Genomic DNA, 109,529 nt, shown 5'->3' on the forward strand with positions numbered 1-109,529 from the left:
GCCGGTCCTGCCCGCCCGGCCCGTTGACGAGGGAGAGGAGCGCGTAGCCCATCTCCAGCTTGAGGTCGTCGAGCTTGAGGAGGTCGGAGACGGTCTCCTCCTTGGGCCCGGCCGCGCCGCCCTCGCCGGCGCCGGCGGCCGCCGGGGCATCGGGATCGACGGCTTTCGGCATCTGGGCGATGCGCCGCGCCAGGTAGGCGGCCCCGCCCGCCAGCGCCAGGAAGGGCAGCATCGGGATTCCGGGCAGGAGCGCGATCAGCAGCATCACCGCCGCCGACATGCCGAGCGCCTTCGGGTAGTTGGCGATCTGCCGCCCGAGCGCCCGGTCGGCCGCCCCCCGCACGCCCGCCTTCGACACGAGCAGGCCCGCGGCCGTCGAGACGATGAGGGCCGGCACCTGGCTCACCAGCCCGTCGCCGACGGTGAGCAGCGTGTAGGCCTTGGCGGCCGTCCCGAAGGCCATCCCCTGCTGCATCGTGCCGACGATGATGCCGCCCACCACGTTGATGACCGTGATGAGCAGCGCGGCCACCGCATCGCCGCGCACGAATTTCGAGGCGCCGTCCATGGCGCCGAAGAAGGCGCTCTCCTCCTCCAGCGCCTGGCGCCGGGACTTGGCGGCCTTCTCGTCGATCAGTCCCGCCGAGAGGTCGGCGTCGATCGCCATCTGCTTGCCCGGCATCGCGTCGAGGCTGAAGCGGGCCGCGACCTCTGCGATGCGGCCGGACCCCTTCGTGATCACCACGAAGTTCACGATGATCAGGATCGCGAACACGATGATCCCGATCAGGAAGTTGCCCCCCATCACGAAGTGCCCGAACGCCTCGATGACGTGGCCGGCTGCCGCGGTGCCCTCGTGCCCGTGGCCCAGGATCAGCCGGGTCGAGGCGAGGTTGAGCGCCAGCCGCAGCATCGTGGCGATGAGCAGGATGGTCGGGAAGACCGTGAATTCGAGCGGGTTCTCGATGAACAGGCTCGTCATCAGGATCAGCACGGACAGGATGATCGAGACCGCGAGCAGCAGGTCGAGCATGAGCGCCGGCAGCGGGAAGATCAGCACCACGAGGATGCTCATCACCGCGATGGCCAGCACGAGGTCGCTGCGCTTGGTCAGCCCGATGAGGTCGGCCCGCGTCGGGACCGCGAAGGCGCGCAGGCTCCCCAGCCCCGTCGGTCCCGCCCCGCTCATCCCGCCCCGCCCTCCGGCCCGCACCCGGCAAGTTCTGCCGGGTGCATGGTGAAGGATCCGTTAAGCGGCCGGGCCGCCTCGCGCCGCCGTAGAGGCCTGCGCGCGGCGGGCGCGTCGATGCAAAATCTGCCCATGCCGCCCTTCGTTGCTTTGCAGCATTCTCGATGTCGTACCGCCCTGCTTCCCAACAGAAAGTAAGCACAAGACACGGGATCCGACGGTCAAGTTTGACAGACTTGGCCGGCAAAATCGCTTTGCGTTGCGGGATCCGGCCGAACAAGCGGAACCAAGCGGCGGCGTAACGATTGAGACGGTAGCCAAACCGACCAACGTCGAGGAGATCATGCGCACCACCCTGATCACCGTTGCGGCGCTCAGCCTCCTGGGAGCCGGGATCGCGCAGGCGCAGACCACCGTCACGGGCGATCCGGCCCGGGACGCCAAGCCCAGCACGCAGTCGCAGGGGCAGGAGGCCGTCACCCGGCCGAACACCGACACCGTCGATCGCACCAACCCCAACACCACCGGGACGCTCACCAACGCCAAGCTGGAGCCCGGCGCCAACAGCTTCACCGAGGGCCAGGCCCGCAGCCGGCTGGAGAAGTCCGGCTTCACGGAGATCAAGGAACTCAAGAAGGACGACCAGGGCATCTGGCGCGGCACCGCGATGCATGCGGGCAAGTCGGTCCAGGTCGGCCTGGACTTCAAGGGCAACGTCGCCGTCGTGCAGTGACACGACCCGACCGGCCTTGGCCCGGAACCCCTTCCTCGGATTGAAAGGAACGCCCCGATGGCGACCCGTACCCTCTCGGCTCTGTTCGACAATTACGACGATGCCGCCGCCGCTGTACGCAAGATCGAGGCGGCCGGCGTCCCCCACGCCGACATCAGCATCGTGGCCAACAACGAGGGCGACCGCTACTCGCGTCACACCGCCGGCCACGCCGACCACCACGATACCGCCGACAAGGCATCGAGCGGCGCCGGGGCCGGTGCGAGCGTCGGCACGGTGCTGGGCGGCGGCGCCGGCCTGCTGACCGGCCTCGGTCTCCTCGCCATCCCGGGCGTCGGCCCGGTCGTGGCGGCGGGCTGGCTGGTCACCACGCTCGCCGGCGCGGGCGTCGGCGCGGCGGCGGGCGGCATCCTCGGTTCGCTCACCGGCGCGGGCCTTAGCGAGGAGGAGGCGCATTCCTACGCCGAGGGCGTGCGCCGCGGCGGCACCCTCGTCACCGTGCGGGCCGACGACGCCGTGGCGGACCGCGTTGCGGCTGTGCTCAAGGAGCATGGCTCGGTCGACATGGACGAGCGCGCGAAGGGCTGGCGCAGCGAGGGCTGGAGCGGGCGTCACGACCCGGCCGCGCCCTCCTACAGCAACCCCGCCTCGGTCGCGAGCGGCGAGGTCGGCAGCACCGCGATCGGCGCGGCGGGCTCGACCACGACCGGCCTCAACACCGGCGCCGGCCTTCCCACCGGCGGCACGCCCTACGCGGCGGGCGCCCCCCCGGCTGCCCGGGCCCTCGACGCCGCCACCGACCGCGACAGCCTCGCCGGCACCACCCGCGATCGCCACGTCGGCATCGAGGACGAGCTGCCGCCGGCCCGCCAGCCGCTGGGCACCGACCGGCGCTGAGGGCCGGAGCCCGCGTTCCAGTGTGACGCGTCCCGCCTGAAGCGCGGGACGACGGCCCCTCTCCCGTCCGGGAGAGGGGCTTTTCGCGTCTGGGCCGCCTGCACCGGCGTGGCCATCGCTTCGACGATGAGAGCGATGCGACCGTGAGGGGGAACGCCGTTCCGCTCAGCCATACGCTGCGATCGCGCGCGCCTGTCCCGGCTCCGGCACGGGGACGCCGGCATCCGTGTACTCGTTGAGCTTGTTGCGCAGCGTGCGGATCGAGATGCCGAGGATGCGTGCCGCGTGGGTGCGGTTGCCCAGGCAATGGTCGAGGGTGTCGAGGATCAGGTCGCGCTCCACCTCCGCCACCGTGCGCCCGACGAGGCTGCGCGTCACCGCCTCGGCGGTCTGCACCGCCCGCGCGGCGGTGCCCACCGGCCCGTCGAGCGCATCGCCCTCGGGCGTGCGGATCGCCTCCGGGCCGATCTCCGCTCCGCTCGCGAGCAGCACCGCCCGGTGCAGGGTGTTTTCCAGCTCCCGCACGTTGCCCCGCCAGGGATTGGTGACGAGGAGGCGGCGCGCCTCCGCCGAGAGCGGCCGGGCCGGCACGCCGTTCACCTCCGCGTACTTGCGGGCGAAGTGGCCGGCGAGTTCCAGGATGTCGGCCGGGCGCTCGCGCAGGGCCGGCAGGCGCAGGTGCACCACGTTGAGGCGGTAGAGCAGGTCCTCCCGGAAGCTGCCCTTGCGGACCTCCTCGGCGAGGTTGCGGTTCGAGGTCGCGAGCACGCGCAGGTCGACGCGCACCGGCTGCGCGCCGCCGACCCGGTCGATCACCCGCTCCTGCAGGGCGCGCAGGAGCTTGGCCTGGAGGCGCACGTCCATCTCGGAGATCTCGTCGAGCAGGAGCGTGCCGCCGCTCGCCTCCTCGAACTTGCCGATGCGCCGCGCCACCGCCCCGGTGAAGGCCCCCTTCTCGTGGCCGAACAGCTCGGATTCGAGCAGCGCATCGGGGATCGCCGCGCAGTTGACGCTCACGAACGGCTTCTGGGCGCGGGACGACTTCGCGTGGACGTGGCGGGCCAGCACCTCCTTGCCGGTGCCGCTCTCGCCCGAGATCAGCACGGAGGCGTCCGAGCGCGCCACCTGCTCGGCGAGCGTCACCACCCGCTCCATCGCGGGGTCGCGCCACACGAAGGCGCGGGCATCCGCCGCCACCGCCTCCAGCACGGCGGCGATCAGCTCCGGATCCGGGGGCAGCGGCACGTATTCCTTGGCGCCCGCCTGGATCGCCGCCACCGCGGCCCGCGCGTCCGAGCCGGTGCCGCAGGCGACGACCGGGGTGCGGATGCGCTCCTCGCCGAGCGCCGTGACGAAGGCCCGGATCGGCAGGCCGACATCGATCATCACGAGGTCGGCGCCCTTGGCGCGCAGCACGCCGAGGCCCTGCTCGACGCCATCCGCCTGCGTGACGGCGGCGCCCCGGCTCATGGCGATCTTGGAGGCGGTGACGAGTTCGCCGTTCAGGCGGCCGATGATGAGGAGGCGCATCGCGGGTTCCGGTTCGGGCGGCGCGGCGCGTCGAGGCGCCGGGGGATGGGAGGAAGCAGGCGGGGTCAGCCGTCGCCCTTGACGATCTCGGTCATGGTGACGCCGAGGCGGTCCTCGACCAGCACGACCTCGCCGCGGGCGACGAGGCGGTTGTTCACGAAGATGTCGATCGCCTCGCCGACCTTGCGGTCGAGTTCGAGCACGGTGCCGGGGCCGAGCCGCAGGAGGTCGCCGATCGGCATGCGCGAGGCGCCGAGCACCGCCGAGATCACCACCGGCACGTCGAAGACCTGTTCGAGATCGGCCGCGCTCTTGGCGGAGGTCGGCGCGTCCCGCATCGAGGCGGGACCTCCCTGGTCGAAGGCGAGGTCGGATTCGCTGAGCTGCGGCAGGCCGAGGTCGTTGTCGGGGGCCATGCGGGGATCCTTCGGGGGCCTTGGGTGACGGGGGCCTTGGGTGACAGGGGTCAGGTGCGGTCGAGCGCGCGCGCGAGGGCGGCCTCGATGGCGGCGCGGTCGCGCACCACGCCGCCATCCGCCCATTCCATGCGGGCGTCGCCCGGGAGGAGATCGGGGTCGCCGAGCACGATCAGCCGGCCCTCGTAGCCGCGCTCGCGCGCGAGCCGCTTCAGGACGCCTTCCGTCTCCTCCACCAGCGCGTCGTTCACCCGCACGGCGAGGTGGGGCACCCCGCGCAGGTGCTGGAGGGCGCTGCGGGCGGTCTCCAGGATCGCCTCCATCGGGTGGGCGGCGAGCGCCTCGCCCGCGATCCTGCGCGCGAGCGCCATCGCGAAGTCGAGGGCCTGGGCCTCGCGCTCGGCGTCGCGGGCATCCGCGGCCGCGATCATGCCGGTCGCCGCCGCCGCGAGGCGGTTCAGCGCGTCGGCGAGGCGCGCCTGCACCTGGGCCTCGGCCTGGGCGCGCCCCTCCTGCAGCCCGCGGGCGTGCGCCGCGGCCTGGGCCTCGGCGCGGCTCGCCGCCTCCGCCTGCTCGGCGGCCTCGCGGGCGCGCGCCGCGCTGCCGCCGGGGATGCGGAAGTCGTTGTCGAAGAGGAAGCGCTGGGCCGCGGCCATCGGTCACCGGAGAGTGGAGGAGATCAGGGGTTCTGAGGGGTTCAGTAGACCAGCTCCTCCTCGGCGCTGTTCTTGGCGATCATGATCTCGCCCTTCTCGGCGAGGTCCTTGGCCATCTCGGTCATCTTGGCCTGGGCCTCGTCGACCTCCTTGAGGCGGATCGGGCCGAGCGATGCCATCTCGTCCTGGAGGTTCTTCACCGCGCGGCTCGACATGTTGCCGAAGAAGAACGCCCGCACCGGCTCGGAGGCGCCCTTGAGCGCGCGGCCGAGCGTGTCGCGGTCGACGTTGCGCATCAGCGTCTGCACGCTGCCGGCGTCGAGCTTCAGCAGGTCCTCGAAGGTGAACATCAGCTGCCGGATCTTCTTGGCGGCGCCCCGGTTGTTCTGGTCGAGGGCGGTGAGGAAGCGGGCCTCGGTCTGGCGGTCGAAGGCGTTGAAGACCTCCGCCATCAGTTCGTGCGCGTCGCGCCGCGTCGTCTGCGCAATGGTCGAGACGAATTCGCTGCGCAGCGTCTCCTCGATGTGGCGCAGGGCCTCCTTCTGCACCGTCTCCATCCGCAGCATGCGGTTGAGGACGTCGATGGCGAAATCCTCCGGCAGGATGGTGAGCACCCGCGCCGCGTATTCCGACCGCACCCGCGACAGGATCACCGCGACGGTCTGCGGATATTCGCTGCGCAGGAAGGAGGCGAGGATCTCGGGGTCGATCTGGGTCAGGCTGCTCCAGACCCGGCGCGCCGAGGCGCCCTTCACCTCCGCCATGATCAGCGAGACCTGCTCGGGCGGGAAGATCTTGAGCAGGAGCGATTCGGTGCGCTCGTAGCTCGACGACACGCCGCCGCTCGACGACAGCTTCGAGACGAACTCGACGATGAGCTGCTCGACCGTCTCGACCTCCAGCGAGCCGAGCTGGACCATCGCGTGCGAGACCTTCTTGATCTCGTCCTCTTCGAGGAGCTTCCAGATCGGCGCGCCCGCGTCGTCGCCGAGCAGCAGCAGCAGCGCCGCGGCCCGCTGCGGCCCGGGCAGCTCGGCCAGCCGCGAATTCGCCAGCGCGGCGGCCAGGGTGGAGGATGGGGCGGGTTGGGCGGTGGATGCCATGACGGTGTCTCAGGCCCTCTCGCGGGGTCTCTCGGTCCGGCTCAGCGGTCGTTGATCCAGTTGCGCAGCACCTCGGCGGTCTCGGCCGGGTTCGTGCGCACGATCTCGGCCACGCGCTCGATGGTCTCGGCCTGCACCTTGCCGTTGATCTTGGCATATTCGACGAGGCGCTTGGCCTGGCTGTCAGGCAGCGCCTCGGGCTCGGACCCGCCTGCCGCCGCGAGCGCCGGCGCCCCGGCGACGATCAGCGCGGGCGGCTCGTCGGACGCGATCACCCGGCGCAGCAGCGGGCGCACCACCGCGAGCAGCACCACCAGGGTGAGCAGGGCCAGGACCCCGATCTCCACGAGGCGCAGCACGTCCTCGCGGCTCGGCTTCATCAGCGAGGCGATCAGGCCCTCCTCCTGGAACTCGGGGACGGCCGGGCTCTCGGCGAAGCGCAGGTTGACCACCTCGATCTGGTCGCCGCGGGCCTTGTCGTAGCCCACCGCGGTGCGCACCAGGGCGGCGATGCGCTCCAGATCCTCCTTGGAGCGCGGCGCGTAGGCCGGCTTGCCGTCGGGGCCGGGCGCGTAGGCGCCGTCCACCAGCACCGCCACCGAGAGGCGCTTGACCCGGCCGCCCTCCGCCACCTCCGTGCGGGTCACCCGGGAGATCTCGTAGTTGGTGGTCTCCTCGTTCTTGTTCGACGCCTCGCGCGGGCCGGGGGCGGGGGCGCCGTCGCGCGCGCCCGGCAATTCGTTGCCGACGCTCACGCCGGTCTCGGGCGCGCTCTGGCTCTGCTGCGTCTCCGAGCGGGTCTGGGTCGAGCGCACCACCCGGCTCTCGGGATCGAAGGTCTCGGAGCGGCTCTCGACGCGGTTCACGTCGAGTTCGGCCGCCACCTGCACGCGCGCCCGGCCCGCGCCGACGACGCCCGCCACGATGGTCTCGACCTGCGCCCGCAGGCGGTGTTCGAGGTTGGCCTGCCGCTCGTCCAGGCCGATCTGCCCCTGCGTCTCCTCGCCCCGGGCGCCGTCCGCCAGGAGTCGGCCGCGCTCGTCCACGATGGAGATGCGCTCGGGCTTCAGCCCCTCCACCGAGGAGGCGACGAGGTGGCGCACCGCCCGCACCTGTCCGGCGTCGAGGTCGCCCGCGAGCTTGAGCACGATGGCGGCGCTCGGCGCCTCGCGGTCGCGCACGAACAGCCGCCGCTCCGGGATGACGAGATGGACGCGCGCCGCCTGCACCCGGCCGATCGCCCGGATCGAGCGCGCCAGTTCCCCTTCGAGCGCCCGCAGGTGGTTGACGTTCTGCACGAAGGAGGTGGTCGAGAAGGCGTCGCCCTTGTCGAAGATCTCGTAGCCGACCCCGCCCGCGCTCGGCAGGCCTTTCCCGGCGAGGTCCATGCGCAGCCGCGCGAGGTCGGCGCGCGGCGCCAGGATGGTCTGCCCGGCATCGCCGCGGGCCTCGTAGCGGATGCCGCGCGCGTCGAGGTCGCGGATCACCGCGCCCGCATCCTGCATCGACAGGTCGGCGTAGAGCACGCCCATGTCGGGGCGCGAGACGCGCAGGATCACGAAGGCGAAGAACCCGATCAGGGTCAGGGTCACCGCCCCCATCGCGGCGAGTCGCGCCGGCCCGAACTTCGTCACCAGATCGAGAACCGGCTTCACGACGCGTCCAACCCAATCCCGGGGCCGACCGGGCCCGTAGGCAAAAATTGCCGATGCGTGGTTAGTGACGCGTTAACGCCCGCGCCGCGCCGGCCGAACGGCATCGCCGATCGTCGGGCCGGCTCCGTCCGGAAAGCCCGCAGGTCCGGCAGGGAAGCGCCTCGCACCGCCTCGCAACGAACGGCGCAATCACCCGGACATGACACCCCGCTAGGCACAACCCCGAGACGGCGGGCGCGGGGCCCGGTGCACGAGGGAATGGCAATGACGCGTCACACGGGAGGGCTCGAACGGGCGGAGCGCGCGCTGCGGGTCGCGATCGCGGCGGTGTTCCTCATCGCGGCCGGCATGAAGCTCGCGGCCCTTGACTTCGAGGTCGCCGCCTTCGCGCGCTTCGGCTACGCGCCCTGGTTCATGGTCGCGATCGGTGCGGGCCAGCTCGCGGGCGCGGCGCTGCTGCTCACGCGGCGCTTCGCCGGCGCCGGCGCGCTGCTCCTGGCTGCGATCATGGTGGGGGCGGTGGTGAGCCACCTGCGCGCGCACGACCCCCTGGCGATGGCCGTCCCGGCCTCCCTGCTCCTGGTGCTCCTGCTCGGCATCGCCTATGCGCGCCGGCGCGACTGGCTCGGGGGCATGCGGGCCGCCGGTCTGCGCCCCTGAGGAGGGCGGACGGGAACCGGCGGTCCCGCCCGCGGCGCAACGGCCGGGCGGGCCGGCGCGGCCGGCCCTACTCGCCGGCCGGCTCCCAGCGCAGGTCCGCCGGCCGGACCGCCTTGGCCGGACCGGCCGCGCCGCGCGGCGTGCCGGCGGCGGCGCGGACCGCGGCGGCGAGTGCCGGGAGGGCCAGGGGGCGGAAGCAGACCGCGACGCCAGCCGCGGCCGGACGGCGATCGGCCGTGGCGTTCGGGCTCTGCGCTTGCGACACCATCACGTTCAATCCTGTCGTCACCTCGGCCCGTCGCGGCCGGCCGCCCCGGTAGAGCGGCCGATCGGGACGGCGGTCGGGCGCCAATGCGACGCGCCCGGGGCAAGACCGGGGCTCTTCCTGCCGCAGAGATGGACGAGGGATGAACGGTGACGGCCGGCGCGCGGCCCGCCGGCCTGAACAGGGCGCTCGGCGCCGCCGCCGGGACGCGGCTCGGGCCGCCCGGGGGCGGCTTACGCCGCCCGGATGGCGGCCAGGAAGCCGCCGATCCGGTCGGAGAGGTCGCCGACCTGCCCGGAGACCGAATCGACCGCCTCGCGCACCCGGTCCGCGGCGGCCCGGACCTCGGCGGCGCCGCGCGAGACCGAGACCGTGTTCTGCGTGACGCCGTCGGTGCCGATCGCCGCCTGCTGGATGTTGCGGGCCACGTCCTGCGTGGCGGCCTCCTGCTCGACCACCGCCACCGCGACGACCCCCGACGCCTCGCTCACCTGGCCGATGCTGGAGCGGATGCCGTCGATGGCCGAGACCGCCGCGGCGGTGTGCTGCTGCATGGCCGCCACCCGTTCGGAGATCCGCGTCGTCGCGGCCGCGGTCTGCTCGGCCAGCGCCTTCACCTCCCCCGCCACCACGGCGAAACCACGTCCCGCTTCGCCGGCCCGCGCCGCCTCGATGGTGGCGTTGAGCGCCAGCAGGTTGGTCTGCGCGGTGATGGTCGCGATCAGGGTCACGACCTCGTCGACGTGGCCGGCGGCCTCGGCGAGCTGCTTCATCGCGGCCGAGGTCGCGTCCACCCGTGTGGCCGCCGTATGGGCCGCATCGGTCGAGGCCGTCATCCGTCCGCCGATCTCCCGGATCGACAGGCTCATCTCCTCCATCGCGTGGGCCACCGCCGTCACGCTGGAGGAGGTCTGCAGCGCGGCGGCCGACGTCGCGCCCGCCCGCCGGTCCGTGTCCTCGGCGATGGTCGACAGGTCCGCGGCCGTGCCGGCCAGCTCGGCGGCGGCCGCTTCGACGCTGCGCAGGATCGCCCGGGCGGTGTCGTCGAAGGTGCCGATCATCGCGTCGACGGCCAGGGCGCGGCGGTCGCGCTCGGACCGGGCCGTCTCGCTCTCCGCCTGCAGGCGCAGCCGCTCCTCGGAGGATTCCCGCAGCACCTGCACCGCCTGCGCCATCTCGCCGAGTTCGTCCCGGCGGTGGAGGCCCGGGACCGCCGTGGCGAGATCGCCCGCGGCGATCCGCTCGATGGCCACCTTCAGGGCGACGACCGGACGCGCGATCGACCGGCCGAGGATGACGGCCAGCAGGATGCCGAGCACGCAGGTCGCGCCGCCGCCGCCGAACAGCGCGGCGAGCAGGAGCGTCTGGGCCCGGGCCGCCTCCTCGGCGGCATGCCGGGTCAGGGCATCGGCCTCGGCCGTGTGAGCCTTAGCGGCGCTCGCGATCCGCTCGACCGCGCCGAGGATGCCCTCGGCGGCGGCGAGCCGTGCGTCGACAGCCGCCTGGTACGCCCGTGCCGCCGTCTCCAGCACCTCGACCGAGGTCGCGAGTCCGGTGCCCACCTTGCGCAGCCGCGGCGTCATGCTCGGCTGCGTCATGGAGTCCGCCACGCTCTCCCGCAGCCGCCGGCTGTCCTCCGCGAGGGCGTTGAACAGCCGGGCCTCGGGCGCCAGGACGAGGTGCGCCGCGACGGCCGCGACCTGCGCGCCCGGCCCCTACAGCAGGATGGCGGCGCTCGTCAGGGAGAGGTCTCCCGTCCGGATCGCGGCCTCCGCGATGACGGAGATCGGGCTCGCGAGGCTCGCGGCGGTGTTGTTCAAGGTGTCACCCGCCTCCCGCGCGCGGCCGATCGCCTCGACCGCCCTGGCCGCAAGGCCCCGCAGCTCCCTCGTGTCGCCGAAGGCCGGCTTGGTATCGACCGCGTCCGCGAGTGCCTCGAAGCTCGCGATCATCTGCGCACGGTCGCCGACGGAGCCCGTGCGCAGATAGCTGCTGAGATGGGCGGCGGCGACGAGGCCAGCCCGGTCGATCGCGTGGGCCGCGCCCGCCTGCAGGCCGGCCGCATCGCGCTCGACGCCGGCGTCGCGGGCGATGCGGGCAGTCACGAGGACCGCCCCGAACGCCACCGCCGCCAGGGCGAACACGACCAGGAATCCGGCCATGATGCCGGTCCGGAGGGAAACCGACGCCAGCATGATGCGCTGCTCCGGAGATGCGTGGGCGAGGCGGTCAGGCGACGAGGCCGCGCATGCGCCGCAGCGCCTCCGTGCCGAACTCCGCACTGAGCGTCTCGATCGCCGCGGCGGCCGCCTCCCGGAGGGCGCGCCGGTCGATATCCTCGATCACCGTCATCCCGGCCGCGACGAGCTTGCTCATGTCCGACCTCTGGCTGGCCTCGGCGTAGTCCCGCGAAGCCGCCGAGCCCGCCTCGCCGGCCTTGCGGAGCGCCGCCTGCTGGGCGGGCGACAGTTCGTCCATGACGTCGGGGGAGAACAGCACCAGGAGCGGCGTGTAGATGTGCCCGGTCAACGACAGATGCGACTGGAACCGGTTCAGTCCGGCCGACACGATGATGTTGATGGGGTTCTCCTGGGCTTCGAAGCGCCCGATGCGCAACGCCTCCGGCAATTGCGCGAAGGAGAACGACTCGACCGATGCCCCCATCGCCTGGAAGGTCTGGCGGATCGGCTCGGAATGCGGCACCCGCAGCTTCAGGCCCTTCAGGTCTGCCGGATTCCTGATCGGCTTGTTGGCGGTGAAATGGCGCAAGCCGGACTCGCCCCAACTCAGGGTGAGGAACCCCTTTGCCTGGAGCAGGTCGGCGCAGTGGCGACCGAGCTGCTGGTCGAAGGCGAGGCGGGCGGAAGCCACGGAGTCGAACAGGTAGGGCAGCTCGCACAGGCCGACCTCCTTGCTGTGGCGGCTGGCCGGCCCGGGCGTCATCGCGGTCACATCGAGCGAGCCATCACCCACGGCCTTCAGCATCTGCAGCTCGTCCCCGAGCTGGGCGTTCGGGTAGACATCCACCACTACGCTGCCGCCGGACAGCTCGGCCGCGGCGCGTGCGAAGGTGGCGGCGTATCGGTGGGTCGTACTGCCCGGGACCGAGGCGACGCCGAAGCGCAGCCTGCGGGTCGCCGCCCTGGCGACATGCGGCATGCCCACCGCCGCGGCGGCGGAGAGGCCGATCATCAGGGCGGTACGGCGTGAGAGTGCGGTCATGAGGGGATCTCCGGAGCGGATATACCCTAGAATACTTTTCATAACGCAGAGTTAATAAGCGAAGTGGCGCCACTACCCGAGATTGCACGACGAATATTCGCAAATTCAAGGCGAATGGACGATCGCGGCAAGCGAATGATCGATTTTCTGGGCGCGCGAGCGCCGACGATCACAATGGCCGGGCATCTTTCAAGCCGATCCAATCGTCTTGCCGATGCGGCCGACACGGGCGCGTGGAATGTCGTCGAAGTCCTGCGCCGCGCGATCATTCGGCCCGCGCGGCGCATGATTGGAGATAGGCCTCGCCGCCGCATCGCACGGTCTGCGATGGATTGTTTCGGACGATCGCCTTCGCCGCCCGCAGCAGCGGCCCCACGCTGGCCCGGCCCGGCCGGAGCGGCTCAGACCGCCTGCAGCCCCTCCTGGCGGATCCACTCGGCCGTGCGGTCGAGGGCGCGGCCGAGGCGGTCGAACAGCGTGTCGATCTCGTCGGGGGCGATGACCAGGGGCGGGCAGAGCGCGATCCGGTCGCCCGCCAGGAAGCGCACGATCAGCCCCTCTCCCTGCGCGAAGGCGACGCAGCGCGCGGCGACGCCCGCCTTGGGGTCGTATTGCCGCTTCGAGGCCTTGTCGGCCACGATCTCCAGCCCGCCGATCAGCCCGACGCCGCGCGCCTCGCCGACCAGCGGGTGCTCGGCCAGGGCCGAGAGCCGGCGCTGGAAGTGCGGCGCCTTCTCGGCCGCCCCCTCGACGATGCGGTCGCGCCGGTAGATCTCCAGGGCCTTGATGGCGACCGCGCAGGCGACCGGATGACCGGAATAGGTCGTGCCGTGCCCGAAGGTGCCGATCTTGCGGCTCTCGTCCAGCATCGCCTGGTAGAGCGGCTCCTCCACGGTGACGCCGCCGAGCGGCATGTAGGCGGAGGTCACCGCCTTGGCGAAGGACAGGCTGTGGGGGCGCACGCCCATCGCCTCCGCGCCGAACCACGTGCCGAGCCGCCCGAAGCCGCAGATCACCTCGTCGGCGATGAAGCGGATGTCGTAGCGCGCGAGCACCGGCTGGATCGCCGCGAAGTAGCCCTTCGGCGGCACGATGGCGCCGCCCGCCCCCATCACCGGCTCGGCGATGAAGGCCGCCACCGTGTCCGGGTCCTCGCGCTGGATGAAGGCGTCGAGCTCGGCCGCGAGCCGCGCCGAGAACGCCTCCTCGCTCTCGCCGGCTTCCGCCCCGCGGTAATGGTGCGGGCAGGCCGCGTGCAGGAAGCCCGGCAGCGGCAGGTCCCAGTCGGCGTGGTTGGCGGGCAGCCCGGTGAGCGAGGCCGAGGCTACCGTGACGCCGTGGTAGCCCTTGCGCTGGGCGATGATCTTCTTCTTGCGCGGCCGGCCGAGCGCGTTGTTGAGGTACCACGTCAGCTTGACCTGGGTGTCGTTCGCCTCGGAGCCCGACGAGGTGAAGAACACCTTCGACACCGGGATCGGCGCGATCTCCTTGAGGGTCTCGGCGAGTTCGATCGCCGGGTCGTGGCTGCGCCCCGAGAACAGGTGGGAGAAGGGCAGCCGGGCCATCTGGTCGCGGGCGGCCTCGACCAGCTCCTCGTTGGAGTAGCCGAGCGCGGTGCACCACAGGCCCGCCATGCCTTCGAGGTAGGGCCGCCCGTCCGTGTCGTAGACCCAGACGCCGTGGCCCCGCTCCAGCACCAGCGGCCCGGTCTCGCGCACGAGCGCGAGGTTGGTGTAGGGATGGATCAGGGTTTCGACGTCGCGGGCGGCGAGGTTCGACAGCATCGGCTCAGCGCTTTCCTGCAGGACATGGCAGGCCGGGGGACCTGACCGGGGGAAATCGGGCACGCCGTCACATTAGCGGCGCGATGCCCCCGCACCAAGGCGGCCGCGCGCATGCGAGCCCCCAGCTCACCAAGCTCCTATCCAGAAGCCCTTGCCCAGGTCCCGGTCCCATGATCGACCCCGCCCAGATCGTCTCCCAGCCGGCGCCCGGCCGCGCCTGCGGCACCTGCACGCTCTGCTGCAAGGTCTACGACGTGCCGGCGGTGGAGAGCGTCGCCGGCCAGTGGTGCCGTCACGCGCGCAGCGGGCGCGGCTGCGCCATCCACGCCGAGCGCCCGCATCATTGCCGCGCCTTCCACTGCCTCTGGATGACGGAGGCTTGGCTCGGGCCGGAATGGAAGCCAGAGCGGGCCAAGATGGTGCTGAGCCTCGATCCCGTCACGCGCTTCCTGCAGGTCCAGGTCGATCCCGGACAGGCGACGGCATGGCGGCGCGAGCCCTATTACGGGCAGCTCAAGCGCTGGGCCGCGGCCTCGCTGCCGCGCCAGCGCCACGTCCTCGTCTTCGTCAACCGGCAGGCCACCGTGGTGCTGCCCGACCGCGACGTGCCGCTCGGCGAGTTCGCCCCCGGCGACCGGCTGGTCGCCCGCGAGCGGGCCACGCCGGCCGGGATCATCCTGGAGGTGGAGAAGGTGCCGGCTGCGGCCTGACGGGCCGGCGCGTGCGCTGCGCGGCCGCGAAGGCGGCCCCGTCCTCAAGCCCCTGCGCGAAGGCCCGGCGGATGCCCTCCGGGTCGGTGATGTCGAACTGCCCGATGGCGACGGGCGCGGAGGGCTGCAGGTAGGTGCGGCCCGGATGCTCCGGCAGCGTGCGGTAGCGGCGGGTGAGCAGGACCAGCGTGCGCCCGCCCGCCGCCTCGATCGGGGCGAGCGGCGTCACCGGCACGTTGTCGACGAGGCCGCCGTCGAGGGCGGGCGCACCCCCGACCCGGCCCACCGGCAGGAAGGGCGGCACGCTCGCGCTCGCCAGGAGCGCCGAGGTGAGTTCCTCGGGCGCCGCGAGGTCGCGCACCGCGACGAACTCCTCCCGGAAGCCGAGCGCCCGGCCGCCGCGCGGGTGAACCGGCGCGCGCCACGTCTTCTCGATCTGGTAGGTGAGGATCCCGAGCGGCACCGCGAGCGCGAGCGGCAGGCGCCGCGGCGGACGCGAGAGCGCGATCCTCACCTCCGTCCGGCCCGCCCGCAGGGCCGCGAAGCCCCGGGGCCCGAGCACCGCGTCGAGGAGGTCGCGGTACATGCCTGAGACCGGGAAGGGCCGGCAGCCCCGGCAGGCGGCCACCCAGTCGATGTTGGGGCGGCCCTCGGCGCAGCCCTGCGCCACCCGCTCCATCACCGCCCGCCCCTGCCCGAGCAGGCTGTAGCAGGCCGCGAAGGCCCCGCCGCTCACGCCGACGACGAGGGCGGGCGCGAGGTCGAGGCGCTCGGCCGCCGCGACCCAGAAGCCGCCCTGCCAGTAGCAGCGGTTGCCGCCGCCCGCGAACGCTACCGCGTCGACCATGCGCTCACGCCCGCGCGGCTTCGTCGGCCCGCGCCGCCGCGCGCCACGCCAGCACCACGCGCTCCAGCTCCGCCACGTCGCCCGGCGGCAGGCTGCCCAGCGTGCGGGTGACGTAGGCGCTCTGCGCCGCCATGCCGGACCGGGCGAGGTCGCGCCCCGGCGGCGTCAGGTGCAGGGCGTGCGAGCGCCGGTCGCCGGGGATCGGCCGGCGCTCCACGAGGCCCGCCTCCACCAGCCGGTCGATCAGCCCCGAGACGTTGCCCTTCGTCACGTAGAGCCGCTGGGCGAGGTCCTGCTGGGTCAGGCCCTCCTGCTCGGAGAGAGTCGAGATGACGTCGAATTGGGGGATCGAGAGGCCGAGCGCCTTCAGCTCCGCGGCGATCGCCGCCGAGACGCGCCGGTGCAGGCGCAGGAAGCGGAACCACGCCCGGATCGGATCGGGCGCGGGCGGCGGGACGGGGCGCGGCGAGGTCGTGGCCATGCGAGATAGTTTACATAAGAACCATCTCGGCGCCAGCGCGCCGGTGGACCTGTCCCCGGCCGCCGCCTCCGCCGGCGAGGCCCCACCCGGCAAGGCCCTACCCGGCGATCGTGGTCTTCACCGTCTCGACGAGCTGCTTGAGGCTGAAGGGCTTGGGCAGGAAGTTGAATTCCTCGCCCTCCGGCAGGTTCTTCTGGAACGCGTCCTCGGCGTAGCCGGAGACGAAGATCACCTTGAGGTCGGGATAGCGCTTGCGCAGCTCGCGCAGCAGGGTCGGGCCGTCCATCTCGGGCATCACCACGTCGGAGACGACGAGGTCCACCGCCGTGTCGCGCTCGCCCATGATCGCCAGCGCCTCGACGCCGGAGGCGGCCTCCAGCACCGTGTAGCCGCGCGCCGCGAGCGCCCGGGCGTTGACCGCGCGCACCGGATCCTCGTCCTCGACGAGCAGGATGGTGCCCCGCCCGGTGAGGTCGGCGGCGGGCGCCTTGCGGGCGGGCTCGGGCGCGGCCCCGGCGGCCGGCGCCGCAGCCTCGGCGGGCTCGGCCGGGGCCGGCTCGGCCTCCGGCACCGGGATGTGGCGCGGCAGGTAGATGCCGAACACCGTGCCCTCGCCCACCGCCGACTTCACGTCGATGTAGCCGCCCGACTGCTTGACGATGCCGAACACGGTGGAGAGGCCGAGCCCCGTGCCCTTGTTGACCTCCTTGGTGGTGAAGAACGGCTCGAAGATCTTCTCCATCACGTCGGGCGTCATGCCGGTGCCGGTATCCGTCACCTCGACGAGCACGTACTCGGCGGCGGGCAGGCCGGTGAGCTGGAGCCGCTCGGCCGCCTCGGCCGTGACGTTGGCGGTGCGGATGAGCAGGCGGCCGCCGTTCGGCATCGCGTCGCGGGCGTTCACCGCAAGGTTCACGATCACCTGCTCGAACTGGTTGACGTCGGCCTTGACCGGCCAGAGATCGCGCCCGTGCTTGAGGTCGAGCTCGACCCGCTCGCCGAGGAGCCGCTTGAGCAGCAGCGTCAGGTCGGACAGGGCCTCGCCGAGATGGATCACCTCCGGCCGCAGGGTCTGGCGGCGCGAGAAGGCCAGCAGCTGGCGCACGAGGCTCGCGGCCCGGTTCGCGTTCTGCTTGATCTGCATGATGTCCTGGAAGGCCGGATCCACCGGCCGGTGGCTGGCCAGCAGCAGGTCCGAGTAGCCGATGATCGCCTGCAGCACGTTGTTGAAGTCGTGCGCGATGCCGCCCGCGAGCTGGCCGACCATCTCCATCTTCTGGGCTTGGTTGATCTGCTGCTGCAGCTGGTGCTGGGCGGTGGTGTCGAGGGCGTAGAGGATCACCGTCTCGCGGGCGGCCTCGCGGGCCTCTCCCTCGGCCAGGCCGCTCTCCGACAGGGCCTCGGGGCTGAGCCAGATCCGGGCCGAGCGGTTGCCGGGTGCGGCGACGCCGATCTCGATCGGGGCCACGTCGCCGCGGCCCTCCGCGGCGAGCGCGAAGGCGGCGTCGAGGTTCGGGCGGTCGCGCTCGGCCACGAAGTCGCGCACCGGGGCGGCGGCCTCGCGGCCCTCGCCCGTGCGCGGCAGGGTGCCGAACAGGCGCGCGAAGGAGGCGTTGGCGCGCACCAGCCGCCCCTCGGCGTCGAGCGTCGCCACGGCGATCGGGCTGGTGTTGAAGAAGCGGGTGAAGCGCACCTCGGCGGCGCGCTGGGGATCGTCCGCCTCCTCGCCCCCCGAGCGGTTGAGCACGAGGGTGCGCGAGGCGCCGGGCCGGCCGTCCTGCCCGTAGGCGACCCGGTGGTAGATGCGGGCGGGCAGCGGGTGGCCGTTGCGGCGGCGCAGGTCGAGGTCGAACACGTCGGTGCGCACCTCGCCGGGCCGGCCGTCGCCGGCCACCAGCACCTCGCCCACCGCGGCGGGCAGGATCTCGGAGAGGCGCAGGCCGCCGGAGCCCACCTGCGCGAGGTCGTGCCCGAGCCAGGAGGCGAGCGTCGCGTTCATGTAGACCACGGCGCCGCGCGGATCGACCGACAGGAATCCCGCAGGGGCGTGATCGAGGTAGTCGATCGCGTGCTGCAGCTCCTGGAAGACGTTCTCCTGGCGCTCGCGCTCGTGGCTGATGTCGCTCACGCTCCACAGCGCCACCGGCCGGCGCGGCAGCGGCAGCGGGCGCACGCCGATGCGGTACCACGCCACGTCGCGCTCGGCGCTGCCGCCGGGCGGGGGCGCCATGCGGATCTCCTCGGAGAGGCTGCGGCCCTCCCGGGCGGCCTGGGCCAGCCGGTAGACCGCCTCCGACACGTCGGGGCTGCCGACGAAGACCCGCTCCACCGGCCGCAGGTTGGCGAAGCTGTCGCTGCCGGCGAGCGCCAGGTAGGCGGCATTGGCGTAGATCGGCCGGTTGCCGTCCTCCACGGCGATCATGCCCTCGGGGGCGGCGTCCACCACCGCCTTGGTCACGTCGTTGCGCGTGCCCTGCCCGGTGAATTGCAGCGCCCCGATGGCGAGCGCGAACAGCGAGAACACCCCCGCCATCGCCAGCACCGCCAGGAGGCCGAGGATCAGCGGCTGCGCCTGCTCGTTGGCGACGAAGCTGAGGCCCACCGCCGCCCCGACGAGCAGGCCGGCGAGCAGCAGGAGCAGGCTGACCCGGCCGGGGCGCTCGGAGCGATCGAGGGAGACAGCATCGGACATCACGGGAGGCTCGGGTCAGTCACGACGCCGCGATTGTCTCGGTCTCGACCGCGCGCGGCGCCTCGCACGACCTCAATAGCATGCCGCGGAGGCGTTTCCGGAGCCTGAACCGCGGCGGTTCCCGGCACGGATCGCGCCCACCTCTCCGGTGCGGTTATGCCCGACCGGGCCGGGGCGGCAAGCCGAACCTGTCCGATCCGGCGGATCACGGGGCGCGCCTCACCGCCGCCGCCGGCGCAGCACGAAGCCGATCACCTCCGCCACCGCCTTGTAGTGCTCGGTCGGGATGGTCTCATCGATCTCGACGCTGGCGTGCAGCGCGCGGGCGAGCGGCGGGTTCTCCACCACCGGCACGCCGTGCTGGCCGGCCACCTCGCGGATCTTCAGCGCCAGCGCGTCGACGCCCTTGGCGACGCAGACCGGGGCATTCATGCCGGTCTCGTAGCGCAGGGCCACGGCGAAGTGGGTCGGGTTGGCGATCACCACCGCGGCGCCCGGCACCGCCGCCATCATGCGCTTGCGGGTGCGGGCCATCCGCAGCTGGCGCAGGCGCCCCTTCACCTCCGGGTTGCCCTCGCTCTCCTTCATCTCCTCCTTCAGCTCTTCCTTGGACATGCGCAGGCGCGAGCGCCAGCGGAAGCGCTGGTAGAGGGCATCGCCGAGCGAGATCACCACGTAGGCGGCCAGGATGCAGGCCATCAGCCGCAGCGCCAGCGCCAGCGTCGCCTGCAGCACCGCCCCGGGGTCGAGGCGCGCGAAGGCCTCCAGCCGGTCGCGCTCGCCCCAGAGGACGAGGCCCGCGACGGCGCCGACGAGGAGGATCTTCACCAGCCCCTTGCCGAACTGGAACCACGCCTCCGGCCCGAACAGGCGCTTGAGCCCCGCCATCGGCGAGACGCGCTCCCACTTCGCGCCGAGGCTCTCGGTGGACCACACGAAGGGGTGCTGCAGCAGCCCGCCCGCGAGGCTCGCGGCGATGGCGGCCGCCGCCGGCACCACCAGGGCGAGGCCGAGCGCCAGCATCGCCCGCTGGCCCACGCCCGCGAAGCCGGCGGCATCCGCGGGGACTTGGTGGAGGGTCGCGAGCAGGCCGCGCAGGTCGAGCGTCAGGGTGCGGGCGATCCAGCCCGAGGCGACGAGCAGCACCAGCGTGAAGCCGCCGAGCAGGAAGAGCGTGTTGATCTCCTGGCTGTTGGCGACGTCGCCGCGCCGGATCGCGTCGTCGAGCCGCTTCTGGGTCGGCTCCTCGGTGCGATCCTCCTGCTCGGTGTCGCCGGCCATGCGCTCACGCCCTCCCGATCTGCGCCAGCCAGCGGCCGAGATCGTCCACGAACACCGCCATCATCACGCCCAGCGTGGCGAGCAGCACCAGCATGCCGATCAGGATCGAGGCCGGGGTGGCGACGAAGAACACCTGCATCTGCGGCATCAGGCGCGACAGCACGCCGAGCCCGAGGTTGAACAGGATGCCGAAGGCGATGAAAGGCGCGGCGATCTGCACCGCCAGGGCGAAGCCCCGCGCCACCGCCCGGATGGCGACGGAGGCTGCGTCGCCGGTGGCCGGCACGCCCGCCGGCGGCATCATCGCGTAGCTGTCGCGGATGCCCGCGAGCGCGAGGTGGTGCAGGTCGGCGGCGAGCACCAGGGTGATGCCGAGCAGCGTCAGGAAGGTGCCGAGCGTCGCCTGCTGGCCCGCGGTCGTCGGGTCGACCGTCATGGCGTAGGACAGGCCGAGCTGCTGGGCCACGATGGTGCCGGTGGTCTGGAGCGCGGCCAGCACCGCCCGCACGCTGAGGCCCAGCACCAGCCCGACCGCGATCTCGCCGATCAGCAGCCCGATCAGGGCCGGGCCGGCGCCCGCGCCCTGCATCGGCGGCAGGAGCGGGCGCACCATCGGAAACAGCACCAGCGCGACGAGCAGCGCGAAGGCGAGCCGCAGCCGCGGCGAGACCACCGTCTCGCCGATGCCGGGCATCAGCATGATCAGGGTCCCCACCCGCGCGAAGGTGAGGAGGTAGGCCGCCGCGATGCCGGGCAGGAGCAGGTTCACGGGCGGACAGGTCTCCGGTTCAGCCGCCCGCGGCGATCCGGGCGGCGATCCGGGTCATGTAGCCCGCCATCGCGTCCCCCATGAAGGGCAGCATCAGCAGCATGGCGGCGAAGACCGCAACGATCTTGGGCACGTAGATCAGGGTCTGCTCCTGGATCTGGGTCAGGGCCTGGAGCAGCGAGACCACGAGCCCCACCACCAGGGCGACCACCATCAGGGGGCCGGCCACCTTGATGAAGGTGAGGATGCCGTCGCGGGCGATGTCGAGGATGGCGAGGCCGGTCATGGAAGCCCTGCTGGAGCGGGGAGGTCGGGTGATGGCTCAACGGCCCCGTCGATCCCGGGCCTGCCCGGGATCGAGATCGATGCGTCGGCATCCCGGGCTTGCCCGGGATCGAGATCGATGCGTCGGCATCCCGGGCTTGCCCGGGATCGAGATCGATGCGTCGGCATCCGGGGCCGTCGGGATCAGATCTGCATCCGCATGATCTCCTCGTAGGCGGAGATCACGCGGTCGCGCACGGCCACGAGGGTCTGGAGCGCGGTCTCGCTCTCGGCCACGGCGGTCACGACGTCGACCACGTTGGCCTTGCCGGCGCCCACCGCCATCGCCTGCGCCTCGCTGCGGGTCCCGGCCTGCGCCACGCCGTCGAGGACGGAGGTGAGCATCTGGCCGAAGCCCGCCTGCGGGGCCGCGGGGGTCGAGAGGGCCGGGCCGGCCCGGCCGAGATTCTGGACCGCCGCGTAGGCGCCGGCCGCGAAGGCGTTGGTCGGCATGGTCAGGCCTTCAGGATGTCGATGGTGCGGGAGATCATGCGGCGGGCGGTCGAGATCATGTTGAGGTTGGCCTCGTAGCTGCGCTGGGCCTCGCGCATGTCCACGGTCTCGACGAGCAGGTTGACGTTGGGCAGCCGCACCTCGCCGCGGGCATCCGCGGCCGGGTTGCCGGGATCGTGCTTGGTGCGGAAGGGCGTCGCGTCGCGGCGCACCCGCCCGAGATCGACGACGCTGGCGTCGAGCTCCCGGTCGAGGCGCTGGGAGAAGGTCGGCACCTTGCGCCGGTAGGGCTCGGCCGCCGCGCTCTTCGGCTCGGAATCGGCGTTGGCGATGTTCTCCGAGATCACCCGCATCCGCCCGGACTGCGCGCGCAGGCCCGAGGCCGCGATGCCGATCGCCTTCATGAAATCCACGGCGCCCTCCCCTCAAACCGGACCGCTGAGCATGGCGGCGAACGACGGTCAGCGGCCGACCGCCGTGCGCAGCATCTGCAGGCTCTTCTGGTAGAGCGAGGCGGCGAGCTGGTAGTCCGCCTGGTTCTCGGAGGCCTTGAGCATCTCGTCCTCCAGGCTGACCGCGTTGCCGCTCGGCACCACGTCGAAGCGGGTGCGCTGGCGCTCCTCCGTGGGGCTGCCCGCGCCGCTGCCGGCGAGGTGCAGCGGGTTCGTCTGCGTGATGCCGAAGCCCGCGGGCAGCGCCGCCGCGAGGCTGCCGTCCGGCCGGAAGGCCGGGGCCTTGAGGTCCCGGGCGCGGAAGCCCGGCGTGTTGGCGTTGGCGACATTCTCGGCCAGCACCTTCTGGCGCGTCTGGTTCCACTGCATGCGGTTGCGCAGCATGCTCACGAGCGGGAGATCGGCGACGGGCACGGGAGCGGCCTTGCAGTTCGACCGCCGCGGCGGCGGGACCGGCAAAAAATGCCGGGTTCTTGGTTAAGGGGCGGTTAAACCGGGCGGGTGCGCCCGCCGGCGGCGCGGCCCGGCCCATGATGTTGTTAAGATGCCGTCATTCGCCCTGCGCACGCGCCGGAACCCCGTGTTACATACGCTCCATGTCGCGTCGGTGCCGCGGGCACCCTACTCGTGAGAGACCGTGCATTGCTCTCCTCGCTCTTCGGGACGGACGGTTCGCCCCTGATGTCCTATCTCGTCGTCTTCCTGATCATGGTCGTCCTGCTCAGCGCCTTCGCCTTCGGGGCCAAGCGCTTCGCCCGCGGACGCCTGAGCCTGAGCAGCGGGGGCGGTCAGCGCGGGCGCCAGCCGCGGCTCGGCATCGTCGACATCTACGAGCTCGACCGGCAGCGCCAGCTCATCCTGCTGCGGCGGGACAACGTCGAGCACCTCCTGCTCGTGGGCGGGCCGAACGACGTCGTGGTGGAGCGCAACATCGTGCGCGTGGCGGGGGCCCGCCTGCCCGCGGAGGCGGACGAGCGCGACGAGGCGCAGCCCGAGCCGCCGCTGCCGCTGCCTGCCGAGGCGGAGCCGCCCTCGCTGCCGCCGCCGCTGCCGCCCTTCCCGCCGCCGCCCTTCTCCCAGCCGCCCTTGCCGCAGCCGGCGGCCGCCCCCGAGCCCACCTTCACCTTCCCGCCGCCCCCCGCGGCTCCACCGCCGCCCGCGCCCGAGCCGCCCGCGGAGCCGGTGCGGCCCGCCGCCCCGGCGCGCGGCGCTGCGCGCTTCAACGCCTCGCGGCGGGTCGAGCCGCCGAGCCTGCGCACCGCCCGCCAGACCCCCCCACCCCTGGAGATGCCGTCTCCCGGCATCCCGTCTTCCGATCTGCCGGCTCCGGACGCACCGGCCCCCGCGCCGGCCGGAACCAGAGGGGCCGAGCCGCGCCTGGTCGATGCGGCGATCCTCAACGACATGGCGCGCCAGCTCGAAGAGGCCCTGCGGCGGCCCTCCTCGGCCGTGGCCCCGGCGCCGCGTGCACCGGAGGTGCCGGTGATGGAGCGCCCGCCTGCGCCCGAGCCCGACTTCTCGGTCCTCGCCTCCACGCCGGCGCCCGAACCGGAGCCTCCGCCGCCACCCCCGCCGCCGGCGCCGGAGCCGGAAGCGGTCATGCCGCCAGCCCCGGAACCGGTGCCCACGCCCGTTCCGGAGCCCGTCCCTGAACCCGCACCGCCGGAACCTGCGCCGGAGCCGGAGCCCGTCGTGCCGCCCGCCCCGGCGCCGGTCGCGGAGGCGCCGCCGCCCGAACCCGTCCCGGTGGTGTTCGAGCCCCCGGCGCCCGAGCCTGCGCCGCCGGCCCCCGAGCCCTTGCCGCCCGAATCCTTGCCGCCGGAGCCTCCGCCGCCGGAGCCCGCTCCGCCCGAACCGCCCCCACCCCCGCCGCCTCCGGAGCCCGAGCCCGAGCCCAAGCCCGAGCCGAAGGCGGCCTCCAGCGTGCAGAATCCATTCTCCGTCGAGGAGATCGAGGCCGAGTTCGCGCGCCTCCTCGGCCGCCCGCTCGACAAGCGCTGAGGCGGGGCGGCGCCTCGTCCGCCCGGGCTTGCGGGGGCGCCGAGGCACGCCAGCGGCTCCACGCCCTGCACCCGCACGGCCGTCCGAGGGGCGATCGGCGACGGCATCATCGCCAGCGGCTCGCGCCCGTCCGGCGCGGCCGGCGCTCAGGGCAGGTGCGCCGCTGGTTCGCTTTCGATCTCCTGCAGGGCGAGGTCGGCGAGCCAGCGCAGCTTCGCCTCGCCCTCCGCATCCAGCACCCGGGCGCGCGTGTCCGCGATGCAGAGCGTGCCGATGCAATGGCCGTTGCGCAGGATCAGCGGCTGACCGGCGTAGAAGCGCAGGTAGGGCGGCCCGGCGACGGCGGGATTGTCGGCGAAGCGCTCGTCGAGGCGGGCATCCGGCACGACCAGCGGATCGCCGCGCCCGCTGCGGTCGCTGGCCGCCACCGCGTGGGCGCAGAGCGAGACGTCGCGGCCGGTCTCGCGGAACGGCAGGCCGTGGCTGGCCTTGAACCATTGCCGGTCGCGGTCGACGAGGGTGAGGGCGGCATACGGCACCGCGAGGTCCTCCGCCGCGAGGGCGACGAGGCGGTCGAAGCGCGCCTCGGGCGGGGTGTCGAGGAGGCCGAGGCCGTGCAGGGCCGCGAGCCGTGCCGCCTCGCGGGGAGGCTTGGCCGCCCGCGTCCAGCGGCAGGCGGTGCGCATCAGCCACGCCCGCAGCCGCGTACGCGCGTAGCTCGGGGTGAAGGGCGCCACCAGACGGTCGCTGATGCCGATGGCCTCGTCTCCGCGCCGGTCGCCCGAGCGGCTGACGAGCACGACCGGCAGGTCGCGGCCGGCCGGCCCCAGCGCGCGCAGGGCGCCGCAGAGGCCGGCGAGGCGCTCGGCCGGCTCCGGGCCGTTCTCGACCACGAGGAGCGCCGGCCGGTGCCGCGCCACCGCCGCCGTCACGGCCTCGGTGGACAGCGCGACCTCGTGGAGGGCGATGCCGTCGCCGCGCAGGATCTCGGCGAGACGGGCGGCCTGCGCGGGATCCGCCGCGGCGATCAGCACCGATTGTGCGGCGAGGGCGGAGGACACGGCCTCGCGGGCACTGGGGTCCGGCGCGACCGCGGGCCCGGCGGTGCTCCCCGCCGCGAGGTCGATGCTCCGCCCCTCCGCCGCCGCGAACACCGCGACGCCCGTCGTGTCCCGGTAGCGCGCCACCAGCGCGTCGAGGCTGTCGTCGTCCCGCTGCGGATCGTGATGCGTCAGGGCGAGCCGGCGCACGCCCGCCGCCTCCGCCACCGCGATCGCGTACTCGACGGTGCTGTGGCCCCAGCCGACCTTGGAGGGGTACTCCGCATGCGTGTACTGCGCGTCGTGGATCAGGAGATCGGCGCCGCGCAGGAAGGCGACGTGGCGCCCGTCCTGCCCGTCGAAGTCGCGCCCGCCCACGGCGGCCTCGGTGCAGAAGGGCTCGTGGTCGAGGGCGTAGACGAGCGTCGCGCCGTCCGCTGAGAGCCGGTAGCCGAGCGTCAGGGCCGGGTGGTTGAGGTAATGGGTCGTGACCGCGACGTCGTCGGCCTCGCCGAGCGCGAGGCCGCCCTCGACGAGTTCATGGTAGCGGATCGTCGCGCCGAGCTGCTCCAGGGCCACCGGGAAGTAGCTGTACTGCATCTGGCCCGACAGGGTCTCGCGCAGCGAGGCGCCGAGCCCGCGCGGCGCGTAGATGTCCCACTCGTTGCCGGGGGTGAAGAAGGGCGCGAAGAACGGCACGCCCTGGATATGGTCCCAATGCGTGTGGGTGATCAGGACGTGGCCGCGCAGCGGCCGGCCCTCGGCGGCGAGTTCCTGACCGAGCGCGTAGGCGCCCGTCCCCATGTCGAGGATGACGAGCGTCCCGCGGGCGGTGCGCACCGCCACGCAGGACGTGTTGCCGCCGTAGCGGATGGTGCGCGGCCCTGGGATCGGCAGGGAGCCCCGCGTTCCGTAGAAGCGAACCTGCATCGCGCCGCTCCGCGCCTCCTCCGGCCGCCCGAGCCGGGCCGGCGCACCGGCCCGCCTCGGTCAAGCGGGGCCGGATTCTGGGGCGAGATCGGCGTCCGCCGCAAGGGCCGCCGTCAGGTGGGATCGATCCCGTGCTGGGGACGCGGCGGGCCGCCGTGGTGATCGGTGAAGGTCGACCGCTCGCCGGTCCGCTTCGCCCGCTCCACCCGCGCCCGCTGCCAGATCAGGACGCCGATCACCAGCAGGAAGGTCGTGAAGGCCAACATGTAGATCAGGCCGGAATCGCCCATGGGTTTACCTCCCGAAGTCGTTCGCCGAAGTCGTTCGGGCGGCCGCGCATCCGGCCGCCGCACTCCCTGTCACAACTCGCAGGCGAGCCGTCGGGGGCGTTGCGGCAGATTGTCTTGGTCTTGGCCGGTGATCGCGGCGCGGACCGCAATCCTGATCCGGCACGTCCGCAATGGAGAGAATAAATTCCTTCGCAACGGCCTCGCTTGGTCTTGTGGATGCTTGCGGCGCCGCGGCGGGCGGGCAACCGCCGGACGCAGAGCCCGGCGCGGTCTCGCCGGTGGGACGGTATGGGGCGCGGCGTATCGGCAAGCCGACGCGGCGGAGGCTGGGCTCCGCCGTCCCGAAGCGATCAGCGCATCCGGCAAGCGGGTCGGACAGGAGGCGGCGGCCGTGAACCCCGGAACGAACGGAACCCGCCGCGGCGGCGCGCGGCGGGTCCGGTAAGTCACGCATCCGTTCAGGGCTTGGCCGCGACCGGGCCGGCCAGTTCCGGATAGTCCTTGAGCATCGGCGCGCCGTTGAGGGGCTTGGCGAGACCCTGGTGGCAGGTGGTGCAGTTCACCTTCGCCGGATCACCCTCGGGTCCGAGCCGCTCGGGCGGCAGCACCGCGGCGGTCGGGTCGATGTAGGTGCCGTTGATGTCGCGCACCATCCGGATGCCGTGCCACGCCGTGACGCGCTTGGGCGTGCTCTCGCTCCACGACGAGAAGGCGCGGGTGTTGTGGCAGTAGGTGCAGTTGACGCCGAGGCCCTCCGACATGTGGATCATCAGCGCGTAGGTGCGCTCGGTGTGCTGCAGGCTCTCGCCGCGGGTCTCGGGCAGCGCGGTGGTGGCGGCCACGCGCACCGCGCGCTCGCCGACCGCCTTGTCGCCGAGGAGTTCGCGGTAGGGGTCGTAGTTCATCGAAGAGAGGCCGGCCTGGAGGCTCGGGTGGTTCTGCCCGGCGTCGCGCGCCGCGAAGCCGCCGGGATGGGCCGGGCCGGGATTGATGTGCCAGACGTTCGCCGGCACCGGCTGCCCGCGGTGGCAGGTGTAGCAGGTGACGCCGGTCTCGCCGACGTGGTTCTTCCACGGACCGTTGATGGCCCGGACCATGCGGAACATCGTCCGGGCCACCGTCTTGGCGTAGACGCTGTCGTCGGCCATGTTCTCGACGTTGTGGCAGTAGGCGCAGCCCTGCTCGGGCGAGACCCACTCGGTGATCGAGGCCATGATCCGGTTGAACTGGTCGGTGCTGAGGTCGGTCAGCACCTGCACGTTCTGGTAGGTCTTGGTCGCGGGCTCGCCGCCGGGCGGCGCCGGATCCTGGGGGGCCGGCGCCTCGTTGCGGGCCAGAAGCGCGGCCTGCGCCTTCGGGCTGTGCACCTGCACCATGCCGGTGCCGCGGAAGCCCACCTGCTCGGACTGCACGGGGGGCAGGACCCAGCCCGCGGTGCCCAGCATGGCGCCGGTGAGGAGGACGGCGAGAACGACGCCGAGGAGCTGAAGGGCGATTCTCATCGTACACCTCCCGTGACGCTCAGGGGATCGATCACCGGCGCACCGATCTGCGGATAGCTCGGTGCGACGCCGTGCTTGATGGCCCAGAGATACCAGTTGTCGACCACCGTGCCGGTGAGCAGGATGCCGATGCCGCCCGTGAGGGTGGTGAGCACCGCGAACCACCACGCCCAGCGATGGACGGATTCCATCGTGGCGTTGAAGCCCATGGTCCAGCGCCAGAACAGGGCGGCGCGCTCGGTGGCGGTGCCGCGGTCGACGATCTGCTCGATCTCACGCTCGCCGCCGTAGCGGCTCACCGCCAGGATGGTGGCGCCGTGCATGGCGAAGAGCAGCGTCGACCCGTACAGGAACGCGATCGAGAGCATGTGGAAGGGGTTGTAGAACAGGTTGCCGTAGCGCAGCGAGAAGGCCGCGGTCCAGTCGAGGTGCGGGAAGATGCCGAACGGCACCGCCTCGCTCCACGAGCCCATCAGGATCGGCCGGATGAAGCCGAGCACGAGGTAGAGCCAGATCGCCGAGGCGAAGGCCAGGGGCACGTGGGTGCCGAGCCCGAGCGCCCTGGCGCGGCGGTAGAGCCGGACCCACCACAGCAGGATCGAGGCGGTGAGGAAGAAGCCCGCGAGCAGCCACCAGCCGCCCTCGGCGAGCGGAGGCAGGATCTTGAGCCCGTGCTCCGGGCGGGGCGGTTCGAGGGCGAGCCAGGGGAGCTGGCGCAGGAACTGGATCGGATCCCAGTTCACCGAGGCCCACATGTTCAGGCCGATGATCTCGATGGCGATGATCCCGCTCACCAGCGAGAGCGTGCCGAGCGTGCCGAGATAGATCGGCCCGACCTGCGCGTTGCCGATCAGGCCCGCGAGGTAGCTGAACTGGCCCCGGCCGACGCGCTTCTCGCCCTCCTGGATGGTCACCCCGGGCTCGGGGTGACGGGGATGGACCTGAACCTGCGTGAAGATGTTCTGATAATACGCCATGGCGGTCTCGACCTTCCGTGCGAGTGGCGTCGGGAGCGTGGGGTTGGGCCGGCGCGTCAGCGCCAGACCGGCAGGTTGAGCCACCAGCCCCACCATTCGGGCCAGCCGCGCGTCCAGAACGGGCCGGAGATCACGATGCAGACCGCGCTCCAGAACCCGGCCGAGAGGGCCAGGAACAGACCGAGCCGGTGGATGCCGAGCGTGCCGATCGAGTAGCCGATCGTGTCGCGGAAATAGGTGTCCTCGTGCTCGGGCGTCTTCACCACCTCGCCCTTGCCGGGATTGGTCGAGGACAGGATCAGCGATCCGTGCAATGACAGGGCGAACGTCGTCGTGAAGAAGAACGTCACGCCGAGCATGTGCGCCGGGTTGTAGTGGAAGTGAAGATATTGGTAGCCGACGTTCGACACCCAGTCGAGGTGGCTCAGGATCCCGTAAGGGAAGCCGTGACCCCAGGCGCCCATCAGCATCGGGCGGATCACCACCAGCGTCACGTAGGCGAAGATCGCCACCCCGAAGGCCACCGGCACGTGATAGCCGATGCCGAGCTTGCGGCAGATCTCCACCTCGCGCAGCGCCCAGGACACGAAGGCCCCGATGGCGCAGACCGTGATGAGCTGCCACAGGCCTCCTTCCTTGAGGGGCGCGAGCGCGAGCCCGTACTTCAGATCCGGGGGGGCGATGTTGATCTGCCAGACGTTCCAGGTCGGCCCGATCGCCGCGCCCCAGACGATCAGCCCGGTCCCGAGCAGCGTGAAGAACAGCGTCGTGACGCCGAAGAACCCGACGTAGAACGGCCCGACCCAGAAGTCGAACAGGTCGCCCCCGAGCAGCGTGCCGCCGCGCACCCGATATTTCCGCTCGAAGTTCAGCATGGCCATGGCGCGGCCCTCCCCGGTCGCCGTTCGGCAGCAGTGGATCGCCCGCGGGCGGTGCGCCGGTCGGCCCGGGTCACCGTCCGCGGTCTGGAGCGCTCGCGCGCTCCGGCCCGACCGTCAGGTCGGCAGCACGAGAGCGTGCGGGGCCTCGGCCTTCTTCACCGCCGGCCCCTCCAGCCAGTTGAACCGGCTGGTGCTGAGCAGGATGAAGTGAATCAGGATCGCGAGGACGAACAGGAAGGTCGCCAGCGCCACGAGCGTGCGGCGCGGATCGAACAGGAGCCAGATCTTGTGCATGGTCGCGTCCTCCTCAGGAGATGAACGGCAGCAGGCCGTGGGCGGCGTAGGTCACGCCGTCCTGCAGCGAGGTGTAGCCGTTCGGTCCGGGCAGCCACGGCCGCCACAGCCAGACGAGGAAGTGCGCCACGACCGCGATGGCCGTGAAGATGATGAAGCTGGTGACGAAGATGCCGTGGAACTCCTTCGCCTCCGCTTCGGTGAGCCCTGAGAGGGTACTAGGTTTGTCGATACCGTTGGCCATTGCCGAACCTCCGGGTGCAGGGCCGCGCGGGAGATCCCGCGCGGGGTGTGTCGCCCCTCGAAGCCCCGAACGGGGCCAGAGGGGCGGTCTCTCCGCCGCCGGGGCGGCGGAAACCGGCCGTGTCTCAGCACGGGAGGCCTCGGCCCGAAGGGCAGCAGCCCCCGAGGGGCTCTAGCCCATGAAGGCGAAGGGGATGGCCGAGAGGGCCATCGCCCGCGCCTCGCCGAACACGGAGCGGCGGGGGCCCGGGGGGGCGGCGCCGCGGCCCGGGAGGAGGCGCTGCACGACCGCCGCGACCAGGAAGACCGGGTAGGTCGCTCCCAGGATGATGCGGAACTGGACCTGCTCCTGATGCGCGCGCGAGACCGTGGCGAACGGACGGGTCATGGCGTCGAACCTCCTCCTCCCGCCGGACGGCGGGTGCGTCGCAAGGGCCGTTCCCGGCCCGATGTCCTGGCGGCCGCCGCGGCCTGCGCCGCGGCGGGATGGCGTGTCGCGGCGGCGTCAGGCGGCCGCGTCGAGCGTCGAGCGGGCGCGCTCGACGCAGAGTTCGGTGACGTGATCGGTGCCGAGCCGCCGCGCCTCGCGCTCGGCCGCGTCGCGCAGCCGCTTGGCGAAGGAGATCCGCACCAGGACTGGGCTTTCGCCGACCGCCAGGTCGAGCCGCGTCCGCGCGTTCTCGTCCCAGGGCAGTTCGGCCTGCAGCCGCGCCGGGGTGGCCTCGACGGCGTCGAGGTCGCGGGCGAGCGGCAGGATGTGGAAGAGCGCGTCGAAGAGCGCGTTGCAGACCTCCTGCACGAGGTAGGTCGCGCCCGAGAAGCCCATGAAGGGCGTGCCGGTGTGGCGGCGCACCACCGCGCCCGGGAAGGAGGCCGGGATGTAGACCGCCCTGCCCCCGCACTCGGCGAGGTACATGCGCTCGTTGTAGGAGCCGAACAGCACCAGCGGCGGCGTCTCGCGGATCGCCTGGCGCACCGCCGCGTTGTCCGGCTTGGTGCCGGCCGTGCGCGCGACCGCGAAGCGGCAGGGCAGCCCCATCTCGTCCTCGAGGAAGTGGCGCAGGCCCCGCGCATAGGTCTCGCTCGCCACCACCCCGAAGCTCGCCGAGGCGAAAAAGTCCTGCGTCACCGAGCGCCAGAGGTCCCACAGGGGCTTGAGCGTGGTGTGCTTCTCGCGCGCGATGAACGGCTCGGGGTCGAGGTCCAGGATCTCCCCCAGCGCCCGCAGGAACTTGGTCGTGCTGTGCACGCCGATCGGCGCCTGCAGGTAGGGCCGGTCGAGGGCCTCGCAGAGGAGGCGCCCGTACTCGCGGTAGAGGCAGATGTTGGCCTCGGCCTCGGCCAGCCGCGGCACGTCCGCGAGGTGGGAGCCGAGCGGGAAGACGAGGTTCACCTCCGCGCCGATCCCCTCGACGAGGCGGCGGATCTCCGCGAGGTCGGAGGGCATGTTGAAGGTGCCGTAGGCCGGCCCGATGAGGTTGACCCGCGGCCGGGCGGCGGGGTCGCGCGGCGCGGCGCCCTTGGAAACGCTGCCCTTGCGGCCCGCCTTCTTCGCCCCGTACTCGTTCCAGAGCCAGGACAGGGCACGGTCCGCGGCCTGCCACTGGTCCTCGTCGATGGTGCGCGGCAGGAAGCGCTGCAGGTTGGTGCCCTCGGGCGTCACGCCGCCGCCGATCATCTCGGCGATCGAGCCCGTCACGACCACGCTCGGCTGGGTCGGGTCGAGGGTCGCGTGGGCGCGCTTCATCGCCCCCTCGGTGCCGTGGCGGCCGAGCTCCTCCTCGGCGAGGCCCGTCACCACGATTGGCAGTTCGTGCGGGGGCAGCGCGTCGGTGTAGTGCAGCACCGAGGTCACCGGCAGGTTCTCGCAGCCGACCGGGCCGTCGATGACCACCTGCAGGCCCTTGATCGCCGTGAAGATGTAGACGGCGCCCCAGTAGCCGCCCGCGCGGTCGTGATCGAGGACGAGCATCAGGCCATCTCCCCGATCGGCGGAGCGGGGCGCTTGGGCAGGACCTTGAGCGCCGGAGGAGCCTTGGGCACGTCCTCCCAGATGCCGGCCGCGTCGCCCTCGCCGACGCCCGAGAAGAACGCCCGCATGGCGGCGAAGCGGTCGCGGTTGCCGAGCGCGGCATTGACCACCTGCGCCAGCGAACCGGCGCCCGCCACGCCCATCAGCGGGCGGGCCGAGATCAGGTTGGTGAAGTAGAGGGCGGGGATCGCCCGCTCCTTGGCCTTCTGCACCACCGGGGTCGTGCCGACGGCCAGATCCGGCGCGTGGTCGTCGAGCGCCGCGAGGTCCTGCTCCAGCGAGGCGCGGAACCGCACCTGCGTGCCGCGGGCCTCCAGCCACTCCCGGTCGGCATCCGAGAAGCGCGTGCGCGGGCAGGCCGTGCCGACATAGGGCACCTCGGCCCCGCTCTCGACGAGGAGGCGCGCGACGAGGAGTTCCGAGCCCTCGTAGCCCGAAAGCGTGATCCGCCCGCGGATCGGGCTTGCGGCAAGCGCCGCCCGGATCGCCGGCAGGATCCGGTTCTTGGCCGCCGCCACCGTGGCGCGCGCCACCCCGCAGGCCTCCCCTACCGCGTCGAGCCACGCGGCGGTGCCGTCGTGGCCGACCGGGGCCGAGCCGAAGACCGGGCGGCCCGCCGCCTCGAACTCGCGGGTGCAGGCGGTGTAGAACGGGTGGATCGCCGCGACCGCCGTGCCGTCGAGGGCGGCGTAGAGCTCCCGCCACTCCCGCGTCGGCACCACGGGGCCGAGCGCGAGCCCGAGCGGGTCGAGCAGCGCGCCGATCTGGACCGGGTCGGCCGGAAACATCTCGCCGAGCAGCGTCACGCTCGGGCGTCCGTCGCGGCCCTGGCGGGGGGCGGCCACCGGCCCGCGCTCCGCTTCCGCGCGCGCCACCTTCAGCATCGCGCCGGCGAGCACGTCCTTGGCTTCGGCGTGTGTCGGCACCCCGAAGCCCGGCACGTCGATGCCGATGATGCGCACCCCGTCGATCTCCCGCGGCAGCAGCCGCAGCGGCACGCCGGACGCGGTGGGCACGCACAGGTTGATCACCACCACCGCGTCGTGCTGGGCCGGGTCGGCGACCGCGTGCACCGCCTCGCGGATGTCCTCGAACAGCTTGCCGGTGACGAGGGTCTCGGAGTTGAACGGCACGTAGCCGACCGTGCGGCGCGCGCCGTAGAAGTGCGACGTGAAGGTGAGGCCGTAGACGCAGCAGGCCGAGCCCGAGAGGATCGTGGCGGTGCGCCGCATCCTGAGGCCCACCCGCAGCGAGCCGAAGGCCGGGCACATGCTCTGGGGCTGGTCGTGGGGACCGGCCGGGTAGTCGCGCTTGAGCGCCGCCAGGGTCTCGCCGAGGCCCGCGGCCTGAGTCGCCGCCTGCAGGGCCGCCTTGTCGAGGGCCGCCTTGCCCGAATGGCAGCCGTGGCCGTCCTCCCGGGCCGCCGCGAGGTCGACGCCCTCCGGCGGAGCGGTGCTCCGGGCGCGCAGCGCCGCGATGTCGAGGGTGGCGCCCATGCTCACACCGTGTCGTAGACGACTTCGAGGGAGAGTTTTTGCGTGAGCGGGCGCCCGCACATGTCCTCCAGGCTCGCGGGCTCCAGCACCACGCCGCGTCCCACCGCCTCGCCTTTGAACAGGCCGAGCAGCGCGTCCTGGCTCAGGGGCCTGGGCTGGTGCGGGAGCGCGTCCGCGACGTTCCCGGCGAGGCTGGCGAACAGCGAGCCCCAGCGCCCGTCGGGCCGGCCGATGATCTCGTAGTTCGCGCTCTTCTTGCGGATGTCGTCGTCGGCCGGGATCGAGGCCAGCACCGGGATGCCGACCGCCTCCGCGAAGGCCTGCGCCTCGCCCGTGCCGTCGTCCTTGTTGATGACGAGGCCGCCCACCCCGACATTGCCGCCGAGCTTGCGGAAATACTCCACCGCCGAGCAGACGTTATTGGCGACGTAGAGCGACTGCAGGTCGTTCGAGCCGACGACCACGACCTTCTGGCACATGTCGCGGGCGATCGGCAGGCCGAAGCCGCCGCAGACCACGTCGCCCAGGAAGTCGAGCAGGACGTAGTCGAAGCCCCAGTCGTGGAAGCCGAGCTTCTCGAGCAGCTCGAAGCCGTGGATGATGCCGCGTCCGCCGCAGCCGCGACCGACCTCCGGCCCGCCCAGCTCCATCGCGAACACGCCGTCGCGCTTGAAGCAGACGTCCTCGATGGCGACCGCCTCGCCCGCGAGCTTCTTGCGGGTCGAGGTCTCGATGATGGTCGGGCAGGCCCGCCCGCCGAACAGCAGCGAAGTGGTGTCGCTCTTCGGATCGCAGCCGATGAGCAGCACGCGCTTGCCCTGCTGGGCCAGCATGTAGGAGAGGTTGGCGAGCGTGAAGCTCTTGCCGATGCCGCCCTTGCCGTAGATGGCGATGATCTGTGTCTCGCGCGTGGCCGCGACCGGCACCGGACCGGGGGCGATCGCGGCCTCGGCGCGCAGGAGGGCGGCCGGCGGACCGGCGGAGCGCAGGACGGCTCCGTTCAGCGCTGCGGTCATGAACAGGCTCTCCAGTCGAGGACCATCTTGAGGCAGTCGGGGTCGCCGAAGGCGGTGGCGTAGGCCCCCGGCGCCTCGCTCGCCCCGCGGCGATGCGTGATGAGGCCGTCGAGGCCGAGCGCGCCTCCGGCCACCAGGGCGGCGACGGCCTGCAGGTCGTCGGGGCGCCACTGGGCCGAGACGCGCAGGCGCGCCTCGCGCAGGAAGGCCGGCGGGAAGGCGAAGCCGAGGGGCGCCTCGTAGAAGCCCGCGAGCACGATTTCGCCGCCGGGCCGCATCCGGGCGATCAGCGCGTCGAGGAGTCCGGCATCGCCGCTGACGTCGGTGATGCGCGCGTAATCGGTCTCGTCGCTCTCGGGGTCGATCACCGCGTAGCCGTGCGCGCCCGCGCGCCGCGCGGGGTCGCGCTCCCACACCACCGGCTCGGCGCCCGCCAGGAGGGCCAGCCGCGCGAGCAGCCGCCCCAGCGTGCCGTGCCCGACGATCAGGTGGCGCCCCCCGCCCTCGCTGCCCGACAGCGCGTGGTAGGCCGTGGCGGCGAGCGCCATCAGGATGCCGCGCTCGCCCAGGCCCTCGTCGAGGGGCAGGAGCCGCGCGCCCTCGACAACGAGGTGCGAGGCCGCCCCGCCGAACAGCCCGCGCACCGGCCCGAAGCAGCGGGCGCCGGGCACGAACACGAACTCGCCGACCCGGCGGCCCGAGGCGGGACCGGCCTCCACCACCCAGCCGGCGGATTCGTAGCCCGGCACCAGCGGATAGCCCATGCCGGGGAAGTCCGGCATGCGGCCCGACCAGAGCAGGCGTTCGGTTCCGGTGCTGATGCCGCTCCAGGCCACCGCCACCACGGCGTCGGCCGCGCCCGGGGCGGCGAGCGCCAGCCGGTCGAGGCGGAGCCGTTCGGGTCTGTCGAGGATCACGGCCAGCGCGTGCATGGGGTCCGCCGTCTCCGCCCTCGCCGGGCGCGTGCCGCTTTGTGCAGCAAGTGTCATCTTAGTGGTGCACTAGAGAGCGTCAAGTTGAGTTTACACATGTGAGTGGGAAACGCGCTGTTCCGGCGGCCGTTCGGCGATGAGCAGGCGCGTGAGCATCGGCCGGCGGGTGGGCACCTCGCGCACGGCCGAGAAGCCGGCGCGGGTGAGCATGCCGGCGAGTTCGGCGGCGGTGCGGGGGCGCCCGCTGCCCATCGCCAGCAGGTAGAAGCCGAAATACGCATCCCCCACCGGCTCGGCCCCGGGGGTCCCGGCCATCGGCTCGGCCAGCAGCAGCGTGCCGCCGGGGGCGAGCGCCGCGTGGGCGGCGCGCAGGAGGGCGAGGGCCGGCGCGTCGTCGTGGTCGTGCACCACGCGCACGAGCGAGACGGCGTCCGCGCCGGGCGGCAGGCCCGCGTGGAAGCTGCCGCCGACCGCCTCGGCGCGCTCCGCCAGCCCCTCGGCGGCGAATCGCGCCCGGGCTCGGGCCGCCACCGGCGGCAGGTCGAACAGGGTCAGGCGCAGCTGCGGATGGCGCCGCAGCGCCGCGATCGCGAAGGCGCCCTCGCCCCCGCCGATGTCGAGCAGGCGCCGGTGCCGCGCGAGGGGCCACGCGTCGAGGATGTCGCCCGCGATCAGCGCCTGCGAGGCGCCCATCAGGGCGCTGTAGGGGCCGGTGGCCTCGTCCGGCAGCCCCGCCGGATCGGCGGCGCCGGCATAGCCCCAGTAGGCCGCGAGCCGCGTCGGCCCGCCCTCCCGGCGCAGCAGCGCCACCGGGTCGCGCAGGTCGTCGTACAGCATGGCGTGGTGGGTGATCATCGCGGCGACGCCGGGATTGCCGAGGAGCGCGGCGCCGAGATCGGCGAGGGCGTAGCGCCCGTCCGGCAGCGGCGTGAGGAGGTCGAGGGAAGCGGCGGCGCGCAGGAGCAGCCGGGCCGAGTCGGGCGGCAGGCCCACGCGGCCGGCGACCGTCTCCGGCGGCAGCGGCCCGTCGGCCAGCATCCGGAACAGGTCGAGCCGCACGCAGGCCGTCAGCACCTGCGCGTAGACGAAGCCGGCGCAGAGATCGAACAGCGCCCGCGCGTTGCGCTGCGCCACCGCCCGCGTGAGGGGAAACCCCGCCGCCCAGCGCTGGAAGGCGGGGCGCGCGACCAGCCGGTGGCGGAAGGCGAGCCAGCGCTCGCGCCAGCCGGCTGCGCGGGGCGGCGGGGCTGCCGACAGGTCGGCTTCAGGGGTCGCTCGCGCCATGATGGGTGCTCGCCCTCGGGCTGTGGCTGCGGGGCAGCCCGCCCCTCCCCGGCATTCGTCGGCCGCCGCGCTCTTCCCTTGAGCGCGAGGATTCCCGCGCCGCCTACGCCGCCAGTTCCGCGGTCACCCGCGCGGGCAGGAACAGCCGGGTCTGGGCCTGGATCTCCTCGCGCAGGCGCTCGGCCCCGCGGCAGTCGGGGATCACCGCCACGGCCTCGCGGGCGAGGTCGGCGAGGCGGTGCAGCGCCCCCTCCATGCCCAGCAGCGCCGCCGCGTTCGGCCGCCCGAGGGTGGCGTCGCGCCCGACCGGCTTGCCGACCTCCTCCTGGCGGCAGGCGACGTCGCGCAGGTCGTCGGCCACTTGGTAGGCCTCGCCGAGATACTCGCCGAGGAGCCGCCACGGCATCGGCTCGGCCCCGGCCGCCGCCGCGCCCGCCACCGTCGCGGCGGCGAACAGCGCCCCGGTCTTGGCCTGCTGGTAGGCCGAGAGGCCCACGCTCGGCTCCGATTCCCAGGCCTGCCCCGCGCAGATGCCGTTCGGCGAGCCGGCCGCCCGGGCCATCAGCCCGACGAGCGCGGCGAGGCGCGTCGGAACGCGCGCGGCGCCGCGCGCCAGGGTCTCGAAGGCGAGCACGATCAGCGCGTCGCCCGTGAGCAGCGCGATCGGCTCGCCGAAGGCCCTGTGCACGGAGGGCTTCTGGCGCCGCATCGGCGCGTCGTCGAAGCACGGCAGATCGTCGTGGACGAGCGAGGCGCAGTGCAGAAGCTCGATCGCGGCGGCTGCCGAGTCGGCGGCGACCGGATCGTCGTCGCCGCAGGCCCGCGCGACCGCGAGGCACAGGCGCGGCCGGATCCGGTGCCCGCCGGGAAACACCGCGTAGCGGATCGCCTCCGCGAGGAGCGGCGGCGCGCCGGGTGCCTCCGCGTGGGCCACGGCTACGTCAAGGGCTCGCTCGATCCGCTGACCGTCGTCCATAGGCGCCTCCCTCGGGGCATCGCGTTCAAGTGTCATTTCGTTTGAACGTCTGAAACTGTCCACTATGATTGACACTATCGGATCGCGAGATCAACGGCGGGGTTGCGGCGGTGGTGCAGGAGCGGGCGGTGGTGATCGGTGCCGGGGTAGGCGGGCTCGCGGCCGCCCTCGGCCTGGCGGCGGCCGGGCTGCCCGTCACCCTGCTGGAGGCGGCTCCGGCCCCCGGTGGCAAGATGCGGCGCGTGCCGGCCGGTCCGCTCTCGGTGGAGGCGGGACCGACCGTCTTCACCATGCGCTGGGTGTTCGAGGAGATCTTCGCCGAGGCCGGGGCCGATCTCGCCGCGCGGGTGCGCCTCGCCCCCGCGGCGATCCTGGCGCGGCATGCCTGGACCGCCTCCGAGCGCCTCGACCTCTTCGCCGACCCGGCCCGCTCGGAGGCGGCGATCGCGGACTTCGCCGGCCCGCGCGAGGCGGAGGGCTTCCGGCAGTTCCGCACCCGCGCCGCCGAGATCTACCGGACGCTGGAAAAGCCCTTCATCCGGGATTTCCGCCCCACCCCCGTCGACCTCGCGATGCGGGTCGGGCCGTGGGGCCTCGGGGACCTGTGGCGCATCCAGCCCTTCGTGACCCTCTGGACCGCGCTCTGCGACACCTTCCGCGATCCGCGCCTGCGCCAGCTCTTCGGCCGCTACGCCACCTATTGCGGCTCCTCGCCCTTCTCGGCGCCCGCGACCCTGATGCTGGTCGCGCATGTCGAACTCGACGGCGTCTGGACCATCGAGGGCGGCCTGTCGCGGCTCGCCCAGGCCTGCGCCGACCTCGCCGCGGAGCGCGGCGCGGAGATCCGCTACGGCGCGCGGGTGCGGCGCATCGTGGTCGAGGGCGGGCGGGTCGCGGGGGTCGACCTCGACGACGGCGAGCGCCTGCCCGCCACCCGCGTGGTGGCGAACGCGGACGTGGCGGCCCTGGCCGCGGGCCTGTTCGGACCGGACGCGGCGCGCGCCGTCGATCCGGTGCCGGCCGCCGAGCGCTCGCTCTCGGCCATCACCTTCGCGCTCGCGGCCCGGCCCGCGGGCTTCCCGCTCGTGCGCCACAACGTCTTCTTCTCGGACGACTACGCGCGCGAATTCGCCGACCTGGCGCACGGCCCGCCCCGGGACCCTACCGTCTACGTCTGCGCGCAGGCGCGCGGCGATGACGGGCCGGAGCCCGAAGGCCCCGAGCCCCTGCTCTGCCTCGTCAACGCGCCGGCCCGCGACGGCCCCGCCGATCCGGAGGAGATCGCCCGATGCCACGCCACCATGACCCGGCGCCTCTCGGCCTGCGGCCTGACGCTGACGGAGGAGGCCCGCACAACGACCACCCCGGAGGATTTCGCGCGGCTCTTCCCGGCGACGGGCGGGGCGCTCTACGGCCGTGCCTCGCATGGATGGATGGCCTCGTTCCGGCGGCCGGGGGCGCGCACGCGGCTGCCGGGGCTCTACCTGGCGGGGGGGAGCGTCCATCCGGGGCCGGGCGTGCCGATGGCGGCGCAGTCGGGCCGGCTCGCGGCGGCGAGCATCCTGCAGGACCTCGCTTCGACGCGCCCGTCGCCCCGGGCGGCTACGCGTGGTGGTACGTCGACGGGGTGAGCGACGACGGCCGCCACGGCCTCACGGTCATCGCCTTCCTGGGCAGCGTCTTCTCGCCCTACTACGCCTGGAGCGGCTGGCGCGACCCGCTCGACCATTGCGCCGTCAACGTCGTGCTGTACGGCTCCCCCGGCCGCTGGGCCATGACCGAGCGGCGCCGCCGCAGCGTGATCCGCGACGCCCGCACCCTCGCCATCGGCCCGAGTTCCCTCGAATGGGACGGCACGGCGCTGCGCATCCGGGTCGCGGAGGTGACCGCCCCCCTGCCCTCGCGCCTGTCGGGCACCATCACGGTGCGGCCGGAGGGGATCACGCCCGGCCCCTTCACCCTCGACGCCGAGGGGCGCCACCGCTGGTGGCCGCTCGCGCCGGCCTCGCGGATCGAGGTGGCGCTGGAGCGCCCGGCCCTGCGCTGGCAGGGCCACGCCTATTTCGACACCAACGACGGCGACGGGCCGCTGGAAGACTCTTTCCGGAGCTGGACGTGGTCGCGCTCCACCCTGCGCCGCGGCGCGGCGATCCTCTACGACGTGCTGCGCCGGGACGGCTCCCGCCAGGACCTCTCGCTGCGCTTCGACCCGGACGGCACGCCCCGGCCGATCGAACCGCCGGTGCCGGCCGCCCTGCCCCGGACGCTCTGGCGCCTGCCGCGCGCGACGCGCAGCGACGACGGCGCCGCCGCGGTGCTGCGCCGCTTCGAGGACGCGCCGTTCTACTCCCGCTCGCTCCTCTCCGCCCGGATCTGCGGCGAGCCGGTGCAGCCGGTCCACGAGGCCCTGGACCTCGACCGCTTCCGCCACCCGCTGGTGCGGCTGATGCTGCCGTTCCGGATGCCGCGCGCCGTCACGTGAGGCCGGGCGCATGGCGAGGCCGGGCTCCGTGAGGCCCGGCTCTTGCCTGTGCGGGCGCGGCGGCGCCAATTGCGCCGGGGTCAAGGACGGGTGCGCGTGATGCTGCCGGCGGTGTTCGATCTGACGCGTCTTCGGGCGCTCTACGCGTCGGGGGCGTTCACCCCGCTCGATCTCGCGGCGGCGCTCGCCGAGCGGATCGCCGCCGCCGACCCGGCCGCGTTCATCACGCCCGTCTCGCCGGCCGCCCTGCGGGAGGCGGCCGCCGCCCTGATGGCGCGGGCGCCGGAGCCGGGCTCGCTGCCGCTCTGGGGCGTGCCCTTCGCGGTCAAGGACAACATCGACGTGGCGGGCCTGCCCACCACCGCCGCCTGCCCGGCCTTCGCGTTCACGCCGGAGACGGATGCGGTGGCGGTGGCGCGGCTCAAGGCGGCCGGCGCGCTCGTGGTCGGCAAGACCAACCTCGACCAGTTCGCCACCGGGCTCAACGGCACCCGCTCGCCCTACGGGGCGCCCCGCAGCGTGTTCGATCCGGCCTTCATCTCCGGCGGGTCGAGTTCCGGCTCGGCGGTGGCGGTGGCGGCGGGTCTCGCGGCCTTCGCGCTCGGCACCGACACGGCCGGATCGGGCCGGGTGCCGGCGGCCTTCAACAACCTCGTCGGCCTCAAGCCGAGCCGCGGCCTCATCAGCACCACCGGCCTCGTCCCGGCCTGCCGCAGCCTCGACTGCATCTCGGTCTTCGCGCTCACGGTCGGCGACGCGGTCACGGTGCGGCGGGTGGCGGAGGGCTTCGATCCCGCGGATCCGTATGCGCGCCGCCCCGCGCCGCGCGCCCTTCCGGCCGCCCCGCGGATCGGCGTGCTCGCGGGGGCCGAGCGGGAGTTCTTCGGCGATGCCGAGGCCGAGCGTCTCTACGACGCGGCCTGCGCCCGGGCCGAGCGCCTCGGCTGGACCCTCGTGCCCTTCGACTACGCGCCGTTCCGCGAGGCCGCGAGCCTGCTCTACGACGGCCCCTGGGTGGCCGAGCGGCTGGCGGCCATCGAGGCCTTCGCGACGGCGAACCCGGACGCGATCGACCCGGCGGTCCGCCGCATCGTCGAGTCGGCCCGGGCCTACTCGGCGGTGGATGCCTTCCGGGGCCAGTACCGGCTGGAGGCGCTGCGCCGGCAGACCGAGGCGACCTGGGCCGCGGTCGATGCCCTGCTGCTCCCCACTGCCCCCACCACCTATACGGTCGAGGCGATGCAGGCCGACCCGATCACGCTGAATGCGCGGCTCGGCCTCTACACCAACTTCGCGAACCTGCTCGATTGCGCGGCCATCGCCGTGCCGGCGGGGTTCCGGCCGGACGGGTTGCCGGCCGGCGTCACGCTGGTCGGCCGCGCCTTCTCGGACGACGCGCTCGCGCCGCTGGCGGATGCGCTCCACCGCGAGGCCGCCCCGGGCCTCGGCCGCCTGCGCGAGGCGGCGCTGCCGGAGGAGAGCCGGGTCGCGCCGCCCGCCGACGGGCGCATCCCCCTGGTGGTGGTCGGTGCCCATCTCACGGGCCTGCCGCTCAACCGCGAACTCACCGATCTCGGCGGCCGCCTCGTGCGCGCCGCGCGCACGGCGCCGGATTACCGCCTCTACGCGCTGCCCGGCACCACGCCGCCGAAGCCCGGCCTCGTGCGCGCGCCGGGCTTTGCCGGCCCGGGCCTCGCCGTGGAGGTCTGGTCGCTGGACCCCGCCGCCTTCGGGCGCTTCGCGGCGGCGATCCCCGCGCCGCTCGGCATCGGCCGCATCACGCTCGAGGACGGCACGGCGGTGTCGGGCTTCCTCTGCGAGGCGCATGCGGTGGCCGAGGCCGAGGAGGTCACGGAGTTCGGCGGCTGGCGCGCCTACGTGGCGTCGCGGCGCTGAAGGGGGGCGACGGCCACTGCGCCGAAGATGACACTCGGGACGTCCTCCACGACCGGTCCGGAATCCGGCGCGGGCGAATCAGCCACCGCTCCCCGGTCTCACCGCGGCCCGATCAGGTGGAAGAAGCTGCCGCTGACCTGTCCGCGCCGGTGCCCGGCGAGGCCGAGCGGACGGTCCTCGCCGTCGGTGACGCGGGCGAGCGCCTCGGTCTCGTCCGGTGGGGCCGTCAGCTCGCTCGCGTAGTGGAATTCGTGCCCGACGAGGCGCGCGCCCGCGCGGCCGAGCGGGCCGTCGGCGAGCAGCGTCGCCACCCGGTAGCCGAGATGCAGCTTGCGCCTTGCGTACGAGGTGGCGACCGGCAGGAGGCCCGCCATCGCGTGGCGCACGCCCTCCGCATCCTCCAGCCCCTCGCCGAGCACCATGTAGCCGCCGCATTCCCCGTGGACCGGGCGGGTGCGGGCGAAGGCCCGCAGGCCGGAGAGGAAAGTATCGGCGGCCGCGAGGCGCCCGGCCTGCAACTCCGGGTAGCCGCCGGGCAGCCAGCAGGCATCGCAGGCCTCCGGCGGCGCCTCGTCGGCGAGCGGGGAGAAGAGATGAATCTCGGCTCCCGCCGCCCGCCAGCCCGCCGCCATGTGCGGATAGACGAACGAGAAGGCCGCGTCCCGCGCGAGCGCGATGCGCTGGCCGGGGGGCGGCGGCAGGGCGCCGGAGGCCGGCGGCACCCGGCCTGCCGCCGCGGCGGCGATCGCGTCGAGGTCGAGCCCCGCCTCGGCCAGTTCCGCGAGCCGGTCGAGGCGGGCCGCGAGGTCGCCGGTCTCCTCCGCCTGCACGAGGCCGAGATGGCGCTCGGGCAGCACGAGGCTCGCGTCGCGCGCGAGCGCCCCGAGCACCGGCAGGCCGACCCGGGCGAGGCCGGCCTCGACGAGCCGCCGGTGGCGCGGGCTCGCGACCTTGTTGAGGATCACCCCGGCGACGGTGAGCCGCGGATCGTACAGGCGGCAGCCGAGCGCCACGGCGGCGGCCGATTGCGCCGCCCCCGACACGTCGAGGACGAGGATCACCGGCCAGCCGTAGCGGGCCGCCACGTCCGCGTTGGCGCCGCTGCGGCCCTCCGCCGCCGCCACCCCGTCGAACAGGCCCATCGAGCCCTCGGCCACCACGAGGTCGGCCCCCTGCCCGGCCATCCCGGCCGCGGCGTCGAGCAGCGCGTCCGTCATCGCGAAGCTGTCGAGGTTGACGCTCGGGCGGCCCGTGGCGGCGGCGTGGAAGGCCGGGTCGATGTAGTCCGGCCCGCACTTCGCCCCGGCGACGCGCAGGCCCCGCCGCGCCAGCGCGCGCAGGAGCGCGAGGGTCACGGTGGTCTTGCCCGACCCCGAGCGGGGCGCGGCGACGAGCAGGCCGCGGGCGGCGGGTTCGGTCACGGCGGGATCTCCAACGAGGGGCGCCTTTTACCCCGGCGCGCCCGGGTGATACCACGCCGCCCATGGACGACACCCGACCGAGCGGCCCCCTGCGGCGCGGCTGGACCACCGGCGCCTGCGCGGCGGCGGCGGCCAAGGCCGCGTGGCAGGGCCTGCGCACCGGCGTGTTCCCCGATCCGGTCGCCATTCCCCTGCCGGGCGGCGCCCGCCCGGCCTTCGCGCTGGCGCTGGCCGAGCCGGTGCCGGGCGGCGCCCGCGCCGGGATCGTCAAGGATGCGGGCGACGACCCGGACGTCACCCACGGCGTCCTCGTGGTCGCCACATTGCGCCCCGGCCCTCCCGGTTCGGGCGTCGTGTTCAGGGCCGGCGAGGGCGTCGGTACCGTGACCCGGCCGGGCCTGCCGCTGCCGGTGGGCGAGCCCGCCATCAACCCGATGCCGCGGCGCATGATCGCCGCGGCCCTGGCCGAGGCGGCCGAGCGCACGGCCCCGCCCGATGCGGTGGTCGAGATCGCGATCCCGGGCGGACAGGCGCTCGCCGCCCGCACCCTCAACCCGCGCCTCGGCATCGTCGGCGGGCTCTCGGTGCTCGGCACGACCGGCATCGTGGTGCCGTACAGCTGCGCGGCCTGGATCGACACGATCCACCGCGGCATCGACGTGGCGCGCGCCTCGGCCCTGACTCACGTGGCGGGCGCCACCGGCTCGACCTCGGAGGCGGCGGTGCAGCGGATGCACGGGCTCTCCGACCCCGCCCTCATCGACATGGGCGACTTCGCGGGCGGCATGCTGAAGTACCTGCGCCGCCACCCGGTGCCCCGCGTCACGGTGGCGGGCGGCATCGCCAAGATGGCGAAGCTCGGCGCCGGGCTTCTCGACCTGCATTCCCGGGCCGGCCCGGTCGACCTCGCGTGGCTGGGCGAGCGCCTCGCCGAGGCCGGCGCCGGCCCGGACCTCGCCCGCCGCGCGCTCAGCGCCAACACGGCCCTCGAAGTGCTGCAGATCGCCCGCGCCCACGACCTGCCCCTCGGCGACGTGGTCGCCCGCCACGCCTGGGCCACGGCCGCCCGGGCCCTCGCGGGTGCCGGCATCGCCCTCGAAGTGGCGGTGTTCGACCGCGACGGCGGCCTCGTCGGTCACGCGCCGTTCCATCCGGCGGGGTGAGGCGGCTCAGCCGCCGACGGCGCCGCCCGGCCGGAACCGCCGGTCGTAGCCGGCCGCATAGAGTGCGCTCTCGCGAAAATCCTCCGCCCCGAGGGCGGGTCCCACCAGGATCAGCGCGGTGCGCTCCAGGCGCGCCTGCGCCGCCTGACCCGCGATGCGCGCGAGCGTGCCGCGCAGCACCCGCTCGTCGGGCCAGGAGGCGCGGTAGACCACGGCCGCCGGACAATCGGGCCCGTAATGCGGGATCAGCTCGGCGGCGATGCGGTCGATCACGTGGATCGAGAGGTGGAGCGCCAGCGTCGCGCCCGTGGCCGCGAAGGCCGCCAGCCGCTCGGCCTCGGGCATCGCCGAGGCCCGCCCGCTCGTGCGGGTGAGGACGACGGATTGCGCCACCTCCGGCACGGTCAGCTCGCGCCCGAGCGCGGCGGCCGCCGCCGCGAAGGCCGGCACGCCGGGGGTGAGCGTGTACGGGATGCCGAGCGCGTCGAGTCGCCTCGTCTGCTCGGCCAGCGCGCTGTAGAGCGACAGGTCGCCCGAATGCAGCCGCGCCACCTCCTCGCCCCGCGCATGCGCCGCCCGCATCTCGGCCAGGATCGCGTCGAGGTCGAGCGGCGCCGTGTCGATGCGGCGGGCGCCCGGCGGGCACCACGACAGGATCTCGGGCGCGACGATCGAGCCCGCATAGAGGCAGACCGGGCAGCGCGCGATCAGGTCGCGCCCGCGCACCGTGATGAGGTCGGCCGCGCCCGGGCCGGCGCCGATGAAGTGGATGGTCATGCGGTGTCTCCCGCGCTCGTGGCGGCGCGCGCGAGCGCGCAGGTGGCGCCGGGGCTGGCGATGCGCGCGAGCACCAGCCGCCCCTCCGGTCCGGCGGCGGCGAGCGCGGCCGCCTCGGCGAGCGAGCCCACGCCCCGCAGGGCCTCGATGCGGCCCGAGCGCGTCAGCCCCCGCCGTCCGGCCTCGCGCAGATCCTCGACGCCGATGCCGACCACCGCGACCCCGAGCGCGGCCGCCGCCGCCTGCACGGCGGCCTCCCCGGCCCGGTCCTCGGCGGTGGCGAGCGCCCCGAGCTGCCCGGCCGCGCAGCCCGCCCGGTCGAGTGCGTCGCGCACCAGCGCGGCGATCTCCTCCGCGCCGGTCGCGTGCCGGAAGCCGACGCCCGCGATGACCGGCGGGCGGGCGGCGTCCGCAGCCGAGGGATCCGGGGCAGAGGCGACGCGCGGGGGCGGCCCGGGCGGGGCGCCCTCGCCGGGCGTGCGCAGGACCCACGGTGCCGGAAAGGGGACGCCGCGGGTGAGGAACGGCGGGCCTCCCGCGACCATGCCGGCGCCCCTCACCGCTTCGTCGCCGCCCACTGCGTCACCGGCATCGCCGGGCGCCAGCCATGCATCGCCCCGACCGGCTCGGCGCGGGCGATCGCGATCCGGCGCAGCGTGCCGCCGTGGCGGCGATGGGCCTCGATCAGCACCGGCTCGCTCTCCAGCGTGACCGCGTTGGCGACGACCCGCCCGCCCGGCGGCAGCGCCGCCCAGACGGCGGCGATCACCGCCGGGTCCGAGACCCCTCCCCCGATGAAGGCCGCATCCGGCGGCGGCAGGCCGTCGAGCGCCGCGGGCGCCCGCCCGCGCATCACGGTCAGGTCCGGCACGCCGAGCGCGCGCGCGTTGCGGCCGATCCGCTCCGCCCGTGCCTCCTGCGCCTCGATCGCCACCGCGCGGTTCGCCGGATGCCGCAGGCACCACTCAATCGCCACCGAGCCGGAGCCCGCGCCCACGTCCCACAGGCGCTGCCCCGCCCGCGGCCGCAGGGCCGCCAGCGTCACCGCCCGCACCTCCGCCTTGGTGAGCTGGCCGTCGCTCTCGAACCACGCATCGTCGAGGCCCGGCGCGAGCGGGATCACCCGCGCGTCCGGACCGGCCGCGACCGCCACCGCCACGACGTTGAGCTGGTCGATCTCCGTCTCGGCAAAGCCGGCGGCGGTCGCCTCCCGGCGCCGCTCGCGCGGCCCCCCCATCGCCTCCAGCACGGTGAGGCGCGACTCCGGAAAGCCCCGCTCCGCCAGGAGGGCCGCGAGGCGCTCCGGCGTCGTCCCGTCCCACGACAGCACGATCAGCCGCGCGCCGGGCTGGAGATGCGGGATCACCCGCTCCAGCGCCCGCCCGTGCACGGTCAGGCAGGCGCATTCCGCCAGCGGCCAGCCGAGCCGCGCCGCCGCGAGGCTGAAGGCGGAGGCCTGCGGGAAGCAGACGATCTCGGCCGCCGGCACCAGCCGGGCGAGTTCGGCCCCGATGCCGTAATGGAACGGGTCGCCCGTGGCGAGCACGCAGGTCGGTTGTCCGCGCCGGGCCAGGATCGCCGGATAGGCGTCGTGGATCGGGCTCGGCCATGCCAGCGTCTCGGCCGCGAGCGGGGCCGCCAGCGCGAGGTGGCGGCGGCCCCCGACGACGAGGCTCGCCGCATCGAGCGCCCGCGCGGCGGCGGGCGACAGCCCCGCCCGGCCCTCCTCGCCGATGCCGACGATGGTCAGCCAGGGACTGCCGCTCGACAGGCGGTCCGGCTCAGGAGAGAAGGCCTTCATGCGCATCCTCCTGCTCGGCGGCACCACCGAGGCGAGCGGCCTCGCGCGGCGGCTCGCCGCGAACCCGGACTTCCGGCCGATCCTGTCGCTCGCCGGCCGCACCGCGTCGCCGGCCGCCGCGCCGATCGAGACCCGCATCGGCGGCTTCGGCGGCGCGGAAGGCCTCGCCGCGTGGCTCGCCGCCGAGGGCGTCGCGGCCGTGGTCGATGCCACGCACCCTTTCGCGCAGGTGATCTCGCGCAACGCCGCCGCGGCCTGCGCGGCGCTCGGCCTGCCCCTTCTCGCCCTGCGCCGCGCCCCCTGGCCGGCGCGCGCTGGCGACCGCTGGCAGGAGGTGGAGAGCGTCGCCGCGGCCGCGCCGGCGCTGGGGGAGATGCCGCGCCGCGTCTTCCTCACGGTGGGGCGGCTCGAACTCGCGGCCTTCGCGGCGGCCCCGCACCACGCCTACCTCGTGCGCACCATCGAGCCGGTCGGCGATGCGCTCGCCCTCCCCGACCTCGCCGTGATCGAGGCCCGCGGCCCCTTCTCCGAGGAGGCCGAGCGCGACCTGATGCGCCGCCACCGCATCGACGTGCTGGTGACGAAGAATTCCGGCGGCACCGCCACCTACGGCAAGGTCGCGGCGGCCCGCGCGCTCGGCCTGCCGGTGGTGATCGTGCGCCAGCCCGAGGCGCCCGCGACCGCGCGGGTGGAGCGGCCGGAGGAGGCGCTGGCGTGGCTCGCCGCTCATCGCGCCGCCTCCACCCGCCGGCTGGTATAGACGAAGGGCGGCGCGCCCTCGCGCGGGACGAGGCGCGTCGCGCTCGACCCGATGATCACCAGGGTCGCCATGTCGGCCGGCGCGTCGCGCGCCTCCGCGAGGGGAAGGATGCGCAGCGACTCGTCCGGCCGGCCGATCGCGCGGGCGAGGATCACCGGGGTGTCGGGGGCGCGGTGTTCGGCCGCGTGCCCGAGCGCGGCGCCGAGCTGCCAGGGCCGCGCCTGCGAGATCGGGTTGTAGAGCGCGATCACGAGATCGGCCCGCAGCACGGCGTCGAGCCGCGCCGTGATGACCTCCCAGGGCTTCAGGTTGTCCGAGAGCGAGAGGGCGCAGAAATCGCCGCCGAGCGGCGCTCCGGCCCGCGCCGCCGCGGCCAGCATCGCGGTGATGCCGGGCTCCACCGTGATCGGCAGCGCACGCCACGCGGGGTCGCCCCCCTCCAGCGCCTCGAACAGGGCCGCCGCCATCGCGAACACGCCGGGATCACCCCCCGACACCACCGCCACCCGCCGGCCCACGGCCGCGAGTGCGAGCGCGTGGCGCGCCCGCTCGACCTCGACCCGGTTGTCGCTGGCGTGGCGCACGAGCCCGGGCCGCTCCGGGATGCGGGCGACGTAGGGCGCGTAGCCGATCAGGTCGGTGGCCGCCGCCAGCGCCTCGGCGGCGGCGGGCGTGAGATAGCGCGGATCGCCCGGGCCGAGCCCGACGACGCAGACCGCCCCCCCCGGGCTCCGCCCCGGCCCAGCAGGGGCTCCGCCCCCGGCCCCGGCGGGGGCCGCCGGCCCCTGCATCCCGGCCCCGGCAGGGGCCGCCGGCCCCTGCACCACGGGGCCGCTCATGGCCGGCGGCCTTCGCCGGGCACCAGCACCATCGAGAAATAGGGCGCTTGGTCGTCGGGCTTGTCGGCCAGGAGCGCGATGCGCTCGCCCGCCATCGTCCCGCGCTCCACGTAGACCGCGCGGCCGAGCAGGCCCGCTTCGGCGAGCGCCGCGCGCACCTTCGGCAGGTGGCGGCCGAGCTTCATGATCACGGCCGCGTCGGTCTCTGCGAGGCGGCGGGCCAGCACGGCGGCGGGCAGCGTCGCGGGCAGCACGGTGAGCACGTCGTCGCCCCAGGTGATCGGCGTGCCCGCACGGGTCCAGCAGCCCGACATGCCGGTGACGCCCGGCACCACCTCGACCGGGAAGCGGTCCTTGAGGCGGCGCCACAGATGCATGAAGGAGCCGTAGAAGAACGGGTCGCCCTCGGAGAGGATCGCCACGTCGCGACCCGCCCCGAGTTCGTCCGCCATCCTGGCGGCCGCCTCGTCGTAGAACCGCGCCAGCGCCGACACGTAGGTCGCGTCGTCCGGCGGCAACTCGGTCGTGTACGGGTACGCGAGCGCCCATTCGCGGGCGGGATCCTGCACCACCGCGTCCGCGATGGTGCGCGCGTTGCCCCGCCGGCCCGCCTTGCAGAAATGCACGAGGTGGTGGGCGCGCTCCAGCACCCGCACGGCCCGCACCGTCAGGTAGTCCGGGTTTCCCGGCCCCATCCCGACGCCGTAGAGCGTGCCGGTGACGACGGCCGCCGGCCGCGCCCCCTCCTCCGCGGCGCCCGCCCGCGGCAGGTCCGTCACCCCGTCCATCACTCGGCCTCGCTCGCGAGCGCGTTCACGGCCGCCGCCGCCATCGCGCTGCCGCCGCGGCGCCCGCGCACGATCAGGAACGGCACCCGGCCGTCCTCGGCGAGCGCTTCCTTCGATTCGGCCGCCCCCACGAACCCCACCGGCACGCCGATGACGGCGGCGGGCGGCGCCACGCCCTCGTCGAGGAGTTCGAGCAGGCGGAACAGCGCGGTCGGCGCGTTGCCGACCGCCACCACCGCGCCGGGCAGGCGCTCGCGCCACAATTCCATCGCGGCGGCGGTGCGCGTGGTCCCGAGATCCGCGGCGAGGCCCGGCACGCGCGGGTCGCCCAGCGTGCAGACCACCGCGTTGCCGGCGGGCAGCCGCGCCCGCGTCACCCCGTCCGCCACCATGCGGGCATCGCACAGGATCGGCGCGCCCGCCCGCAGCGCCGCCTCGCCGGCCTCCGCGAAGCCCGGGGAGGCCACGACGTCGCGCGGCAGGTCGGTCATGCCGCAGGCGTGGATCATCCGCACCACCACCCGCTCGGCCGCGCCCGCGAACCGCGACAGGTCCGATTCCGCGCGGATGATCGCGAAGGACCGGGCGTAGATCGCGGCGCCGTCGCGGATGTAGTCGAGGCGCGTGCTCATGCGGGCTCCCGGTCTGGGTGGAGGGCGGCTCCGGGGCTGTTTAGCCCCTCAAGCACCGCCTCGAAAGTGAGCACCATCGCCTCCGGGTCTCCGGCGTGTCCCCCATGCACCACCCCGTAGCGCCCGTCCGGCCGGCCGACCAGCGTCAGGTCGGCCCGGCCCGGATGCGCGCAGCCCTTCGGGCAGCCCGAGACGTGGATGCGGCCCGCCGGCCGGGGCCCGAGCCGCGCGGCGAGCCGGGCCGCATGGGCCTGCGCGGGCGTGCCGCCGGACGCGCAGGCCGGCGCCCCCGGGCAGGCCGCCACGGCCCGGCGCGGATCCTGCGCCGCGACGATCAGGTCCAGGTCCCGCGCGGCCGCATCGAGGGCGGCTGCGGCGGGCGCGTCGCGGGCGACCAGCATCACGCCGCGCCAGGGTGTCAGGCGCAGGCGTCCGTCGCCGTGGCGTTCGCTCAGGCCGGCGAGGGCGGCGAGGAGGGCGGCGCCGCAGCGCCCGAACGGGAACTCGGCGAGCAGGGCCGGACCGCCCTGCGGCAGCGGATGCGGGCCGGGCGGCGGCGGCTCCTCCGGCGGCGGCGCGGCGGCGGGCGCGAGGCCGGCGGCCGCCAGAAGCTCCGCGCGCGCCATCTCGCCGAGGTCCCGCAGGCGCCGCGCGCCCGAAGCCGCGAAGCCGCGCAGCAACGCCGCGAGGGCGTCCGTGAGCAAGACATCCGCCATGGGCGCCGTCCAGAGCGGACCGCCGGCGGTCGCGAGCGCGACCCTCCCGGATCGAGGTGCGGGCAGCAGCTCGGGCGCGTGATCGGACGGGCCGACCGCCCGAACCCGGATGTCGGCCTCCACCGCCCCGAGCCCCCGCCCCTCCACCGCCACCAGCGCCTTCGCGGGCAGCCCCGGGACCGCGCGGCCCGCCGCCTCGATCGCCTCCACCAGCTCCATCAGCGCCGGGTCGAGCGTCGCCAGCGGCGAGACGAGCGTGAGGCGCTGCGGACCGCCATCCGCCCGCACGTCCCCGAGGCCGGCCTCCGAGAGGCGCGCGGCGATCAGGCCATGCGTCCGCTCGGTCACGCCGCGGATCTGCAGGTTGGCCCGGGCCGTGACGTCGATGAGGCCGTTGCCGAGGGCCGCGGCCTCGGCCGCCGCGCGGGCCTGCGCCGCGCCGAGCACGCCCGCCGGCGGATGCACGCGCACGAGGAGCCCGTCCCCGGTCGGCATCGGCCGGCCGATGCCGGGGCACCAGCCGCGGCGCGGCGCGGGCTTCATTCCGCCGCCTCCCGGGCGTCGAGGGCCGCGAGCGAGTTGCGCCGGCTGTGCCACAGGCCGCGGCGGCGCAGGTCCTCGAAGCGGTCGAGGATCGCCTGGGCGACCGCCGGATTGGCGGCCTCCACCTGCTCGAACACGGCGGGATCGCCCACATAGGCGCCGTAGAGCCGGTCGAGATCGGCGCCGCTCACCGCATCCGTGGTCGCGGCGAGCACGAAGACCGCGTCGAGCCCCTGCGCCAGTTCCTGCGCGCCGCGCCAGCCGTGGCGCAGCTGCGCGGCGATCCAGCGCGGATGGGCGAGCCGGCCCCGCACCAGCCGGGCCACGTCCTCGGCCACGCTGCGGGCCCGGGGCGCCTCCGGCCGGCTGACGTCGAGGCTGTAGAGGGCAGGCGCCGATCCGGCGAGCGCGGCCGCCGCCGCGAAGCCCCCGAGCGCGTCCGCCGCCGCGTCGCCGTCGAGGAGGTCGCGCTCCGCCACGTCGAAGGCGTGCACGAAGGCGTCAGCCCCCGCGACGCGGGCCGCGAAGTCGCCGTCCCCGGATGCGCCCTGCCCCGACTCGCCCTGCCCCGAATTTCCCTGCCCCGAATTTCCCTGCCCCACGGAGGCGGCGGTCGCGTCGAGATAGGCCCGGGCGAGGTCGGCCCGCTCGCTCCAGGATCCGTCGAGGGCGAGGCCCCCGGCCCCGGCCCCGTAGCGGCCCGGGGCGGCGCCGAAGACCCGCACGAGCGTCTCGCCCCGGCGGCGGGCGGCGGCGAGCGGGTTGTCCGTCTCCTCCTCCTCGCGGGCCGCCACCGCGCGGGCGGCCTGGTCGAGGAGCGCCATCGCCTCCGGGAAGGTGTCGCGGAAGGCCCCCGAGACCCGCACCGTCACGTCGATGCGCGGCCGGTCGAGGAGGGCGAGCGGCAGCACCTCGAACCCCGTCACCCGCGTCGAGGCATGATCCCAGGTCGGGCGCACGCCCATCAGCGCCAGCGCGTGGGCCACGTCCTCGCCCCCGGTGCGCAAGGTCGGCGAGGCCCACAGGTCCATGACGATCCGGGCCGGGTACTCGCCCTCGTCCTGCAGGTAGCGGCGCACCACCTCGGCCGCCGCCCGCTCGCCGAGCAGGCTCGCCGCCCGGGTCGGCAGCGCCCGCGGGTCGAGGGTCGCGAGGTTGCGGCCCGTGGGCAGCACGTCGGTGCGCCCGCGCGCGGGCGAGCCCGCCGGCCCCGGGCGCACGAAGCGCCCGTCGAGGGCCGCAACGAGCCCCGCCCGCTCGCCCGCCCCGCAGGCGGCCTGCGCCTCCGGCGCCTGCCCGAACACGTGCAGGCCGTCGCGGATCGTCACCTCGGCGAGGTCGCACAGATGCGCGTCGAGCGCGGTCAGCGCCTCCTCCAGCGGCGTCGCGCGGTCGATGCCCGCCGCCGCGAGCAGGCCCGCCTCCTCCGCGCGCTCCAGGATGCCCGCGGCGATCAGCCCGGCCCGGCGCGGGTCGAGCACGGTGGCGGCCGCGTATTCCTCCACGAGGTCGCGCAGCGCGCCCGCCTCTGGGTCGAGCCCGGCGGCGGCGGTCTCGGGCGTCAGGTGGCCCACCGTCACGGCGCCGAGCCGGCGCTTGGCCGGCGCCGCTTCGCCGGGATCGTCGACGATGAACGGATAGACCACCGGCAGCGCCCCCACCGCCAGCGCCGGCCAGCACTGGGCCGAGGGCGCCACCGCCTTGCCGGGCAGCCACTCGGTGGTGCCGTGGGTGCCCAGATGCACGAGTGCGTCGCAGGCCGTGCGCAGGCCGAGGTAGAAGGCCAGATAGGCGTGGGTCGGCACCGCGTCGGGGTCGTGGTAGGCGGCCTTGCGATCCTCCGACCGGCCGCGGTCCGGCTGGAGCGCGACGAGCACGGCGCCGGCCCGCACGGCGCGGAACCGGAAAGCGCCGTCGCGCAGCACCGGGTCCTCCTCCGGCGCGCCCCAGCGTTCCGCCAGCGCGTCGCGCAGCGCGGGCGGCTGCGCGGAGAGCCACGCCCGATAGGCGTCGAGCGGCACCGCGACGTCCGCGCTCCCCCCTGTCAGGGCGCGCATCAGCGCCTCGGGCGAGGGGATGTCCGACACCGAGAAGCCCTCGGCCGCGAGGTGATCGAGGATCGCGACCGCGCTCGCGGGCGTGTCGAGGCCGACCGCGAACCCCGCCCGCCCGCCGCGTGCCGGGTAATCGGAGAGCACGAGGGCGAGGCGCCGCGCGGGCCTCGGCGTGCGGGCGAGCCGGACCCAGGCGGCGGCGCGCGCGGCGGTTGCGGCGATGCCGGCGAAATCCGGCACCGCCCGGCGCTCGGCGAAGCCGTCGAGGCGGCGCACCTCCTCCTTGAAGGAGATCGGGAAGCCGGACAGCCGCCCGTCGAATTCCGGCAGGGCCACCTGCATGGCGAGGTCCGCCGCGCCCAGGCCCCGCGCCGAGGCCGCCCAGGCGGCCCGTGGCGCGCCCACCGTGAAGGCCTGGATCACCGGGCAATCGGCCGCGTCGAGCACGAAATCCGCATCGTCCCGCGCCGAGAAGGCGGTGGCGGCCACGATCACGTCCGGCGGGCGGGCCTTGATCGCCTCCCGCACCGCCGCCGCCGCCTCCGGGTCCTTCAGGCTCGCCACTGCCACGATCACCGGCGCCAGCCCCTGTGCGTGCAGCGCCGCCGCCAGCGCCGCGGCGGGCGCCGTATCGCCGCCCAGGATCGCCGAGCGGTAGACGAGGACGAGGGCGGTGCCGCTGGGATCGGGTGCGGGCCGGGGCGGCACCCGCGCGACCTCCATCACCCCGCAGCCCGGGCACCAGCCAAAGCCCCGCGGCAGCGCCTGCGGCGGCTCCGCCGCGACCGGGTGGCCGAGTTCGGCCGCGATGCGGCGCAAAAGCCGGCGCAGGTTCTCCGGCCCGCCGGCCCGGAAATAGCCGTCGAGGGCCGCGCGCAGCGCCGGCGCGACGGTGCTGTGGGCGTCGAGGCGGGGATCGGGCCGGTCGTCGCCGGGCAGCACCGCGAGCGGGATGCCGCCCACGCGGCAGATCTCGGCCACGCGCTCGATGCCGTAGCGCCAGTAGTCGAGGCCGCCGAGGCAGCGCACGAGGACGAACCGCGCCCGTGCCACCACGTTGTCCGCGTAGAGATCGACCGAGAGCGGGTGACGCAGGGCCGCGAGCTTGGCGAGCCGCAGGCTCGGCATCGCGGCCGCCCGGCTCTCCTCGGCCTGCGCGAAGGCGAGCCCGGCGAGGTCCGAATCGGTGAAGGACAGGGCCACGACATCGCCGGGCGTCTGGCCCAGATCCACCGCCGCCTCGCCCTCGTCGAGGGAGACCGTATCGACCCGCAGGAGATGCATCAGGCGTCGGGTCCGGGGACGAGACGGGGCTCGGCGGCCGTCAGCCCGTTGGGGTCGCGCGCGCCGCAATCCACGCCGAGATCCGGCCGGCGGATCTGGCCCGGCAGCGTCTCGATGCTGCCGTCGCCCGTGAAGGGGAGGCACGGCGTGCCGCTCAGCCGGGTGCGGAACTCGGCCAGCAGGTTCACCACGATGTCGTCGTGGACGTTCCGGGCGCCCGCCATCGGGCGCACCGGCACCCCGCCCACGCGTTCGCAGCGCGCCTCCTGGCGCTCCTGCCAGGCGAAGAACTCCTGCACGGTCCAGCGCCGCGCCGCGGGCTCCGGCATGATGCCTGCTCCCTCAAGACCCGGGGCGTCCGCCCCGGGACCCCGGCAGAGGGCGTCCCGCCCTCTGCACTCCCGTGATCCTAACCCCTCAGGGCGTCCGCCACCGCATCGCGGTCGAAGCCCTTGAGGCCGATCACCACGAGGCGCCCGTCGCGGTGCTCGCCCGGCCGCCAGGGACGGTCGTAATGGTGCGCCACGCGCCGGCCGACGCCCTGGACCACGAGGCGCATCGGCTTGTCCGCCACGGCGCAGAAGCCCTTGATGCGCAGGACGCCCGGAACCTCCGCGGCCCGCGCCACCCGGGCCGCCAGATCGTCGGGCGAGCCGGCCGCGCGCACCGGCACCGCCGTGCTCTCGAAATCGTCGTGGTCGTGGTCCGCCTCGGTCTCGTGATGCGAGGGACGGGAGGCAAGATCGCTCTCGGCGCCCGCGCTGAGGCCGAGCAGCACCCGCGGGTCGATGGCGCCGTGCGCCGTCTCGACGAGCTTCACGGCCCGCGGCAGGTGGGCCTCCACCTCGGCCCGCACGCGGGCGCGGCTCTCGGCGTCGAGGAGGTCGCCCTTGTTCATCACCACGAGGTCGGCGCAGAGGAGCTGATCTTCAAAAACCTCCTCCAGCGGGTTGTCGTGGTCGACGGACTGGTCGGCGGCGCGCTCGGCGGCGAGCGCCTCGGGATCGTCCGCGAAGGCGCCCGACGCCACCGCCGGCCCGTCCACCACCGCCACCACGCCGTCCACCGTGACCCGCGAGCGGATCGCCGGCCAGTTGAAGGCCTGGACGAGGGGCTTCGGCAGCGCGAGGCCGGAGGTCTCGATCAGGATGTGCTCGGGCGGCTCGGGGCGGTCGAGCAGGCGGTTCAGCGCCGGCACGAAATCGTCCGCGACCGTGCAGCAGATGCAGCCGTTCGGCAGCTCCACCACGGCGTCCTCGTCGCAGCCCGGCACCCCGCAGGAGGCCAGCAGCGAGCCGTCGAAGCCGATGTCGCCGAACTCGTTGACGATGATCGCGAGGCGCCGCCCGTCGTTGTGCTCCACCACGTGGCGCACCAGCGTCGTCTTGCCGGCCCCGAGGAAGCCCGTGACGATCGTGCAGGGAATCTTCTGGAGGATCGTCATGCGGACCTGACCGGTGCGGGAGGGATGCGGGCGACGACGCCCTTGCGGAAGGCGTCCGGGCGCTCGCGCCAGGGCACGAGGCCGTCCGGGGTCGCGGCGTAGCGCGAGATCCCGTCGAGGATGGTGTCGGCCGCGCTCGCCGGGTCGAGGTCCCCGTACACGTAGGTCCAGCGCCCCGGCGAGGCCACCGCCACCGTGCAGGGTCGCTTGCACACCGATAGGCACTCGACGGCCTCGACCGCGACGGGCGTGTCGCGCTCCGCCAGGGCCGCGGTGAGCGCGTCGAGCAGCCGGGCGCCCGCGCGCGGGCCGTCCGGGTCGTCGGTGGCGGCCCGGCAGGTGGTGCAGACGTAGAGGGTGAGGCTCATGCGGCGGCTCCCGCCCGGCTGCGCGCCACCGCCTCCCAGGCCCAGCCGAAGGCGAGCCCGAGCACGGCCCAGAACGCGAAGGAGACCGCGAGCGAGCGGGCGGCGAACTGCGCCGCCATGGTGGCGGGCAGCGCCCCCCCGCCCTCCCCGGCATGCGGCGCCCCCCAGAGGTGCGGCGCCACGATGAGCACGAGGGCGAGCGCGACCGCCAAGGCCCCGCGGCGGGTCGCCAGGAGGTAGAGCCCCGCCCCGGTCGCCAGCGCGGTGGCGACCCACCACGCCTGGCGCAGCTCCAGCGCCTCCCCGCCCATGCCGGGCAGTTCCGGCGGCAGGCCGATGGCGGGCGCGAGGCTCGCGGCGAGGAAGCCGCCCACCGCGAAGCGCAGCGCCTCGCCCGGCGTGATCCGGCGCCCGTCCGCGACCAGGATCGCGCCGAGGAGGAGCGCGTAGCCCACGCCGCTCACCAGCGTGGCGAGTGCCGTGAAGGCGAGGCGCGGCAGGCCGGGGCCGGGCTGCCACTCCTCGCCGGCCGGAGCCGCCTCGGCCGAATGGCCCGAATGGGCGAGGACGATGAGGGACGCGACTTGGTCGGAGGCGCCTTGCGCGTGCGGGGGGCCGCCTTGCTCGTAGCGCTCGGCCCGCAGGATCAGCGGCGAGGTCAGGGCGAATTGCAGCCCCGAGGCGACGCAAGCGGCGAGGAAGCCGGCGACCAGGGCCGCCGACAGCAATCGGATCGTCATGAGGAAACCCTGCGCGGGGCCGCGGCAGCCGGGCGACCCGGCCCGGCGTCAGTGGCAGGGGAAGTTGTGGGCGTGGCGCCAGTCGTGGGCCGCGTTGTGGAGCGCGGAGGCCGGCGCGAACCCGGACACGAACAGCAGCCCGAGGCCGAGGAACCCGGCGACGAGCACCGCGGTCAGCCGCTCGCCGGCCAGCGCGGGGGAAAGGGTACGGGTGATGGCGACCATGACGAACTCCTGCCGCCCCGCCGGCGGCGTCGAGAGGATGCGGGCGACGGCAGGTCTCCTGGCTCGCGGCGTGTCCGCATCCCGCCGCCTTCCCGGATCGCTCCAGTGGCCGAAGGCGGGCGCGCGCCGCTCACAGTTGCGGGGGCAGCCGCGGCTCCCGGAGGCCCTCCTCCGTCCCGCGTTCCCTTTTCACCTCGTCGCCGAGGCACCGTCGGGCGCGACCCTAGCGGCAAGCCCCGGGGCTTGCAACACGCCACCGGGCTTGCAATCGGCGCCCTCCCGCCCGACAGGGGTCGGCGGGCCGGACATTGAGGGGCAGGCGGTGACGCAGGACGGATCGAGGGCGCCGCGGCTCACCCTGGTGCTCGGGGGCGCCCGCTCGGGCAAGAGCGCCTACGCGGAGCGCCTGATTGAGGCGCTGCCCCCGCCCTGGCTCTACGTGGCGACGGCCGAGGCCTGGGACGACGAGATGCGGGCGCGCATCGCCCAGCACCGCGCCCGCCGGCCCGCCGGCTGGGAGACCCGCGAGGCGCCGCGCGACCTCGCCGGCGTGCTCGCCGGCCCCGCGACCGGCCGGCCGGTGCTGGTCGACTGCCTGACGCTGTGGCTCACCAACGTGCTCCTGGCCGAGGTTGATCTCGCCGCCGAGACCGCCGCCCTGATCGAGGCCTGCGCCCGCCATCCCGGCCCGCTGGTGCTGGTCTCGAACGAGGTCGGCCTGGGCATCGTGCCGGACAACGCGCTCGCCCGGCGCTTCCGCGACGAGGCTGGGCGGCTGCACCAGCGCCTCGCGGCCCTGGCCGACCGGGTGGTGCTCACCGTGGCGGGGCTGCCCCTCGTCGTGAAGGGAGACTGACGATGGAGACCGACGAGGAGGCCGCGCGCCACCGCGCCCGGATGGCCAAGCGCAAGGCCGTGCAGGATGCGGAGGTGGCGGGCAAGACGATCGAGAAGGGCCTGCTCATCGTCCATACCGGCCCGGGCAAGGGCAAGTCGACGGCGGCCTTCGGGCTGATGCTGCGGGCGCTCGGCCGCGGCTGGCGCGTCGGCGTGGTGCAGTTCATCAAGGGCGCCTGGGAGACCGGCGAGCGCTTCGCCCTCGACCGCTTCGGCGATCAGATGGTCTGGCACACGATGGGCGAGGGCTTCACCTGGGAGACGCAGGACCGCGCCCGCGACGTGGCGGCGGCGCGCGCGGCCTGGGACCAGGCCCGGCGCCTGATGGACGACCCCGGCCTGCGCCTCGTGATTCTCGACGAACTCAACATCGCGCTGCGCTACGACTACCTGCCGCGCGACGAGGTGGTCGCGACGCTGCAGGCCCGCCGCCCGGATCTCCACGTCGTGGTCACGGGCCGCAACGCCAAGCCGGAGCTGATCGCTGCCGCCGACCTCGTCACCGAGATGACGCTGGTCAAGCATCACTTCGCGGCTGGCGTGAAGGCCCAGGAGGGCATCGAGTTCTGATCGCCCCGGCATCGCGTGCGGCCCGAACGAATTCGGGGCCGGACAGCCCTGCCGTCCGGCCCCGATGAGAAGGGCGAGGGTGGTGCGACCGGCCAGGACCCCGATACCGGGTGCCCGTGCGGTCCCGCCCCGAGGCGGCGTCAGAGCCCGCCGAACTTGTAGGTGAAGCCCGCGCGCACGAGGTTGCCCTCGGTGGTGAAGCGCGAGGTGTAGGAGCCGCGCGGGTTGGCGGCCGCCCCGGGCAGCACGAGGCCGACGTTGTTCACGAACACGTTCCGGCTGCCGAGGTCGTAGCGCAGGTATTCCGCCTTGAGGGTCACCGCCTCGGACTTGATGCCCAGCAGGCCCAGCACGTTGAAGCGGGCCAGGAAGCTGTCGGTCGGGATCGCGTACTCGATGCCGCCGCCATAGGCGAAGCCGGTCTGCAGGTCGTTGAAGCGGCCCGCATAGGCGAGCGGGTTGCCGGCGGCATTGCTGAAGAAGCTCGCCGCATACTCCACGTTGCCGTAGGCGAAGCCGCCCATTCCGTAGACGAGGAAGCGGTCGAAGGCGTAGCCGACCCGACCCGTCACCGTGCCGAGCCAGTCGAGGCTCTGCTGGTAGAGGCTGGGATCGTTGAGCGCCGAGAAGAACACGGTGCGCTTGCTGAGATCGGTCCAGGCCCAGTCGGTCTGGATGCCGACCACGAAGCCGCTGCCCGGCGTGAACTGATAGTTGTAGCCGAACCCGCCGCCGATATTGGCGAGGCCGTCGGTCTCGTTGAACACGACCGCGGGGCGCCGGCCCGTGGCGACGTTGGCGATGGTGTTCGTCGGCGCGAGGTCGTTGCCGCGCGTGGTGATGCGCTGCCGGTCGGTGAAGGCATAATTCGTGTGGAGCCCGGCGTAGAAGCCGGTCCAGGTGAAGACCGGCACCGGCGTGAAGACCGGCGGAGCGGCACGGACCGGCAGGTCGGCGGCGAGCGCCGTTCCGGCGAGGAGTGCCGTGGCGGCACCGGTGAGAGCGAGCGTCTTGAGCATCGGGGCCTGCCTGTTGCGACGGCGAGATTGCCACAATGTATAGCAACGCTTGGGCGTCTCCTATGGCAGCTTTGCCACTGTTCGGCCCAATCTGCGGCTGCGGTTGCGCCCGCTGCACGCGGTGCTAAGCGTCGGGCGCCCGATTCCCCCGACCCGGCCTTACACCTCATGCCCCACCCGCGAGACACGCGACGGCCGGACGCTCCCCCGGTGCGCCGCCGATGACCCCGCGCGCCCTGATGATCCAGGGCACCGGCTCGGATGTCGGCAAGTCCCTGATCGTCGCCGGCCTCGCCCGCGCCTTCGCGCGGCGCGGCCTGCGCGTGCGTCCGTTCAAGCCCCAGAACATGTCGAACAACGCCGCCGTCACGCCGGACGGGGGCGAGATCGGGCGGGCGCAGGCCCTCCAGGCGCGGGCGGCGGGCGTCGCGCCCTCGGTCCACATGAACCCGGTGCTGCTCAAGCCGCAGAGCGAGATCGGCGCGCAGGTCGTGGTGCAGGGCCGGATGGCCGGGACCGCCCGGGCGCGGGAGTACCAGGCCTGGAAGCCGCGGCTGATGGGTGCCGTCCTCGACAGCTTCGCGCGGCTCTCCGCCGAGGCCGACCTCGTGCTGGTCGAGGGCGCGGGCTCGGCCTCCGAGGTCAACCTGCGGGCCGGCGACATCGCCAATATGGGGTTTGCCCGCGCGAGCCTCACGCCGGTGGTGCTGCTCGGCGACATCGACCGCGGCGGCGTGATCGCGAGCCTCGTGGGGACCCGCGCGGTGCTCGATCCGCAGGATGCCGCGCTGGTGCGCGGCTTCCTCGTCAACCGCTTCCGCGGCGATCCGAGCCTGTTTGCCGAGGGGATGGAGCTGATCGCGGCGCGCACCGGCTGGCCTTCGCTCGGCCTCGTGCCGCATTTCCCCGAGGCGGCGCGGCTGCCCGCCGAGGACGTGCTGGGCCTGCGCGGCGCCGAGCGGCCGGGCGGCCGCGTGGTGGCGGTGCCGGTGCTGCCGCGCATCGCCAATTTCGACGACCTCGATCCCCTGCGGGCGGAGCCGGGGGTGAGCGTGGTGCTGGTGGAGCCGGGCACGCCGCTCCCGGCCGCGGCCGACCTCGTGCTCCTGCCCGGCTCGAAGACCACCATCCCGGATCTGCACTTCCTGCGCGCGCAGGGCTGGGACATCGACCTCAAGGCGCATGTGCGCCGGGGCGGCCGGGTGCTGGGGCTCTGCGGCGGCTACCAGATGCTCGGCACCCGCCTATCCGACCCGCACGGCATCGAGGGGGAGCCGGGCGAGGTCGAGGGCCTCGGCCTCCTCGACGTCGCCACCGTGATGACGCCGGACAAGCGCCTCGCCGCGGTGACGGGCACGAGCCTGCCGGAGGGCACGCCGTTCCGCGGCTACGAGATGCATATCGGCGAGACCGCGGGGCCCGACGCCGCCCGCCCGCTCCTGCGCCTCGCGGACGGGCGCCCGGACGGAGCCGTCTCGCCCGACGGGCGGGTCTGCGGCACCTACGTGCACGGCCTGTTCGCGGACGACCGCCAGCGGGCGCTGTGGCTCGCGCGCCTGGGGGCCGCCCCCGGCGGGGAGGCCTACGAGGCCGGCATCGAGGCGGTGCTCGACCGCTTGGCCGACCATCTGGAGCGGCACGTGGCGTGCGACCGGCTACTCGCCATCGCCCGGGAGGGCGCGGTCCCGGACGGCGGCTCCCCGGCCGCGATGGCGCTCCCGTCCGGTTCGGGCTAAGACTCCGCAGAATCTGGACAAACCGGGCGGATCGGCCCGGAGGGCGGATGGCGCCGATGATCGCGGGCTGGGTGGTGGTGCTGACGGCGCTCCTCTACATCTGCGCCCTGTTCGCGGTGGCGCATTGGGGCGACGTGTCCGGGCGCCGGCTGATGCGCGACGAGCGGGTGCGCCCGACCATCTACGCGCTCTCGCTGGCGGTCTACTGCACCTCCTGGACCTTCTTCGGCTCGGTGGGGCTCGCCAGCCATTCGGGCCTGGACTTCCTCACCATCTATGTCGGCCCGGTGCTGGTGATCGGCTTCGGGCACCGCCTCGTCGCGCAGGTGGTGCGGGTGGCCAAGGCGCAGAACTCCACCTCCATCGCCGACTTCGTGGCCGCCCGCTACGGCAAGAGCGAGCGCATCGCCGCCCTCGTGTGCCTCATCGCGATCGTGGGCGCGATCCCCTACATCGCCCTGCAATTGCGGGCGGTGGCGGCGTCGCTGCAGGTCTTCCTCCAGGCCACCGAGGGGGGCACCGGCGGGCTCTCCTCCGCGATGGTGGGCGATCTCGGCCTCGTCACCGCGCTGGTGCTGGCGGGCTTCGCGGTGGCCTTCGGCACCCGGCACGCCGACGCCACCGAGCACCAGGACGGGCTCACCCTGGCGATCGCCCTCGAATCGCTCGTCAAGCTCCTGGCCTTCCTGGTGGTCGGGGGCTTCGTGGTCGGCTGGGTGCTGCGCGACGCGCCGCGGCTCACCCCCGAGGCGCTGCTGGCCGGCTCCGCCGCCCTGGCGCAGGAGACCTCCGGCCCGGCGACGCTCCTCGTCCAGACGCTGCTCGCCGCCTGCGCGGTGCTGCTGCTGCCGCGCCAGTTCCACATGGCGGTGGTGGAGAACCGGGCGGTGGAGGATGTCGGCCGCGCCGCCTGGACCTTCCCGCTCTACCTCGTGCTCATCAACCTGTTCGTGGTTCCGCTCGCGGTGGCGGGCCTCGCGCTGTTCCCGGACGGGGTGCTCGCCCGCGACATGACCGTGCTCGCCCTGCCCCTGTCGGAGCGGGCGGACGGGGTCGCGCTCGTCGCCTTCGTGGGCGGTCTCTCGGCGGCCACCGCGATGGTGATCGTCGAGTCGGTGGCGGTCGCCATCATGATCTCGAACCACCTCGTGATCCCGGTGGTGCTGCGCCGCCGCCCGGGGGGCAACGGCGCCTCGCATCTCGGCGGCGTGGTCCTGGCGGTGCGCCGGGTGGCGATCGTGGTCGTCGTGCTGGCGGCCTACGCCTATTCGCGGATCGCCGGCACCGCGGCGCTGGCCTCGATCGGCCTCCTGTCCTTCGCGGCGGTGGCGCAGATCGCCCCCGCCTTCCTGGGCGGATTGCTGTGGCGGCGCGGCACCGGGCTCGGCGCGGTGGCCGGGCTCGTCGCCGGCACCGCGGTCTGGGTCTACACGCTGCTCCTGCCGAGCCTGATCACCGAGGCGGGCGGCACCTGGGGGGCGAGCCTCATGAGCGACGGTCCCTTCGGGATCGCGGCGCTCAGCCCCACGGCGCTGATGGGCGTCGACGACCTGCCGCGCCTCGTGCACGGCACGCTCTGGAGCCTCGGGCTCAACACCCTGGCCTATGTCGTCTTCTCGCTGGTGCGGCCGCCCACCGCCATCGAGCGGCTGCAGGCGGAGGCCTTCGGGCACGAGGCCGGCACCGGCGCCCCGACCTTCCGGCTCATCGGCAGCACGCTCACGGTGGCGGAGCTGCGCGCCGCGGTCGCCCGCTTCCTCGGCGAGGAGCGGGCCACCCGGGCGCTGGAGGAATTCGCGGCCCGCAGCGGGCGCCCCGCCCTGAGGCCCGACGCGGTGGCGGGCCTGCCGGAGCTGCGCCATGCCGAGCATCTGCTGGCCTCGGCGATCGGCGCGGCCTCGGCCCGCCTCGCGCTCTCGCTGCTGCTCGGGCGGCGCAACGTCTCGCCCCGGGCGGCGCTGCGGCTCCTCGACGACGCCTCGGCGGCCTTCCAGTACAGCCGCGACCTGCTCCAGCAAGGGCTCGACCACGCGGGCCAGGGCATCACGGTCTTCGACCGGGACATGACGCTGATCGCCTGGAACCGCGCCTTCGCGGACCTCTACGACCTGCCGCCGGAGATGATCCGCACCGGCACGACGCTCGACGAGATCGTGCGCTTCAACGCCGCGCGCGGCGCCTACGGGGAGCGCGACCCGGACGACCTCGTGCGCGAGCGCATCGCCGCCTTCCGGGAGGAGACCGGGCCGCGGCGCCTGCGCCTGCATCCCCGCGGCCGGGTGATCGAGATCCGCGCCAATCCCCTGCCGAACGGCGGCGTGGTGGCGACCTACACGGACGTCACCGACGCGGTCGCCGCCGAGGAGGCGCGCACCCGCCTCAACGAGGAGCTGGAGCGCCGGGTGCGGGAGCGGACCGAGGAACTGACCCGCCTCAACCAGGCGCTGACCCGCGCCAAGGCCGAGGCCGACGAGGCCAATGCGGGCAAGACCCGCTTCCTCGCGGCGGCGAGCCACGACATCCTCCAGCCGCTCAACGCCGCGCGCCTCTACGCCACCGCCCTCGTCGAGCGCGACCGCGCGGGCGATCCGACGCTGGCCGAGAACGTCGACGCCTCCCTCGACGCGGTGGAGGAGATCCTCACCACCCTCCTCGACATCTCGCGCCTCGATACCGGCGCCCTCAAGCCGCAATTCTCGAATTTCGGCGTCGCCGAGCTGCTGCGCCAGATCCGCCGCGAGTTCGAGCCGATGGCCCGGGAGAAGGGCCTCGTCCTCACGGTGATGCCCTGTTCGCTCGCGATCCGCTCGGACCGCCCGCTGCTGCGGCGGCTGCTGCAGAACCTCGTGTCGAACGCCATCAAGTACACCCCGTCCGGCCGGATCCTGGTGGGCGCGCGGCGCAGGCGCGACCACCTCGTCCTGATGGTCTGCGACACCGGGCTCGGCATCCCGGCCTCGAAGCAGAAGCTGGTGTTCCAGGAATTCCAGCGCCTCGACCAGGGCGCCAAGGTGGCGCGCGGGCTCGGGCTCGGCCTGTCGATCGTCGAGCGGGCCGCCCGGCTCCTCGACCATCCGGTCGCCCTCGCCTCGCAGCCGGGCCGCGGCTCGGTCTTCTCGGTCACGGTGCCGCTCGCCCCGGTCCGGCCGGTGGCGGAGGCAGCGGGCGAGGCGCCGCGCCCGCCCGCGGTGGCGCTCGCCGGCTTGTCGGTGTTCTGCATCGACAACGAGCCGGCCATCGTCGGCGGCATGGCGCGGCTCCTGGCGAGCTGGGGCTGCACCGTGCACACGGCCGGCTCCTTCGGCGAGGCGGTGAGCCGGGTGCTCGGCGAGGGCCTGCGGCCGGACGTGCTCGTGGCCGATTACCACCTCGACGAGGGCAACGGCCTCGACCTGATCGCCTCCCTGCGCGCCGCGCTCGCCGCCGACATCCCGGCGGTGCTGCTCACCGCCGACCGCTCGCCGCCGGTGCGCGAGACCGCGCAGGCCCAGCGCGTCCAGGTGCTGCCCAAGCCCCTCAAGCCCGCCGCCCTGCGGGCGCTGCTGACGCAGTGGCGCGCCACGCGGGTGGCGGCGGAGTGATGCGGAGCGCCCCCGGTCGGCCTCGCTCCGCAAGCGGGTCCCGGCTCAGTGCCGCACCCACATCACGCGGGCCATCCACCGGATCTCGGCCGCCGGGATGACGCGCTCCGGCTCGCCCGGGGCGATCGGCGCGAGTTCGGCCGCCCGGGCGGTGCGGCGCTTCAGGTTCGCCGCGACGAGGCCACTGTCGAGGCACGCCACCACCCGGTCCCCCTTGCGCAGGCTCGCCCCGGCGCTGACCACCAGCACGTCGCCGTCGCGGTAATGCGGCCGCAGGCCCCCGCCCTGGATCTCGATGGCGAAGCAGCGCTGCGCCCCGAGGTCGGGAAAGTCCATCTCCTCCCGGTCCGCCCCGGCCGGCAGCCCGTCCGGCCCGATCCAGCGATCCGCCTCGCGGCTGCGGATCAGCGGCAGCATCGCGCGTGCGCGCACCGATTGCGGATCGACCAAGTGCACGAACTCGTCGAGGCTCGCCCCGGTCGCCGCGAGGATCTTGGCCAGCGACTCGGTCGAAGGCCAGCGCTTGCGCCCGTCCGGCGTCACCCGCTTGGATCGGTTGAAGCTCGTGGCGTCCAGCCCGGCGCGGCGCGCGAGGCCCGACGCGGTGAGCCCGTGCCTGTGCGCCAGGTGATCGATGGCGGACCAGATCCGCTCGTGTGACAGCATGGCCGGAAGATCCACCGGCGGAGCCCCGATCGATCGGAACGATCCCGCGCGACGGGCCCGAGGCGTGAACTTTACCGCAGGTCACCAGAATGGCAACGCCGTTGCGGCGGCGGTCCCGGACCGGTATGCCGCCGGCCTCGACCGAACGCCGGAGCATGCCGATGACGCTGGTCTACAAGATCGCCTCCGCGCCGGCGTGGCGGGAGGCCGAGGCGGCCGGCCAGTTCCTCGGCGCGCCGGTGGACCTCGCGGACGGGTTCATCCACTTCTCCACCGCCGCGCAGGTGCGCGAGACGGCGGCCAAGCACTTCGCCGGTGCCCGCGACCTCGTGCTGGTGGCGGTCGAGGCGGAGGCGCTCGGCGCGGCGTTGCGCTACGAGCCCTCGCGCGGCGGCGCGCTGTTCCCGCACCTCTACGGCCCGCTGCCGATGAGCGCGGTGCGCCGCGTCGTCCCCCTCCCCCTCGGCCCCGACGGCGCCCACGCCTTTCCGTCCTCCCTCGACCCCTGATCCGCCGTGCTCGCGCAGCTCTTCCCCCTCGCCCGCCCGCTTCTCCACGCCCTCGACGCCGAGACGGCGCACCGGCTCACCATCCGGGGCCTCGCCCTCCTGCCCGGCGGCGCGCCGCCGGCGGACGATCCGGCCCTCGCCGTGGAGGTGTTCGGCCGGCGCTTTCCCAATCCGGTCGGCCTCGCGGCCGGGTTCGACAAGGGGGCGGAGGTGCCCGACGCGCTCCTCGCGCTCGGCTTCGGCTTCGTTGAGGTCGGCGGCGTGGTGCCGCGGCCCCAGCCCGGCAACCCGCGGCCGCGCGTCTTCCGGCTCACCGGCGACCGGGCGGTGATCAACCGCTTCGGCCTCAACAGCGACGGGCTGCCGGTGGTGAGCGCGCGCCTGGCCGCCCGCCGCGGCCGGCCAGGGATCGTCGGCGCCAATATCGGGGCGAACAAGGAGTCGCAGGACCGGATCGCCGATTACGTTGCCTGCACCCGGGCGCTGGCGGGCCTCGTCGATTTCGTGACCGTGAACGTCTCCTCGCCCAACACTCCCGGCCTGCGCGACCTTCAGGGCGAGGCCTTCCTCGACGACCTGCTCGCGCGCGTGGTGGAGGCGCGCGACGCCGGCGTCGCCGAGCGGCGCGCCGCCGTGCTCCTCAAGATCGCCCCCGACATCGGCCTCGACGCCCTTGATGCCATCGCGGCGACGGCGCTGCGGCGGGGCGTCGACGCCCTCGTCGTCTCGAACACCACGGTGGCCCGGCCCGCGGGCCTCACCGAGACGGCGCTCGCGCGCGAGACCGGCGGCCTCTCGGGCCGGCCGCTGTTCTCGCCCTCGACGCGGCTCCTCGCCGAGACCTTCCTGCGCGTCGGCGCCCGGCTTCCGCTCGTCGGGGTCGGCGGCATCGATTCGGCCGAGGCCGCCTGGATCAAGATCCGGGCCGGCGCCAGCCTCGTGCAGCTCTACTCGGCCCTGGTCTATGCCGGACCCGGGCTCGTCCGGGAGATCAAGGCGGGCCTGGCGGAGCGTCTGCGGCGCGAGGGCGTGTCCCTCTCCCGGCTCGTGGGCCGCGACGCGGCCGACCTCGCGCGCACGGCCTGACCCGGCTCATGCCACGGGCCCCGGACGCTGACCCATCGATCTCGATCGCGGGCAAGCCCGGGATCGACGGGGCCGTCGGGACATCTCGATTGTTCGACGCCAGATCAGAGATTTGACGAAGAGTCGGGAGCCGAACCGGCGGTCATCGACACTGACCGCCGGTATCACAGGTCCGGGTTGGTCGGCTCCGTGCGCCGGCCGACCACCGTGTAGAAGCGGTGCCAGCCGCCCGCCAGGCGCTGGCGGTGGACGCTCACCCGCGTCTCGCCGAAGCCGAGGATGCGCAGGAACTCCCGCAGGGTCTCGGGCGCGACCACCCACCATGTGCCGAAGCGGGCGCGGTCGGCGGCGCGCGGCACGAGGTACATCCCGCGCGCCAGCCGGCCCGGCAGGTAGGGCAGGAGGTGGAAGCGCCGGGGCAGGAACTCGGTGACGACGAGGCTCTCCCGCGTGAGCTGGGCGGCCGCGTGCAGCGCCCGGAACGGATCGCGCAGCCGCATCAGGGCGGTCTCGAACACCGCGATATCGAGCGGCGCCACCGCCCGCGGGATCGCGTAGGGCGAGCCCTGCACGACGCGCGCCCGCGAGCCCAGGGCCGCGTGGCTGAGCCAGTAGGCGTCGGCGATCCGCCCGTGGTGCTCCTCCACCGGCGGGTCGACGAGGCTGCGCACCACGCCCGGGAAGGGCACGATGTCCCAGGACGCCCCCCGGTCGAGGGGCAGCGAGGTCACGCGGGCGCCCGCCCGCTCCATCGCGAAGCTGAGAAAGCCGCTGCCCGTCCCGATGTCGAGGACGCGCTTGCCCGCGACGTCGACCTCGCCGATGAAGGCGCGCCACGTCGCGCGCATGTCCCAGGGGCCGGCCACCGGGCCGTAGCCGGGCAGGTCGACCGCATGGGTGAAGTGGCAGGCGGCGAGATCCGTCACGGTCCGCGGCGCGACGAAGGCCTCCTCCGCCGGCGCGGGCGGCTCCAGCCGCGCGGGCGCCCCGCTCACGGCGCCGCCCCGGCGGCCGAGGGGCCGAGTCGCGCCTGCGGAAAGGCCTCGCGCGCGAGCCGCGGGTAGAGCAGCGCCTGCCCCAGGCCGCGCGCGCCGAGAAACACCAGGATCGCCAGCCACAGGCCGGTATTGCCGAGGCCGTGCACCGCCACGAGCACCGCGAGGTAGGCGGCGAGGGCGGCGAGCATCAGGTTGCGCATCGCCCTGGTCCAGGTCGCCCCGATATAGATGCCGTCGAACGCGAAGGCGCAGGCGGCGACGACCGGGGTGAGGGCCGCGAAGGGCAGGAACTGACGGGCGACCGCGCGCACCTCCGGGTTGGTGGTGATCGCGTCGATGAAGCGGTCGCCGCCGGCGAGGAAGAGCAGCGAGACCGCGAGGCCGAAGCCCACGCACCACGCCACCGCGTAGCGCACCGCGCGCCGGAACGTCGCCTCGTCGCGCGCCCCGAGCGCCTGCCCGCACAGCACCTCGGCCGCGGTGGCGAAGCCGTCGAGGAAGAAGCTGCCGACGAGGAAGAGGTTCTGCAGCACCGCGTTCGCCGCGAGCGTCAGGTCGCCGGCCCGCGCCCCGAGCGCCGAGAAGGTGCCGAGCGCGACGATGAGCGCCACCGTGCGCACCATCACGTCGCCGTTGACGGCCAGCATCCGCACGAGCCCGGCGCGCTCCAGCACCTCGGCGCGCGCGACCCGCCAGGGCCGGGCGCCGAGGCGGCGCAGCACGAGGAGGCCGAGGACGAATCCGACCCCCTCCGCCAGCACGGCGGCCAGCGCGGCGCCCGCCACCCCGAGGTCGAGGCCGAGCACGAACCAGACCGTCAGGGCGATGTTGGCGAGGTTCATCGCCACCTGGAGCGCGAGGCCGAGGTCGGTGCGCCCGCGCCCGAGCGTGGAGCCGAGCACCGCGTAGTTCGCCAGCGTGAACGGCGCGGCGAAGATGCGGATGCCGAAATAGGTCGCGAGCGCCGCAGTAACGGCCGGGCTCGCGCCGGCGAGCGCGAAGGCGGCGGCCCCCAGCGGCGCCTGCAGCACGACGAGGAGGAGGCCCACCGCCAGCGCCACCGCGAGCGCGCGGGCGAGCGCCCGGTCGACCTCGGCGGCATCCCCCGCCCCGGCCGCCTGCGCGGTGAGGCCCGCGGTCGCCATGCGCAGCGCGCCGAAGGTCCAGAACAGGTAGTCGAAGATCACGGCGCCGAGCGCCAGCGCCCCGAGCAGGGCCGCGTCGCCGAGCCGGCCGATCGCCGCCGCCCCGACGATGCCGAGCAGCGGCGTCGTCACGTTGGCGAGCGTCATCGGCAGGGCGAGAGCCAGCACGCGGCGGTTCGTCACCGCCGGTGCGGCGGAGCGCCGCGCCGTCACGCCTAGCGACCGCCCGAGAGGAGGCGCGAGAGGAACCACAGCGGCACCACCACCACGGCGCCGGCCAAGAGCCATGTCCCGGCATCGTGGAAGGTGGCGAAGCCGAGATCGGCGAGCGCCCGCACGGTCTCGAAGGCGTGCCGGTAGAGGGCGTGCGGCGTGATGCCGAGCATCGCCATGCCGGCGCCGACGAGGAGCGACAGGAAGACGAGCTTCACCAGTACCGTGCCGGGCGAGCCGCCAAGGAAGCGGCGCAGGTCCGAGCCGGCCCGGCGGGCGCCGCGCTCCTCGTAGCCGCCGTGCGGGTCGTGCGGCCGGCCGGGGGGCATGGAGAATCTCGGGTCGCTCATCGGCTCCTCGCACGGGACCTGCGGTGCGTCGGGTGCGCCGGCCGGGGTCCGGCTGCGGCGCACCGCACACACTCGCGCGCAAAATGCGCATTCGGCGCGTTACGTGGCCTCGCGCCGCGTCGTAAAGATGGCAAGCTCGCGTGCCGTCCGCAGGATGGCGCACGCAAAAATTTCGCCCGACACTTCTGCCAAAGGGACCGCCCGGACCAGCCCGGACGGCGACGAGACCGGAGCATGATCGACCACGCCCTCTTCGATCCCGCCAGGACCGACCCGGATGCCGAGCGGCTCAACCGGGAGATCATCGCCGCGCAGGCGCGCGCGCCCGATCCGTGGTCGCTGCCCGTCGAGGAGGTGCGCGCGCGCCGCCGCCAGGGCAGCCCGGCGCTCCCCGCCATGCCGCGCAGCGCCCGGGCCGAGACCCTCACGATCCCGGGGCCGGGTGGGCCGCTCGCCCTGCGGGTGATCCGGCCGGTGCGCAAGGCACGCGGGGCCTACCTGCACATCCACAGCGGCGGCTGGATCTGGGGCGGGGCCGACGAGCAGGACCCGTGGCTGGAGCGGATCGCCGACCGCTGCGGCTTCGTCTGCCTCTCGGTGGAGTACCGCCTCGCGCCCGAGCACCCCTACCCAGCCCCGATCGACGATTGCGAGGCCGCCGCCCTCTGGCTGCACGGCGAGGGCCGGCGGCTGTTCGGGGTCGAGGCGCTGACGATCGGCGGCGAATCGGTGGGCGCGCATCTGAGCGTGATGACGCTGCTGCGCCTGCGCGACCGGCACGCCCTGCCCAAGGCCTTCCGGGGCGCGAACCTGTTCTCGGGCCTCTACGACCTCGGCGTGACCGCGAGCGCCCGCAACTGGGGCGAGGAGCGCCTCGTCCTCAACTCCACGGACGTGCGCCGCTTCGCCGACGGCTTCGTGCCGGACGGGGTGCCGCGCCGCTCCCCCGAGGTCTCGCCGCTCTACGCCGACCTGAAGGGCCTGCCCCCGGCCCTGTTCTCGGTCGGCACCCGCGACCCGCTCCTCGACGACACGCTGTTCATGTCGATGCGCTGGGCGGCGGCCAACAACGGCGGCTACACGGCCGTCTACACGGGCGGCTGCCACGTCTTCATCCGCTACCCCCTCGCCATGACCGAACGGGCGCTGGAACTGAGCGAGCGCTTCCTGATGGCGCTGGCATGACGGAACCGGGCGGCCCCGCCGCCCGGTCGGCGCGCGCGGCCTATGGGTTCCTCACCGTCACGGCGTGGCTCTGGGCCGGGAACGCGGTGGCGAGCAAATGGGCCGTGGGGGAGGTCTCGCCCCAGGCGCTGACCGCCCTGCGCTGGGCCTTCGCCTGCACGGCCCTCGCCCTGGTCGCGGGCCGCCGCATCGCCCGCGAGTGGCCGGCCCTCGTCCCGCACTGGCGCCGCGTGCTGCTGATGGGCGGCTGCGGCTACACGGCCTTCAACGGCCTCTACTACGCGGCGGGCGGCCACACGAGCACGGTCAACCTCGTGCTGTTCCAGGGCTCGATCCCGGTCCTGGTGATCCTCTGCAACCGGATCGTGCGCGGCACCCGCGTGAGCCTCGGGCAGGCGCTCGGCGTCGTGGTCACGCTCGCGGGCGTGATGGTGGCGGCGACGCACGGCGACTGGGGCGTGCTGAGCTCCTTCGCCTTCAACGTCGGCGACGGGCTCCTGCTGATCGCCTGCCTGTTCTACGCCGGCTACACGGTGGCCCTGGCCTCCCGGCCGCAGGTGTCGGGCCTCACCTTCTTCTCCGCGATGGCGCTCGCCGCCTGGGCGACCTCGCTGCCGCTCATGGGCGCCGAATGGGCGGCCGGCCGGCTGCTGTGGCCGACCGCGACGGGGTGGGCCATCATCCTGTTCGCGGCGCTCGGCCCCTCGCTCGCCGCCCAGCTCTGCTTCATGCGCGGCGTCGAGATCATCGGGCCGAACCGGGCCGGCCTGTTCGTGAACCTCGTGCCGATCTTCGGGGCGATCCTGGCGGTGGCCCTGGTCGGCGAGCCGTTCGGCCCCACCGAGGGGGCGGCCCTGGCGCTGGTGCTCGGCGGGATCTTCATCGCGGAGCGGTGGCGCGGCTGAGGCAGGCCGACATCCCCTGGCATCGTCCGATCGGGCTGAGCGCGTCCACTGCAGACGTGCCGTCACGATGCGTAAACCCGACTTCATTCCCGAGATGGTCCAGGTGAATCCGGGCTGGCGCGTGCCGGCCCGATACTCACTGATCTCAGGGCGGATTGGAGATCAGCCGCAAGGCGAGGCGCGGAGATTCCCGTTGAAGTAGTTGTGACGATGTGATTTGGTTGTGCTCGAGCGGGGAGCAAGACCATGCCGGAGCCGGACTTCAACGCGATCAACCAAGCGGTGTCACGGTCCGGCGCGACCTGGACGTCTGGGCAGACGTCGATGAGCCGTTACTTCGGCAGCATCACGGCGGCGAACGAGCGATTTGGCTTGGCGTTCGATCCTCAGGCGGCCAAGGAGGTGGTTCGCACCGCACGGCTGAACGAGCCGAGTCTCTTTGCCTTTGCGGCGCCACCGCCCCCGCGGCTGGACTGGCGCAAGCACAACGGAAAGAACTACGTGACGCCGATTCGCGATCAGTCAGATTGCGGCGCCTGCGTGGCCTTCGCGACGAACGCGGTCCTGGAAGCCCGCTATCTGCTCGCCCTGGCGCAGCCCGGCCAGGATTTCGATCTGTCGGAGGCCCACCTGTTCTACTGCGGCGCCGGCAACGCCTGCGCAACCGGTTGGATCTACGACAAGGCGCTTGCCTTCGCGAAGAAGAGCGGCGTCGGCCTGGAGCAGGATTTTCCCTACACGCCCGGCAACCAATCGTGCCGGAAGATTCCACCTTTTCTGAAGGTCAAGTCCTGGACCGAGAACGCGTCGATGACGGCCCGCAAGCGCGCCTTGCAGCGCGGGCCGGTCATCGGCGGCATGCAGGTCTTCGAGGATTTCATGACCTACCGGAGCGGCATCTACGAGAGCGTGATCGGCGAGTTCCTCGGCTGGCACGCCGTCGCGATCATCGGCTACGACGACGATGAGCAGTGCTGGATCGGCAAGAACAGCTGGGGCGCCGGATGGGGCGAGAACGGCTTTTTCCGAATCTCGTACGGCCAGTGCAGCATCGACTCGAAGGTGCTGTTCTACGATCCCGACATCCAAGTCGTGAGCCAAGCCGCCGAGATGCCGAAAGCGCGAACCGCGACGCGCCGACGCAAGCCGAAACCTGTCGCTTGACGGAGGCCGGCCAGCACGGGAACCGCTGCGTGCAATCGCGCGTCGACTCTGACATCGTGCCGCAGCACGGTCGAGGCACGGAGAGGCGCGCGATGACCACGAAGACGAGACGGGGCGTGGCCAAGGTCAGCGACGATGGGACGGTGATCCTGACGGCGCCGGCCGACGGCGTCGGCGGCTTCCGGTGGCAGCTGGAGCTGCCGGCTCGGGTCGGCACCCTCGTCCGCCGCCAGCAGACGGTCGCGGGCGGCATGGGTGCGGGATCCGAAGCGACGTTCGTCGTGAAGGTCGACGACCCTGACGGCGGTCCGGTGCACTTGGTGAAGAAGCGGCCCTGGGAGCAGCAGCCGATCGAGGTGCTCGAGTACAAGCTCTCCCGCGACTGAGCCCGGCGCCCGTCCCGAACCGGTCGGGCCGCCCTTCAGTCCACCCCCGCCGGCGGCTTCAGCGTCGCGCCGATGCGGGAGGAGACGATCACCGCCTGGGTGCGGCTCTCGACGCCGAGCTTCTGCAGGATCGCCGAGACGTGGGCCTTCACGGTGGCCTCCGACACGCCGAGTTCGTAGGCGATCTGCTTGTTGAGCAGCCCCTCCGACAGCATCATCAGCACGCGCACCTGCTGGGGCGTCAGCGTCGCGAGGCGCCGCATCAGCTCGGCCGTCTCCTTGTCCTCGGAGGCCGTGAGCGCGATGTCCGGCGGCGACCAGTTGCCGCCCGCCAGCACCTGCCGGACCGCCTCGCCGATCTGGTCGATGTCGAGGGATTTCGGGATGAAGCCGGCGGCGCCGAAGTCGAGGGCGCGGCGGATCACCACCGGATCCTCGTTGGCCGAGACGATCACCACGGGGATCGCCGGATGCTGGGCACGCAGGTAGATCAGGCCGGAGAAGCCCTGCACCCCCGGCATGGTGAGGTCGAGCAGCACGAGATCGACCTCGGCCTCGCGGTCGAGGAGCGCGGTGAGCGCGTCGAGCCCGTTCGCCTCGATGATCCGCGCACCCGGCAGGATCGCCTCCACGGCGCCGCGCAGCGCGCCGCGGAAGAGCGGGTGGTCGTCGGCGACGACGATGGTGGTGTCGGCACTCAAACCCGTCTCCTGCCCCGGCGCAGCGCGATGGAGCCCGAAACCCGGCGGGCGGCGGCTCTCTTCTCGTCAATCCTTAGATCGTTGCGCGCGCGGCGACAATTTCGGCGGTCGACGGAGCGTCGTCCTGTCCCGCCGATTCGGTGATTTCGGCTTCCGATTGCGTAGTTGAACTTATGCACCCATGACGTGCAGAGCGATCTCGCGCCGGTGCGGCCGGTCGCGGTGCTCGACCACGTAGATCCCCTGCCAGGTGCCGAGCGCGAGGCGGCCCTCCACCAGCGGCACCGTCAGGGCGACGTCGGTGAGCATGGTGCGGATGTGTCCCGGCATGTCGTCCGGCCCCTCGGCGTGGTGCAGATAGGGCCGGTCGCGCGGCGCGAGCCGGTCGAGGGCCGCGAGAAGGTCGGTGCGCACGTCCGGATCGGCGTTCTCCTGGATGGTCAGCGAGGCCGAGGTGTGGCGGCAGAACAGCGTGAGCTGGCCGTGCCGCAGCCCGCTCTCGCGCACGAAGGCCGCGGCCTCGGCGGTGATGTCGGTGAAGCCCCGGCCGCGCGTCGGCACGCTCAGGCGGCCCGAGACCTGCTTCGTCACCGCGCCCGCGGCGATCACCTCGACCCGTCCCATCAGGCCATCCCCCGTCCCGGCATCACCTCGCGCTCGCCCCGCTCCAGGATCTTCTGCAGGGTCTCGATCCGGTCCGCCTCGGCGGCCGGCTTGTCCCAGCGGATGCGGCTCACGCGGGGAAAGCGCATCGCCACGCCGGATTTGTGCCGGGTCGAGCGCTGCAGCCCCTCGAAGGCGATCTCCAGGACGAGCCCCCGGGCCGGGCCGTACTCCACCTCGCGCACCGGGCCGAAGCGCTTGACCGTGTGGTTGCGCACGTAGCGGTCGAGCTTGGCCAGCTCCTCGTCGGTGAAGCCGTGATAGGCCTTGCCCACCGGCACCAGTTCCTCCCCGCCCTCAGGCGACTCGCGCCAGACCCCGAACGTGTAGTCGGAGTAGAAGGACGAGCGCTTCCCGTGGCCGCGCTGGGCGTACATCATCACGGCATCGACCCGGTAGGGCTCGCGCTTCCACTTCCACCATGGCCCCTTGGGGCGTCCCGGCACGTAGGCGCTGGTGCGCCGCTTGAGCATCACGCCCTCGATCGCCTCCGCGTCCGGCCCGGCCCCGGCGGCGGCCGGGTCGGCGCGGGCGGCCGTCAGCTCGTCCCAGCCACGGAAAGGCACCAGAGGCGAGAGGTCGATGCGGGCCTGATCGAGGCTCTGCACGAAGGCTTCGAGGCGCGCGCGCCGCTCCGCGAAGGGCAGCGGGCGCAGGTCCTCGTCGTCGAGGGCGAGGAGGTCGTAGGCGCGGACATGGGCGGGGAAGTCCTGCAGGAGCTTGGCGGTCACCGCCTTCCGGTTCAGGCGCTGCTGGAGCACGTTGAAGCTCTGCACCCGCCCCTCGCGCAGGATCAGCAATTCGCCGTCGAGCGCGCCCGAGAAGCGAACCGCCTCGGCGAGGTCCGGGAAGGCGCCCGAGATGTCCTCGCCGGTGCGCGAGTAGATGCGGGCCACCTGGGCGCCGGCGCGATCCCTGCCCCCGACGAGCTGCACCCGGATGCCGTCCCACTTCCACTCGGCCGCGAAGGCCTCCGGGTCGAGCTTGGCGAAGTCGGTCTCCTCGTCCACCGGGTGGGACAGCATCGGCGGGCGGAACGGCGCCGGGTTCAGGCTCTCGGGCCGCTCGGCCCGTCCCTCGACCCAGGCGAAGAGCGGGATGTAGGGGGCCTTGAGCCCGTGCCAGACCTCCTCCACCGCGTCCGCCTCGACGCCGCCGAGGCTCGCCACCGCCGTCTTGGCCAAGCGCGCCGAGACGCCGACCCGCAACTCGCCGGTGATGAGCTTGATCAGCGCCCAGCGCCCGGTCTCGTCGAGCACGTCGAGCCACGCGGCGAGGCGGGCGGGCAGGTCGCTCTTGCCGATCGTGCCCAGCGCCTCCACCACCTCGGCGAGGCTCGGGACGTGGGGCGGCGGGTTGTTGTGGCCGGGACCGGGCGGGGGCGGCGGCGGGCTCGGCCAGATCAGCGCCGTCGTCTCCGCGAGGTCGCCGACGTAGTGGTACGACATCCGGAACAGCACGGGGTCGACCCGCGCCTCCACGAGGCCGCGGATCAGGTTGGGCTTGGCCTCCCGGAAGCTCAGGGCCCCGGTCATCGCGGCGAGCGCGAAGCCGCGGTCGGGATCGGGCGTGCGGGCGAAGAAATCCTGCAGCAGCCGCAGCTTGGCGTTGCGCCGCGGCTCGTAGGCGAGGCGGTCGAGGAGGTGGGCGAAGTCGTTCACGCCGCGTTCCCCGGAACCGTCTGGTCCTGCGCCGTCTGCTCCTGTGCCGTCTCCTCTTGCGCCGTCTCGGCCTCCTCGTCGCCGTAGCCCAGCATGTGCAGGGGACGGGCCGCGATGCCGCGGCTGGCGCACCAATGCACCAGGGCGTCCTCCTGACCGTGCGTGACCCAGACCTCGCCCGCCCCTGTCTCCACGATCGTGCGGCAGAGGTCGTCCCAGTCCGAGTGGTCGGAGATCACGAGCGGCAGCTCCACCCCCTTCTGGCGGGCGCGGGCGCGCACGCGCATCCAGCCCGACGCGAAGGCGGTGACCGGATCGGGAAACTTGCGCGACCACAGGTCCTGGATCGCCGAGGGCGGGCAGAGCACCACCGCGCCGGCGAGCTTCGGCCGGTCGGCGGCCCCCACCTTCGGCGTTTCGCCGAGCGGGATGCCCTCGCGCTTGTAGAGGTCGGTGAGCTTCTCCAGCGCGCCGTGCAGGTGGATCGGCGCGTCGAACCCCTCCTCGCGCAGGAGCGCCATCACGCGCTGCGCCTTGCCGAGGCTGTAGGCGCCGACGATGTGGGTGCGCTCGGGGAAGAGCCGCACGGAATCGAGCAGCCGGCGCACCTCGTCGCGCGCGTCGGGATGGCGGAAGACCGGCAGCCCGAAGGTCGCCTCGGTGATGAAGACGTCGCAGGGCACCACCTCGAACGGGCGGCAGGTCGGGTCCGGCGCCCGCTTGTAGTCGCCCGAGACCACGATGCGCGTGCCCCCGGCCTCGATGACGATCTGGGCCGAGCCCAGCACATGGCCGGCAGGGGCGAAGCGCACGTCCACCTCGCCGACGCGGATCGTCTCCCCGAGGCAGGCCTCCTGGCGGGTTCGGCAAAACGCCTCGCCGTAGCGCACCGCCATGATCCGCAGGGTCTCGCCCGTCGCCAGCACCCGGCCGTGGCCGGCCCGGGCGTGGTCGGCGTGGCCGTGGGTGATCAGTGCCCGCGGCACCGGCCGGACGGGATCGACGTGGAAGTCGCCGGGCGGGCAGTAGAGGCCTTCGCGGGTCAGGGTGAGGAGGTCGGCGGGCGTGCGGGCCATTCCGGTTCCGGACAGTGCTGGAAGCCGTATATAGGCGCCTTCCCGCTCCCGTCCGTGTCCGCGATGGCCGCACTCCGCTCCTCCGGCGACCTCCTCGCCGACCGCCGCTACGTCTGGGCCGAGGCCGCGCTCGCCGAGGGCGATCCCGCTGCCGCGGCCGACCTCGCCGAGCAGGTGCTGGAGCGCGCGCCCTCCTACGGACCCGCATGGCTGCTGCTCGGCCAAGCGCGCGAGGCCCTGGCGCGCGACGAGGCGGGCCGCGAGCACGCCCGGGAGGCCTTCGCGCGGGCGCTCGCGCTCGATCCGCAGGATGCGCTCGGCGCAGCGTTGCGGCTGGCCCGGCTCGGCGGGGCGGCGGACCGGCCCGCGCTCTCTCCCGCCTACGTGCGCGCCCTGTTCGACGGCTATGCCGGGCGCTTCGAGGATCACTTGGTCGGGGCGCTCGGCTACTGCGCCCCGGAGATGATCCGCGCGGCGCTCGCTACGCTGGCGCCCGCGCGGGGCCGCGCCCTGCCCTTCCGCCGCGCCCTCGACCTCGGCTGCGGCACGGGGCTCGCGGCCCGCGCCCTCGGCGGCATGGCCGCGGCGATCGAGGGCGTCGATCTCTCGCCGCGCATGCTCGCCGAGGCCCGCCGGCGCGGGGGCTATGCGCGGCTGCACGAGGCCGATCTCGGGAGCTTCCTCGCCGGGCAGGCGCCCGGCAGCGCCGACCTCCTCGTGGCGGCGGACGTGTTCGTGTATGTGCGCGACCTCGGGCCGGTCTTCCGCGAGGCCGCCCGCGTGCTGGAGCCCGGCGGCCTGTTCGCGCTCACGCTGCAGGCGCACGCGGGCGAGGGCGCGGTGCTGGGCGCGGATGGGCGCTATGCCCACGCGGAGGCGCTGCTGCACGCGGAGGCGGACGGCGCGGGGCTGGCCCCGGCGCTGCTGCGCCCCGCCGCGATCCGCCGCCAGAACGGGGAAGGCGTGCCGGGCTGGCTCGCGGTGCTGGCGCGCGATGCCTGAGGCGGGCCTCAGCGCCCCTCGCGGATCAGCCGCTGGAGCGCGCGCTGGTCGAGCGGGCTCGGCTTGGCGCGGGAGGAGACGGTCCCGGTGACGGCCGGATCGGGAACCGCCGCGACCGCGCGGCTCCCCGGCGCGGGGCGCGTCGCCCATTGCGCCGCGACGACGAGCGCCGTGATCGCCAGGATGGCCTTGATGCCGCCGGTCAGGAGACGCCACATCGCGCCGTCGAAGCCCCTCGGGCGCGCGGAGAGAAGGTCCGCGGCCCGCGCCGCCATGATGAGGCCGCAGGGCTTAATGCGAGGTTCGACGCCGGGCGCCGCGTCCCACCATGAGGCGCGGATTCAGGTGGGCCATGCGCCAGGGCTTCGGTTCCTGTTCCCCGAACCCCCGACACTCCTGCGACTGCTCGGCCCACTGAGCCTCACAGGGTTGGGTTGCAGAGAACTGGTCCGCCCCACCCCGTCATCGCCGGCCTTTCTGCCGCGCAGCCCGGACGGGTTCCGGAAGCCTCCAGGCGCGCCGGCAGCCAGGACGGCCCGTTTAGCAGACCCGGCGGGCGGGGCAACAGGAATGGGCCTCCCCGGCCCGCGTCGAAACGCGGCCTTGCGCTCAGCGCATCGCGAAGCGTGGCAGGCTCGGGGCCGGCGCGAGGGCTGGAGCCGGCGCGGGGGCGACCGCCCGGGCCTGGCCGTGGCGGTAGAGGCCGCGGTGCTTGGGATCCGGGCTGAGCGCGTCCGTGATGCCGATCACGGTCTCGGCGGCGCCGAGCAGCACGGCGCCGTCGGGCGCGAGCTGGGCGGCGATGCGCGCCAGCACGTCCGCCTTGGTCGGCGCGTCGAAGTAGATCAGCACGTTGCGGCAATACACGATGTCGAAGGTGCCGAGGTGGTCGAACCGGTCGAGCAGGTTGAGCGGCCGGTAATCCACCATCTGGCAGAGGGCCGGCCTGAGGCGCCACTGCTCGCCGACCTGCTCGAAGTACTTGAGCATGAGCTGGACCGGCAGGCCGCGCTGGACCTCGAACTGGTTGTAGAGGCCGAGCTTGGCCTTCTCCAGCACCTCGGTCGAGAGGTCGGTGGCGATCAGTTCGATGCGCCAGCCGGCGAGCTGAGGCGCCGCCTCGTTGAGCAGCATCGCCAGCGAGTAGGGCTCCTGCCCGGTCGACGCCGCCGCGCACCAGATCCGCAGGCGGCGCACACCCGCGCGGGCGGCGAGCGCCTGGGGCAGCAGCACGTCCCGAAAGAGGTCGAACGGCGCCCGGTCGCGAAAGAAGAAGGTCTCGTTGGTGGTCATCGCCTCGATCACCGCCTTGTCGAGGCCGCCCGCGCGGGCCAGCCGCAGGGCGCCGACGAGGTCGGAGAGGGTGGCGATGCCGAAGCGCCGGCACACCGGCAGCAGGCGGCTCTCGATCAGGTACCGCTTCTCGGCCGTCAGCGCGAGGCCGGACTTCTGCTTGAGGTAGCCGCGCAGGTACTCGAAGTCGGCATCCGTCATGAGCGTGGGTCCCGTGCGGACGCGGCGGAAAGGGTGCGCATCACGCCGCCCCGCCGGAGATCTGCGCCCGCAGGGCCGGTCCGATCGCCGGCAGGGCCAGGATCTCGTGGGCGTAGCCCGCCTTGGCGATGCTGCCGGGCATGCCCCACACGGTGGAGGAGGCCTCGTCCTGCACCAGCATCGCGCCGCCCGCCTCCACCAGGGCCTTGGCCCCGTGCGTGCCGTCCGAGCCCATGCCGGTGAGGACCACCGAGAGGGTCGCGGCGCCGAACACCTGCGCGGCATCGCGGAACAGGACGTCCACCGCCGGCCGGCAGAAATTCACCGGCGGCCCGTCGTCGAGCCGGATCGTGACGTCGTGGCCCGATCCGCCGAGGCCCATGTGCCGCCCGCCGGGAGCGACGTAGATCGTGCCCGGGCGCAGGGCCTCGCCGTGCTTGCCCTCCGCCGCCGGCAGGCCGATGCGGGTGCCGAGATGGTCGGCGAACACCCCGGTGAAGACCGGCGGCATGTGCTGCACGATCAGCACCGGCAGGCGCCTGAGCGTCGGGGCGCCGATGCCTTCGAGCACCTCGCCCACCGCCCGCGGCCCGCCGGTCGAGGCGCCGATCAGCAGCACCCGCGGCGCGCCGCGCGCGCTGCGGACCCGCAGCGGGGCGGGCGCCGGGCGCGGAGCCGGCTGCGCCGGCGCGCCCGCCCGCTCGGGCAGGCCCGGCCGCTCCGGCGCGGCCCGCCGCAGCGGGGCACCGCGGGCTTGGCCGAGCATCCGGATCTTCTGGATCAGATCCTCGCGGAAGGCCGCCGTGGTGGTGACGCCGCGATTGCCCTCGGGCTTGGGCAGATAGTCGATGGCGCCGAGCGCGAGGCAGCGCAGGGAGATCTCGGCGTTGCGCTGGGTCAGGGTCGACATCATCACGACCTGCAGCCCCGGCCGCTTGGCGAGCAGCCGCGGCAGCGCCTGGGTGCCGTCGATCTCCGGCATCTCGATGTCGAGGAGCACGATGTCCGGATGCGCGCGGTCGAGGGCCTCGATGGCCAGCCGCCCGTTGGCGGCCGTGGCCACGACCTCGCAGCCGGCCTCCTCCAGCCAGCGCGTGACGAGGCCGCGCACCACGGCGGAATCGTCGGCCACCATGACCCGGATGCGCGGGGCGCCGTGCGGCGATGGGGAGGGAGCGACGGAGGCTGCCATATGATCGTGTTCTCGCGCTGGGCCGCATGGTCCCGCGGCAGGCCGCCGGTCCGCGGGGGGCGATGGGGAATGGGACGAGGGCGGCGCCCGGAGCGCCGGTCGTGCGGCGGGGCGGGAGCGCCCTCCCCCGCCGTGCGGCCGGGCCGCGGAGGCGGCGCGCGGCGGGTCCGTCGCGCGCCGCCCGCTCAGGCGAGCCCGACCTCCTGGAGCTTGGCGGTCATGATGTCCTTGTCGAAGGGCTTCATGATGTACTCGTCCGCCCCGGCATGGAGCGCGCGGGCGATCGAGGCCACGTCGTTCTCGGTCGTGCAGAACACCACCTTGGGCTTGTCGCCCTCGGGCAGGCGGCGCAGCTCGCGCAGGAACTCGTAGCCGTCCATCTGCGGCATGCGCCAGTCGAGCAGGATCGCGTCCGGCATCGCGGCGCGGCAGAGCGCGACCGCGTCGGTTCCGTCCTCCGCCTCCACGACGCGGAAGGCCAGACCCTCCAGGATGCGGCGCGCCACTTTCCGGATGACGGCGGAATCGTCGACGACGAGGCAGGTTCTCATGGCGCTCTCCGGCTTCAAGCCGCGTTCACGGCCGCGCGCTCGTCGCCGAAGGCCAGCACGGCATCGACGTCGAGGACGATCAGCAGACGTCCGTCGAGGCGGTGCACGCCGCGCGAGACGCCGCGCCAGCGCGCGTCCATGTGCACCGGGTTGGGGCCGTAGGTGTCCGCGGAGAGCTTCATCACCTCCCCGACCTGATCGACGAGCAGGCCGTAGGCCTCGCCGCCGTGCTCGAGACCCACCGCCATGTTGCGGCCCTCGGAGACCCGGTCGGGCAGGCCGAGGCGGCGGCGCAGGCAGATCGCGGTGACGACCCGGCCGCGCAGGTTGAGCAGGCCCTTGATCTCGGGCGGGGCCAGCGGCACGTCGGTGAGGTTGGTGGCGATGAAGACATCGTGCACCCGGTCGATCGGGAGCCCGAACATCTCCTCGCCGAGCGAGACCGTGACGTAGTCCACGGTCTCCCCGGCCGGGGGGGCGCCCGTCTTGGCGTCGTTGGTGTTGGCGGCCATCATGGGGCTCTAGCCTTCGATCCGGAGGAGAGGGCGCCGCGGCGTCAGGCCGCGACGTCGAGGGCGGAGGCGGTGACCTCGTTCAGGGCCGCCACGAGGCCGCTGCGGTCGAACTTCGCCACGAAATCGGCGATGCCGAGCGCGCGCGCCCGCTCGATCGCCTCCGGCGCCGTGCTGGCGGCGAGCGCGATCACCGGCACCTGCGCGATCCGGGGCGAGGCCCGCCGCATCGCCTCGACGAGGTCGAAGCCCGAGCGGCCCGGCATGTCGAGGTCGCTCACCACCACGTCGATGGCGGTCTCCCCGAGCAGGAGCCCCAGCGCCTCCTCGGCGCTCGCCGCCGCCGTGACCCGATAGCCCGCCGCCTTGAGGACGGGGGTCAGCATCTCGCGGAAGAAGGCCGAGTCGTCGACGAGGAGGAGCTGCGGGACCTTGTGCTCCTTGCGCCGGGGGGCGCGCGCCCAGTCGTCGTGGGCGAGCGGGAGGTAATGGGCGATGTTGACGATCTCGGTCGCCCGCCCGCGCACCACCGCCGAGCCGATCAGGTCGGAGCGGTCCGCCGCCAGTTCCACGTCGAGGACGTCGTCCACGATGTCGACGATCTCGTCCACCGCGAGTCCCATCGAGCGCTCGCCGTCCGAGAACACCACCAGCGCCTGCGAGCCCTCCCGCTTGAGCACCTGATCCGGATCGACCGGCACGAGCGGCATCAGCCGCCCGCGGTACTGGATCAGCGGCCGCCCGCCGACCCACTCGATCTTGGCCGCATCGACCTCTTCGAGGCGCGTCACCAGGGAGAGCGGCACCGCCTTGAGCGCGTGCCCGCCGCCCTTGAAGACCAGCAGCGTCACGGTCTGGTCGCCCGAGGCCTCCTCGGTCTCAGCATCCGCCTCGCCCGGCTGGCCGGTGGCGGCGCCGGAGCCGACCATGCGGGCGACGCCGTTCGGGTCGACGATCAGCACCACCGCGCCGTCGCCCAGGATGGTGTTGCCCGAGAAGAGCGGGATGTGCCGCAGCTTCGAGGACATCGGCTTCACGACGATCTCTTCCGTGTGGAAGACGCCGTCCACCAGGATGCCGAAGCGCTGGCGCCCGACCTGGCTCACCACCACGAAGCCCTCGTCGGTCGAGGCGGTGGAGGGATCCTTGTCGAGGCCGAGCATCCCGGCGATCGGCACGATCGGCAGCAGGCGGTCGCGCAGGCGCAGCACCGGCGAGCCATTGATGCGCTCCACCGTGTGGTCGCTGCCCGGCTGGACGCGCACCAGTTCGAGCACCGAGACCTGCGGGATCGCGAAGCGGTGGTCGCGGGCCGAGACGATCAGCGCCGCCACGATGGCGAGCGTGAGCGGGATCTTGATCGTGAAGGTGGTGCCCTGGCCGAGCTGGGTGCGGATGTCGACCGTGCCGCCAATCAGCTCGATGTTGGTCTTGACCACGTCCATGCCGACGCCGCGGCCGGAGACCGAGGTGATGGCCTTGGCGGTCGAGAAGCCGGCATGGAAGATGAACTTCGCGACCTGCGCGTCGCTCATCCGCTCGACCTCGGCCTCGGAGGCGATGCCGCGCTCCACCGCCTTGCGGCGGATGGTGGCGAGGTCGAGGCCCTTGCCGTCGTCGGCGATCTCGATGGTGATCGTGCCGCCCTCGTGGAAGGCGTTGAGACGGATCGTGCCCTTCTCGGGCTTGCCCGCGGCCTTGCGCTCGGGGCCGGACTCGATGCCGTGATCGGCGGAGTTCCGCACCATGTGGGTGAGCGGATCCTTGATCACCTCCAGCACCTGACGGTCGAGTTCCGTCTCGGCGCCCTGCATCACGAGGTCGATCTTCTTGCCGAGTTCCGACGAGAGGTCGCGCACCACCCGCGGCAGCTTCTGCCACGCCGAGCCGATCGGCTGCATGCGGGTCTTCATGACCCCTTCCTGCAGCTCGGCGGTGACGTTGGAGAGCCGCTGCAGCGGCACCTTGTAGCTGTTGTCCTCGTGGTGGCGGGCGATCTCGAGCAGCTGGTTGCGGGTCAGCACCAGCTCCGAGACCATGGTCATCAGGTGTTCGAGCGTGTCGACGTTCACCCGGATGGTCTGGACCTTGCTCACCGCGACGCTCTCGCCCTCGGAGGCGGGCGCCTCGGCGCGCGGCTCGGGGGCCGCCTTGGCGGCAGCGGGCGCCGGAGCGGGGGGCGCAGCGGCCGGTCCGGGCGTGTCGCGGAAGGCCCGCTCCAGGTCGTCGAGGGTGACCTCGCCGGGCTTCAAGGCCCGCTCCAGCACCTGCGGCACCAGCGAGCCCGTCGTCAGGGCGGGGGCGGCGGGGCCGGGCGTGTCGCGGAAGGCGCGCTCCAGATCGTCGAGGGAGACCTCGCCGGGCTTGAGCGCCCGTTCCAGCACCTGCGGCACCAGCGAGCCCGTGGCCATCGGCGGCGGCGCGGGCGGCGGCGGCGGGGCGGCGGCGATCTCACCCTCGGACATGCGTTCCAGGGCGCCGATCAGGTCCTCGTCGGCGCCCGCCGGCTCGGCGGCGGTGCGCTCCAGCTCCGCGACGATCACCTTGATACGGTCGAGGGTCTGCAGGATCAGCGTCACCGCCTCGCTGGTGACGGTCATGCCGTCGCGGAACTTGCCCATCAGGGTCTCGGCCGCATGGGCCAGCGCTTCGAGGCGCGGCAGGCCGAGGAACCCGCACGTGCCCTTGATGGTGTGAACCAGGCGGAAGATGTTGCGCAGGATCGTCTGGTTGTTGGGATCCTGCTCGAACCGGACGAGTTCGAGATCGACCGTGTCGAGGTGCTCGCCTGTCTCGGTCAGGAACTCACGCAACAAATCGTCCATCGGGGAACTCGTCGGTCGGCGCAGGAGATCTGCGTAGGCCGACAGTGGCACCGGAGCGTTGATGATCCGTTTCCGCGATCGGCACAGTCGGGCCGTTTCACGGGTTAGGCCGGGTGATCGGGAGCGCCCCGGCCGACAGAACTGGAGGATTGGCGTGAGGTTTCGCGTCCGCCGCTCGATCGCGGCGGGATCACGCGCTCCGCCCGGGCGGAGCCTCGCGGCAGATGGCGGCCTTCCTCTGGGGAAGAGCGGCGCGCGGCGCGCCGAGGACCGCTCAGGCCTGCGCGGGCTCGGCGCGGATCGTCACCGTGTCGCCGTCCAGGACGAAGCCGACCCGCATCCCGGCCGCGCGGGCGACGAGCCCGGCGTAATAGGGCTGCACCCCGTGGGCGTCGACGCTGCCGCTCTCGGGCGTCCCGGCGATCAGCGCCTCGACATGGGCGGGGATGCGCGCATGGCTGCCCTGGCTGGTGAGCACGAAGGTCGGGGCCTCGCCCTCCCCGCTCACCTCCACGGTGATGAGGCCGCCGCGCGGGATCGTCGTGGTGGCGATCACCACGAGGTTGAGCAGCAGCTTGACTTGGTTCTTGGGAAACAGCGCGCGCGGCGCGGTCCAGGCGAGCTTCGTCTTCTCGTCGCCGAACAGGCCGCGGGCGACGCTCTCGGCGTCGGCGAGGTCGATGGTGGCGCCCGCCGAGCCCGCCGCCCCGAAGGCGATCCGGGCGAATTGCAGACGGGCCGAGGCCTGCTTGGCGCTCTTGCGGATGAGGTCGATGGCGAAGTCGCGCATCCCCGCATCGTCCTCGTCCTCCAGCACCTCCAGGCCGTTGACGATGGCCCCGACCGGGCTGATCACGTCGTGGCAGACCCGCGAGCAGAGCAGGGCCGAGAGGTCGAGGGCGTCGAGCGTGACGGTGATCATCAAGGGGCTCCGGATGCCGCTCCGACGCGCGATTCGCGGCCTGTGAACGGGCACCGATAGCGGCCCGGCACAGGTTTGAAAAGCCGAGGCGGCCGAGCCTCGCCAGTCGCCTCCTCGCCAGTCGCCTCAGAGGCGGTAGGCCATGCGGAACCCGCCCCAGTGCCGTCCCGCGACGCGGATCGGCGCATCGATCTCCCGCATGCTCACGCTCTGGCCCCCGCCCATGTCGCGCACGTAGGACTGGACGGTGAACGGCGCGGTGCTGCGCGCCGCGATCAGACCGGCCCGGTCGTCGAAGATGCGCCGGTTGCGGCAATGGGCGGTGTTCCAGTCCGTCTCGCCGGGGCGCTGGGGATGCGAGTAGACCCGGTTGTGCACCGGCAGGAAGCCGTTGCGGTCGACCGCGGCGCAGAAGGCGAGGCGCGGGTCGGCGGACAGGAACCGCTCCTGAACCGGCGTGAGCAGCTCCTCCAGCACCGGCACCGCCGGCGTGAGATATTGCTGCGGATCGGTGCCGATCACCGGCTGGTAGGCGGTGTCGAACAGGGCGGCCTCGGTGAGCCGTCCGGCCGCGAGCGCCTGGTCGAGGAGCGCGCCGATCTCGGCCGCCGCCGCCGCCGCGCGCGCCGCGAGGGTCTCGTTCTCGGCCCCGATCCGCGCGGCGAGATCCGCCACGCGACCCGCGTGGGCATCCGGCACGTCGAGGGCCGCGAGGTGCAGGCCGAGCCGGCTGGTGGCGACCACGCGGGTCATGACCCGGCCGAACTCCTCGGTCTCCACCGTGACGGCGCTGCCCACCGGCGCCGTCACCCCCTCCGGGGCCGTCACCAGGAAGCCGCCGCGGCTGACGTCGACGGTGCGCGTCGCGACGATCCGGCCGCCGCAGACGAGCCGCACCGGGAGCGCCACCGGCAGGCGGGGCTCCCGGCGCCGGTCGCCGAGGGCGTTGCCGCGCAAGGCCACGAGGACCCGCGTGGTCATCCGGTCGATGGCGTGGGAGGAGGCGTCGGTCGCGGCGCTCACGGCCGCCGCGGCCTGCGCCTCGTGGTCGATGGCGGCGGCGTTGTCCACGACCTGCGCGACGAAGCTCGCCACCGTCTCGGCCGAGCGCGTCAGTTCCACCGCCGAGGCGGTCTGCTCCTCGACCGCGGCCGCCACCTCGACGAAGGTCGGGCCGACCCCGGAGGCGAGCGTCGCGGCGCGGGCGACGGTGTCGGCGGAGGCGCGCGTCTCGGCCTGGAGCCGGCCGACATTCTCGCGGATCCGGTCGGCCGCCCGCGCGGTCTCGGCAGCCAGCGCCTTGACCTCCTCGGCGACGACCGCGAAGCCGCGGCCCTGCGCGCCCGCCCGCGCGGCCTCGATCTTGGCGTTGAGCGCCAGCAGGTTCGTCTGCCGGGTGATCGCCGCGATCAGATCGATCACCACGCCGATCTCCGCCGAGGCGGCGTTCAGGTGATCGAGGCGGGCCTGCGCCTCCGAGATGGCCTGCACCACCCCGTCGAGCAGCCCGCCGGCCGCCTGGGTCTGCGCGCTGATGCTGCCGGAACTCTGGGCGAGTTCGCTGGCGGCCTCGGCCAGGAGCCGCGCCGTGCCGTTGACGGAGCGCGTCTCCGACACCAGGGCGCCCGTACGCCCGCAGATGTCGGCCAGCGAGGCCTTCGCCTGCGCCACCGCCGCCGCGACCTCGCCGGAACTCCGCTTCACCGAGGTCACCAATCCGAGGAGATCCTCCTCGATCCGGCCGATCAGGTCGTCGCCAACGGCCGATGGCGGCTCGTGCGGCGACGCGTGCACCGGCTCATGCGGCGGATCCTGCGGCGGATCCTGCGGCAGGGGGGGCTGGGGCCGACCGGCGGGTGCGTCCGGACGGCGAAACAGCGCAAGCATGGGACGTTCCTCCTCCTGATTGCGGCGCGTTGCCATTGGCGATGCTGGATCTACAATCGATGAGGTCGGAGATCGGAATTTTCTATTAATGCGATTCTTGACAGTACTAGGTAGGATGGCTTAGGGCGGCCGGCCCCAGGACCGGGTGCGCAGCCGCGGCATCTCAGCCGCGACGCCCGATCGATGCGGTGTCGCGCGTCTTCCGACATTGCATGACGTAGAGGAATAGCCCCGATCCTGCCGTCTCGGGGCTCACGGAGCGACGGCTGGCGTCCGGGCGTGCGTCGTCGCCCTGCGGGCGGGACCGTCATCCGGTCCGATCGGCAGTTCTGCGGCGGCGACCGGCCCGGAACGGCCGGGCCGGATGCGAGGCAGATCCCGACCGGTCCGAGGTCCGGCGACGATCGTCTCACCGTGTCACGCCGCGCCGCGCCGGTGCCCGTGATCCGCGCGCGGGCCATCCGTCCGGCGCGCATCGGCCTCATGGTATAGGCCGCGGCATAGGCCGCTGCGGATCGACAAACGGCGCCGGGCGGCGCATGACGACAGGATGACGACCTCGCTCTCCCCCGGGGCGGTGCCCGATGCCGCCCTCCGCGACGCCGTCGCGGCCGAACTCGCCGCGATCGCCTGCGCGGCGGGCGTGATCCTGCGCGGCTTCGAGACCGGCACCTGCGGGCACCACCTCAAGGCCGACGGCTCGCCCACCAGCGAGGCCGACCTCGCGGCCGAGACCCACATCATCGCCGCGCTGCGGCAGCACTGGCCCGACATCCCGGTCGTCGCCGAGGAGACCGCCAGCACGCGCCCGGCCGGGCCGCTGTTCTTCCTCGTCGATCCCCTCGACGGCACCCGCGATTTCCTCAAGGGGACGGGGGAGTACTGCGTGAACATCGCGCTCGTGGCGCAGGAGCGGCCGGTGGCCGCCGCGATGGCGGCGCCGGCGCTCAGGCGGGTGTGGAGCGCGGGCGCGCGGGCGGTCGCGGCCGAGATCATCGACGGGCGGCCCGGTCCGGCGCGGCCGATCGCGGTGCGGCCGGTCCCGCGCGAGGGCATGACCGCCCTCGTCAGCCGCCGCCATGGCGAGGAATCCGACGAGACCTGCCTCGCGGGCCTGCCGGTCGGCGCCCGGCGCCCGGCCTCCTCGGCGCTCAAGTTCGGTCTCATCGCGGCCGGCGAGGCCGACCTCTACGTGCGCAGCGGCCCCACGATGGAGTGGGACACGGCCGCGGGCGACCACATCCTCACCCAGGCCGGGGGCTGCGTGGTGGGGCATGGCGGCCGGCCGGTGCGCTACGGCCGCGCGCAGGCGCAGTACCTCAACGGCCCCTTCGCGGCGCTCGGCGATCCGTCCTACGCGGATCGCGTCGTGCTCCCGGAGACCTGCCCCGAGGCGCGCGCGGCGCGGGCCTGAACCGCCCCTCCGGGGCGGCCCGGCCGCCCTCAGGGCAGGACCAAGCGCTCCATCGCCGGCCAGCGCGCCTCGGCGGCGGCGAGCAGGGCGGCATCGCCCTGCGCCCGCCGCTCCACGCTGCGAAAGAGATAGAGCCCGGCCCGGCCCCGCAGGGCGACGAGCGGATCGGGATCCACGAAGCGGCCCTCCGCCACCCCGACGGGATCGTAGCCGCCGAGCCGTGGCGCGTAGGCATCGGGATCGCGCGCGAAGGCCGCTTGGTTCGCCGGGCCGGCGAAGCGCCACACGAGCCCTGCCCAGGCCGATTCGAAGGCGGGCCGGCCCGGGGCCGGTACGGGATCGAGGGCATAGGAGACCGCGTCGAAGCCCCGCAGCGCGAGGCCCGTGAGCGGATCGGCCGCGTAGCGGGCGGGCACGACCGCGCGGGAGGCCGGACTGGGCTCGCGCCCGCCCGCTCCGGCGGCCCGCGCCGGATCCGCCGCCAGGGCGCCCGCCGCCAGCGACAGCAGGCCGCGCCGCGTTAACGCCTTGTTGCCCATATCCCCCCATCCTTGTGCACGTCCGGGACGGGACGGGCTTGGGGCGGCCGAGGCCGAGGCTCCCGTGCGCCCGCCCGGGCGGCGCGAGGTTCTCGGCGGACCTGCCCGAGCGGCCCGCCGCGCTTCGTGTGCGTGCATCCTGTTCGCCGCCGAACCGGTGACCGCGTCCGTGACCGACGCTAAGCGAGGGATCCCTAACATGCTCCTGTCGCCCTCACCTGCGACGCGCACCCGCCGCGCGTTCCTGACCTCCGCCGCCGCCGCCCTCGCAGCCGGCCTCCTCCCGGCCGCCGCGCAGGGACGGGGCCCCGGCGAGGCCGACACCTTCGATTCGCGGGAAATCCTCGATTCCGGACACCGCTTCTTCGGCTCGATGTCGCGCGGCCTCGCGCTCACCGTGCAGGAGGCGGGCCGGCGCTGGGGTGAGCCGAACGGCTATATCCTGGGCCAGGAGGCGTCGGGCGCCATCATCGGCGGCGTGCGCTTCGGCGAGGGGACGCTCTACACCCGCAATGCCGGCCAGCGCCGGGTGTTCTGGCAGGGGCCGTCCCTCGGCTTCGACGTCGGGGGCGACGGCGCGCGCACCATGATGCTCATCTACAACCTCCCCTCCGTGCGCGGCCTCTTCCGCCGCTTCGTCGGGGTGGACGGTTCGGCCTACGTGGTGGGCGGCGTCGGCATGTCGGCCGCGACCGCCGACAACATCGTGGTGGTGCCGATCCGCACCGGGGTCGGGGCGCGCTTCGGCATCAACGTCGGCTACCTGAAGTTCACCGACGAACCGACCTGGAACCCGTTCTGATCTCGGCGCTTGGCCGGCGGGCGCCTCCCGTGGCAGGGTCCGCCCGATCCCCAGGCGTGAGCCCGAGCGACCGATGAGAGTGCTGTCCGCGTGATCGAAACCGTGATGATCTTCGCGCTGGGCTTCCTGTGCGCGGGGCTGTGCGCCCTGTTCGTGCTGCCCGCGCTCAACGCCCGGGCCGAGCGGCTCGCGCGCCGCAGGCTCGAAGCCCAGTTCCCGATGTCGATCGCGGAACTGACCGCCGAGAAGGACCACCTGCGGGCGGAGTTCGCGGTGCTGCAGCGCCAGCTCGAGCGCAAGGTCGAGGAGGCCCGCGCCGAGCGCCGGTCCGAGATGGAGGAACTCGGCCGCCGTCAGGTCCGCATCGGAACGCTCGCCACGGAGCTGGAACAGCGCGACGCGCGCCTCGCGGTGCTGGACACGGATCTCGCCGGAACCCGCGCCCGCCTCGCCGCCGCCGAGACGGAACTGACCGAGCTGCGCGTGGCGCGCGCGGCCGCCGAGGAGGCCTTGCGGGCGCTGGAAGGGCCGCACCAGCAGGCGCTGGCCGAGCTCGACGCCGTGCGGGCGGCTCTCGCGGGGGCCAACCGCGCCGCGGCCGAGGCCGAGACGGCGCGCGGCCTCGCGGAGGCACAGGCGCGCGAGGCGCGCGAAGCCCAGGCGAGTGCGGGCGAGCGGGTGGCCGTGGCGGCGCGCGACCAGATCGCGGCCCTGGAGGACGCGCTGGCCGATCTCACCACGCGGCACGTCGCCACGGAGCGCGACCTGGAGGAGCTGCGGCAGGCCCACGCGGCGGCGCTGGCCGCGCTCGACGGCGCCCGGCAGGCGCTGGACGAGGCCGAGGCCCGGGCGGTGCCGGACGAGCGCCTGCGGGCCGAGAACGCCGCCCTGGAACGGCGCATCGCCGAGGTGGCGGACGCGCTCATGGCGCAGGCCCGGCTCGCGCCGCGGCCGGAGCCGCGCCTGCCGGCGGCCACGCCGATGCCCGCCCCGGCCGCGGCGCATTCGGCCGGCTGAAACGATCGCTTCCCCCGGCCGTGCCGGCCTGTCCCGCACCAGGGGAGCGAAGCGGTGCGCCGACGCTCCCCTGGTGCGGGAACGGCGGATATCCGCGGTTCCGAGCCGCTCCGGGCAATGGCCCGCGGGAGGCGCCGCTCTTGTCAGACGGGCTGTTTCGCGCCATGTCGGCGCACCTTCCCCTCACATGCCGCGAGGCTGCATCGCCATGACGATCAAACCGACGTCGTTCGCTCTTCTCGTTGCCGGGGCTGTTCTCGTCGCCGGCCCGGCCCTGGCCCAGCGTGACGATCCCAATCTCAAGAAGTATTGCACCGGTGATTATATGACCTACTGCGGCAACCTGCCGCCCGAGAGCCCCGAGGTGGATCGCTGCTTCGAGAAGAATATGTCGAAGATCTCGGTGAACTGTAAGAAGGCGATCGACTACTACGAGCAGACGCAGAAGAAGGGCGGCCGGAGCTGAGGCTCGAGGCCCGTCCGGCCCCGTGATCCCCGATACCCTTCGGGGAGGCGGCGGCAGCACGCCGCGAGACCGGCCCGGCCGCGCCGTCCCGCAGCGACCCGTTCGACCGCCGCCGGGAACACGCGTCAGCCGCGGCGGTTCTCGCGCAGGTGGTCGACCAGCGCGCGCAGCTTGAGCGGCATGTTGCGCCGGTCCGGAAAATAGAGATGGAAGCCGGCGAAGGGCGGGCTGAACGCCTCCAGCATGGAGACGAGTTCCCCGCGCGCAAGGTAGGGCCGGAAGGTCTCCTCCATGCCGAAGGTGAGGCCGGCCCCCGCGCAGGCCATCCGGATCATCAGCCCCATGTCGTTCGTCGTCATGGCTGGGTTCACCGCCACGTCGAAGTCGCGCCCGTTCTCGGTGAACTCCCAGCGGTAGGGGGCCGCCCGCGGGTGCGGCCGCCAGCCGATGCAGGTATGGCCGGGCAGATCCCGAGGGTGCCGCGGCCGGCCTCGCCGTGCCACGTACGCGGGTGACCCCACCACGAGCTGGCGCTGATCGCCCGAGACCGGCACCGCGATCATGTCCTGCTCGATCACCTCCCCGAGCCGCACGCCGGCATCGTAGCCCTCGGCCACGATGTCGAACTCGTCGTCGCTGATCGTCACGTCGAGCACGACCTCGGGGTGGGCGGCGAGGAACGTCGCCAGGATCGGCCCTGACAGAAAGCTCTCGGCGATCGACGAGGCGGTGAGCCGCAGGAGCCCGCTCGGGCGGGCGCGCAGCTCGCCCGCCGCGTCGAGCGCGGAGGCGACGTCGGCAATCGCTGGCCCGACCGCGTGGTGCAGGCGCTCGCCCGCCTCCGTCAGGCGGACGCTGCGCGTGGTGCGCTGCACCAGCGCGACGCCCATCCGGTTCTCGAGCCTGCGGATCGACTGGCTGACGGCCGAGCGGCTGACCCCCAGCCGCTGCGCCGCCGCCCGGAAGCTCAGGGTCTCGGCCAGGGTCACGAAGACCGACACGGCGTTGAGATCGGTGCCCATTGGTGACGGGACCTTACCAACCCGGTCAGTGCTGCGCCAGTTCAGGGAGCCAATCGCCTCGGCTAGACGATCGGGCACAGGGACGGCCCCGGGCATCCGATCGCCAGCCGGATCAGGCCCTCGGCGCGCCCTGCCGATGAACAGGGAGATCGACGATGGCATCCCGTCTTCGTTCAACGGGCTCGGCCCTGCTCGCCGCCGCGCTCGCACTGGGGGTGAGCGCCGGATGGGCCGGATCGCGGGCCGGCGAGCCGGCCGAGCGGAACAAGCGGATCGTCGCCGAGGCGTTCGATCGCTGGGCCGCCGGCGGCACGACCTTCTTCACGGACCTCCTCGCCCCCGACGTGGTCTGGGTGATCGAGGGGTCCGGCGCGAGCGCGGGCACCATCCGGGGCCGCGACGCGCTCCTCGACCTCGTGCGCCCCTTCGCCGCCCGGCTGTCGCAGCCGCTCCGCCCGACGATGCGGCGGGTGTGGGGCGACGGCGACCACGTCATCGTCCACTGGCAGGGCGAAGCGGTCGCGCGGGACAGCCTCCCCTACCGCAACCGCTACGCCTGGATCCTGCGGATGCAGGACGGAAAGGCCGTCGAGGTCAACGCCTTCCTGGATCTCGCCGCCTTCGACGACGTGCTGCGCCGCATCCCCGAGCCGGCACGCACCGGCGACGCCCGATGAGCGCTGCCGCCCCCGCGCCGGCCCGTCGCGCCGCTCCTCCCTCTCCTCAAGGAACGCCCCGCATGCCCGCCCTCGATCAGTACCGCCCGCTCGGCCGCTCGGGCCTGCGCGTCTCGCCGCTGGCGCTCGGCACCATGACCTTCGGCTCCGACTGGGGCTGGGGTGCGGATGCCGACGAGGCGAGGGCGATCTTCGACCTCTACGTCGAGCGCGGCGGCAACCTCATCGACACGTCCGTCAACTACACGAACGGCACCTCCGAGCGCATGGTCGGGGCCTTCGCCAAGGGCCGGCGGGAGCGGCTCGTCCTGGCCACGAAGTTCACGATGGCGCGCGATCCGGGCCAGCCGAATTCCGGCGGCAACCATCGCCTCAACCTCGTGCGCTCCGTGGAGCAGAGCCTGCGTCAGCTCGGCACCGACTGGATCGATCTCCTGTATCTCCACGGATGGGACGGCACCACCGCGCCCGAGGAGGTGATGCGCGGCCTCGACGACCTCGTCCGGCAGGGCAAAGTGGTCTATCTCGGCATCTGCAACACGCCGGCATGGCGCGTCTCGCAGATGCAGACCCTCGCCGATCTGCGGGGCTGGTCGCCGCTCGTGGCGCTCCAGATCGAATACAGCCTCGTCCAGCGCACGGTGGAGCACGAACTCCTGCCGATGGCGCGGGCGATGGGCCTCGGGGTCCTGCCCTGGTCGCCCCTCGGCGGCGGCGTGCTCTCGGGCAAGTACGGCCCGTCCGACCTCGCCCGCAGCGACGGGCCGGAGATCGCGGCCTCGCGCAAGGGCGTGATCGCCGCGACCGGACACATGACGGACCACGCGCTCGCGCTCGCCGAGGTCGTCCGCGAGGTGGCGGCGGAGTGCGGGGCGACCCCGGCCCAGGTGGCGCTCGCCTGGACACTCCTCGGCCCGGCCGTGGCCGCGCCGATCATCGGGGCGCGCACGCGCGCCCAGGCGGAGGAGAATCTCGGCGCGCTCAGTGTGGCCTTGTCCCCCGACCAGCGGGCGCGTCTCGATGCGGCGAGCGCGCCGGCCCCGATCTTCCCGGCCGCGTTCCTCGACCGCCCGATGGTGCAGCAGCTCATCTTCGGCGGGGCACGGGTCGCAAGAGCTGCCTAGGGCCGGCATCTCAGACTGACGCTTGGGCGCGGTTCTCCGCCTCCAGGGCCGCGGCCAGATCCTCGATCGTGAAGGGTTTGCGCAGCACGGTCTCGCCGGGGGCCGGCCGCGGCCCGTCCTCGCCCTCCCGGCCGTGGCCGGTGGCGAACACCACCTTGAGGCCGGGCCGGCGCCGCCGCGCCTCGGCCGCCAGCGACGGCCCGTCGAGGCCCGGCATCACCACGTCGGTGAACAGCACCGCGACGTCCCGGTCGTTGTCCAGGCAGGCGAGCGCCGCCTGTCCGTCCGCCGCCGTCAGCGTCCGGTAGCCGAGTTCGCCGATGGTCTCGGCGCTGGCGCTGCGCACCATGGCGTCGTCCTCCACCACCAGCACGGTGCGCCGGCCGCGCTCGGGCACCTGCGCCGGCAGCCGGCCGCGGCCCGTCGCCTCCACCGGCGCCGCGCCGTCGTGGACGGGCAGAACCAGCACCACCGCGGTCCCCAGCCCCGGCGCGCTGTCGATGCGGACGGTGCCGCCCGACTGGGTGACGAAGCCGTAGACCTGGCTGAGGCCGAGCCCGGTGCCCCGGCCCTGCGGCTTGGTGGTGAAGAACGGCTCGAAGGCCCGCGCCACCACCTCGGGCGGCATCCCGGTGCCGGTGTCGCGCACGGTGATCGCCACCGCCGGACGGGCGCCCTCCAGCGTGTCGCGGGCGGTCTCGATGGTGAGCCGCCCGCCCCCCGTCATGGCGTCGCGGGCGTTCACCGCGAGGTTGAGGATCGCGTTCTCCAGCTGGTTCTGGTCGACGAAGATCGGCGGCGCCTGCGGGGCGAAGCGCGTCTCCACCACCACCGTCTCCCCGAGCGTGCGCCGCAGCAGGTCGATCATGCCGGAAATGAGCCCGTTCGGATCGGTCGGGCGCGGCTCCAGCGGCTGCTGGCGCGCGAAGGCGAGCAGGCGGTGCGTGAGCTTGGCGGCGCGGTCTGCGCCGTCGAGGGCGCCGTCGATGAAGCGGCCGACGTCGGTGTCGCCCCGCGCGAGGCGCCGCTGCAGCACTTCGAGCGAGCCGGTGATGACGGCCAGCAGGTTGTTGAAGTCGTGGGCGATGCCGCCGGTGAGCTGGCCCACCGCCTCCATCTTCTGCGCCTGCCGCAACTGGCCCTCCGCGGCCATGCGCTGCGCACTCTCGCGCCGCAGGTCGGCGAGCGCCGCCTCCTCGGCCCGCGCCCGGCGCAGGGCCAGCCACGCCATCAGCACCAGGGTGAGCGCCGAGATGCTGGCGACCGCGCCGTAGAGCTTCAGGTTCTCGTACCACTGGGCCTCGGCGACCGCCGTGGGGGTCGAGAAGGCGACCTGCACCGGGTACTCGCCGACCCGCCGCCACGCGTAGCGCTCCTCGGCGCCGCCGGGCGGCGTCCCCACCGCCGACCCGCCCTGGGGGCGGGCGTGGATTGCCCGCATCAGGGGATCGGCGGCCGGCAGCCGCGGCTCGGCCTGCGGGTCGTCCGGCTCGCGCACCAGCACGGCGCCGTCCGCCCGCAGCAGCAGGGCCTCGTGGGCGGTAGGCGCCGCGGCCTCGGCGTAGAAGCGCGCGAAGTAGCCGGTGCCGAGCGCGATCACGATGACCCCGTCGAAGCGCCCGTCCTCCGTGGAGCGCCGCCGGCTCACCGAGAAGAGCCGCTCCCCGCCCTCGCCGTCCCGCACCGCCGGGCCGACATAGATGCCGATGTCGCGCGACCGGTGGACCCCGAACACGTCCCGGCCGGTCAGATCCCGACCGAGGTCGCTCTCCCGGCTGCTCGCCCGCACCCGCCCCTCCGGATCCACCACCCAGACCGCCACCGCCTGGGCGAGCGGCGCCTTCAGGGTGGCCAGGAACGCGGTGGTGCCGGGGCTGCCGATCTGCGACCACGAGCGGTCGAAGGCGTAGTCGTCGACCCGGTCCATCGCCAGTTCGGCGGTGTCGAACACCTTCGAGGCGTGCTCGTGCATCACCGCGGCGGTGCGGATCAGGGAGGAATCCGCCTCCCGCAGCACCTCGGCCCGGTTCCACAGCGCCGCCCCGAGAAGGACGACGCACGGGACCAGGATGGCCGCGGCGACGAGGAGTTGGTGCAGCCGCACCGTCGAGAGGCTCACGGATCTCCCTCACTGCGCGACGCAGGCCGACGCCGGGATCGAAGCAAAGCTTAACCGTTCGGGCGGATCAAGGCGAGTGAGCAATTCGCGCTGCACGTGCATTCGGCGGTGGCGTGACGGGCTCGCCTCGCAGGTCCCGGGCCGCTATGGTGCCACGGCCACGCTTGGCGTCGGCGGTCGGGATCAGCGGATGCCCCTGTTTCGTCTCCTCGTCATCCTCGGCCTTCTCGCCCTCGGCTGTGCGGGGTGCGGCCGGCGCGGGCCGCTCGAATCACCCGTTGCCGCCGGCTCGCCCGCGCCGACGCGCACGGCCCCGTCTACGGTGGCGAACCCGGTCTCCGGCCCGGCGGCACTGTCGGGCACGATCGGGCTCGACGACGGCGGGACGCAGGCCGCGGATCCGGCCCTGCCGCAGGTGCCGGACGTGACCGGCATCGCCCAGGCCCCCACCCAGTCCTCCCGCAGCCGGCGGCGCAACTACGTGATCCCGCGCGAGCCGTTTCCCCTCGATCCGCTGCTGTAGAAGCGCGGGCCGTGGTGTATGGCGGGGCGCATCCCCCGCCCCCCGTCACCTTGGCCCCGTCGAGACACCGATGCACCACTTCAGCTACCGGAACGGCACGCTCCACGCGGAAGAGGTCGACCTCACGCGGCTGGCCGAGGAGGTCGGCACGCCCTTCTACTGCTACGCCTCCGCCACGCTGGAGCGGCATTACCGCGTCTTCGCCGAGGCCTTCGGGGAGGACGACCCGCTGGTGTGCTACGCCGTCAAGGCGAACTCGAACCAGGCGGTGCTCGCCACCCTGGCGCGGCTCGGCGCGGGCATGGACATTGTCTCTGAGGGGGAGATGCGCCGGGCGCTCGCGGCCGGGGTGCCGGCCGAGCGCATCGTGTTCTCGGGCGTCGCCAAGACCCGCGGCGAGATGGCGGCGGCGCTCGATGCCGGCATCCTCTGCTTCAACGTCGAGAGCGAGCCGGAACTCCTCGCCCTCTCGGAGGTGGCGGAGGGTCTGGGGCGGCAGGCGCGGATCTCGATCCGGGTCAACCCGGACGTGGATGCGCGCACCCACGCCAAGATCTCGACCGGCAAGTCCGAGAACAAGTTCGGCATCCCGATCTCCCGCGCCCGCGAGGTCTATGCCCGCGCCGCCGGCCTGCCGGGCCTGTCGGTCACCGGCGTCGACATGCATATCGGCAGCCAGATCACCGATCTCGCCCCCTTCGACAACGCGGCGGCTCTGCTCGCCGAACTCGCCCGCGACCTGATGGCGGCGGGCCACCGGCTCGACCACATCGATTTCGGCGGCGGCCTCGGCATCCCCTACCGCGACGACAACGCGCCGCCCCCCGATCCGCGCGCCTTCGCGGCGGTGATCCGCCCGCATTTCAAGCCGCTCGGCCTGAGGCCGGTGTTCGAGATCGGCCGGCTGATCGCCGGCAATGCCGGCATTCTCGTCACCCGCGTGGTCTATGTGAAGCAGGGCGAGGGGCGCACCTTCGTGATCGTGGATGCGGGCATGAACGACCTGATCCGCCCGACCCTCTACGAGGCCTATCACGGCGTCCGCCCGGTGGCGGAGCCCGCCCCGGACGCCCGGCGGATCACCGCCGACGTGGTCGGGCCGGTCTGCGAGAGCGGCGACTACCTCGCCCTGCAGCGCGAGATGACGGCGGTGGCACCCGGCGATCTCCTGGCGGTGATGAGTGCGGGCGCCTACGGGGCGGTGCAGGCGGGCACCTACAACACCCGGCTCCTCGTGCCCGAGGTGCTGGTGCGGGGCGGCGCCCACGCGGTGGTGCGGCCGCGCCAGAGCTACGAGGCCCTGATCGGCCTCGACCGGATGCCCGCGTGGCTGTGAAAGCGCGGATCGCTCAAATGCGACGCATTCGCGAAAGCGGGAGGCCAGGGGAGCGGTCGTAGACCTTGGGGCAACCGATGCCACGAGGCCCCATCCGATGACCCAGACCCGCTCCCTGCGTGCCCGCGCCGAGGCCGTCGTCGCCCAGGCGCGGCGCCTCGCCCGCGAGAACCATGCGCTGCTGGCGGCGGTGCGGGCGAGCCTGCACGAGGCCGCCGAGCCCCCCGCCCCGGCCCGCCGGCCTGAGCGGATTTGACCCGCTGGCCGTCCGGCCGGCCCGTGCTAGCCTCCTCCGATGCCCGGCGAGACGGTTCGGCGGGCGCGGCGCGAGCGGGAGTACGGCATGAGCGAGGCCGACGGGACCCCGACGGACCGGCGCGACCCCCGCGCGGGCCTCGACCGGCTGGTGGTCCGGGCCGGGCGCGTCGCCGCCTGGGAGCAGGCGTGGCCCGTCCTGTGGCGCGGCCTCGCGGTCGGGCTCGTCTTCTTCGCCGCCTCCTGGCTCGGCCTGTGGCTCGACGCCTCCCCGACGCTGCGCATGGTCGGGGTCGGGCTGTTCGCCGCCGCCCTCGTTCTCGCCCTCGTCCCGCTCCTGCGCCTGCGGCGCCTCAGCCGCCCGCAGGCGCTGGCGCGCATCGACCGGGACGCGGGTCTGCGCCACGGCCCGGCCCAGGCGCTTGAGGATACGCTGGCCCTCGGCCGGCAGGATCCGGGCACGCAGGCCCTGTGGGCGCTGCACCAGCGCCGGGCCGCCCAGCTTCTCGACCGCCTCAAGGTCGCGGGTCCCCGCCCCGGCATGGCCCGGCGCGACCCCTATGCGCTGCGCGCCGCGCTCCTGCTCGCGGCGGTCGGCGGCGCCTTCGTGGCCGGCCCCGAGGCCGGGGAGCGGCTGCGCGCCGCCTTCGACTGGCGCGGGCCGCCGGCCGCCGCGCCCGCCTTCCGCATCGACGGCTGGATCGACCCGCCCCTCTACACCCGGCTTCCGCCCCTCATCGTCAACCTCGCGGAGGCCGACCAGCGCCTGCGCGCGCCGGTCAACGCCACGCTGGTGATCCGCATCGCCGGCGCGGCCGAGGCCACAGTGACGCCCGGCAGCGGCCTGCGGCCGGCGCCCGCCGCCGCCCAGAAGCCCGGGCTCCTGCTGCGCGAGGAGCGGTTCGTGCTCACCGGCGGCACCGCCGACCTCACGGTCCAGACGGGGCTGTCGCGCAGCCACCGCCTCACCGTCGAGACGATCCCCGACCGCCCGCCCGAGATCGCCTTCGCGGGTCCGCTCGAATCGAACGGACGCGGCACCTTCACGCTCGCCTACCGGGCCAAGGACGATTACGGCATCGCCGGCGCCGAGGGCGTGGTCGAGGCGCAGACGCGCGCCCGCACCCTGGTGCCGCCGCCCCGTCTCGCGCTCAGCCTGCCGGCCGAGGCGCAGGGCAGCAACGACACCCGCACCCTCGTCGATCTCACCGACAATCCCTGGTCGGGCGCCCGCGTGACCCTGACCCTCGTCGCCCGCGACGAGGCCGGCCAGGAGGGGCGCAGCAACGCGCTCAGCCTGACGCTGCCGGGCCGGGTCTTCACCCAGCCGCTCGCCCGCTCGCTCGTGGAGGAGCGCCGCCGCCTCGTCCTCGACCCGGACGGCGGCCGCGCCCGGGTGCAGACCTCGCTCGACGCGCTGCTGATCGCGCCCGAGCGGTTCACCCCGCAATGGGGCGTCTTCCTGGGCCTCAAGGAGGTCTCGCGCCGCCTCGCGGCGGCCCGCAGCGACGAGGCGCTGATCGAGGTGGCCGATCTCCTCTGGGCGATCGCGCTGCAGATCGAGGAGGGCGATCTCTCGGATGCCGAGAAGGCCCTGCGCGCCGCCCAGGACCGCCTCCGGGAGGCGGTGGACCGCAACGCTTCCGAGGAGGAGATCAGGAAGCTCGCCGAGGACCTGCGCCAGGCGATGGACCGCTTCCTGAAGGAGTTCGCGCAGCGCCAGCAGCAGAGCCCCCAATCGGGCGAGCAGCGCCAGCAGCAGCAGGCCGACCGCACGGTCACGCCCGACGACCTCGACCGCATGCTCAAGCAGATGCAGGAGGCGATGAAGCGCGGCGACGTGGCGGAGGCGCAGCGCCTCCTCGACCAGCTGCGGGGCATCCTCGAGAACCTGCAGATGGCCCAGCCCGGCTCCCGCCTGTCGGATCCCGCCGCGCGCGAGATGAACCGGCAGATGCAGGAACTCGAGACCATGGCGCGCGAGCAGCAGGGCCTGCGCGACGAGACCTTCCGGCAGGGCCAGGAGCGCCGGTTCGGCAACCGCGGCCAGCCGCAGCAGGGCCAGCCCGGCGAGCGCCAGCAGGGCCAGCGCGGCCGCCAGCCGGGGCAGCAGGGCCAGGGTGAGCCCGGCCAGCCCGGCGAGCGCCAGCAGGGGCAGCGCGGCCAGCAGGGTCAGCAGGGTCAGGGCCTCGGTGACCGCCAGCAGGCCCTGCGCGAGCGGCTGGAGCAGCTGCAGCGGCGCATGAAGGAACTCGGCCTGCAGGGCGAGCAGGGTCTCGCCGATGCCGAGCAGGCCATGCGCGAGGCCGAGCAGGCCCTCGGCCAGGGCCAGGACGGCAGCGCCGTCGATGCCCAGGGCCGCGCGCTCGAAGGGCTGCAGCGCGGCACGCAGGGCATGGCCCAGCAGATGCAGCAGATGGGTCAGGAGGGCGAGGGGGGCGAACCCGGCGAGGGCCCGCAGGGTCAGGGCCAGCCCGGCCAGCCCGGCCGCCAGGGCGCGCGCGACAACGATCCGCTCGGCCGCCCGACCCGCAGCCGCGACTATTCGGACGGGCGCGTGCGCGTGCCCACCGCCGAGGAATCCGGCGTCGAGCGCGCCCGCCGCATTCTGGAGGAGCTGCGCCGCAAGCTCGGCGATCCGAACCGTGCCCGCGAGGAGCTCGACTATTTCGAGCGCCTGCTGCGCCGGAACTGAGGGGATCCGTGGTGCCGCACGCCTGAGTCACGCCGTCTGCGCCGCGTGATGCGCGGGATCCGCGATCCCGCAACCCTCGGCACGCCCGTCTCCCGCGCGGGAGACCCGGCCGTCGCGCGCCGTCCCGAAGCGATCCAACCCTCGCGAGTCAGTCTCCCATGTCGGGCAATACCCTCGTCCTCGTCGCCTGCCTGGCGGTCGCCGTCGTCCTGCTGTTCGGTCTCGTCAACATGCTGCGCGGCGGCAGCGCGAACCTCTCCCAGCGCCTGATGCGCCTGCGCGTGGTGCTCCAGTTCGTCGCCATCGCGGTGATCATGGGCGTGCTGTGGTGGCGCGGCGGCTGATGCGCCGTCCCGCGCGTGCGGTCGCCGCCGCGGCCTCCACGATGCGGATTGCGTAGCCGTGCGGGCCTGCCTCGGCCTGCCGGCCGAACCGTGAGAGGCTGCCGGCCATGACGATCCGGCCCGTTCTCCGCGCGCTCCTCCTCCTCCTCGCCGCCGCGACCGCCCTGCCGGGGCCGGCGGCGGGAGGCCCGCAGCCGCAGGCCGCCTTCCGCCGCGGCGTGGGCGTGCATTCCATGCTCAACTGGGCGCAGGTCGAACCGGCGGACCGCACGCGCTACCGCAGCGCTCCCTTCGACGGACCGGCCTACGACCTGCCCGATGCGCTGATCGCCAACGTGCGGGAGGCGGGGTTCGACTTCGTGCGGCTGACGGTGGATCCGGGACCGTTCCTGCAGCTCTCCGGCGCCCCGCGGGAGGCGCTGGACGCCAAGCTCCTCGGGACGGTGCGGCGCTTCCTCGGCGCCGGCCTCGCCGTGCTGGTGAACCTGCACGCCAACTCGCAGGTGCCGCGCTACGATGCCGTCAACTGGCTGCACGCGACCGACACCCCGGTCTTCCGCGAGTACCTCGCCTTCGTCGAGCGCACCGCGCGGCTGCTCGCGGGCCTGAACAGCCCGGCTGTGGCCTTCGAGCCGATCAACGAGCCGCCCTACGGCTACGATGCGGCCAGCGTGAAGCGCTGGCAGGCGATGGCCGAGGGGCTGCACGCCGCCGTCCGGCGCGGCGCCCCGGACATGCTCGTGGTGCTCACCGGCGCGCGGGGCGGCAACCGCCACGGATTGCTCTCCCTCGACCCGACGCCGTTCCGCGGCAGCCGGGTGCGCTACTCCTTCCACTACTACGAGCCCTACACGTTCACGCACCAGGGCGTCGCCTCGAAGGAGCCGAGCGCGGCCCTGTGGCGCTACGTCTCCGACCTGCCCTACCCGTCCGCCAGCATGCCGGCGGCCTTCGTGCTCGAGACCGTCAGGGCCAATGTCGAGAGCGAGCCGGGCCTCGATCCGCTGACGCGCCAGCGCACCGTCTCGGCGGCGCGGGCCTTCGTCTCGGCCGCGCTGGCCGAGGGCTTCGATCGCAGGCGGATCGAGGCCGCCTTCGACGAGGTCGCGGCCTGGGCGGCCCGCCACGGAGTCGACAAGCGGCAGATCCTGCTCGGCGAGTTCGGCGCCTGCCGCACCTACGGCCGCTACCGCGCCGCCGACCCGATCTCCCGCGAGGCGTGGCTGCGCGACGTGCGCGAGGAGGCCGAGCGGCGCGGCTTCGCGTGGTCGGTCTGGGAATTGTCCGGCTACGGCGGCATGGCGCTGGTGAGCGAGGACGGCGCCAGCACCCTTGACCGGCCCAGCCTGCGGGCGCTCGGCCTGTACGGTCCCTGAGCGGCGATTGCCTCACCGGCGGATCCGCACTATCCGGGGTCCAAGTCCTCGGGGTTCAAGTCCCCGATGTCGAACCCCCGCTGTCGAAGGCCTGCCGATGAAAGCGCGCGTCACCGTCACCCTGAAGACCGGAGTCCTCGATCCGCAGGGCAAGGCCATCGAGGGGGCGCTGCGCTCCCTCGGCATCGAGGGCATCGCCAGCGTCCGCCAGGGCAAGTTCTTCGAGGTCGAGGTCGAGGGCGCCGACCCGGCCGCCGCCGAGGCCACCGTGAAGGCCGCCTGCGACCGGCTCCTGGCCAACACGGTGGTGGAGAACTACCGGGTCGAGATCGCCCGATGAAGGCGGCGGTCATCGTCTTCCCGGGCTCGAACCGCGAGGCGGACGTCATCCGGGCGCTCACCCTGTCGGGGGCCGAGGCGGTGCGGGTCTGGCACGCCGAGACGGACCTGCCCGCCGGCACCGACCTCGCGGTGCTGCCCGGGGGCTTCTCGTACGGCGACTACCTGCGCTGCGGCGCCATCGCGGGCCGGGCCAACGCGATGGATGCGGTGCGGGCGCACGCGGCCCGCGGCGGGCTGGTGCTCGGCATCTGCAACGGCTTCCAGATCCTGTGCGAATCGGGGCTCCTGCCCGGCGTGCTGATGCGCAACGTCAACCGCCGCTTCATCTGCCACCGCCAGACCCTGCGGGTGGAACGCACCGACACCGCCTTCACCCGGGCCTACCGGCAGGGGCAGGTGATCGACGTCTGCGTGGCCCACGGCGAGGGCAACTACTACGCCGATCCCGAGACCATCGCCCGGATCGAGGGCGAGGGCCGCGTCGCCTTCCGCTACTGCGACGCCGCCGGCAACCTCACCGAGACGGCCAACCGCAACGGCTCCCTGAACTCCATCGCCGGGATCTATTCCGAGACGCGCACCGTGCTGGGGCTGATGCCCCACCCGGAAAACTTCGTCGAGGATCTGGTCGGCGGGACGGACGGGCGCGGCCTGTTCGAGAGCCTCGCCAGGGCGGCCTGACGCGCCGCCCTCCCGCCCCCGGGGCGAGAGGACTCTACGGCGGCGTCGGTTTCCCGAACAGGGCGCTGATCATCGCGTGATCGCTGACGCGCCCGCCGCTCGGGCGGGGCTTGGCCACGCTCAGCGAGACCTCGCCCGATGCGTAGGGCGACCCGTCGCTCACCATGACGCGGTCCCAGCGGTGCTGTCCCAGCTCGGACGCGCTGCCCTTCCTGAGCGTCGTCCCGGTCGTCAGCGACGCCGAGATGTCCTTGTAGCCATCCCTCTCGATCTTGCCGAGATAGTTGAGGTCGCCGATGATGATGTCGGCATCGGCCGCGCGCGAGGCCTGCGTGATCGCGTCGATCACGTCCTTGTTCTGATTGCTGACGCGCGGGTTCGGCGCGTGGAACGCCGCGATCCGATGCTCGGGACCGGTCCCGTCGCTGCGCTGCGCGCGGAAGAGGAAACCGTCCCGATACCAGTCGGCCTCGTAGGTGTTCGGCCTGAAATGGTCGGTCCGCGCTTCGAGCGGATGGTTCTTGCGCGCCCGCAGGCCCTTGGCCTTGATGCGGGACTGGTGGGCATCCATCCGCTCCTGCGCCTCGACCTTCCGCTTTCTGATGGTCTTCTTGAGGACGGAGCGGAGATTCAGAGCCCGCGACGTCACCTTCAGGCCGCGGGACATGGAGATGATCCATTCGCGCGTGTGGCTCGCGCCACCGAGGTCCACCGCCTTGAACGAGACGCCCTTCAACCCGGCTCGTCTGAACTCCTTGCGCAAGCCCCTGCGGATGGCCGTGACCTGCTCCTGCTGGCCCTTGACCTCAAGCAGGAAGCCGAGGAAGGGCGTCTTGGGCGACAACGCCGTGTCGTCGACCCGGGCCTTCACCGTGCTGGCGATCTCCGGGGCGACGGCGAGCTTCCCCGTCCCGAACTGCTCGATGTTCCATGACAGAAGGTTGAACTCGCACATCCGACCTCCGGGGTGATCCGGCGGGAACGGGGGCGTGCGGCAGACCGTCCTTGGCGGGCCGCAGCGGCGGCATCACCTGATAGCCCGAGGGCGTCGCGGTGGTGACGGCCGTGACCGTGATCGTCACGGCCTGCGGTCGCGACCCGAGCAGGCGCAGCCGAGGGGACGCCGTCGCGGGACGGGGCGTCTCGGCGCGCGTGCGTCCGGATCGACGCCGTCCGGCCGCCTGCAGGGGGACGCGCAGCCTCGATCCGCGTGCGCCGAGGCTGCTGCTGGGCGTTCCGGACGCGCTTCCCGGGCGCGCGGTCTCAGTGGTTGTCGCGCGGCGGTCCCATGCTCTGCGCCACCTTCTGGAAGGCATCCGAGCCGCGCAGGATCATGCCCTCGGAGAGCTGCTCCACCATGGCACGCTGGATCGCCTGCCAGGGCGTCTGGCTCGCCGGATACGGGTAGCCGCCACGCGCGCTCAGATCCTCGCGCCGCCGCGCCAGCTCCTCGTCGGAGAGCAGGATGTCCGCCCGCCGCGTGTTGAGGTCGATGCGGATGCGGTCCCCGTTCTGCAGCAGCGCGAGGCCGCCGCCGGCCGCCGCCTCCGGCGAGGCGTTGAGGATCGAGGGCGTGCCCGAGGTGCCCGATTGCCGCCCGTCGCCGATGCAGGGCAGCGAGAGCACGCCGCGCCGGATCAGGGCGCCGGGCGGCTGCATGTTCACCACCTCGGCGGCGCCCGGATAGCCGATCGGCCCCGCTCCGCGCATGATCAGGATGGTGTTCTCGTCGATGTCGAGGGCGGGATCGTCGATGCGGTGGTGGTAATCCTCCGGCCCGTCGAACACCACGACCCGGCCCTCGAAGGCATAGGGGTCGTTCGGGTTCGCCAGGTAGCGGTCGTAGAATTCGCGGCTGATCACGCTGGTCTTCATGATCGCCGAATCGAACAGCGTGCCCTTGAGGTTGAGGAAGCCCGCCCGCTCGCGCAGGGGCTCGGCGTAGGGCTTGATCACCTCGCGGTCCCAGGTCCGCGCCTCGCGGCAATTCTCCCCGATGGTGCGTCCGTTGCAGGTCAGCGCGCCCTCATGGATCTTGCCCGCCTCGATCAGCTCCGCGAGCACCGCCGGCAGGCCGCCCGCGCGGTAGTATTCCTCGCCGAGATACGCCCCGGCCGGCTGCATGTTGACGAGGAGCGGCACGTCGTAGCCGACGCGCTCCCAGTCGTCGCAGGAGAGCGGCACGCCGATCAGCTTGGCGATGGCGTTGATGTGGATCGGCGCGTTGGTCGAGCCGCCGATGGCGGTGTTGGCCACGATGGCGTTCTCGAACGCCTCGCGGGTGAGGATGTCGGAGGGCTTGAGGTCCTCCCAGACCATCTCGACGATGCGCTGGCCGGTGGCGTAGGCGGCCTGCCCGCGCTCGCGGTAGGGGGCGGGGATCGCCGCCGAGCCCGGGAGCGCCATCCCGAGCGCCTCGGCGAGCGCGTTCATGGTCGAGGCGGTGCCCATCGTGTTGCAATGGCCCGTAGAGGGGGCCGAGGAGGCCACGATGTCGAGGAACTGCTGGTAGTCGATGTCGCCCGCCGCGTGGCGCTCGCGCGCCTTCCACACCACGGTGCCCGAGCCGGTGCGCTCGCCGCGGCTCCAGCCGTTCAGCATCGGCCCGACATTGAGGGAGATCGCCGGGATGTTCACGGTCGCGGCCGCCATCAGGCAGGCCGGCATGGTCTTGTCGCAGCCGGTGAGCAGCACCACGCCGTCGAGGGGGTAGCCGTACAGCACCTCCACCAGCGACAGGTAGGCGAGGTTGCGGTCGAGCGCCGCGGTCGGGCGCTTGCCCGTCTCCTGGATCGGGTGGCAGGGGAACTCGAAGGCGACGCCGCCCGCCGCCGTGATGCCCTCGCGCACGCGCTTGGCCAGCTCCATGTGGTGGCGGTTGCACGGCGAGAGATCGGAGCCGGTCTGGGCGATGCCGATCAGGGGCTTGCCCCCCTGCAGCTCCGCCAGGGTCAGGCCGTAGTTCAGGTAGCGCTCGAGGTAGAGCGCGGTCATGCCCGGGTTGTCGGGGTTGTCGAACCACAGGCGCGACCGCAGGCGGCTCGAGTCGATCCGGGGGCGAGGCGTCGAGGCCATGCGGGGTTCCTTCCCTGTCATCGTTCCAGACCATTGCACACGGGCGCGGCGCGAAGGCAACAGCGGTGCGCCGACCGCCGGCCCGGTCCGCGCGCGTCGTCGCAGGACCAAAGAATCGTGTCCACGGGTGTCCCCTCCCCGGCGCGAGGGTGCTATGAGGCCCGCGCTACCATCCCGAAAGGCCGTCCATGAGCGAGAAGACCACGAACCCGCTGCTCCCGATCGCCATCGTCGTGTCGCTGCCCGTGCTGGCCTGCCTCGTCCTGATGCTGACGGATCAGGGCATCGAGCGGGCGCTGCTCTGGTCGGCGATCAAGATCGGCCTCGTGCTCATCGTGATCGGCGGCGCGCTCTCGTTCGCGGCGAGCCGGCTCGCGGAGAAGAGCGGGCGCTAGAGCCCGCGGCGATGCCCGCCCTCGTCCCCGCCTTCGCGCGCATCGGCGAAGAGAACGCCTTCGCGGTGCTGGCCCGCGCCACCGCCCTGGCGCAGGCCGGCCGCGACGTCATCAATCTCGGCATCGGCCAGCCCGACATGCCGACGCCGCCCCACGTGGTGGAGGCGGCGGTCAAGGCCCTGCGCGACGGCCATCACGGCTACACGCCCGCCACCGGCATCCTGCCGCTGCGCGAGGCGGTCTCGCGCGACATCCTGCGCCGCCTCGACGTCGCGGTCTCGCCCGAGAGCGTCATGATCGTGCCCGGCGGCAAGGTCACGATGTTCATGGCGATCCTGATGTTCGGCGAGCCGGGGGCGGAGATCCTCTACCCGGACCCGGGTTTCCCGATCTACCGCTCGATGATCGAGTTCACGGGCGCGACCCCGGTGCCGATCCCGATCCGCGAGCGGAACGGCTTCGCCTTCTCGGCCGAGGAGACCCTC

The 109,529-nt window shown here is 73.7% G+C and carries 107 protein-coding genes and 1 riboswitch (2 of these 108 running past the window's edge); of the genes, 37 read left to right on the forward strand and 70 right to left on the reverse strand.

Annotation, left to right across the window (positions count from 1 at the left end; all coding sequences use genetic code 11):
- On the reverse strand, positions 1-1,189 hold the 5' portion of the coding sequence (gene flhA, locus MFF61_RS10330) for a flagellar biosynthesis protein FlhA (RefSeq protein WP_238235025.1). The gene continues 938 nt to the left of window position 1, outside the view; 1,189 of the gene's 2,127 nt are visible here — the first part of the coding sequence; it begins with the start codon at positions 1,187-1,189; the stop codon falls past the left edge of the window.
- Between the two features lie 343 nt (positions 1,190-1,532).
- On the opposite strand from flhA, the gene MFF61_RS10335 reads away from it, so the two are divergent.
- Both MFF61_RS10335 and MFF61_RS10340 read left to right on the forward strand, forming a co-directional pair.
- On the forward strand, positions 1,533-1,922 hold the full coding sequence (locus MFF61_RS10335) for a hypothetical protein (protein ID WP_238235026.1): 390 nt from the start codon (positions 1,533-1,535) through the stop codon (positions 1,920-1,922).
- 57 nt (positions 1,923-1,979) lie between these two features.
- Positions 1,980-2,819 (forward strand): hypothetical protein, encoded by an 840-nt coding sequence (locus tag MFF61_RS10340; protein WP_238235027.1) that lies wholly within the window; start codon positions 1,980-1,982, stop codon positions 2,817-2,819.
- Between the two features lie 165 nt (positions 2,820-2,984).
- Here the strand turns inward: MFF61_RS10340 and flbD are convergent, their stop codons facing one another.
- From flbD to fliF, 5 genes are all read right to left on the reverse strand, one after another.
- On the reverse strand, positions 2,985-4,349 hold the full coding sequence (gene flbD / locus MFF61_RS10345; RefSeq protein ID WP_238235028.1) for a sigma-54-dependent transcriptional regulator FlbD: 1,365 nt from the start codon (positions 4,347-4,349) through the stop codon (positions 2,985-2,987).
- Between the two features lie 65 nt (positions 4,350-4,414).
- Positions 4,415-4,765, reverse strand: a complete 351-nt coding sequence (gene fliN, locus MFF61_RS10350) for a flagellar motor switch protein FliN (protein WP_238235029.1) — start codon at positions 4,763-4,765, stop codon at positions 4,415-4,417.
- 50 nt (positions 4,766-4,815) lie between these two features.
- The gene (locus MFF61_RS10355; protein ID WP_238235030.1) at positions 4,816-5,421 is read right to left on the reverse strand and encodes a FliH/SctL family protein; all 606 of its coding nucleotides are present in this window, start codon (positions 5,419-5,421) and stop codon (positions 4,816-4,818) included.
- Positions 5,422-5,462: 41 nt separating this feature from the next.
- A complete protein-coding gene (fliG, locus tag MFF61_RS10360; protein ID WP_238235031.1) occupies positions 5,463-6,524 on the reverse strand; it encodes a flagellar motor switch protein FliG in 1,062 nt (353 codons plus the stop codon).
- 41 nt (positions 6,525-6,565) lie between these two features.
- Positions 6,566-8,179, reverse strand: coding sequence for a flagellar basal-body MS-ring/collar protein FliF (gene fliF / locus MFF61_RS10365; RefSeq protein WP_238235032.1), 1,614 nt, complete (start codon positions 8,177-8,179; stop codon positions 6,566-6,568).
- Between the two features lie 264 nt (positions 8,180-8,443).
- Here fliF and MFF61_RS10370 point away from each other — a divergent pair, with 264 nt between their 5' ends.
- On the forward strand, positions 8,444-8,839 hold the full coding sequence (locus MFF61_RS10370) for a DoxX family protein (RefSeq protein WP_238235033.1): 396 nt from the start codon (positions 8,444-8,446) through the stop codon (positions 8,837-8,839).
- 67 nt (positions 8,840-8,906) lie between these two features.
- Here the strand turns inward: MFF61_RS10370 and MFF61_RS10375 are convergent, their stop codons facing one another.
- The 5 genes from MFF61_RS10375 to MFF61_RS10395 form a co-directional block, all read right to left on the reverse strand.
- A complete protein-coding gene (locus MFF61_RS10375; protein ID WP_238235034.1) occupies positions 8,907-9,107 on the reverse strand; it encodes a hypothetical protein in 201 nt (66 codons plus the stop codon).
- 230 nt (positions 9,108-9,337) lie between these two features.
- Positions 9,338-10,702: a methyl-accepting chemotaxis protein gene (locus MFF61_RS10380; RefSeq protein ID WP_238235035.1), complete on the reverse strand. Its 1,365-nt coding sequence runs from the start codon at positions 10,700-10,702 to the stop codon at positions 9,338-9,340.
- A 117-nt stretch (positions 10,703-10,819) separates the two neighbouring features.
- On the reverse strand, positions 10,820-11,299 hold the full coding sequence (locus MFF61_RS10385; protein ID WP_238235036.1) for a hypothetical protein: 480 nt from the start codon (positions 11,297-11,299) through the stop codon (positions 10,820-10,822).
- Positions 11,300-11,333: 34 nt separating this feature from the next.
- Positions 11,334-12,326, reverse strand: a complete 993-nt coding sequence (locus MFF61_RS10390; protein ID WP_238235037.1) for a TRAP transporter substrate-binding protein — start codon at positions 12,324-12,326, stop codon at positions 11,334-11,336.
- 401 nt (positions 12,327-12,727) lie between these two features.
- The gene (locus MFF61_RS10395; RefSeq protein WP_238235038.1) at positions 12,728-14,110 is read right to left on the reverse strand and encodes an aminotransferase; all 1,383 of its coding nucleotides are present in this window, start codon (positions 14,108-14,110) and stop codon (positions 12,728-12,730) included.
- A gap of 170 nt (positions 14,111-14,280) precedes the next feature.
- On the opposite strand from MFF61_RS10395, the gene MFF61_RS10400 reads away from it, so the two are divergent.
- Positions 14,281-14,820, forward strand: a complete 540-nt coding sequence (locus tag MFF61_RS10400; protein WP_238235039.1) for a hypothetical protein — start codon at positions 14,281-14,283, stop codon at positions 14,818-14,820.
- On the opposite strand, the gene MFF61_RS10405 is transcribed toward MFF61_RS10400, so the two are convergent.
- The 9 genes from MFF61_RS10405 to flgB all read right to left on the reverse strand — a co-directional run bounded on the left by MFF61_RS10405 (position 14,783) and on the right by flgB (position 22,533).
- Positions 14,783-15,667, reverse strand: a complete 885-nt coding sequence (locus tag MFF61_RS10405; protein ID WP_238235040.1) for a patatin-like phospholipase family protein — start codon at positions 15,665-15,667, stop codon at positions 14,783-14,785. The genes MFF61_RS10400 and MFF61_RS10405 overlap by 38 nt on opposite strands.
- A 4-nt stretch (positions 15,668-15,671) precedes the next feature.
- Positions 15,672-16,148, reverse strand: a complete 477-nt coding sequence (locus tag MFF61_RS10410) for a MarR family winged helix-turn-helix transcriptional regulator (protein ID WP_238235041.1) — start codon at positions 16,146-16,148, stop codon at positions 15,672-15,674.
- Between the two features lie 97 nt (positions 16,149-16,245).
- Positions 16,246-18,840 carry a cell cycle histidine kinase CckA gene (gene cckA / locus MFF61_RS10415; protein WP_238235042.1) on the reverse strand — a complete coding sequence of 865 codons (2,595 nt, stop codon included), beginning with the start codon at positions 18,838-18,840 and terminating at the stop codon, positions 16,246-16,248.
- Between the two features lie 219 nt (positions 18,841-19,059).
- Complete coding sequence (gene flhB / locus MFF61_RS10420) at positions 19,060-20,121, reverse strand: flagellar biosynthesis protein FlhB (protein ID WP_238235043.1); 1,062 nt, start codon at positions 20,119-20,121, stop codon at positions 19,060-19,062.
- A gap of 4 nt (positions 20,122-20,125) precedes the next feature.
- Positions 20,126-20,890 carry a flagellar biosynthetic protein FliR gene (gene fliR / locus MFF61_RS10425; protein ID WP_238235044.1) on the reverse strand — a complete coding sequence of 255 codons (765 nt, stop codon included), beginning with the start codon at positions 20,888-20,890 and terminating at the stop codon, positions 20,126-20,128.
- 19 nt (positions 20,891-20,909) lie between these two features.
- A complete protein-coding gene (gene fliQ / locus MFF61_RS10430; RefSeq protein WP_238235045.1) occupies positions 20,910-21,176 on the reverse strand; it encodes a flagellar biosynthesis protein FliQ in 267 nt (88 codons plus the stop codon).
- 182 nt (positions 21,177-21,358) lie between these two features.
- Entirely contained in the window at positions 21,359-21,667 is a 309-nt protein-coding gene (gene fliE, locus MFF61_RS10435; protein WP_238235046.1) for a flagellar hook-basal body complex protein FliE, read from the reverse strand.
- Positions 21,668-21,669: 2 nt separating this feature from the next.
- Positions 21,670-22,080: a flagellar basal body rod protein FlgC gene (flgC, locus tag MFF61_RS10440; protein WP_238235047.1), complete on the reverse strand. Its 411-nt coding sequence runs from the start codon at positions 22,078-22,080 to the stop codon at positions 21,670-21,672.
- A gap of 48 nt (positions 22,081-22,128) precedes the next feature.
- Positions 22,129-22,533: a flagellar basal body rod protein FlgB gene (flgB, locus tag MFF61_RS10445; RefSeq protein WP_238235048.1), complete on the reverse strand. Its 405-nt coding sequence runs from the start codon at positions 22,531-22,533 to the stop codon at positions 22,129-22,131.
- A gap of 267 nt (positions 22,534-22,800) precedes the next feature.
- Between flgB and MFF61_RS10450 the strand changes: the two genes are divergently transcribed.
- Complete coding sequence (locus tag MFF61_RS10450) at positions 22,801-24,120, forward strand: hypothetical protein (protein WP_238235049.1); 1,320 nt, start codon at positions 22,801-22,803, stop codon at positions 24,118-24,120.
- A 146-nt stretch (positions 24,121-24,266) separates the two neighbouring features.
- Here MFF61_RS10450 and MFF61_RS10455 read toward each other — a convergent pair whose 3' ends face one another.
- The 14 genes from MFF61_RS10455 to MFF61_RS10520 all read right to left on the reverse strand — a co-directional run bounded on the left by MFF61_RS10455 (position 24,267) and on the right by MFF61_RS10520 (position 38,013).
- Complete coding sequence (locus tag MFF61_RS10455; RefSeq protein WP_238235050.1) at positions 24,267-26,090, reverse strand: MBL fold metallo-hydrolase; 1,824 nt, start codon at positions 26,088-26,090, stop codon at positions 24,267-24,269.
- Between the two features lie 113 nt (positions 26,091-26,203).
- Positions 26,204-26,380, reverse strand: a complete 177-nt coding sequence (locus MFF61_RS10460) for a hypothetical protein (protein WP_238235051.1) — start codon at positions 26,378-26,380, stop codon at positions 26,204-26,206.
- Between the two features lie 458 nt (positions 26,381-26,838).
- Positions 26,839-27,882 (reverse strand): photosynthetic reaction center cytochrome PufC, encoded by a 1,044-nt coding sequence (pufC, locus tag MFF61_RS10465; RefSeq protein WP_238235052.1) that lies wholly within the window; start codon positions 27,880-27,882, stop codon positions 26,839-26,841.
- Positions 27,879-28,859: a photosynthetic reaction center subunit M gene (gene pufM / locus MFF61_RS10470; protein ID WP_238235053.1), complete on the reverse strand. Its 981-nt coding sequence runs from the start codon at positions 28,857-28,859 to the stop codon at positions 27,879-27,881. The genes pufC and pufM overlap by 4 nt, the downstream gene beginning before the upstream one ends.
- Positions 28,860-28,915: 56 nt before the next feature.
- Entirely contained in the window at positions 28,916-29,740 is an 825-nt protein-coding gene (pufL, locus tag MFF61_RS10475) for a photosynthetic reaction center subunit L (protein WP_238235054.1), read from the reverse strand.
- A 114-nt stretch (positions 29,741-29,854) separates the two neighbouring features.
- Positions 29,855-30,034: a light-harvesting antenna LH1, alpha subunit gene (pufA, locus tag MFF61_RS10480; RefSeq protein ID WP_238235055.1), complete on the reverse strand. Its 180-nt coding sequence runs from the start codon at positions 30,032-30,034 to the stop codon at positions 29,855-29,857.
- A 13-nt stretch (positions 30,035-30,047) separates the two neighbouring features.
- Positions 30,048-30,278, reverse strand: coding sequence for a light-harvesting antenna LH1, beta subunit (gene pufB / locus MFF61_RS10485; protein ID WP_238235056.1), 231 nt, complete (start codon positions 30,276-30,278; stop codon positions 30,048-30,050).
- A gap of 171 nt (positions 30,279-30,449) precedes the next feature.
- On the reverse strand, positions 30,450-30,665 hold the full coding sequence (locus MFF61_RS10490) for a hypothetical protein (protein ID WP_238235057.1): 216 nt from the start codon (positions 30,663-30,665) through the stop codon (positions 30,450-30,452).
- A gap of 117 nt (positions 30,666-30,782) precedes the next feature.
- Positions 30,783-32,249, reverse strand: a complete 1,467-nt coding sequence (bchZ, locus tag MFF61_RS10495; RefSeq protein ID WP_238235058.1) for a chlorophyllide a reductase subunit Z — start codon at positions 32,247-32,249, stop codon at positions 30,783-30,785.
- On the reverse strand, positions 32,249-33,805 hold the full coding sequence (gene bchY, locus MFF61_RS10500) for a chlorophyllide a reductase subunit Y (protein WP_238235059.1): 1,557 nt from the start codon (positions 33,803-33,805) through the stop codon (positions 32,249-32,251). Before bchY ends, bchZ begins: the two co-directional genes overlap by 1 nt.
- A 2-nt stretch (positions 33,806-33,807) precedes the next feature.
- On the reverse strand, positions 33,808-34,821 hold the full coding sequence (locus MFF61_RS10505; RefSeq protein ID WP_238235060.1) for a chlorophyllide a reductase iron protein subunit X: 1,014 nt from the start codon (positions 34,819-34,821) through the stop codon (positions 33,808-33,810).
- Complete coding sequence (gene bchC, locus MFF61_RS10510) at positions 34,818-35,753, reverse strand: chlorophyll synthesis pathway protein BchC (RefSeq protein ID WP_238235061.1); 936 nt, start codon at positions 35,751-35,753, stop codon at positions 34,818-34,820. The genes MFF61_RS10505 and bchC overlap by 4 nt, the downstream gene beginning before the upstream one ends.
- 90 nt (positions 35,754-35,843) lie before the next feature.
- Positions 35,844-37,037 (reverse strand): methyltransferase, encoded by a 1,194-nt coding sequence (locus MFF61_RS10515; protein ID WP_238235062.1) that lies wholly within the window; start codon positions 37,035-37,037, stop codon positions 35,844-35,846.
- 103 nt (positions 37,038-37,140) lie between these two features.
- A complete protein-coding gene (locus MFF61_RS10520) occupies positions 37,141-38,013 on the reverse strand; it encodes a polyprenyl synthetase family protein (RefSeq protein WP_238235063.1) in 873 nt (290 codons plus the stop codon).
- A gap of 110 nt (positions 38,014-38,123) precedes the next feature.
- Here MFF61_RS10520 and crtD point away from each other — a divergent pair, with 110 nt between their 5' ends.
- From crtD to atzF, 3 genes are all read left to right on the forward strand, one after another.
- The gene (crtD, locus tag MFF61_RS10525) at positions 38,124-39,644 is read left to right on the forward strand and encodes a 1-hydroxycarotenoid 3,4-desaturase CrtD (RefSeq protein WP_238235177.1); all 1,521 of its coding nucleotides are present in this window, start codon (positions 38,124-38,126) and stop codon (positions 39,642-39,644) included.
- Positions 39,641-40,495 carry a carotenoid 1,2-hydratase family protein gene (locus MFF61_RS10530; RefSeq protein ID WP_238235064.1) on the forward strand — a complete coding sequence of 285 codons (855 nt, stop codon included), beginning with the start codon at positions 39,641-39,643 and terminating at the stop codon, positions 40,493-40,495. The genes crtD and MFF61_RS10530 overlap by 4 nt, the downstream gene beginning before the upstream one ends.
- 99 nt (positions 40,496-40,594) lie before the next feature.
- A complete protein-coding gene (atzF, locus tag MFF61_RS10535) occupies positions 40,595-42,391 on the forward strand; it encodes an allophanate hydrolase (protein ID WP_238235178.1) in 1,797 nt (598 codons plus the stop codon).
- A gap of 98 nt (positions 42,392-42,489) precedes the next feature.
- Here atzF and MFF61_RS10540 read toward each other — a convergent pair whose 3' ends face one another.
- The gene (locus tag MFF61_RS10540; protein WP_238235065.1) at positions 42,490-43,812 is read right to left on the reverse strand and encodes a cobyrinic acid a,c-diamide synthase CobB; all 1,323 of its coding nucleotides are present in this window, start codon (positions 43,810-43,812) and stop codon (positions 42,490-42,492) included.
- A gap of 62 nt (positions 43,813-43,874) precedes the next feature.
- Here MFF61_RS10540 and MFF61_RS10545 point away from each other — a divergent pair, with 62 nt between their 5' ends.
- Positions 43,875-44,975 (forward strand): cobalt-precorrin-5B (C(1))-methyltransferase, encoded by a 1,101-nt coding sequence (locus MFF61_RS10545; RefSeq protein WP_238235066.1) that lies wholly within the window; start codon positions 43,875-43,877, stop codon positions 44,973-44,975.
- Positions 44,976-44,981: 6 nt separating this feature from the next.
- On the opposite strand, the gene cobM is transcribed toward MFF61_RS10545, so the two are convergent.
- The 3 genes from cobM to cbiE are packed head-to-tail and all read right to left on the reverse strand — an operon-like array spanning position 44,982 to position 47,553.
- Positions 44,982-45,752 carry a precorrin-4 C(11)-methyltransferase gene (gene cobM, locus MFF61_RS10550; RefSeq protein ID WP_238235067.1) on the reverse strand — a complete coding sequence of 257 codons (771 nt, stop codon included), beginning with the start codon at positions 45,750-45,752 and terminating at the stop codon, positions 44,982-44,984.
- Positions 45,749-46,297 (reverse strand): cobalamin biosynthesis protein, encoded by a 549-nt coding sequence (locus MFF61_RS10555; protein ID WP_306423389.1) that lies wholly within the window; start codon positions 46,295-46,297, stop codon positions 45,749-45,751. The genes cobM and MFF61_RS10555 overlap by 4 nt, the downstream gene beginning before the upstream one ends.
- An 11-nt stretch (positions 46,298-46,308) precedes the next feature.
- Positions 46,309-47,553 (reverse strand): precorrin-6y C5,15-methyltransferase (decarboxylating) subunit CbiE, encoded by a 1,245-nt coding sequence (gene cbiE, locus MFF61_RS10560; RefSeq protein ID WP_238235068.1) that lies wholly within the window; start codon positions 47,551-47,553, stop codon positions 46,309-46,311.
- On the opposite strand from cbiE, the gene MFF61_RS10565 reads away from it, so the two are divergent.
- Positions 47,552-48,313: a cobalt-precorrin-6A reductase gene (locus MFF61_RS10565; RefSeq protein ID WP_238235069.1), complete on the forward strand. Its 762-nt coding sequence runs from the start codon at positions 47,552-47,554 to the stop codon at positions 48,311-48,313. The genes cbiE and MFF61_RS10565 overlap by 2 nt on opposite strands.
- On the opposite strand, the gene cobJ is transcribed toward MFF61_RS10565, so the two are convergent.
- From cobJ to MFF61_RS10615, 10 genes are all read right to left on the reverse strand, one after another.
- A complete protein-coding gene (gene cobJ, locus MFF61_RS10570; RefSeq protein WP_238235070.1) occupies positions 48,280-49,152 on the reverse strand; it encodes a precorrin-3B C(17)-methyltransferase in 873 nt (290 codons plus the stop codon). The two genes, MFF61_RS10565 and cobJ, sit on opposite strands and share 34 nt — an antisense overlap.
- A complete protein-coding gene (locus tag MFF61_RS10575) occupies positions 49,149-49,940 on the reverse strand; it encodes a precorrin-2 C(20)-methyltransferase (RefSeq protein WP_283205987.1) in 792 nt (263 codons plus the stop codon). The genes cobJ and MFF61_RS10575 overlap by 4 nt, the downstream gene beginning before the upstream one ends.
- Positions 49,940-50,572, reverse strand: a complete 633-nt coding sequence (locus MFF61_RS10580; RefSeq protein ID WP_238235071.1) for a precorrin-8X methylmutase — start codon at positions 50,570-50,572, stop codon at positions 49,940-49,942. Before MFF61_RS10580 ends, MFF61_RS10575 begins: the two co-directional genes overlap by 1 nt.
- Positions 50,569-51,831: a ferredoxin-like domain-containing protein gene (locus MFF61_RS10585; RefSeq protein WP_238235072.1), complete on the reverse strand. Its 1,263-nt coding sequence runs from the start codon at positions 51,829-51,831 to the stop codon at positions 50,569-50,571. Before MFF61_RS10585 ends, MFF61_RS10580 begins: the two co-directional genes overlap by 4 nt.
- Positions 51,828-55,169 (reverse strand): cobaltochelatase subunit CobN, encoded by a 3,342-nt coding sequence (cobN, locus tag MFF61_RS10590; RefSeq protein WP_238235073.1) that lies wholly within the window; start codon positions 55,167-55,169, stop codon positions 51,828-51,830. Before cobN ends, MFF61_RS10585 begins: the two co-directional genes overlap by 4 nt.
- On the reverse strand, positions 55,169-55,498 hold the full coding sequence (locus MFF61_RS10595; protein ID WP_238235074.1) for a Uma2 family endonuclease: 330 nt from the start codon (positions 55,496-55,498) through the stop codon (positions 55,169-55,171). The genes cobN and MFF61_RS10595 overlap by 1 nt, the downstream gene beginning before the upstream one ends.
- 80 nt (positions 55,499-55,578) lie before the next feature.
- On the reverse strand, positions 55,579-56,613 hold the full coding sequence (gene cobW, locus MFF61_RS10600) for a cobalamin biosynthesis protein CobW (RefSeq protein ID WP_238235075.1): 1,035 nt from the start codon (positions 56,611-56,613) through the stop codon (positions 55,579-55,581).
- Positions 56,610-56,981 carry a DUF1636 family protein gene (locus MFF61_RS10605; protein ID WP_238235076.1) on the reverse strand — a complete coding sequence of 124 codons (372 nt, stop codon included), beginning with the start codon at positions 56,979-56,981 and terminating at the stop codon, positions 56,610-56,612. Before MFF61_RS10605 ends, cobW begins: the two co-directional genes overlap by 4 nt.
- On the reverse strand, positions 56,978-57,721 hold the full coding sequence (locus tag MFF61_RS10610) for a CbtA family protein (protein WP_238235077.1): 744 nt from the start codon (positions 57,719-57,721) through the stop codon (positions 56,978-56,980). The genes MFF61_RS10605 and MFF61_RS10610 overlap by 4 nt, the downstream gene beginning before the upstream one ends.
- 48 nt (positions 57,722-57,769) lie before the next feature.
- Complete coding sequence (locus MFF61_RS10615; protein ID WP_238235078.1) at positions 57,770-57,946, reverse strand: CbtB domain-containing protein; 177 nt, start codon at positions 57,944-57,946, stop codon at positions 57,770-57,772.
- 31 nt (positions 57,947-57,977) lie between these two features.
- Positions 57,978-58,174: riboswitch (cobalamin riboswitch) on the reverse strand.
- 94 nt (positions 58,175-58,268) lie between these two features.
- Between MFF61_RS10615 and cobU the strand changes: the two genes are divergently transcribed.
- Together cobU and cobO are read left to right on the forward strand one after the other, a co-directional pair.
- Positions 58,269-58,802, forward strand: a complete 534-nt coding sequence (gene cobU / locus MFF61_RS10620) for a bifunctional adenosylcobinamide kinase/adenosylcobinamide-phosphate guanylyltransferase (RefSeq protein WP_238235079.1) — start codon at positions 58,269-58,271, stop codon at positions 58,800-58,802.
- A gap of 2 nt (positions 58,803-58,804) precedes the next feature.
- Positions 58,805-59,413 (forward strand): cob(I)yrinic acid a,c-diamide adenosyltransferase, encoded by a 609-nt coding sequence (gene cobO / locus MFF61_RS10625; protein WP_238235080.1) that lies wholly within the window; start codon positions 58,805-58,807, stop codon positions 59,411-59,413.
- Between the two features lie 140 nt (positions 59,414-59,553).
- Here the strand turns inward: cobO and MFF61_RS10630 are convergent, their stop codons facing one another.
- Positions 59,554-60,432, reverse strand: a complete 879-nt coding sequence (locus MFF61_RS10630; RefSeq protein ID WP_238235081.1) for an outer membrane protein — start codon at positions 60,430-60,432, stop codon at positions 59,554-59,556.
- Positions 60,433-60,653: 221 nt separating this feature from the next.
- Between MFF61_RS10630 and MFF61_RS10635 the strand changes: the two genes are divergently transcribed.
- Entirely contained in the window at positions 60,654-62,168 is a 1,515-nt protein-coding gene (locus MFF61_RS10635; protein WP_238235082.1) for a cobyric acid synthase, read from the forward strand.
- A gap of 56 nt (positions 62,169-62,224) precedes the next feature.
- Positions 62,225-65,749, forward strand: a complete 3,525-nt coding sequence (locus MFF61_RS10640; RefSeq protein WP_238235181.1) for a hybrid sensor histidine kinase/response regulator — start codon at positions 62,225-62,227, stop codon at positions 65,747-65,749.
- Between the two features lie 45 nt (positions 65,750-65,794).
- Here the strand turns inward: MFF61_RS10640 and MFF61_RS10645 are convergent, their stop codons facing one another.
- A complete protein-coding gene (locus MFF61_RS10645) occupies positions 65,795-66,415 on the reverse strand; it encodes a LexA family transcriptional regulator (protein WP_238235083.1) in 621 nt (206 codons plus the stop codon).
- 161 nt (positions 66,416-66,576) lie between these two features.
- On the opposite strand from MFF61_RS10645, the gene MFF61_RS10650 reads away from it, so the two are divergent.
- Complete coding sequence (locus MFF61_RS10650; RefSeq protein WP_238235084.1) at positions 66,577-66,924, forward strand: DUF952 domain-containing protein; 348 nt, start codon at positions 66,577-66,579, stop codon at positions 66,922-66,924.
- Positions 66,925-66,930: 6 nt separating this feature from the next.
- The gene (locus MFF61_RS10655) at positions 66,931-68,010 is read left to right on the forward strand and encodes a quinone-dependent dihydroorotate dehydrogenase (RefSeq protein WP_238235085.1); all 1,080 of its coding nucleotides are present in this window, start codon (positions 66,931-66,933) and stop codon (positions 68,008-68,010) included.
- A gap of 164 nt (positions 68,011-68,174) precedes the next feature.
- On the opposite strand, the gene MFF61_RS10660 is transcribed toward MFF61_RS10655, so the two are convergent.
- The 3 genes from MFF61_RS10660 to MFF61_RS10670 form a co-directional block, all read right to left on the reverse strand.
- Entirely contained in the window at positions 68,175-69,005 is an 831-nt protein-coding gene (locus MFF61_RS10660; protein ID WP_238235086.1) for a class I SAM-dependent methyltransferase, read from the reverse strand.
- Positions 69,002-70,300 (reverse strand): MATE family efflux transporter, encoded by a 1,299-nt coding sequence (locus tag MFF61_RS10665; protein ID WP_238235182.1) that lies wholly within the window; start codon positions 70,298-70,300, stop codon positions 69,002-69,004. Before MFF61_RS10665 ends, MFF61_RS10660 begins: the two co-directional genes overlap by 4 nt.
- A gap of 68 nt (positions 70,301-70,368) precedes the next feature.
- Positions 70,369-70,716 (reverse strand): DUF6460 domain-containing protein, encoded by a 348-nt coding sequence (locus tag MFF61_RS10670; RefSeq protein WP_238235087.1) that lies wholly within the window; start codon positions 70,714-70,716, stop codon positions 70,369-70,371.
- Between the two features lie 234 nt (positions 70,717-70,950).
- Between MFF61_RS10670 and MFF61_RS10675 the strand changes: the two genes are divergently transcribed.
- From MFF61_RS10675 to MFF61_RS10690, 4 genes are all read left to right on the forward strand, one after another.
- Positions 70,951-71,901, forward strand: coding sequence for an alpha/beta hydrolase (locus MFF61_RS10675; protein WP_238235088.1), 951 nt, complete (start codon positions 70,951-70,953; stop codon positions 71,899-71,901).
- Complete coding sequence (locus MFF61_RS10680) at positions 71,898-72,806, forward strand: DMT family transporter (protein ID WP_238235089.1); 909 nt, start codon at positions 71,898-71,900, stop codon at positions 72,804-72,806. The genes MFF61_RS10675 and MFF61_RS10680 overlap by 4 nt, the downstream gene beginning before the upstream one ends.
- A gap of 246 nt (positions 72,807-73,052) precedes the next feature.
- A complete protein-coding gene (locus MFF61_RS10685; RefSeq protein WP_238235090.1) occupies positions 73,053-73,970 on the forward strand; it encodes a C1 family peptidase in 918 nt (305 codons plus the stop codon).
- Positions 73,971-74,062: 92 nt separating this feature from the next.
- Positions 74,063-74,356 (forward strand): hypothetical protein, encoded by a 294-nt coding sequence (locus tag MFF61_RS10690; RefSeq protein WP_238235091.1) that lies wholly within the window; start codon positions 74,063-74,065, stop codon positions 74,354-74,356.
- A 35-nt stretch (positions 74,357-74,391) separates the two neighbouring features.
- Here the strand turns inward: MFF61_RS10690 and MFF61_RS10695 are convergent, their stop codons facing one another.
- The 4 genes from MFF61_RS10695 to MFF61_RS10710 all read right to left on the reverse strand — a co-directional run bounded on the left by MFF61_RS10695 (position 74,392) and on the right by MFF61_RS10710 (position 78,457).
- Complete coding sequence (locus MFF61_RS10695; protein ID WP_238235092.1) at positions 74,392-75,057, reverse strand: response regulator; 666 nt, start codon at positions 75,055-75,057, stop codon at positions 74,392-74,394.
- 171 nt (positions 75,058-75,228) lie between these two features.
- Positions 75,229-75,681, reverse strand: coding sequence for a secondary thiamine-phosphate synthase enzyme YjbQ (locus tag MFF61_RS10700; protein ID WP_238235093.1), 453 nt, complete (start codon positions 75,679-75,681; stop codon positions 75,229-75,231).
- Complete coding sequence (locus MFF61_RS10705; RefSeq protein WP_238235094.1) at positions 75,681-77,381, reverse strand: cisplatin damage response ATP-dependent DNA ligase; 1,701 nt, start codon at positions 77,379-77,381, stop codon at positions 75,681-75,683. The genes MFF61_RS10700 and MFF61_RS10705 overlap by 1 nt, the downstream gene beginning before the upstream one ends.
- Positions 77,378-78,457: a ligase-associated DNA damage response exonuclease gene (locus tag MFF61_RS10710; RefSeq protein WP_238235095.1), complete on the reverse strand. Its 1,080-nt coding sequence runs from the start codon at positions 78,455-78,457 to the stop codon at positions 77,378-77,380. The genes MFF61_RS10705 and MFF61_RS10710 overlap by 4 nt, the downstream gene beginning before the upstream one ends.
- 63 nt (positions 78,458-78,520) lie before the next feature.
- On the opposite strand from MFF61_RS10710, the gene MFF61_RS10715 reads away from it, so the two are divergent.
- Positions 78,521-79,459, forward strand: a complete 939-nt coding sequence (locus tag MFF61_RS10715) for a class I SAM-dependent DNA methyltransferase (RefSeq protein ID WP_238235096.1) — start codon at positions 78,521-78,523, stop codon at positions 79,457-79,459.
- A gap of 8 nt (positions 79,460-79,467) precedes the next feature.
- Here MFF61_RS10715 and MFF61_RS10720 read toward each other — a convergent pair whose 3' ends face one another.
- The 8 genes from MFF61_RS10720 to MFF61_RS10755 form a co-directional block, all read right to left on the reverse strand.
- A complete protein-coding gene (locus MFF61_RS10720) occupies positions 79,468-79,677 on the reverse strand; it encodes a hypothetical protein (RefSeq protein ID WP_238235097.1) in 210 nt (69 codons plus the stop codon).
- A 391-nt stretch (positions 79,678-80,068) separates the two neighbouring features.
- Entirely contained in the window at positions 80,069-80,953 is an 885-nt protein-coding gene (locus MFF61_RS10725; protein ID WP_238235098.1) for a CheR family methyltransferase, read from the reverse strand.
- A gap of 40 nt (positions 80,954-80,993) precedes the next feature.
- Positions 80,994-82,145 (reverse strand): protein-glutamate methylesterase/protein-glutamine glutaminase, encoded by a 1,152-nt coding sequence (locus MFF61_RS10730; RefSeq protein WP_238235099.1) that lies wholly within the window; start codon positions 82,143-82,145, stop codon positions 80,994-80,996.
- A gap of 185 nt (positions 82,146-82,330) precedes the next feature.
- A complete protein-coding gene (locus MFF61_RS10735; RefSeq protein ID WP_238235100.1) occupies positions 82,331-82,696 on the reverse strand; it encodes a response regulator in 366 nt (121 codons plus the stop codon).
- 14 nt (positions 82,697-82,710) lie between these two features.
- On the reverse strand, positions 82,711-83,211 hold the full coding sequence (locus tag MFF61_RS10740) for a chemotaxis protein CheW (protein ID WP_238235101.1): 501 nt from the start codon (positions 83,209-83,211) through the stop codon (positions 82,711-82,713).
- Between the two features lie 41 nt (positions 83,212-83,252).
- Positions 83,253-86,033 carry a hybrid sensor histidine kinase/response regulator gene (locus MFF61_RS10745; protein WP_238235102.1) on the reverse strand — a complete coding sequence of 927 codons (2,781 nt, stop codon included), beginning with the start codon at positions 86,031-86,033 and terminating at the stop codon, positions 83,253-83,255.
- 274 nt (positions 86,034-86,307) lie between these two features.
- A complete protein-coding gene (gene chpT / locus MFF61_RS10750; protein ID WP_238235103.1) occupies positions 86,308-86,955 on the reverse strand; it encodes a histidine phosphotransferase ChpT in 648 nt (215 codons plus the stop codon).
- A gap of 126 nt (positions 86,956-87,081) precedes the next feature.
- Positions 87,082-88,842 (reverse strand): methyl-accepting chemotaxis protein, encoded by a 1,761-nt coding sequence (locus tag MFF61_RS10755; RefSeq protein WP_238235104.1) that lies wholly within the window; start codon positions 88,840-88,842, stop codon positions 87,082-87,084.
- A gap of 550 nt (positions 88,843-89,392) precedes the next feature.
- Here MFF61_RS10755 and MFF61_RS10760 point away from each other — a divergent pair.
- Entirely contained in the window at positions 89,393-90,256 is an 864-nt protein-coding gene (locus MFF61_RS10760; RefSeq protein ID WP_238235105.1) for a 3'(2'),5'-bisphosphate nucleotidase CysQ family protein, read from the forward strand.
- Positions 90,257-90,285: 29 nt separating this feature from the next.
- On the opposite strand, the gene MFF61_RS10765 is transcribed toward MFF61_RS10760, so the two are convergent.
- Positions 90,286-90,795: a YHS domain-containing (seleno)protein gene (locus MFF61_RS10765; RefSeq protein ID WP_238235106.1), complete on the reverse strand. Its 510-nt coding sequence runs from the start codon at positions 90,793-90,795 to the stop codon at positions 90,286-90,288.
- Positions 90,796-90,994: 199 nt separating this feature from the next.
- Here MFF61_RS10765 and MFF61_RS10770 point away from each other — a divergent pair, with 199 nt between their 5' ends.
- The 3 genes from MFF61_RS10770 to MFF61_RS10780 all read left to right on the forward strand — a co-directional run bounded on the left by MFF61_RS10770 (position 90,995) and on the right by MFF61_RS10780 (position 93,080).
- A complete protein-coding gene (locus tag MFF61_RS10770) occupies positions 90,995-91,597 on the forward strand; it encodes a DUF1134 domain-containing protein (protein ID WP_238235107.1) in 603 nt (200 codons plus the stop codon).
- A 90-nt stretch (positions 91,598-91,687) separates the two neighbouring features.
- Entirely contained in the window at positions 91,688-92,614 is a 927-nt protein-coding gene (locus MFF61_RS10775) for a coiled-coil domain-containing protein (RefSeq protein WP_238235108.1), read from the forward strand.
- Between the two features lie 208 nt (positions 92,615-92,822).
- Positions 92,823-93,080 carry a 3',5'-cyclic-nucleotide phosphodiesterase gene (locus MFF61_RS10780; RefSeq protein ID WP_238235109.1) on the forward strand — a complete coding sequence of 86 codons (258 nt, stop codon included), beginning with the start codon at positions 92,823-92,825 and terminating at the stop codon, positions 93,078-93,080.
- Between the two features lie 125 nt (positions 93,081-93,205).
- Here the strand turns inward: MFF61_RS10780 and MFF61_RS10785 are convergent, their stop codons facing one another.
- Complete coding sequence (locus tag MFF61_RS10785; RefSeq protein ID WP_238235110.1) at positions 93,206-94,102, reverse strand: LysR family transcriptional regulator; 897 nt, start codon at positions 94,100-94,102, stop codon at positions 93,206-93,208.
- A 155-nt stretch (positions 94,103-94,257) separates the two neighbouring features.
- Between MFF61_RS10785 and MFF61_RS10790 the strand changes: the two genes are divergently transcribed.
- Both MFF61_RS10790 and MFF61_RS10795 read left to right on the forward strand, forming a co-directional pair.
- Positions 94,258-94,779 carry a nuclear transport factor 2 family protein gene (locus MFF61_RS10790; RefSeq protein WP_238235111.1) on the forward strand — a complete coding sequence of 174 codons (522 nt, stop codon included), beginning with the start codon at positions 94,258-94,260 and terminating at the stop codon, positions 94,777-94,779.
- A gap of 62 nt (positions 94,780-94,841) precedes the next feature.
- Complete coding sequence (locus MFF61_RS10795) at positions 94,842-95,903, forward strand: aldo/keto reductase (RefSeq protein ID WP_238235112.1); 1,062 nt, start codon at positions 94,842-94,844, stop codon at positions 95,901-95,903.
- Positions 95,904-95,913: 10 nt separating this feature from the next.
- On the opposite strand, the gene MFF61_RS10800 is transcribed toward MFF61_RS10795, so the two are convergent.
- Positions 95,914-98,022 (reverse strand): hybrid sensor histidine kinase/response regulator family protein, encoded by a 2,109-nt coding sequence (locus tag MFF61_RS10800; protein WP_238235113.1) that lies wholly within the window; start codon positions 98,020-98,022, stop codon positions 95,914-95,916.
- 190 nt (positions 98,023-98,212) lie between these two features.
- Between MFF61_RS10800 and MFF61_RS10805 the strand changes: the two genes are divergently transcribed.
- The 8 genes from MFF61_RS10805 to purQ all read left to right on the forward strand — a co-directional run bounded on the left by MFF61_RS10805 (position 98,213) and on the right by purQ (position 105,574).
- Positions 98,213-98,545: a hypothetical protein gene (locus MFF61_RS10805; RefSeq protein ID WP_238235114.1), complete on the forward strand. Its 333-nt coding sequence runs from the start codon at positions 98,213-98,215 to the stop codon at positions 98,543-98,545.
- A gap of 70 nt (positions 98,546-98,615) precedes the next feature.
- On the forward strand, positions 98,616-99,881 hold the full coding sequence (gene lysA, locus MFF61_RS10810) for a diaminopimelate decarboxylase (RefSeq protein ID WP_238235115.1): 1,266 nt from the start codon (positions 98,616-98,618) through the stop codon (positions 99,879-99,881).
- 97 nt (positions 99,882-99,978) lie between these two features.
- Positions 99,979-100,137 (forward strand): hypothetical protein, encoded by a 159-nt coding sequence (locus MFF61_RS10815; protein ID WP_238235116.1) that lies wholly within the window; start codon positions 99,979-99,981, stop codon positions 100,135-100,137.
- 87 nt (positions 100,138-100,224) lie between these two features.
- Positions 100,225-102,831 carry a TIGR02302 family protein gene (locus MFF61_RS10820; RefSeq protein WP_238235117.1) on the forward strand — a complete coding sequence of 869 codons (2,607 nt, stop codon included), beginning with the start codon at positions 100,225-100,227 and terminating at the stop codon, positions 102,829-102,831.
- A gap of 158 nt (positions 102,832-102,989) precedes the next feature.
- Complete coding sequence (locus tag MFF61_RS10825) at positions 102,990-103,175, forward strand: twin transmembrane helix small protein (RefSeq protein WP_238235118.1); 186 nt, start codon at positions 102,990-102,992, stop codon at positions 103,173-103,175.
- Positions 103,176-103,282: 107 nt separating this feature from the next.
- Complete coding sequence (locus MFF61_RS10830) at positions 103,283-104,551, forward strand: glycoside hydrolase family 5 protein (RefSeq protein ID WP_238235119.1); 1,269 nt, start codon at positions 103,283-103,285, stop codon at positions 104,549-104,551.
- 97 nt (positions 104,552-104,648) lie between these two features.
- The gene (purS, locus tag MFF61_RS10835; RefSeq protein ID WP_238235120.1) at positions 104,649-104,891 is read left to right on the forward strand and encodes a phosphoribosylformylglycinamidine synthase subunit PurS; all 243 of its coding nucleotides are present in this window, start codon (positions 104,649-104,651) and stop codon (positions 104,889-104,891) included.
- The gene (gene purQ, locus MFF61_RS10840) at positions 104,888-105,574 is read left to right on the forward strand and encodes a phosphoribosylformylglycinamidine synthase subunit PurQ (protein ID WP_238235121.1); all 687 of its coding nucleotides are present in this window, start codon (positions 104,888-104,890) and stop codon (positions 105,572-105,574) included. The genes purS and purQ overlap by 4 nt, the downstream gene beginning before the upstream one ends.
- A gap of 34 nt (positions 105,575-105,608) precedes the next feature.
- Here the strand turns inward: purQ and MFF61_RS10845 are convergent, their stop codons facing one another.
- Entirely contained in the window at positions 105,609-106,529 is a 921-nt protein-coding gene (locus MFF61_RS10845) for a hypothetical protein (RefSeq protein WP_238235122.1), read from the reverse strand.
- Between the two features lie 308 nt (positions 106,530-106,837).
- Complete coding sequence (locus MFF61_RS10850) at positions 106,838-108,649, reverse strand: IlvD/Edd family dehydratase (protein WP_238235123.1); 1,812 nt, start codon at positions 108,647-108,649, stop codon at positions 106,838-106,840.
- A 188-nt stretch (positions 108,650-108,837) separates the two neighbouring features.
- Here MFF61_RS10850 and MFF61_RS10855 point away from each other — a divergent pair, with 188 nt between their 5' ends.
- Together MFF61_RS10855 and MFF61_RS10860 are read left to right on the forward strand one after the other, a co-directional pair.
- A complete protein-coding gene (locus MFF61_RS10855; RefSeq protein ID WP_238235124.1) occupies positions 108,838-109,044 on the forward strand; it encodes a hypothetical protein in 207 nt (68 codons plus the stop codon).
- Positions 109,045-109,055: 11 nt separating this feature from the next.
- Positions 109,056-109,529, forward strand: partial view of a pyridoxal phosphate-dependent aminotransferase gene (locus MFF61_RS10860; RefSeq protein WP_238235125.1) — the beginning only. The gene runs 705 nt beyond the window's last position; 474 of the gene's 1,179 nt are visible here — the first part of the coding sequence; the start codon lies at positions 109,056-109,058; the stop codon falls past the right edge of the window.

Origin of the sequence: Methylobacterium isbiliense (genome assembly GCF_022179325.1) — a bacterium.
Classification (GTDB): domain Bacteria; phylum Pseudomonadota; class Alphaproteobacteria; order Rhizobiales; family Beijerinckiaceae; genus Methylobacterium; species Methylobacterium isbiliense.

What these genes read in the sequence shown, in the direction of transcription:
- MFF61_RS10335 (WP_238235026.1), top strand. Translation starts at nt 1,533, where the DNA reads ATGCGCACCACCCTGATCACCGTTGCGGCGCTCAGCCTCCTGGGAGCC.
- MFF61_RS10340 (WP_238235027.1), top strand. Translation starts at nt 1,980, where the DNA reads ATGGCGACCCGTACCCTCTCGGCTCTGTTCGACAATTACGACGATGCC.
- flbD (WP_238235028.1), bottom strand. Translation starts at nt 4,349, where the DNA reads ATGCGCCTCCTCATCATCGGCCGCCTGAACGGCGAACTCGTCACCGCC.
- fliN (WP_238235029.1), bottom strand. Translation starts at nt 4,765, where the DNA reads ATGGCCCCCGACAACGACCTCGGCCTGCCGCAGCTCAGCGAATCCGAC.
- MFF61_RS10355 (WP_238235030.1), bottom strand. Translation starts at nt 5,421, where the DNA reads ATGGCCGCGGCCCAGCGCTTCCTCTTCGACAACGACTTCCGCATCCCC.
- fliG (WP_238235031.1), bottom strand. Translation starts at nt 6,524, where the DNA reads ATGGCATCCACCGCCCAACCCGCCCCATCCTCCACCCTGGCCGCCGCG.
- MFF61_RS10370 (WP_238235033.1), top strand. Translation starts at nt 8,444, where the DNA reads ATGACGCGTCACACGGGAGGGCTCGAACGGGCGGAGCGCGCGCTGCGG.
- MFF61_RS10375 (WP_238235034.1), bottom strand. Translation starts at nt 9,107, where the DNA reads ATGGTGTCGCAAGCGCAGAGCCCGAACGCCACGGCCGATCGCCGTCCG.
- MFF61_RS10380 (WP_238235035.1), bottom strand. Translation starts at nt 10,702, where the DNA reads ATGACGCAGCCGAGCATGACGCCGCGGCTGCGCAAGGTGGGCACCGGA.
- MFF61_RS10385 (WP_238235036.1), bottom strand. Translation starts at nt 11,299, where the DNA reads ATGCTGGCGTCGGTTTCCCTCCGGACCGGCATCATGGCCGGATTCCTG.
- MFF61_RS10390 (WP_238235037.1), bottom strand. Translation starts at nt 12,326, where the DNA reads ATGACCGCACTCTCACGCCGTACCGCCCTGATGATCGGCCTCTCCGCC.
- MFF61_RS10395 (WP_238235038.1), bottom strand. Translation starts at nt 14,110, where the DNA reads ATGCTGTCGAACCTCGCCGCCCGCGACGTCGAAACCCTGATCCATCCC.
- MFF61_RS10400 (WP_238235039.1), top strand. Translation starts at nt 14,281, where the DNA reads ATGATCGACCCCGCCCAGATCGTCTCCCAGCCGGCGCCCGGCCGCGCC.
- MFF61_RS10405 (WP_238235040.1), bottom strand. Translation starts at nt 15,667, where the DNA reads ATGGTCGACGCGGTAGCGTTCGCGGGCGGCGGCAACCGCTGCTACTGG.
- MFF61_RS10410 (WP_238235041.1), bottom strand. Translation starts at nt 16,148, where the DNA reads ATGGCCACGACCTCGCCGCGCCCCGTCCCGCCGCCCGCGCCCGATCCG.
- cckA (WP_238235042.1), bottom strand. Translation starts at nt 18,840, where the DNA reads ATGTCCGATGCTGTCTCCCTCGATCGCTCCGAGCGCCCCGGCCGGGTC.
- flhB (WP_238235043.1), bottom strand. Translation starts at nt 20,121, where the DNA reads ATGGCCGGCGACACCGAGCAGGAGGATCGCACCGAGGAGCCGACCCAG.
- fliQ (WP_238235045.1), bottom strand. Translation starts at nt 21,176, where the DNA reads ATGACCGGCCTCGCCATCCTCGACATCGCCCGCGACGGCATCCTCACC.
- fliE (WP_238235046.1), bottom strand. Translation starts at nt 21,667, where the DNA reads ATGCCGACCAACGCCTTCGCGGCCGGCGCCTACGCGGCGGTCCAGAAT.
- MFF61_RS10450 (WP_238235049.1), top strand. Translation starts at nt 22,801, where the DNA reads ATGTCCTATCTCGTCGTCTTCCTGATCATGGTCGTCCTGCTCAGCGCC.
- MFF61_RS10455 (WP_238235050.1), bottom strand. Translation starts at nt 26,090, where the DNA reads ATGCAGGTTCGCTTCTACGGAACGCGGGGCTCCCTGCCGATCCCAGGG.
- MFF61_RS10460 (WP_238235051.1), bottom strand. Translation starts at nt 26,380, where the DNA reads ATGGGCGATTCCGGCCTGATCTACATGTTGGCCTTCACGACCTTCCTG.
- pufC (WP_238235052.1), bottom strand. Translation starts at nt 27,882, where the DNA reads ATGAGAATCGCCCTTCAGCTCCTCGGCGTCGTTCTCGCCGTCCTCCTC.
- pufM (WP_238235053.1), bottom strand. Translation starts at nt 28,859, where the DNA reads ATGGCGTATTATCAGAACATCTTCACGCAGGTTCAGGTCCATCCCCGT.
- pufL (WP_238235054.1), bottom strand. Translation starts at nt 29,740, where the DNA reads ATGGCCATGCTGAACTTCGAGCGGAAATATCGGGTGCGCGGCGGCACG.
- pufA (WP_238235055.1), bottom strand. Translation starts at nt 30,034, where the DNA reads ATGCACAAGATCTGGCTCCTGTTCGATCCGCGCCGCACGCTCGTGGCG.
- pufB (WP_238235056.1), bottom strand. Translation starts at nt 30,278, where the DNA reads ATGGCCAACGGTATCGACAAACCTAGTACCCTCTCAGGGCTCACCGAA.
- MFF61_RS10490 (WP_238235057.1), bottom strand. Translation starts at nt 30,665, where the DNA reads ATGACCCGTCCGTTCGCCACGGTCTCGCGCGCGCATCAGGAGCAGGTC.
- bchZ (WP_238235058.1), bottom strand. Translation starts at nt 32,249, where the DNA reads ATGCTCGTCCTCGATCACGACCGCGCGGGCGGCTACTGGGGCGCCGTC.
- bchY (WP_238235059.1), bottom strand. Translation starts at nt 33,805, where the DNA reads ATGGGCGCCACCCTCGACATCGCGGCGCTGCGCGCCCGGAGCACCGCT.
- MFF61_RS10505 (WP_238235060.1), bottom strand. Translation starts at nt 34,821, where the DNA reads ATGACCGCAGCGCTGAACGGAGCCGTCCTGCGCTCCGCCGGTCCGCCG.
- bchC (WP_238235061.1), bottom strand. Translation starts at nt 35,753, where the DNA reads ATGCACGCGCTGGCCGTGATCCTCGACAGACCCGAACGGCTCCGCCTC.
- MFF61_RS10515 (WP_238235062.1), bottom strand. Translation starts at nt 37,037, where the DNA reads ATGGCGCGAGCGACCCCTGAAGCCGACCTGTCGGCAGCCCCGCCGCCC.
- MFF61_RS10520 (WP_238235063.1), bottom strand. Translation starts at nt 38,013, where the DNA reads ATGGACGACGGTCAGCGGATCGAGCGAGCCCTTGACGTAGCCGTGGCC.
- atzF (WP_238235178.1), top strand. Translation starts at nt 40,595, where the DNA reads ATGCTGCCGGCGGTGTTCGATCTGACGCGTCTTCGGGCGCTCTACGCG.
- MFF61_RS10545 (WP_238235066.1), top strand. Translation starts at nt 43,875, where the DNA reads ATGGACGACACCCGACCGAGCGGCCCCCTGCGGCGCGGCTGGACCACC.
- cobM (WP_238235067.1), bottom strand. Translation starts at nt 45,752, where the DNA reads ATGACCATCCACTTCATCGGCGCCGGCCCGGGCGCGGCCGACCTCATC.
- MFF61_RS10555 (WP_306423389.1), bottom strand. Translation starts at nt 46,297, where the DNA reads ATGGTCGCGGGAGGCCCGCCGTTCCTCACCCGCGGCGTCCCCTTTCCG.
- MFF61_RS10565 (WP_238235069.1), top strand. Translation starts at nt 47,552, where the DNA reads ATGCGCATCCTCCTGCTCGGCGGCACCACCGAGGCGAGCGGCCTCGCG.
- cbiE (WP_238235068.1), bottom strand. Translation starts at nt 47,553, where the DNA reads ATGAAGGCCTTCTCTCCTGAGCCGGACCGCCTGTCGAGCGGCAGTCCC.
- cobJ (WP_238235070.1), bottom strand. Translation starts at nt 49,152, where the DNA reads ATGAGCGGCCCCGTGGTGCAGGGGCCGGCGGCCCCTGCCGGGGCCGGG.
- MFF61_RS10575 (WP_283205987.1), bottom strand. Translation starts at nt 49,940, where the DNA reads ATGGACGGGGTGACGGACCTGCCGCGGGCGGGCGCCGCGGAGGAGGGG.
- MFF61_RS10580 (WP_238235071.1), bottom strand. Translation starts at nt 50,572, where the DNA reads ATGAGCACGCGCCTCGACTACATCCGCGACGGCGCCGCGATCTACGCC.
- MFF61_RS10585 (WP_238235072.1), bottom strand. Translation starts at nt 51,831, where the DNA reads ATGAAGCCCGCGCCGCGCCGCGGCTGGTGCCCCGGCATCGGCCGGCCG.
- cobN (WP_238235073.1), bottom strand. Translation starts at nt 55,169, where the DNA reads ATGCATCTCCTGCGGGTCGATACGGTCTCCCTCGACGAGGGCGAGGCG.
- MFF61_RS10595 (WP_238235074.1), bottom strand. Translation starts at nt 55,498, where the DNA reads ATGCCGGAGCCCGCGGCGCGGCGCTGGACCGTGCAGGAGTTCTTCGCC.
- cobW (WP_238235075.1), bottom strand. Translation starts at nt 56,613, where the DNA reads ATGACGATCCTCCAGAAGATTCCCTGCACGATCGTCACGGGCTTCCTC.
- MFF61_RS10605 (WP_238235076.1), bottom strand. Translation starts at nt 56,981, where the DNA reads ATGAGCCTCACCCTCTACGTCTGCACCACCTGCCGGGCCGCCACCGAC.
- MFF61_RS10610 (WP_238235077.1), bottom strand. Translation starts at nt 57,721, where the DNA reads ATGACGATCCGATTGCTGTCGGCGGCCCTGGTCGCCGGCTTCCTCGCC.
- MFF61_RS10615 (WP_238235078.1), bottom strand. Translation starts at nt 57,946, where the DNA reads ATGGTCGCCATCACCCGTACCCTTTCCCCCGCGCTGGCCGGCGAGCGG.
- cobO (WP_238235080.1), top strand. Translation starts at nt 58,805, where the DNA reads ATGGAGACCGACGAGGAGGCCGCGCGCCACCGCGCCCGGATGGCCAAG.
- MFF61_RS10630 (WP_238235081.1), bottom strand. Translation starts at nt 60,432, where the DNA reads ATGCTCAAGACGCTCGCTCTCACCGGTGCCGCCACGGCACTCCTCGCC.
- MFF61_RS10635 (WP_238235082.1), top strand. Translation starts at nt 60,654, where the DNA reads ATGACCCCGCGCGCCCTGATGATCCAGGGCACCGGCTCGGATGTCGGC.
- MFF61_RS10640 (WP_238235181.1), top strand. Translation starts at nt 62,225, where the DNA reads ATGATCGCGGGCTGGGTGGTGGTGCTGACGGCGCTCCTCTACATCTGC.
- MFF61_RS10645 (WP_238235083.1), bottom strand. Translation starts at nt 66,415, where the DNA reads ATGCTGTCACACGAGCGGATCTGGTCCGCCATCGATCACCTGGCGCAC.
- MFF61_RS10650 (WP_238235084.1), top strand. Translation starts at nt 66,577, where the DNA reads ATGACGCTGGTCTACAAGATCGCCTCCGCGCCGGCGTGGCGGGAGGCC.
- MFF61_RS10665 (WP_238235182.1), bottom strand. Translation starts at nt 70,300, where the DNA reads ATGACGCTCGCCAACGTGACGACGCCGCTGCTCGGCATCGTCGGGGCG.
- MFF61_RS10670 (WP_238235087.1), bottom strand. Translation starts at nt 70,716, where the DNA reads ATGAGCGACCCGAGATTCTCCATGCCCCCCGGCCGGCCGCACGACCCG.
- MFF61_RS10675 (WP_238235088.1), top strand. Translation starts at nt 70,951, where the DNA reads ATGATCGACCACGCCCTCTTCGATCCCGCCAGGACCGACCCGGATGCC.
- MFF61_RS10680 (WP_238235089.1), top strand. Translation starts at nt 71,898, where the DNA reads ATGACGGAACCGGGCGGCCCCGCCGCCCGGTCGGCGCGCGCGGCCTAT.
- MFF61_RS10685 (WP_238235090.1), top strand. Translation starts at nt 73,053, where the DNA reads ATGCCGGAGCCGGACTTCAACGCGATCAACCAAGCGGTGTCACGGTCC.
- MFF61_RS10690 (WP_238235091.1), top strand. Translation starts at nt 74,063, where the DNA reads ATGACCACGAAGACGAGACGGGGCGTGGCCAAGGTCAGCGACGATGGG.
- MFF61_RS10700 (WP_238235093.1), bottom strand. Translation starts at nt 75,681, where the DNA reads ATGGGACGGGTCGAGGTGATCGCCGCGGGCGCGGTGACGAAGCAGGTC.
- MFF61_RS10710 (WP_238235095.1), bottom strand. Translation starts at nt 78,457, where the DNA reads ATGGCCCGCACGCCCGCCGACCTCCTCACCCTGACCCGCGAAGGCCTC.
- MFF61_RS10715 (WP_238235096.1), top strand. Translation starts at nt 78,521, where the DNA reads ATGGCCGCACTCCGCTCCTCCGGCGACCTCCTCGCCGACCGCCGCTAC.
- MFF61_RS10720 (WP_238235097.1), bottom strand. Translation starts at nt 79,677, where the DNA reads ATGTGGCGTCTCCTGACCGGCGGCATCAAGGCCATCCTGGCGATCACG.
- MFF61_RS10725 (WP_238235098.1), bottom strand. Translation starts at nt 80,953, where the DNA reads ATGACGGATGCCGACTTCGAGTACCTGCGCGGCTACCTCAAGCAGAAG.
- MFF61_RS10730 (WP_238235099.1), bottom strand. Translation starts at nt 82,145, where the DNA reads ATGGCAGCCTCCGTCGCTCCCTCCCCATCGCCGCACGGCGCCCCGCGC.
- MFF61_RS10735 (WP_238235100.1), bottom strand. Translation starts at nt 82,696, where the DNA reads ATGAGAACCTGCCTCGTCGTCGACGATTCCGCCGTCATCCGGAAAGTG.
- MFF61_RS10740 (WP_238235101.1), bottom strand. Translation starts at nt 83,211, where the DNA reads ATGATGGCCGCCAACACCAACGACGCCAAGACGGGCGCCCCCCCGGCC.
- MFF61_RS10745 (WP_238235102.1), bottom strand. Translation starts at nt 86,033, where the DNA reads ATGGACGATTTGTTGCGTGAGTTCCTGACCGAGACAGGCGAGCACCTC.
- chpT (WP_238235103.1), bottom strand. Translation starts at nt 86,955, where the DNA reads ATGATCACCGTCACGCTCGACGCCCTCGACCTCTCGGCCCTGCTCTGC.
- MFF61_RS10755 (WP_238235104.1), bottom strand. Translation starts at nt 88,842, where the DNA reads ATGCTTGCGCTGTTTCGCCGTCCGGACGCACCCGCCGGTCGGCCCCAG.
- MFF61_RS10760 (WP_238235105.1), top strand. Translation starts at nt 89,393, where the DNA reads ATGACGACCTCGCTCTCCCCCGGGGCGGTGCCCGATGCCGCCCTCCGC.
- MFF61_RS10765 (WP_238235106.1), bottom strand. Translation starts at nt 90,795, where the DNA reads ATGGGCAACAAGGCGTTAACGCGGCGCGGCCTGCTGTCGCTGGCGGCG.
- MFF61_RS10770 (WP_238235107.1), top strand. Translation starts at nt 90,995, where the DNA reads ATGCTCCTGTCGCCCTCACCTGCGACGCGCACCCGCCGCGCGTTCCTG.
- MFF61_RS10780 (WP_238235109.1), top strand. Translation starts at nt 92,823, where the DNA reads ATGACGATCAAACCGACGTCGTTCGCTCTTCTCGTTGCCGGGGCTGTT.
- MFF61_RS10785 (WP_238235110.1), bottom strand. Translation starts at nt 94,102, where the DNA reads ATGGGCACCGATCTCAACGCCGTGTCGGTCTTCGTGACCCTGGCCGAG.
- MFF61_RS10790 (WP_238235111.1), top strand. Translation starts at nt 94,258, where the DNA reads ATGGCATCCCGTCTTCGTTCAACGGGCTCGGCCCTGCTCGCCGCCGCG.
- MFF61_RS10795 (WP_238235112.1), top strand. Translation starts at nt 94,842, where the DNA reads ATGCCCGCCCTCGATCAGTACCGCCCGCTCGGCCGCTCGGGCCTGCGC.
- MFF61_RS10805 (WP_238235114.1), top strand. Translation starts at nt 98,213, where the DNA reads ATGCCCCTGTTTCGTCTCCTCGTCATCCTCGGCCTTCTCGCCCTCGGC.
- lysA (WP_238235115.1), top strand. Translation starts at nt 98,616, where the DNA reads ATGCACCACTTCAGCTACCGGAACGGCACGCTCCACGCGGAAGAGGTC.
- MFF61_RS10815 (WP_238235116.1), top strand. Translation starts at nt 99,979, where the DNA reads ATGACCCAGACCCGCTCCCTGCGTGCCCGCGCCGAGGCCGTCGTCGCC.
- MFF61_RS10820 (WP_238235117.1), top strand. Translation starts at nt 100,225, where the DNA reads ATGAGCGAGGCCGACGGGACCCCGACGGACCGGCGCGACCCCCGCGCG.
- MFF61_RS10825 (WP_238235118.1), top strand. Translation starts at nt 102,990, where the DNA reads ATGTCGGGCAATACCCTCGTCCTCGTCGCCTGCCTGGCGGTCGCCGTC.
- MFF61_RS10830 (WP_238235119.1), top strand. Translation starts at nt 103,283, where the DNA reads ATGACGATCCGGCCCGTTCTCCGCGCGCTCCTCCTCCTCCTCGCCGCC.
- purS (WP_238235120.1), top strand. Translation starts at nt 104,649, where the DNA reads ATGAAAGCGCGCGTCACCGTCACCCTGAAGACCGGAGTCCTCGATCCG.
- purQ (WP_238235121.1), top strand. Translation starts at nt 104,888, where the DNA reads ATGAAGGCGGCGGTCATCGTCTTCCCGGGCTCGAACCGCGAGGCGGAC.
- MFF61_RS10845 (WP_238235122.1), bottom strand. Translation starts at nt 106,529, where the DNA reads ATGTGCGAGTTCAACCTTCTGTCATGGAACATCGAGCAGTTCGGGACG.
- MFF61_RS10850 (WP_238235123.1), bottom strand. Translation starts at nt 108,649, where the DNA reads ATGGCCTCGACGCCTCGCCCCCGGATCGACTCGAGCCGCCTGCGGTCG.
- MFF61_RS10855 (WP_238235124.1), top strand. Translation starts at nt 108,838, where the DNA reads ATGAGCGAGAAGACCACGAACCCGCTGCTCCCGATCGCCATCGTCGTG.